The sequence below is a fragment of the Allobosea sp. MMO-172 genome (assembly GCF_037147855.1).
In the GTDB taxonomy this organism is placed as follows: domain Bacteria; phylum Pseudomonadota; class Alphaproteobacteria; order Rhizobiales; family Beijerinckiaceae; genus Allobosea.
The window spans coordinates 1-111829 of sequence record NZ_JBBCUM010000003.1 but is presented as its reverse complement, the minus strand read 5'-3'; the positions used below and the strand labels follow the sequence as shown (position 1 = coordinate 111829).

102 protein-coding genes and 1 pseudogene (1 of these 103 cut by a window edge) are annotated in these 111829 nt (G+C 66.8%); 48 read left to right on the top strand and 55 right to left on the bottom strand.

Annotated elements, in window-relative coordinates; translation table 11 throughout:
• Nucleotides 1–1049 carry the 3' portion of an MmgE/PrpD family protein gene (locus tag WFK61_RS05810; protein WP_336810595.1) on the top strand. Its footprint begins 304 nt before the window's first position, so only the last 1049 of its 1353 coding nucleotides appear in the window; its start codon lies beyond the left edge, outside the window; it ends in the stop codon at nt 1047–1049.
• On the opposite strand, the gene WFK61_RS05805 is transcribed toward WFK61_RS05810, so the two are convergent.
• The 3 genes from WFK61_RS05805 to argH all read right to left on the bottom strand — a co-directional run bounded on the left by WFK61_RS05805 (nt 968) and on the right by argH (nt 6917).
• The gene (locus WFK61_RS05805) at nt 968–1996 is read right to left on the bottom strand and encodes a LysR family transcriptional regulator (protein ID WP_336810594.1); all 1029 of its coding nucleotides are present in this window, start codon (nt 1994–1996) and stop codon (nt 968–970) included. The two genes, WFK61_RS05810 and WFK61_RS05805, sit on opposite strands and share 82 nt — an antisense overlap.
• A gap of 189 nt (nt 1997–2185) precedes the next feature.
• Nucleotides 2186–5194 (bottom strand): aminotransferase class III-fold pyridoxal phosphate-dependent enzyme, encoded by a 3009-nt coding sequence (locus WFK61_RS05800; RefSeq protein WP_336810593.1) that lies wholly within the window; start codon nt 5192–5194, stop codon nt 2186–2188.
• Between the two features lie 310 nt (nt 5195–5504).
• Nucleotides 5505–6917, bottom strand: a complete 1413-nt coding sequence (argH, locus tag WFK61_RS05795) for an argininosuccinate lyase (protein WP_336810592.1) — start codon at nt 6915–6917, stop codon at nt 5505–5507.
• A 150-nt stretch (nt 6918–7067) separates the two neighbouring features.
• On the opposite strand from argH, the gene WFK61_RS05790 reads away from it, so the two are divergent.
• Genes WFK61_RS05790 through WFK61_RS05780 form a run of 3 tightly spaced genes read left to right on the top strand, consistent with a single transcriptional unit; the run spans nt 7068 to nt 9757 of the window.
• Nucleotides 7068–8183, top strand: coding sequence for an aminotransferase class I/II-fold pyridoxal phosphate-dependent enzyme (locus WFK61_RS05790; RefSeq protein WP_336810591.1), 1116 nt, complete (start codon nt 7068–7070; stop codon nt 8181–8183).
• 10 nt (nt 8184–8193) lie between these two features.
• Nucleotides 8194–8811: a helix-turn-helix transcriptional regulator gene (locus WFK61_RS05785; protein WP_336810590.1), complete on the top strand. Its 618-nt coding sequence runs from the start codon at nt 8194–8196 to the stop codon at nt 8809–8811.
• Nucleotides 8804–9757, top strand: coding sequence for an ornithine cyclodeaminase family protein (locus WFK61_RS05780; RefSeq protein WP_336810589.1), 954 nt, complete (start codon nt 8804–8806; stop codon nt 9755–9757). Before WFK61_RS05785 ends, WFK61_RS05780 begins: the two co-directional genes overlap by 8 nt.
• Nucleotides 9758–9907: 150 nt before the next feature.
• Here the strand turns inward: WFK61_RS05780 and WFK61_RS05775 are convergent, their stop codons facing one another.
• Nucleotides 9908–11017 (bottom strand): aminotransferase class I/II-fold pyridoxal phosphate-dependent enzyme, encoded by a 1110-nt coding sequence (locus WFK61_RS05775; protein ID WP_336810588.1) that lies wholly within the window; start codon nt 11015–11017, stop codon nt 9908–9910.
• A gap of 278 nt (nt 11018–11295) precedes the next feature.
• Between WFK61_RS05775 and WFK61_RS05770 the strand changes: the two genes are divergently transcribed.
• Nucleotides 11296–11574 (top strand): hypothetical protein, encoded by a 279-nt coding sequence (locus tag WFK61_RS05770; RefSeq protein WP_336810587.1) that lies wholly within the window; start codon nt 11296–11298, stop codon nt 11572–11574.
• A 211-nt stretch (nt 11575–11785) separates the two neighbouring features.
• Here the strand turns inward: WFK61_RS05770 and WFK61_RS05765 are convergent, their stop codons facing one another.
• Nucleotides 11786–13207 carry an amidohydrolase gene (locus tag WFK61_RS05765; protein WP_336810586.1) on the bottom strand — a complete coding sequence of 474 codons (1422 nt, stop codon included), beginning with the start codon at nt 13205–13207 and terminating at the stop codon, nt 11786–11788.
• Between the two features lie 343 nt (nt 13208–13550).
• On the opposite strand from WFK61_RS05765, the gene WFK61_RS05760 reads away from it, so the two are divergent.
• Both WFK61_RS05760 and WFK61_RS05755 read left to right on the top strand, forming a co-directional pair.
• Nucleotides 13551–14252, top strand: a complete 702-nt coding sequence (locus WFK61_RS05760) for an invasion associated locus B family protein (RefSeq protein ID WP_336810585.1) — start codon at nt 13551–13553, stop codon at nt 14250–14252.
• 158 nt (nt 14253–14410) lie between these two features.
• A complete protein-coding gene (locus WFK61_RS05755; RefSeq protein WP_336810584.1) occupies nt 14411–16810 on the top strand; it encodes a transketolase-like TK C-terminal-containing protein in 2400 nt (799 codons plus the stop codon).
• Between the two features lie 95 nt (nt 16811–16905).
• On the opposite strand, the gene WFK61_RS05750 is transcribed toward WFK61_RS05755, so the two are convergent.
• Both WFK61_RS05750 and WFK61_RS05745 read right to left on the bottom strand, forming a co-directional pair.
• Nucleotides 16906–17211, bottom strand: a complete 306-nt coding sequence (locus tag WFK61_RS05750) for a hypothetical protein (protein WP_336810583.1) — start codon at nt 17209–17211, stop codon at nt 16906–16908.
• A 90-nt stretch (nt 17212–17301) separates the two neighbouring features.
• The gene (locus WFK61_RS05745) at nt 17302–18402 is read right to left on the bottom strand and encodes a hypothetical protein (RefSeq protein ID WP_336810582.1); all 1101 of its coding nucleotides are present in this window, start codon (nt 18400–18402) and stop codon (nt 17302–17304) included.
• 456 nt (nt 18403–18858) lie between these two features.
• Here WFK61_RS05745 and WFK61_RS05740 point away from each other — a divergent pair, with 456 nt between their 5' ends.
• From WFK61_RS05740 to WFK61_RS05730, 3 genes are all read left to right on the top strand, one after another.
• Nucleotides 18859–19893 carry an aspartate-semialdehyde dehydrogenase gene (locus WFK61_RS05740; protein WP_336810581.1) on the top strand — a complete coding sequence of 345 codons (1035 nt, stop codon included), beginning with the start codon at nt 18859–18861 and terminating at the stop codon, nt 19891–19893.
• A gap of 144 nt (nt 19894–20037) precedes the next feature.
• A complete protein-coding gene (locus WFK61_RS05735) occupies nt 20038–20970 on the top strand; it encodes a DMT family transporter (RefSeq protein WP_336810580.1) in 933 nt (310 codons plus the stop codon).
• 97 nt (nt 20971–21067) lie between these two features.
• The gene (locus WFK61_RS05730) at nt 21068–22048 is read left to right on the top strand and encodes a DMT family transporter (protein ID WP_336810579.1); all 981 of its coding nucleotides are present in this window, start codon (nt 21068–21070) and stop codon (nt 22046–22048) included.
• Between the two features lie 33 nt (nt 22049–22081).
• Here WFK61_RS05730 and WFK61_RS05725 read toward each other — a convergent pair.
• Nucleotides 22082–22720, bottom strand: a pseudogene (locus WFK61_RS05725) (TetR/AcrR family transcriptional regulator); the annotation flags it as partial.
• A gap of 148 nt (nt 22721–22868) precedes the next feature.
• On the opposite strand from WFK61_RS05725, the gene WFK61_RS05720 reads away from it, so the two are divergent.
• From WFK61_RS05720 to bfr, 5 genes are all read left to right on the top strand, one after another.
• Nucleotides 22869–24071 carry an HlyD family secretion protein gene (locus tag WFK61_RS05720; protein ID WP_336810578.1) on the top strand — a complete coding sequence of 401 codons (1203 nt, stop codon included), beginning with the start codon at nt 22869–22871 and terminating at the stop codon, nt 24069–24071.
• Between the two features lie 190 nt (nt 24072–24261).
• A complete protein-coding gene (locus WFK61_RS05715; protein ID WP_336810577.1) occupies nt 24262–25851 on the top strand; it encodes a DHA2 family efflux MFS transporter permease subunit in 1590 nt (529 codons plus the stop codon).
• A gap of 243 nt (nt 25852–26094) precedes the next feature.
• Entirely contained in the window at nt 26095–26628 is a 534-nt protein-coding gene (gene irrA, locus WFK61_RS05710) for an iron response transcriptional regulator IrrA (protein WP_336810576.1), read from the top strand.
• Entirely contained in the window at nt 26625–26912 is a 288-nt protein-coding gene (locus WFK61_RS05705; protein ID WP_257732675.1) for a (2Fe-2S)-binding protein, read from the top strand. The genes irrA and WFK61_RS05705 overlap by 4 nt, the downstream gene beginning before the upstream one ends.
• A 119-nt stretch (nt 26913–27031) precedes the next feature.
• Nucleotides 27032–27526, top strand: coding sequence for a bacterioferritin (bfr, locus tag WFK61_RS05700; RefSeq protein WP_336810575.1), 495 nt, complete (start codon nt 27032–27034; stop codon nt 27524–27526).
• 127 nt (nt 27527–27653) lie between these two features.
• Here the strand turns inward: bfr and WFK61_RS05695 are convergent, their stop codons facing one another.
• Complete coding sequence (locus tag WFK61_RS05695; protein WP_336810574.1) at nt 27654–28334, bottom strand: cold-shock protein; 681 nt, start codon at nt 28332–28334, stop codon at nt 27654–27656.
• Between the two features lie 329 nt (nt 28335–28663).
• On the opposite strand from WFK61_RS05695, the gene WFK61_RS05690 reads away from it, so the two are divergent.
• Nucleotides 28664–29278 (top strand): GNAT family N-acetyltransferase, encoded by a 615-nt coding sequence (locus WFK61_RS05690; protein ID WP_336810573.1) that lies wholly within the window; start codon nt 28664–28666, stop codon nt 29276–29278.
• Between the two features lie 144 nt (nt 29279–29422).
• On the opposite strand, the gene WFK61_RS05685 is transcribed toward WFK61_RS05690, so the two are convergent.
• Together WFK61_RS05685 and acs are read right to left on the bottom strand one after the other, a co-directional pair.
• Nucleotides 29423–30145 carry an AprI/Inh family metalloprotease inhibitor gene (locus WFK61_RS05685; RefSeq protein WP_336810572.1) on the bottom strand — a complete coding sequence of 241 codons (723 nt, stop codon included), beginning with the start codon at nt 30143–30145 and terminating at the stop codon, nt 29423–29425.
• A gap of 314 nt (nt 30146–30459) precedes the next feature.
• A complete protein-coding gene (acs, locus tag WFK61_RS05680) occupies nt 30460–32412 on the bottom strand; it encodes an acetate--CoA ligase (protein WP_336810571.1) in 1953 nt (650 codons plus the stop codon).
• Nucleotides 32413–32642: 230 nt separating this feature from the next.
• Here acs and WFK61_RS05675 point away from each other — a divergent pair, with 230 nt between their 5' ends.
• Nucleotides 32643–33776: a DUF2235 domain-containing protein gene (locus WFK61_RS05675; protein WP_336810570.1), complete on the top strand. Its 1134-nt coding sequence runs from the start codon at nt 32643–32645 to the stop codon at nt 33774–33776.
• Between the two features lie 5 nt (nt 33777–33781).
• Here the strand turns inward: WFK61_RS05675 and WFK61_RS05670 are convergent, their stop codons facing one another.
• The 4 genes from WFK61_RS05670 to tsaD are packed head-to-tail and all read right to left on the bottom strand — an operon-like array spanning nt 33782 to nt 36574.
• Nucleotides 33782–34189: an EVE domain-containing protein gene (locus tag WFK61_RS05670; RefSeq protein ID WP_336810569.1), complete on the bottom strand. Its 408-nt coding sequence runs from the start codon at nt 34187–34189 to the stop codon at nt 33782–33784.
• On the bottom strand, nt 34189–34515 hold the full coding sequence (locus WFK61_RS05665) for a hypothetical protein (protein ID WP_336810568.1): 327 nt from the start codon (nt 34513–34515) through the stop codon (nt 34189–34191). The genes WFK61_RS05670 and WFK61_RS05665 overlap by 1 nt, the downstream gene beginning before the upstream one ends.
• Nucleotides 34516–34526: 11 nt before the next feature.
• Nucleotides 34527–35522 carry an NAD(P)H-dependent glycerol-3-phosphate dehydrogenase gene (locus WFK61_RS05660; RefSeq protein ID WP_336810567.1) on the bottom strand — a complete coding sequence of 332 codons (996 nt, stop codon included), beginning with the start codon at nt 35520–35522 and terminating at the stop codon, nt 34527–34529.
• On the bottom strand, nt 35519–36574 hold the full coding sequence (gene tsaD, locus WFK61_RS05655; protein ID WP_336810566.1) for a tRNA (adenosine(37)-N6)-threonylcarbamoyltransferase complex transferase subunit TsaD: 1056 nt from the start codon (nt 36572–36574) through the stop codon (nt 35519–35521). The genes WFK61_RS05660 and tsaD overlap by 4 nt, the downstream gene beginning before the upstream one ends.
• A gap of 256 nt (nt 36575–36830) precedes the next feature.
• Between tsaD and WFK61_RS05650 the strand changes: the two genes are divergently transcribed.
• From WFK61_RS05650 to rpoH, 4 genes are all read left to right on the top strand, one after another.
• Nucleotides 36831–38678 carry a uroporphyrinogen-III synthase gene (locus WFK61_RS05650; RefSeq protein ID WP_336810565.1) on the top strand — a complete coding sequence of 616 codons (1848 nt, stop codon included), beginning with the start codon at nt 36831–36833 and terminating at the stop codon, nt 38676–38678.
• Nucleotides 38679–38696: 18 nt separating this feature from the next.
• Nucleotides 38697–40406, top strand: a complete 1710-nt coding sequence (locus tag WFK61_RS05645; RefSeq protein WP_336810564.1) for a heme biosynthesis protein HemY — start codon at nt 38697–38699, stop codon at nt 40404–40406.
• A gap of 200 nt (nt 40407–40606) precedes the next feature.
• Nucleotides 40607–41635 carry an RluA family pseudouridine synthase gene (locus WFK61_RS05640; RefSeq protein WP_336810563.1) on the top strand — a complete coding sequence of 343 codons (1029 nt, stop codon included), beginning with the start codon at nt 40607–40609 and terminating at the stop codon, nt 41633–41635.
• Between the two features lie 219 nt (nt 41636–41854).
• Nucleotides 41855–42751: an RNA polymerase sigma factor RpoH gene (gene rpoH / locus WFK61_RS05635; RefSeq protein WP_336810562.1), complete on the top strand. Its 897-nt coding sequence runs from the start codon at nt 41855–41857 to the stop codon at nt 42749–42751.
• Between the two features lie 60 nt (nt 42752–42811).
• Here rpoH and WFK61_RS05630 read toward each other — a convergent pair whose 3' ends face one another.
• Nucleotides 42812–43855: a DUF2125 domain-containing protein gene (locus WFK61_RS05630; protein WP_336810561.1), complete on the bottom strand. Its 1044-nt coding sequence runs from the start codon at nt 43853–43855 to the stop codon at nt 42812–42814.
• Between the two features lie 169 nt (nt 43856–44024).
• Here WFK61_RS05630 and WFK61_RS05625 point away from each other — a divergent pair, with 169 nt between their 5' ends.
• Nucleotides 44025–44594, top strand: coding sequence for a gamma-glutamylcyclotransferase (locus WFK61_RS05625; protein ID WP_336810560.1), 570 nt, complete (start codon nt 44025–44027; stop codon nt 44592–44594).
• Between the two features lie 154 nt (nt 44595–44748).
• On the opposite strand, the gene WFK61_RS05620 is transcribed toward WFK61_RS05625, so the two are convergent.
• The 5 genes from WFK61_RS05620 to ftsE form a co-directional block, all read right to left on the bottom strand.
• Nucleotides 44749–45147 (bottom strand): hypothetical protein, encoded by a 399-nt coding sequence (locus WFK61_RS05620; protein WP_336810559.1) that lies wholly within the window; start codon nt 45145–45147, stop codon nt 44749–44751.
• A 106-nt stretch (nt 45148–45253) separates the two neighbouring features.
• Nucleotides 45254–46132 (bottom strand): lysophospholipid acyltransferase family protein, encoded by an 879-nt coding sequence (locus WFK61_RS05615; protein WP_336810558.1) that lies wholly within the window; start codon nt 46130–46132, stop codon nt 45254–45256.
• Complete coding sequence (locus tag WFK61_RS05610; protein WP_336810557.1) at nt 46074–46874, bottom strand: YdcF family protein; 801 nt, start codon at nt 46872–46874, stop codon at nt 46074–46076. The genes WFK61_RS05615 and WFK61_RS05610 overlap by 59 nt, the downstream gene beginning before the upstream one ends.
• Nucleotides 46875–46986: 112 nt before the next feature.
• Entirely contained in the window at nt 46987–47940 is a 954-nt protein-coding gene (locus WFK61_RS05605; RefSeq protein ID WP_442896273.1) for a cell division protein FtsX, read from the bottom strand.
• Nucleotides 47933–48592 carry a cell division ATP-binding protein FtsE gene (gene ftsE / locus WFK61_RS05600; protein ID WP_257732655.1) on the bottom strand — a complete coding sequence of 220 codons (660 nt, stop codon included), beginning with the start codon at nt 48590–48592 and terminating at the stop codon, nt 47933–47935. Before ftsE ends, WFK61_RS05605 begins: the two co-directional genes overlap by 8 nt.
• Before the next feature lie 230 nt (nt 48593–48822).
• Here ftsE and WFK61_RS05595 point away from each other — a divergent pair, with 230 nt between their 5' ends.
• The 3 genes from WFK61_RS05595 (at nt 48823) to WFK61_RS05585 (ending at nt 50701) form a co-directional block, all read left to right on the top strand.
• Nucleotides 48823–49623 (top strand): DUF3426 domain-containing protein, encoded by an 801-nt coding sequence (locus WFK61_RS05595; RefSeq protein WP_336810555.1) that lies wholly within the window; start codon nt 48823–48825, stop codon nt 49621–49623.
• A 136-nt stretch (nt 49624–49759) separates the two neighbouring features.
• Complete coding sequence (gene hpt / locus WFK61_RS05590; protein WP_336810554.1) at nt 49760–50317, top strand: hypoxanthine phosphoribosyltransferase; 558 nt, start codon at nt 49760–49762, stop codon at nt 50315–50317.
• A 9-nt stretch (nt 50318–50326) separates the two neighbouring features.
• Nucleotides 50327–50701 (top strand): response regulator, encoded by a 375-nt coding sequence (locus WFK61_RS05585; RefSeq protein WP_257732652.1) that lies wholly within the window; start codon nt 50327–50329, stop codon nt 50699–50701.
• Here WFK61_RS05585 and WFK61_RS05580 read toward each other — a convergent pair.
• The 3 genes from WFK61_RS05580 to WFK61_RS05570 all read right to left on the bottom strand — a co-directional run bounded on the left by WFK61_RS05580 (nt 50698) and on the right by WFK61_RS05570 (nt 52525).
• A complete protein-coding gene (locus WFK61_RS05580) occupies nt 50698–51207 on the bottom strand; it encodes a TspO/MBR family protein (protein WP_336810553.1) in 510 nt (169 codons plus the stop codon). The genes WFK61_RS05585 and WFK61_RS05580 overlap by 4 nt on opposite strands.
• 129 nt (nt 51208–51336) lie before the next feature.
• The gene (locus WFK61_RS05575) at nt 51337–51927 is read right to left on the bottom strand and encodes a glycoside hydrolase family 19 protein (protein ID WP_336810552.1); all 591 of its coding nucleotides are present in this window, start codon (nt 51925–51927) and stop codon (nt 51337–51339) included.
• A 76-nt stretch (nt 51928–52003) separates the two neighbouring features.
• A complete protein-coding gene (locus WFK61_RS05570) occupies nt 52004–52525 on the bottom strand; it encodes a cysteine dioxygenase (RefSeq protein ID WP_336810551.1) in 522 nt (173 codons plus the stop codon).
• 178 nt (nt 52526–52703) lie between these two features.
• Between WFK61_RS05570 and WFK61_RS05565 the strand changes: the two genes are divergently transcribed.
• Complete coding sequence (locus WFK61_RS05565; RefSeq protein WP_336810550.1) at nt 52704–53180, top strand: Lrp/AsnC family transcriptional regulator; 477 nt, start codon at nt 52704–52706, stop codon at nt 53178–53180.
• A gap of 138 nt (nt 53181–53318) precedes the next feature.
• On the opposite strand, the gene WFK61_RS05560 is transcribed toward WFK61_RS05565, so the two are convergent.
• Nucleotides 53319–54938 (bottom strand): peptide chain release factor 3, encoded by a 1620-nt coding sequence (locus tag WFK61_RS05560; RefSeq protein WP_336810549.1) that lies wholly within the window; start codon nt 54936–54938, stop codon nt 53319–53321.
• Between the two features lie 196 nt (nt 54939–55134).
• On the opposite strand from WFK61_RS05560, the gene WFK61_RS05555 reads away from it, so the two are divergent.
• Together WFK61_RS05555 and WFK61_RS05550 are read left to right on the top strand one after the other, a co-directional pair.
• On the top strand, nt 55135–56496 hold the full coding sequence (locus WFK61_RS05555) for an APC family permease (protein ID WP_336810548.1): 1362 nt from the start codon (nt 55135–55137) through the stop codon (nt 56494–56496).
• A 21-nt stretch (nt 56497–56517) separates the two neighbouring features.
• On the top strand, nt 56518–57369 hold the full coding sequence (locus tag WFK61_RS05550; RefSeq protein ID WP_336810547.1) for a class I SAM-dependent methyltransferase: 852 nt from the start codon (nt 56518–56520) through the stop codon (nt 57367–57369).
• A gap of 25 nt (nt 57370–57394) precedes the next feature.
• Here WFK61_RS05550 and WFK61_RS05545 read toward each other — a convergent pair whose 3' ends face one another.
• From WFK61_RS05545 to WFK61_RS05535, 3 genes are all read right to left on the bottom strand, one after another.
• Nucleotides 57395–58156, bottom strand: coding sequence for an ABC transporter permease (locus tag WFK61_RS05545; protein WP_336810823.1), 762 nt, complete (start codon nt 58154–58156; stop codon nt 57395–57397).
• Between the two features lie 8 nt (nt 58157–58164).
• Nucleotides 58165–59112, bottom strand: coding sequence for an ABC transporter ATP-binding protein (locus tag WFK61_RS05540; RefSeq protein ID WP_336810546.1), 948 nt, complete (start codon nt 59110–59112; stop codon nt 58165–58167).
• A 289-nt stretch (nt 59113–59401) separates the two neighbouring features.
• Nucleotides 59402–60037, bottom strand: coding sequence for a hypothetical protein (locus WFK61_RS05535; protein ID WP_336810545.1), 636 nt, complete (start codon nt 60035–60037; stop codon nt 59402–59404).
• Between the two features lie 146 nt (nt 60038–60183).
• On the opposite strand from WFK61_RS05535, the gene WFK61_RS05530 reads away from it, so the two are divergent.
• The 4 genes from WFK61_RS05530 to WFK61_RS05515 all read left to right on the top strand — a co-directional run bounded on the left by WFK61_RS05530 (nt 60184) and on the right by WFK61_RS05515 (nt 64602).
• Nucleotides 60184–61503 carry a DUF3422 family protein gene (locus tag WFK61_RS05530; protein WP_442896266.1) on the top strand — a complete coding sequence of 440 codons (1320 nt, stop codon included), beginning with the start codon at nt 60184–60186 and terminating at the stop codon, nt 61501–61503.
• A 152-nt stretch (nt 61504–61655) separates the two neighbouring features.
• The gene (locus tag WFK61_RS05525; RefSeq protein WP_306223020.1) at nt 61656–62024 is read left to right on the top strand and encodes a DMT family transporter; all 369 of its coding nucleotides are present in this window, start codon (nt 61656–61658) and stop codon (nt 62022–62024) included.
• Nucleotides 62025–62152: 128 nt separating this feature from the next.
• Nucleotides 62153–63157 carry an NAD-dependent epimerase/dehydratase family protein gene (locus WFK61_RS05520; RefSeq protein WP_336810543.1) on the top strand — a complete coding sequence of 335 codons (1005 nt, stop codon included), beginning with the start codon at nt 62153–62155 and terminating at the stop codon, nt 63155–63157.
• The gene (locus WFK61_RS05515) at nt 63154–64602 is read left to right on the top strand and encodes an aspartate aminotransferase family protein (protein WP_336810542.1); all 1449 of its coding nucleotides are present in this window, start codon (nt 63154–63156) and stop codon (nt 64600–64602) included. Before WFK61_RS05520 ends, WFK61_RS05515 begins: the two co-directional genes overlap by 4 nt.
• A gap of 88 nt (nt 64603–64690) precedes the next feature.
• Here WFK61_RS05515 and WFK61_RS05510 read toward each other — a convergent pair whose 3' ends face one another.
• The 6 genes from WFK61_RS05510 to WFK61_RS05485 all read right to left on the bottom strand — a co-directional run bounded on the left by WFK61_RS05510 (nt 64691) and on the right by WFK61_RS05485 (nt 69708).
• Complete coding sequence (locus WFK61_RS05510; RefSeq protein ID WP_336810541.1) at nt 64691–64981, bottom strand: hypothetical protein; 291 nt, start codon at nt 64979–64981, stop codon at nt 64691–64693.
• A 133-nt stretch (nt 64982–65114) separates the two neighbouring features.
• Entirely contained in the window at nt 65115–65741 is a 627-nt protein-coding gene (locus tag WFK61_RS05505) for a TlpA family protein disulfide reductase (protein WP_336810540.1), read from the bottom strand.
• A gap of 81 nt (nt 65742–65822) precedes the next feature.
• On the bottom strand, nt 65823–67136 hold the full coding sequence (locus WFK61_RS05500; RefSeq protein ID WP_336810539.1) for an FAD-binding oxidoreductase: 1314 nt from the start codon (nt 67134–67136) through the stop codon (nt 65823–65825).
• Nucleotides 67133–68023, bottom strand: coding sequence for a UbiA family prenyltransferase (locus WFK61_RS05495; protein ID WP_336810538.1), 891 nt, complete (start codon nt 68021–68023; stop codon nt 67133–67135). Before WFK61_RS05495 ends, WFK61_RS05500 begins: the two co-directional genes overlap by 4 nt.
• A 231-nt stretch (nt 68024–68254) precedes the next feature.
• Nucleotides 68255–69139 (bottom strand): tellurite resistance TerB family protein, encoded by an 885-nt coding sequence (locus WFK61_RS05490; RefSeq protein ID WP_336810537.1) that lies wholly within the window; start codon nt 69137–69139, stop codon nt 68255–68257.
• 98 nt (nt 69140–69237) lie between these two features.
• Complete coding sequence (locus WFK61_RS05485; RefSeq protein ID WP_336810536.1) at nt 69238–69708, bottom strand: Lrp/AsnC family transcriptional regulator; 471 nt, start codon at nt 69706–69708, stop codon at nt 69238–69240.
• 133 nt (nt 69709–69841) lie between these two features.
• Here WFK61_RS05485 and hppD point away from each other — a divergent pair, with 133 nt between their 5' ends.
• Nucleotides 69842–70975, top strand: a complete 1134-nt coding sequence (gene hppD, locus WFK61_RS05480) for a 4-hydroxyphenylpyruvate dioxygenase (RefSeq protein ID WP_336810535.1) — start codon at nt 69842–69844, stop codon at nt 70973–70975.
• Nucleotides 70976–71014: 39 nt separating this feature from the next.
• Here hppD and WFK61_RS05475 read toward each other — a convergent pair whose 3' ends face one another.
• From WFK61_RS05475 to WFK61_RS05465, 3 genes are all read right to left on the bottom strand, one after another.
• Complete coding sequence (locus tag WFK61_RS05475) at nt 71015–71809, bottom strand: AprI/Inh family metalloprotease inhibitor (RefSeq protein ID WP_336810534.1); 795 nt, start codon at nt 71807–71809, stop codon at nt 71015–71017.
• Nucleotides 71794–72768, bottom strand: a complete 975-nt coding sequence (locus tag WFK61_RS05470; protein WP_442896265.1) for a 2-hydroxyacid dehydrogenase — start codon at nt 72766–72768, stop codon at nt 71794–71796. The genes WFK61_RS05475 and WFK61_RS05470 overlap by 16 nt, the downstream gene beginning before the upstream one ends.
• A gap of 150 nt (nt 72769–72918) precedes the next feature.
• On the bottom strand, nt 72919–73695 hold the full coding sequence (locus WFK61_RS05465) for a FadR/GntR family transcriptional regulator (RefSeq protein ID WP_336810533.1): 777 nt from the start codon (nt 73693–73695) through the stop codon (nt 72919–72921).
• Nucleotides 73696–73935: 240 nt separating this feature from the next.
• On the opposite strand from WFK61_RS05465, the gene WFK61_RS05460 reads away from it, so the two are divergent.
• The 5 genes from WFK61_RS05460 to WFK61_RS05440 all read left to right on the top strand — a co-directional run bounded on the left by WFK61_RS05460 (nt 73936) and on the right by WFK61_RS05440 (nt 79489).
• Nucleotides 73936–74988, top strand: a complete 1053-nt coding sequence (locus WFK61_RS05460; RefSeq protein WP_336810532.1) for an ABC transporter ATP-binding protein — start codon at nt 73936–73938, stop codon at nt 74986–74988.
• 228 nt (nt 74989–75216) lie between these two features.
• On the top strand, nt 75217–76521 hold the full coding sequence (locus WFK61_RS05455) for an ABC transporter substrate-binding protein (protein WP_336810531.1): 1305 nt from the start codon (nt 75217–75219) through the stop codon (nt 76519–76521).
• 137 nt (nt 76522–76658) lie between these two features.
• Nucleotides 76659–77615 (top strand): carbohydrate ABC transporter permease, encoded by a 957-nt coding sequence (locus WFK61_RS05450; RefSeq protein ID WP_336810530.1) that lies wholly within the window; start codon nt 76659–76661, stop codon nt 77613–77615.
• Entirely contained in the window at nt 77608–78510 is a 903-nt protein-coding gene (locus WFK61_RS05445; RefSeq protein WP_336810529.1) for a carbohydrate ABC transporter permease, read from the top strand. Before WFK61_RS05450 ends, WFK61_RS05445 begins: the two co-directional genes overlap by 8 nt.
• Before the next feature lie 73 nt (nt 78511–78583).
• Nucleotides 78584–79489, top strand: a complete 906-nt coding sequence (locus WFK61_RS05440; protein WP_336810528.1) for an NAD(P)-dependent oxidoreductase — start codon at nt 78584–78586, stop codon at nt 79487–79489.
• A 7-nt stretch (nt 79490–79496) separates the two neighbouring features.
• Here the strand turns inward: WFK61_RS05440 and WFK61_RS05435 are convergent, their stop codons facing one another.
• Nucleotides 79497–80567: a LacI family DNA-binding transcriptional regulator gene (locus WFK61_RS05435; RefSeq protein WP_336810527.1), complete on the bottom strand. Its 1071-nt coding sequence runs from the start codon at nt 80565–80567 to the stop codon at nt 79497–79499.
• 101 nt (nt 80568–80668) lie between these two features.
• Here WFK61_RS05435 and WFK61_RS05430 point away from each other — a divergent pair, with 101 nt between their 5' ends.
• The gene (locus WFK61_RS05430) at nt 80669–81580 is read left to right on the top strand and encodes an NAD(P)-dependent oxidoreductase (RefSeq protein WP_336810526.1); all 912 of its coding nucleotides are present in this window, start codon (nt 80669–80671) and stop codon (nt 81578–81580) included.
• A 10-nt stretch (nt 81581–81590) separates the two neighbouring features.
• Here WFK61_RS05430 and WFK61_RS05425 read toward each other — a convergent pair whose 3' ends face one another.
• Nucleotides 81591–82334 carry an aspartate/glutamate racemase family protein gene (locus WFK61_RS05425; protein WP_336810525.1) on the bottom strand — a complete coding sequence of 248 codons (744 nt, stop codon included), beginning with the start codon at nt 82332–82334 and terminating at the stop codon, nt 81591–81593.
• 264 nt (nt 82335–82598) lie between these two features.
• The gene (locus WFK61_RS05420; protein WP_336810524.1) at nt 82599–83708 is read right to left on the bottom strand and encodes a CaiB/BaiF CoA transferase family protein; all 1110 of its coding nucleotides are present in this window, start codon (nt 83706–83708) and stop codon (nt 82599–82601) included.
• Nucleotides 83709–83928: 220 nt separating this feature from the next.
• Between WFK61_RS05420 and WFK61_RS05415 the strand changes: the two genes are divergently transcribed.
• The 5 genes from WFK61_RS05415 to WFK61_RS05395 all read left to right on the top strand — a co-directional run bounded on the left by WFK61_RS05415 (nt 83929) and on the right by WFK61_RS05395 (nt 89308).
• Nucleotides 83929–85164 carry a metal-dependent hydrolase family protein gene (locus WFK61_RS05415; protein ID WP_336810523.1) on the top strand — a complete coding sequence of 412 codons (1236 nt, stop codon included), beginning with the start codon at nt 83929–83931 and terminating at the stop codon, nt 85162–85164.
• Nucleotides 85165–85323: 159 nt separating this feature from the next.
• A complete protein-coding gene (locus WFK61_RS05410; protein ID WP_336810522.1) occupies nt 85324–86139 on the top strand; it encodes an ABC transporter permease in 816 nt (271 codons plus the stop codon).
• A gap of 4 nt (nt 86140–86143) precedes the next feature.
• On the top strand, nt 86144–87202 hold the full coding sequence (locus tag WFK61_RS05405) for an ABC transporter ATP-binding protein (protein ID WP_336810521.1): 1059 nt from the start codon (nt 86144–86146) through the stop codon (nt 87200–87202).
• A gap of 35 nt (nt 87203–87237) precedes the next feature.
• Nucleotides 87238–88284 carry an ABC transporter substrate-binding protein gene (locus tag WFK61_RS05400; RefSeq protein ID WP_336810520.1) on the top strand — a complete coding sequence of 349 codons (1047 nt, stop codon included), beginning with the start codon at nt 87238–87240 and terminating at the stop codon, nt 88282–88284.
• Nucleotides 88285–88435: 151 nt separating this feature from the next.
• The gene (locus WFK61_RS05395; RefSeq protein ID WP_336810519.1) at nt 88436–89308 is read left to right on the top strand and encodes an ABC transporter permease; all 873 of its coding nucleotides are present in this window, start codon (nt 88436–88438) and stop codon (nt 89306–89308) included.
• 196 nt (nt 89309–89504) lie between these two features.
• Here the strand turns inward: WFK61_RS05395 and WFK61_RS05390 are convergent, their stop codons facing one another.
• From WFK61_RS05390 to WFK61_RS05380, 3 genes are all read right to left on the bottom strand, one after another.
• Nucleotides 89505–92684, bottom strand: a complete 3180-nt coding sequence (locus WFK61_RS05390; protein ID WP_336810518.1) for an efflux RND transporter permease subunit — start codon at nt 92682–92684, stop codon at nt 89505–89507.
• A 79-nt stretch (nt 92685–92763) separates the two neighbouring features.
• On the bottom strand, nt 92764–93963 hold the full coding sequence (locus WFK61_RS05385) for an efflux RND transporter periplasmic adaptor subunit (RefSeq protein WP_336810517.1): 1200 nt from the start codon (nt 93961–93963) through the stop codon (nt 92764–92766).
• A 51-nt stretch (nt 93964–94014) separates the two neighbouring features.
• A complete protein-coding gene (locus WFK61_RS05380) occupies nt 94015–94851 on the bottom strand; it encodes an alpha/beta hydrolase fold domain-containing protein (protein WP_336810516.1) in 837 nt (278 codons plus the stop codon).
• Between the two features lie 108 nt (nt 94852–94959).
• Here WFK61_RS05380 and WFK61_RS05375 point away from each other — a divergent pair, with 108 nt between their 5' ends.
• Nucleotides 94960–95961 (top strand): LysR family transcriptional regulator, encoded by a 1002-nt coding sequence (locus WFK61_RS05375; protein WP_336810515.1) that lies wholly within the window; start codon nt 94960–94962, stop codon nt 95959–95961.
• Here WFK61_RS05375 and WFK61_RS05370 read toward each other — a convergent pair.
• The 10 genes from WFK61_RS05370 to WFK61_RS05325 form a co-directional block, all read right to left on the bottom strand.
• Nucleotides 95934–96380: a PTS sugar transporter subunit IIA gene (locus WFK61_RS05370; RefSeq protein ID WP_336810514.1), complete on the bottom strand. Its 447-nt coding sequence runs from the start codon at nt 96378–96380 to the stop codon at nt 95934–95936. The genes WFK61_RS05375 and WFK61_RS05370 overlap by 28 nt on opposite strands.
• Nucleotides 96381–96408: 28 nt before the next feature.
• Entirely contained in the window at nt 96409–97101 is a 693-nt protein-coding gene (locus WFK61_RS05365; protein ID WP_336810513.1) for a response regulator transcription factor, read from the bottom strand.
• Nucleotides 97098–99806 (bottom strand): sensor histidine kinase KdpD, encoded by a 2709-nt coding sequence (locus WFK61_RS05360; RefSeq protein WP_336810512.1) that lies wholly within the window; start codon nt 99804–99806, stop codon nt 97098–97100. Before WFK61_RS05360 ends, WFK61_RS05365 begins: the two co-directional genes overlap by 4 nt.
• Nucleotides 99807–99858: 52 nt before the next feature.
• Nucleotides 99859–100464, bottom strand: coding sequence for a K(+)-transporting ATPase subunit C (locus WFK61_RS05355; RefSeq protein WP_336810511.1), 606 nt, complete (start codon nt 100462–100464; stop codon nt 99859–99861).
• Nucleotides 100465–100475: 11 nt separating this feature from the next.
• A complete protein-coding gene (kdpB, locus tag WFK61_RS05350) occupies nt 100476–102533 on the bottom strand; it encodes a potassium-transporting ATPase subunit KdpB (RefSeq protein ID WP_336810510.1) in 2058 nt (685 codons plus the stop codon).
• Nucleotides 102534–102566: 33 nt separating this feature from the next.
• Nucleotides 102567–102734: a hypothetical protein gene (locus WFK61_RS05345; RefSeq protein WP_336810509.1), complete on the bottom strand. Its 168-nt coding sequence runs from the start codon at nt 102732–102734 to the stop codon at nt 102567–102569.
• Between the two features lie 10 nt (nt 102735–102744).
• Nucleotides 102745–104448, bottom strand: coding sequence for a potassium-transporting ATPase subunit KdpA (gene kdpA / locus WFK61_RS05340; RefSeq protein WP_336810508.1), 1704 nt, complete (start codon nt 104446–104448; stop codon nt 102745–102747).
• A gap of 29 nt (nt 104449–104477) precedes the next feature.
• Nucleotides 104478–104567: a K(+)-transporting ATPase subunit F gene (locus WFK61_RS05335; RefSeq protein ID WP_173044066.1), complete on the bottom strand. Its 90-nt coding sequence runs from the start codon at nt 104565–104567 to the stop codon at nt 104478–104480.
• A gap of 287 nt (nt 104568–104854) precedes the next feature.
• Nucleotides 104855–106498, bottom strand: coding sequence for an MFS transporter (locus tag WFK61_RS05330; RefSeq protein WP_336810507.1), 1644 nt, complete (start codon nt 106496–106498; stop codon nt 104855–104857).
• A gap of 360 nt (nt 106499–106858) precedes the next feature.
• Nucleotides 106859–107710: a hypothetical protein gene (locus WFK61_RS05325; RefSeq protein WP_336810506.1), complete on the bottom strand. Its 852-nt coding sequence runs from the start codon at nt 107708–107710 to the stop codon at nt 106859–106861.
• A gap of 338 nt (nt 107711–108048) precedes the next feature.
• On the opposite strand from WFK61_RS05325, the gene WFK61_RS05320 reads away from it, so the two are divergent.
• Both WFK61_RS05320 and WFK61_RS05315 read left to right on the top strand, forming a co-directional pair.
• Nucleotides 108049–108243: a hypothetical protein gene (locus WFK61_RS05320; RefSeq protein WP_336810505.1), complete on the top strand. Its 195-nt coding sequence runs from the start codon at nt 108049–108051 to the stop codon at nt 108241–108243.
• A 159-nt stretch (nt 108244–108402) separates the two neighbouring features.
• Nucleotides 108403–109209: a hypothetical protein gene (locus WFK61_RS05315; protein WP_336810504.1), complete on the top strand. Its 807-nt coding sequence runs from the start codon at nt 108403–108405 to the stop codon at nt 109207–109209.
• A gap of 406 nt (nt 109210–109615) precedes the next feature.
• Here WFK61_RS05315 and WFK61_RS05310 read toward each other — a convergent pair whose 3' ends face one another.
• Nucleotides 109616–110941 (bottom strand): AlbA family DNA-binding domain-containing protein, encoded by a 1326-nt coding sequence (locus WFK61_RS05310; protein WP_336810503.1) that lies wholly within the window; start codon nt 110939–110941, stop codon nt 109616–109618.
• A gap of 112 nt (nt 110942–111053) precedes the next feature.
• Between WFK61_RS05310 and WFK61_RS05305 the strand changes: the two genes are divergently transcribed.
• The gene (locus WFK61_RS05305) at nt 111054–111491 is read left to right on the top strand and encodes a hypothetical protein (protein ID WP_336810502.1); all 438 of its coding nucleotides are present in this window, start codon (nt 111054–111056) and stop codon (nt 111489–111491) included.
• On the opposite strand, the gene WFK61_RS05300 is transcribed toward WFK61_RS05305, so the two are convergent.
• Nucleotides 111488–111829: DUF429 domain-containing protein (locus WFK61_RS05300; RefSeq protein ID WP_336810501.1), on the bottom strand; the 342-nt coding region annotated here is incomplete at its 5' end. The two genes, WFK61_RS05305 and WFK61_RS05300, sit on opposite strands and share 4 nt — an antisense overlap.

Here is a 111829-nt window from a genome sequence, read left to right as displayed (position 1 = left end):
CGGTTCTGGTGCCGGCGCTGCTCGCGGTGGCGCAGGGGCGCGGCGCCAGCGGACGCGCTTTCGTCGACGCTTATCTCGTCGGGCTGGAGGCGCAGGCCGCCGTCGGGCGCGGCATCAACCCGGCGCATTACACGATCGGCTGGCATGCGACCTCGACGGTCGGCGCGATCGGTACGGCGGCGGGCACGGCCTGGCTGATGGGACTCGATGCTGCCGGCATCGCGCGGGCGATGAGCGTCGCCGCCAGCATGGCCTCTGGCCCCAAGGGCCAGTTCGGCACGCCGGCGAAGCCGCTTCATGCCGGGCTCGCGGCGCGCAATGCCGTCGACGCCGCCGCGCTTGCCGCAGCCGGGATGACCGGGCGGCTCGACATCCTGGAATGTCCGATGGGCATCGCCGAGCTGTTCGGCGATGCGAGCGCTGCCGGCTGGGACCGGATGGTGCTGGCCTCGCCGCATGTGATCGAGAGCGACGGGTTGATCCCGAAGCGTCACCCCTGCTGCGGCTCGACGCATCTCGCCGTCGATGCGATCCTTGCGCTCAGGGCGGAGCACGGCTTTGCTGCCGACGATGTCGCGGCGGTCGATACGCTCGTCGGCATCGCCAATGCGCGCAACCTCGCCTATCCCGATCCGCAGGACGAGATGCAGGGCCGCTTCTCGATGCATTACTGCGTGGCGCTCGCGCTCATGCAGGACCGGCTGTCGCTGGCCGATTTCACGCCGGAAGCGGTCGCGCGCCCCGAAGTCCGGCGCCTGCTGCCGCTGACGACAATGCGGTCCTACGAGAAGGGCGAGGAGGCAGCCGGGCGTCAGCCGCATCGCGTCACCATCAGCCTCAAGGACGGGCGCGTGCTCAAGGCCGAGCGGTGGGAGGCCAAGGGCTCGATCGCCGTTCCGTTCGACGATGCCGATCGCGCTGCCAAATTCGCGGATTGCTGTGCCGGGCTGCCCGGCGCGGACGAGCTCTACGCGCGGCTCACCGAGATCGATGCGGCGGCCGATCTCGGCTTCCTGCTCTCGGAACCGGTGGAGATGGAGCGCGCATAGCCGCGCTTTCCGGTGGCTGCCCGCACCCGTTCAGCCGGGGGCTCCGGCTGGACCTCCTCCGCGATGGCCTCCCAGAACCGTTCGAGGGCGGGCCGGCCCTGCTGACGGGCCCGGTAGAGCCGGATCTCGGCCGTGATGTACCAGGACGGGTCGGCGGCCGGGACGAGCCGCCCGTCACGCAGCTCGTCGACGACGAGGCTTTCGGGAACCCAGGCTGCCCCACGCCCGGCCAGCACCATGGCCTTGAGGCCGACCGACATCGGGTTCTCGTAGACGGTGATCAAGGGCGTTGGCCGTTCGGCGAAGAGCAGGGCAAGCCGGCGCGCGAAGAAGGAGCTGTTGCCGTAGCTCAGAAGGCGAACGGGCGTGTCATCGGAGCAGAAGCCGTGGAGCGGCTCGCCGTCGTCGCCGGGGAGGGAGACGGGGATGGCCCGCTCGCTGCCGAGATGGCGATACATGAAGCGTTCGGCGTCGAGATCCGGCGATACCGTCGGATGCGCATAGGTCAGCAGGAAATCGCATTCGCTGCGGTTGAGCAGCGCGACATTGCCGCCGAAAGAGGCACGCTGGTCGCAGAAGCGCGTCTTCAGCGAGCCGAGCCTGTCCTCGATGCGGCGGACGAGGCCGGGAAAGAAGGTCAGCGACAGGGTGTTCAGCGTCGCGAAGACCAGCATCTCCGAGACGTCTTCCTGCTGCTGGAGCACCTCCTGCCGGGCGCCGTGCACCTGCCTGAGGATGTCCTGCGCGCGGGGCAGGAAGGTCTTGCCGGCCTCGGTGAGGCGGATCGGGTAGCTGCTGCGGTCGAAAAGCGGCGCGCCGAGCCAGTCCTCGAGCTGCCGGACCCGGCGGCTCAGGGCCGATTGCGTGACGTTCCGTTCACGGGCGGAGCGCGAAAAGCTGAGCGTCGAGGCAAGGCTCAGGGCGTCTTCCAGCCATTTCAACTCCATAACCACTCCTCCGCGCGTGCAGGATGGCACGGCCGCCCCGGCCGCGCCAGAAGCCGGCCGGGACATGCAGGCGTCGTGCCGGCCGGCTATTGCATCGGACCGAAAAGTGGAATCCACTTCTCGGATAAATCCGATGCACCGCCAATGAGATAGATCATCGTTATCGCGTCCGAGAGGACGCGCGATGATCTAGCGTGCGGCTTCGACTTCGCGCAGGCAGATCCTGAGCCGGTCGAGGATCATCTCGACATCGTCGGCGCCGACCGTCAGCGGCGGGCGGATCTTGAGGATGTTGTCGGCCGGCCCCTCGCGCCCGACCAGGATGCGCATGTCGCGCAGGCGGTTCATGACATGGGCCGCCGCATCAGTCGCAGGCTCCAGCGTCTCCCGATCCGTGACCAGCTCCAGCCCGAGGAAGAGGCCGATGCCGCGCACGTCACCCACGCAAGGATAGTCCGCCATCAGCGCGCGCATGCCGGCGAGCAGCTTGTCGCCCATCGCCTTGGCATTGGCCGAAAGCCCTTCCTCCTCGACGATGTCGAGGACTTCCGCGGCGATGCGGCAGGACAGGTTCGAGCCGCCGAAGGTCGAGAAATACTCAGGGCCTTCCGCGAAGCGCTCGGCGATGGCGCGGGTGGTGATAACGGCGCCGATCGGGTGGCCGTTGCCGAGGGGTTTGCCGAGCACGACGATATCCGGCCGCACATTCTGCTGTTCGAAACCGAAATAATAGTCGCCGAGGCGGCCAAGCCCGGTCTGCACCTCGTCGGCAATGCAGATGCCGCCGGCGGCGCGGATGCGCTCGTAGACGGCCGAGAGATAGCCGGGCGGCGGGATGATCTGGCCGCCGACGCTCGGGAAGGTCTCGGCGATGAAGCCGGCGACCTTGCCGCCGCGCTCGGCGATGGCTGCGAGCGCGCCATCGACCTGCTTGGCATAGTGCAGCGCCCGGTCGGCATCGTCGCGGCGGAAGCGGCCGCGATAGTCGTCGGCGACGTCGATGAGCTGCACCCAGGGCTTGCGGCCGCCCATGTTCGGCTTGTTGAACTTGTAGGCGGAGATGTCGATCGCGCCGGTGGTGTTGCCATGATAGCCGTGATCGGGCGTGACGATGTCGTAGCCGCCGCTGGCCGCACGGGCGAGGCGCAGCGCCAGTTCGTTGGCTTCCGAGCCGGAATTCACGAAGAAGCAGACTTCAAGCTCCTTCGGGAGCTTCGCGGTCAGGCGCTCGGCCAGCGCCATCGGCGCCGGGTGCAGGTAGCGCGTGTTCGAATTCATCCGCGCGAGCTGGTCCATCGCCACCTTGCGGATGCGCGGATGGGCGTGTCCGACATGCGGCACGTTGTTATAGGCGTCGAGATAGGGCCGGCCCATCGCGTCGAAGAGATGGTGGCGCCAGCCGCGCAGGAACGTGACGGGCTTCTTGTAGCTGAGCTTCAGATTGGCGCCGAAGCGGGCCTTGCGCTCGGCCAGCAGTGCGGCTTCGTCGATCGCCTGATAGGCGACGACATCGTCGGGCAGGTTGAGCAGCGCGGCGGGGTTCGGGCAGATCGCCTGCCAGAGCGCCCAGTCGTCGGGATCGGCGACGCCCGGCCAGTCATGGCCCATACCGTCGAGGGTGAGCGCGAGCTGGAAATGCAGATGCGGCTCCCAGCCGCCATTCTCCTCGGCCGGGCCGAGCTTCGCGAAGGCTTCGCCGGCCGCGATTTCCTGACCCGGCTTCAGCTTGGAGGCGCCGTCGGCGGCAAGATGGCCGTAGAGCGTATGGAAGACGTCGCCGGCAGGCGTGTGGTGTTCGAGGATGACGACGCCGCCATAATCGAGATGACCTTCGCGGTTCTCCGCCAGCGCGACCTTGCCGGCCAAGGGGGCGCGGACGGGTTCACCGGCCGGCGCGAAGACATCGATCGCCATATGAATGGTGCGGCGGTTCGAGGCGAGCCAGCGGCCCTTGCGGAAAGCCTTGTCGGTATAGACGAGCCGCGGCTCGCCATATTGGCCGAGCCACCACTCCTGGGCGATGCCGAGCCCGGTGCCTAGACGGCGGGCCTCGTCGGCGCGCAGCTCGAACGGGTTCTGCGGGATGGTCGCCTCGGCGATGCCGAGCGAGCCGACCGGCAGGCCATCGAGCGTCCGGCCGAGCACGGGCGCGAAGCTGCCGCGCTGCCCGGCGATCCAGCTCGCGATGCGGCTGGCGGCGTCGGTGACGGGCAGTCCGCAGGCATTGCGCAGCCGCGCGCCCATCAATTCGCCGTCGATCGCGGGGTTTTCAAGGAGGCGCCAGGCCGGGGCCTGCGAGATCGTGACATAGGGGTCGTTCGGGCGACCCTTGGCCTCGATCGTCGAGTTCACGACGCTGACCGCGAGGCGCATCCGCACGAGCGGCCAGATCAGGCCGATCTCCTGGGCGCTCAGGGGCGAGACGCCATGGTAGCCGGCGACGAAAGCCGCGAGCGCTGCTTCCGGCGCCTCGTGGTCGAGGATGGCATAGGCAGTGGCGATGGCGATCTCGCAGACGCGCGGGCCATGGGTCATGTCGCCGAAATCGATCAGGCCGCTGATGCGGGCGGGTGCGCCAAGGCGCGGCTCGACGAGGATGTTGAAGTCGTTGAGGTCGTTATGGATGGTCTGGCGCGGCAGCGTGTCGAGCGCGGGCTTGAGCGCCTCGAACCCGGCGACGATCTCCGCGATCAGCGTGCGGCGCGCGCCTTCGAGCACGTCGAGATGCGGCTTGATCCAGCCGGCCTCGGTCAGGTCCCATTTCGCCGCGTCCGGCGCGGCGGTGACCTTGAAATCGCGGAGCGCAAGGTCGAGACGCGCGGTGAGTGCGCCCAGTTCGGCGAGGACGGCAGGCGGCTGCGGCCCGGCTTCGCCCATCGGGATGCCCGTGAAGGCGCGCTGGACCCAGACCATGCGCTGCTGGCCCTGGGCATCGGCGACGTTCTGCCAGAAGCGCTGGCCTTCGGCGGTGAGGAGGCGAGGCAGCGGCAGCGCCGGGTCGGCCGCGAGCGCGTGATTGATCGCGGCGCATTGCTGGTCGACGAGGGCGGGTTCGCCCTGCGGGCGCATCGCCTTGACGATGACGTCACCCGCGCTGGTCCGGCCGCGGAAGTTGAGGTCGTATTCGCCGCCGAGCTGGCGCAGCCCGCCATCGATGCCGAACTGTTCGGCCACCCCACGCAACCAGACGTGTTCCATCATCTCTCCCCCGCCGCGGAGCTGCTCTGGCTCCGCGCTCGTTTCCTCAGGCCCGGTCGAATCGACCGGCGCCGTCTTCCATAGCCAGAAAGGCGGCCGGTTTGATCCCGCAAAGTTTGCGGGACGACGGCCGCCGGGTTGCGTGGGGCGAAGGTAGGCTTCTGGTTTCCGTACCCGGCACAGGAAAATGCGCCGTCATCCCGGACGAGCCGCGAAGCGGCGTTGATCCGGGATCCATCGAAGGGCGCCGGCGCTTTAGGATGGATCCCGGGTCAAGCCCGGGATGACGACGTGTTTTCGATGCGAGGTTTCAAACCACTCCACCGCCCAGCCAGCGCCGCTTTGCCCGCTCGATCGCCTCGCGCACCGTATCGGGAGCCGTGCCGCCATAGCTACGGCGGCTGCGGACGGAGTGTTCCGGCGCCAGCACCTCGAAGACCGCTGCGCCGATGCGCGGGTCGACCGAGCGCATGGCGTCGAGGTCGAGCGCTTGCAGGGTGCAGCCTTTCGCCTCGGCGAGCGCGACGACGCGGGCGGTGATGTGATGAGCGTCGCGGAAGGGGATGCCGGCCTCGCGCACCAGCCAGTCGGCGAGGTCGGTCGCGGTCGGGAAACCACGATCCAGGAAGGCGCGCATGCCCTCGGGGCGCACGGTGAGGTCGCGGACCATGCCGGTGGTGGCGGCGACGCAGAGCTCGACCGTTTCCAGCGCGTCGAACATCGGCTCCTTGTCCTCCTGCATGTCCTTCATGAAGGTCATCGGCAGGCCCTTGACCATCACCAGCATGGCGGTGAGCGAGCCGACCACGCGCCCGGTCTTGCCGCGCACCAGCTCGGCGGCGTCCGGATTGCGCTTCTGCGGCATGATCGAGGAGCCGGTGGTGAAGGCGTCCGACAGCGCGATGAAGCGGAAGCCGTCGCTGCACCAGAGCGTGATCTCCTCGTTGAGGCGCGAGAGATGCACGGCCAGCATCGAGCAGCAGAACAGGAGCTCGCAGATATGGTCGCGCGCGCCGACCGAATCCATCGAGTTCTCGGTCGGCCGGGCGAAGCCCAGCTCCGCCGCGGTGAACTGCCGGTCGATCGGGAAGGCGGTGCCGGCGAGCGCGGCGGCGCCGAGCGGCGAGACATTGGTGCGCTCGCGCGCGCCGGCCAGGCGCTCGCGGTCGCGGCCGAACATCTCGACATAGGCCATGAGATGGTGGCCGAAGGTCACGGGCTGGGCGACCTGCATATGGGTGAAGCCGGGCATGATCGTTTCGGCGTGCTCGGTGGCGCGCTCGATCAGGGCCTGCTGCAAGTCGCGGATGGTGCCGTCGAGAGCATCGATCGCGTCGCGCATCCAGAGGCGGACATCGGTGACGGCCTGGTCGTTGCGGCTGCGGGCGGTGTGCAGGCGCCCCGCCGGCTCGCCGATGATCTCCTTGAGGCGTGCTTCCACATTCATGTGGATGTCCTCGAGATCGATGCTGAACTGAAGTTCGCCCCGGTCGATCTCGCCGCGGATCTGGTCGAGCCCGGCCTGGATGCGCTCGTTGTCGGCGCCGGCGATGATGCCCTGCCGGGCCAGCATCGCGGCATGGGTCTTGGACGCTGCGATGTCCTGCCGGTAGAGCCGGTAGTCGAAGCCGATCGAGGGATTGATCTTGCGCATCACATCGGCCGGAGCCAGCGTGAAGCGCCCGCCCCACATCTTGTTGGCACCGGGGTTCTGGTCGGACATGATAGGCTCTCCGGGAGCGGCTGCGACGTGATCACCAAGGGATAGCAATCGCAATTTGGACTGTAAATTCCAAAATCGACCTTGACGTCCAAATGATGCCCATCATACTCGCGGGAGATGCGGCGGAACGGCCGGCGCGGGATGGGCAGCATGAAGATCGAAGAATTCACACTGGAGCGGATCCAGTCGCTCTACGAGAACACCGTCGAGTTCAATCTCTCCGATAGCGGCGTCCATCCCTATTCGCTGAACGAGCTGCTCAGCGCGGAGCAGCGCGCGAAGCTGATGGAGGTCGAGCTCGGCTATGGCTGGACCAATGGCGCGGTCGAGCTGCGCGAGGACATCGCCAAGCTCTACCGCAACCGGACCTCGGACGAGGTGATCGTCACCAACGGCTCGGCCGAAGCCAATTTCCTGATGGTGATGTCGCTGATCGAGCCGGGCGACGAGATCGTCGTCTTCGTGCCGAACTACCTGCAGATCTGGGGCTGGGCGCGGGCGATCGGCGCCACCGTCAAGGAAGTGAAGCTGCGCGAGGAACTGGGCTGGACGCCCGATCTCGACGAGGTTCGCCGCGCGATCACGCCGCGCACCAAGCTGATGACGATCTGCAACCCGAACAATCCGACCGGCAGCCTGCTCTCGCGCGAGACGATGGATGCGCTGGTCGAGATCGCCCGAGCACAGGGCTGCTATCTCCATGCCGACGAGGTCTACAAGGGCGCGGAGCTCGAAACCGACGAGCCGCCCAGCTTCGCCGATCTCTACGAGAAGGCGATCATCACCAGCGGCCTCTCCAAGGCGATGGCGCTGCCCGGCCTGCGCATCGGCTGGCTGGTCGGGCCGGCCAAGGACATCTACACCGCCTGGCAGAACAAGGACTACACCTCGATCACGACGAGCGCGCTGAGCGAGCATATCGCCCGCATCGTCATCCAGCCGGCGAAGCGCGCCGAAATCCTGCAGCGGAGCAAGACCATCCTGCGGGAGAACCTCGCCCTGCTGACGAACTGGGTGAAGGCGAATGAGGAGTTCTTCTCTTTCGTGCCGCCCAAGGCCGGCGGCATGGCCTTCATCAAGTACAGCCACTCGATGAACTCGACCGATCTGGTTCATCGCCTGCGCGAGGAGCGCGGCATCATGCTGCTGCCGGGCGATGTCTACGGGCTGGACGGCTATATCCGCATCGGCATCGGCGCGCCCGGCGACCATCTTTCGGCGGGTCTGGAGCGCTTGAGCGACTATCTCAAGTCGCAGCCGCGCTGACGGGGCGGGCATGACGCCGGAACTCGCCCCCTACCTGCCGGTCTGCGATGCGGTGGCGCTGCTGTTCCGGCCGCATGCCGAGGTCGTGCTGCACGATCTCGGCTCGCAGAGCGTCGTGCATATCGCCGGCAATTTCTCGCAGCGCGTGCTCGGCGAGCCGTCGCTGCTCGACGAGATCGGCTTCGATCCGAACGAGACGATCATCGGCCCCTACGAGAAGGTGAATTGGGACGGGCGGCGGCTGAAATCGATCAGCATCGTGCTCTCGGCTGGAAGCAAGGCGATCGGCGTGCTCTGCATCAATGTCGATGTCTCACAGTTCCATGCGCTGATGCAGACATTGTCCGCGCTGGCGACGGTGCCGGCCGGGGTCGAGAAGCCGCAGGCCCTGTTCAAGGAAGACTGGCACGAGCGCATCAACGAGTTCGTGCAGCAATGGACGCAGAGCCGCGGGCTCGCCGTGACCAGCCTCAGCCGGGCCGAGAAGCGCGAGCTGGTGGCTGATCTTGCGGCTAATGGTGCCTTCGGCGGGCGCAACGCCGCCGCCTATATCTCGCGCATCCTCGGGCTCGCCCGCGCGACCGTCTACAACTACCTCAACCAGGCCAACGAGACCCCGGATGCTTGACCTGTCGCGTGCGGAGATCGAGGCCGCCGTCGATCTCGACCGGGCCTTCGTTGCGCTGGAGGAGGGGTTCAAGGCTGCGGCTGCGGGGCAGGTGCAGATGCCGCCGGTCGGCTATCTCGGCTTCCCCGCGCATAATGGCGATTGCCATATCAAGTTCGGCCATATCGCCGGCGATGCCATCTTCGTCGTGAAGATCGCGACGGGCTTCTACGACAACCCTGCCAGAGGACTGCCGACGACGAGCGGCATGATGATCGCGCTCTCGGCCGAGACCGGCGCGGTCGTCGCGATCCTGCGCGACGAGGGCTGGCTCACCGATCTCAGGACGGCGCTCGCCGGCGCCATCGCGACGCGGGCCGGGATGCGGGCCGATGCGCGCCGGATCGGGATCGTCGGTGCCGGCACGCAGGCTCGGTTCCAGATCCGTGCCGCCGCGCATCTGCTGCGCGAGCGTGAGCCGCTTTTCGCGGTCTGGGGGCGCTCACCGGAAAAGCTGGAGGCGCTGCGGCGTGACCTCGAAGGCGAGGGCATCGCCGTCGAGCCGGTCACGGAGCTGGAAGCGCTCTGCGCGCAATCGGATGCGCTGATCACGGTGACGCCGGCTGCGGCGCCGATCATCCGCGACGACTGGATCAGGCCGGGGACGCATATCACCGCGCTCGGGGCCGATGCCCCGGGCAAGCAGGAGCTGGACACGGCGCTGGTCGCGCTCGCCGATGTCAGGATCGCGGATTCGCTGGAGCAGAGCCTCGACCATGGCGAATTCGCCGCCGCTGCGGCGGTCGGGCTGATCGATGCGGGTGACTGCGTCGAGCTTGGGGCCGTGCTGGCAGGAGATGTTCCGGCGCGGCGCTCGAACGACGACATCACCATCGCCGATCTCACGGGGATCGCGGTGCAGGACATCGCCATCGCGCGGGTGGTGCTGGACGGGATCAGGCGCTGAACGTTTTCTTTTTCAACACGGTGTCATCCCGGCCGGAGCGAAGCGAAGAGCCGGGATCCATTCCTGAGTCTTTCCGATAGAGGCTCAGGAATGGATCCCGGGTCTCCCTTCGGTCGCCCGGGATGACAGTAGTGGGGGCTGAGGCCGCCTTCAGCCCTTGTGCCGCGCGAGAAAGCGATCCATTCGCGCCAGCCCGTCGCGCAGCACCTCGGTCGGGACGCCGATGCCGATGCGGATGTGGTTCTCGATCCCGAACCAGCTGCCGGCGACGACGAAGACGCTCTCCTCCTCGCGCAGCTTCTGCGAGAAGACCTCCGAGGGCATGTCCTGGGGATAGCGCAGGAAGGCCATGCCGCCGGCCTGCGGGCGCCGCCAGGACCAGTCGTTATGCTGCGCCATCCATTGCGCCACGAGATCGGCATTGCTGCGCAGCAAATCCCGCCCGCGCGCAAGCAGGCGGCCGCGCGTTTCCGGGCGCATCACCTCCTCCGCGAGGATCTGGCTGAGGATGCCGCTGCCGATCGTGGTGTAGTCCTGCCGCTCGGCGGCTGCCGCCACGACCTCGGTGGGAGCGACGATCCAGCCGAGGCGCAGACCCGGGCAGGCGAAGGATTTGGACAGGCTGGAGGTGACGACGACCTTGGGGTAGCTGCCCCAGAGCGTCTCGGTTTCAGCCCCGTCGATCTCGCCGCCGCGATAGATCTCGTCGACCATGAGCCAGGCGTCGTTGCGCTTCGCGGCTTCGATCAGGGCGGCGCGGCTTGCAGCCGAGAGCACGCTGCCGGTCGGGTTGGCCGGGTTGGTCACCGCGATCGCCTTGGTGCCGGACGCGACCTTGGCGAGATGGGCAGGGTCGATCTGCCAGTCGCTCTCTCCGGAAAGCTCCAGCCGGCGGATGTCGAAGCCGAGCGCGCGGCCGAGCCCGTCGATCTGCATGAAGTTCGGCAGGGCGAAGACCAGCGCGTCGCCGGGCTCGAACAGCGCCATCAGGGCGATCATCGTCGCCTCCGACGAGCCGTTGGTGACGAGCACGTTCGCGGCGGTCGCTCCGGGATACCAGGAGGCGATGTTGTTGCGCAGGTCCGGGCGGCCATCGGTCCAGCCATAGCCGAGCGGCTGCTTCAGCAGGTCGCGCGCGGCCTGTTCGCCCAGGATGTCCTCGATCGACCAGGGATGAACGCCGCTCTCGGTCAGGTTGATCTCGACGTCGTTCTCGAAGAGCGTCTGGTTCCGCTCCATCTGGAAAATGTCGAACTTCAAGCGAGCCTCCCGCCTTGCGGCCTGTCGCTTGCCGCCGGGGCGGCAAGGCTGTTCCGGCCATCTGTGCAGGCGGGGAGGGAGCGGGTCAAGGTAAATTTGGACAAGAAGTCCAATTTGGATTTTATGTTTATTCTGCCCCTGCGCCCGGTTTCGTAGCGCGCGCGTCACACCGACTTTCGAAGGTGAGGGCGTGGCTCGTCCGGCTGCGGATTTTCTCTTCGCCTTGCCGGGAACCGAGGCCGCCCTATATCCGTTGGCCAGCCATGTTTGAATCGCCGATGCCTACCTCGAATTTCCGCTTTCCCGGTGTGCTGAACTCCCAGGAACTGCTCGTCGCCGAAGCCGTCCAGGCCAGGGCCTGGGCCGCGATCGGGCATGACGACAGGCTCGATACCGAGCTGGAGTCCGAGGCCCGCGACCGGCTGGGACGGATCATCCTGCGCCTGATGTCGAACGCCTCCGACTCGGTATCGGACCTGACTTCCGCGGCCGTCGCCGAGTTCAAGGCGACCCGGCCGACGATCCGCGTCGCGTTGTCCGGGCCGCAACGCGGCTAGCGCTTTCCAATTCCCAACCGAAACACGCGGGTCATCCCGGGCGACCGAAGGGAGACCCGGAATCCATTCCGGAACCTTGCCGATTCAGCTTCGCGCATGGATCCCGGATCTTCGCTTCGCTCCGTCCGGGATGACGCGCGTCTTGGGGAGGCGGGAGGAGGGCGAGGCAGGCCTTGCCCTCCATCTCGTCGTGTTACTCAGCGCAGCTCGCTCAATGCGCGGCCATGTCGAGCGGCGGCTCGACATCATCAGTGATCGGGTTGGCGAAGGGGTTCTTCGCACGGAAGGCCGCGAACTCGTCCTTGGCCGCCTTGAGCAGGGCGGGATCGTTCAGCACGTCCGAGGCGACGCCGGCCATCGCCTTGGCCGCCAGCGCGAGGCCCTTGTGGGCGGCCGGGGCGAGGCCCTGGGCGACCAGCTGCCAGGAATGGCCGGGCGTGCCGATCGCGTAGCAGGCGGTGCGGCACTGCACGGTCGGGACGACCCAGCTCACCGTGCCGACATCGGTCGAGCCGACTGAGGTGTCGTTGCCGGCGCCGAGCGGATAGATCTCATCGCTGAGCGCCTCGCCATCCTTCGGCTTCAGGTCGAAGCGGCCATAGGCGGCGGCGATGTCCTGCGGGCTCAGCGTCTGCTGGAACTTGGCGGCGAAGGCATGGTCGGCCGCGTCGAAGCCGGGGCCGCCCAGCGCCAGCAGATTGGCCTGCATCGCCTCTTCGAGCGGACGGTTGCCGACGAGATTCGCGTCGCCCGAGAGCTGCCTGACCGAGACGGTGGTCTCGCTCATCAGCGCCGCGCCCTCGGCGATCTTCTTCACGCGGGCGACGAGCTCCCACATCTCGGAGAGCGTGGCGGCGCGGATCAGCTGGCGGGTCGTCGCAGTGGCCTGCACGACATTGGGAGCGATGCCGCCGGCATTGATGATCGCGTAATGCACGCGTGCCGTCGAAGGCATGTGCTCGCGCATGTAGTTCACGCCGATATGCATCAGTTCGACGGCATCGAGTGCCGAGCGGCCGAGATGCGGCGCGGCGGCGGCATGCGAGGCGCGGCCGGAGAAGGTGAACTCGATCTCGACGCAGGCGAGCGAGAAGGCGCGGTTGACGCCGTTGAAGGAGGCCGGGTGCCAGCAGAGCGCGATATCGACATCGTCGAAGGCGCCGGCGCGCACCATGAAGCCCTTGGCCGAGCCGCCTTCTTCCGCCGGGCAGCCATAATAGCGCACGCGGCCCTTCAGTCCGTTGGCGGCGAGATAGTCCTTCACCGCGGCGGCGGCGAGCAGCGAGGCCGAGCCCAGCATGTTATGGCCGCAGCCATGGCCGTTGCCGCCCTTCTCGACCGGGGTCTCGGTCGCGTTGCCGGCCTCCTGGCTCAGGCCCGGCAGGGCGTCGAACTCACCCATGATCGCGATGACCGGGCCGCCTTCGCCGGCCTCGCCGATCACCGTGGTCGGGATGCCGGCGACACCCGTGGTGACGCGGAAGCCTTCGCTTTCCAGCATGGCGCCGTGCTCCGCGGCTGAGCGGACCTCCTGATAGTTCAGCTCGGGCATGTGCCAGATGCGGTCGGAGAGCCCGAAATAGGCCGGGGCCTTGTCGTCGATCCGACGCCAGACATCCTTGCTGTTGCTCATGGATAGGTTCCTCCTGCGCGGGTCGTGCGGCCCGTTTCCGTGCCGGTTTCTGGCATGTCGCGCGGGAGGCTCACAAGCGGGCCGGCGGCAGGGTTCGCCTGCGCTGGCGGCAGAGGTCGATCATCGCAGCCCGGATATGGCGCCGGAGACTCGCGTGGCGTTTCATGTCTCGGGCATGAATCCGTGGGTTGAATACTTTCAGTTTGAAATCATTCTATTGTTTATGCCGAATGCTCATTTGGCGAGAGAGTTCATCGCTCTCGATCGGTATGTGTTTTCGTGCTTTCTCTTCGGGCTGGTTTCTGCGATAGGGCGAGCCACATCTTCATATGACAGCGCTGACATGAAACATCATTCCTTCCGGATCGCCTCACTCGCCGCCGTTCTCGCGATCGGCTCCCTCGCGTCGCCTGCGCTGCGCGCCCAGGAGGAACCGGCGGAGCAGCCGGCCGCTGCCGCGCCGCAGCGGCCTGCGCCGCGCCCGGCCCCCAAGCCGGCTCCGAAACCGGCGGCCAAGCCGGCCCAGCCCGTCGCGCAGGCTCCGGCCGCTCCCGCCGTGCCGAGCGTCAGCCAGCCTGCCGCCAAGGCGGCGACGCTGCCGAATGGCGCCACCGCGATCAACGAGACCTATGGCGACTGGACCGTCGATTGTCGGCTCGCCAATGACCAGCGTGTCTGCGTCCTCGTCCAGTCGCAGGGCAACAGCCAGACCGGCCAGCGCGTCTTCGCGATCGAATTGCGCACGCCGAAGGACGGGCGCGCCGAGGGCACGATCCTGTTTCCGCATGGGATGAAGCTGGAGAACGGCGCGGTGCTCCGGCTCGACGACAAGGACCTCGGCCAGGGCCTGCGCTTCTCGACCTGCCTGGCGCAGGGCTGCCTGCTGCCGATCTCGTTCCCGACGGTCGCGACCGACGCGATGAAGGCCGGCAAGGCCTTGACGGTCGCGGCGCTGAACCTGTCGAACAACGAGCCGGTCTCGTTCAACGTCTCGCTGACCGGCTTCGGCGCAGCGCTCGACCGGATCGCCCAGATCGACAAGTAGCCGGCAACCGGACCGGCTGCCCGATTGGTGGTTTTCCTCGCCCGGCCGCCATGCCGTAGCGAAAATCACCAAAGCTGGCCGGCGCCGCACAGAAATTTGGCTCGTTCTGCCAGTGCTTCCGTGCATGATCGGCGGCACTGGGAGTTCGGGCCAAATTCATGACAACAGATCCGCGCCTGCCGTTCCTCGCCGAGCTGGAGAAGAAGATCCTCTGGCTGGCTTCGTGGACGATCCACAACGCCAATCATATCCGCGCGAACGACGACGGGATGAAGGTGGGCGGGCACCAGGCCTCGTCGGCCTCGCTCGCCACGATCATGACCGCGCTCTACATGGCGGCGCTGAAGCCGCAGGATCGGGTCGCGGTGAAGCCGCATGCCTCGCCGATCTTCCACGCCATCAACTATCTGATGGGCCTGCAGACACGCGAGAAGCTCGAGAATTTCCGCGGCTACAAGGGCGCGCAGAGCTATCCCTCGCGCACCAAGGATATCGACGACGTCGATTTCTCGACCGGCTCGGTCGGCCTCGGCGTCGCGCAGACGCTGTTCTCCTCGCTGACGCAGGATTACGTGAAGGCGCATGGCTGGGCGAAGGACCGGCCGGAAGGCCGCATGGTCTCGCTGATCGGCGATGCCGAGCTCGACGAGGGCAATATCTTCGAAGCCCTGATGGAGGGCTGGAAGCACGGCCTGCGCAATACCTGGTGGATCATCGACTATAACCGCCAGTCGCTCGATGCGGTTATCCGCGAGGGGCTCTACGACCGGTTCGAGACGATGTTCCGCAATTTCGGCTGGGACGTGGTCACGCTGAAATACGGCTCGCTGCAGCAGGCGGCGTTCAAAGAGAAGGGCGGCGAGCGGCTGAAGGCCTGGATCGATTCCTGCCCGAACCAGCTCTATTCGGCCCTGACCTTCCAGGGCGGCGCGGCCTGGCGCAAGCGCCTGATGGACGATCTCGGCGACCAGGGGCCGGTGACCAAGCTGATCGAGAAGCGCTCGGATGCCGAGCTCTCGAAGCTGATGTGCAATCTCGGCGGCCATGACCTGCCGTCGATCCTCGAAGCCTTCGAGTCGATCGACCATGACCGGCCGGTTTGCTTCCTCGCCTATACGGTGAAGGGCTTCGGCCTGCCGATCGCCGGGCACAAGGACAACCATGCCGGGCTGATGACCAAGGAGCAGCTCGACGGCTTCCGCAAGGCGAACAATATCCGCCCCGGCCATGAATGGGACCTGTTCGAAGGGCTCGACCTGCCCGAGGGCGAGGTCCGCGCCTTCCTCGACAAGGTGCCGTTCTTCTCGCAGGGGCGGCGGCGTTTCTCGGCGGCCAAGCTGCCGGTGCCGGCGAAGCTGGAGGCCGGCATCCAGCCGTCGATGTCGACCCAGATGGGCTTCGGCAAGGTGCTGGACGATCTCGCAAAGACCGGCGGGCCGCTGGCCGACCGCATCGTCACCACGGCTCCGGACGTCACCGTCTCGACCAATCTCGGGCCTTGGGTGAACCGGCGCGGGCTCTTCGCCAAGGCATCGATGGCCGACACCTTCAAGGACGAGCGCATTCCCTCGATGCAGAAATGGGAGTTCTCGCCGAAGGGGCAGCACGTCGAGCTCGGCATCGCCGAGATGAACCTGTTCATCAATCTCTCGGCGCTCGGCCTGTCGCATTCGATCTTCGGCGAGCGCCTGATCCCGATCGGCACGCTCTACGACCCGTTCATCTCGCGCGGGCTCGATGCACTGAACTATGCCTGCTACCAGGATGCGCGCTTCATGGTCGTGGCGACGCCCTCGGGCGTGACGCTGGCGCCGGAGGGCGGGGCGCATCAGTCGATCGCGACGCCCTTGATCGGCATGAGCCAGGACGGGCTCTGCTCCTTCGAGCCGGCCTTCGTCGACGAGTTGGCCGTGATGATGCGCTGGTCCTTCGACTATATGCAGCGCGACGGCGAGGGCGATCCCGACGAGCGGACCTGGCTGCGCGACGAGACCGGCGGCTCGGTCTATCTGCGCCTCTCCACTCGGCAGGTCGAGCAGCCGAGCCGGGCGATGACGCCGGAGCTGGAGCGCGCCATCATCGACGGCGCCTATTGGCTCAGGAAGCCGGGGCCGAACGCCTCGGTGGTCATCGCCTATACCGGAGCGGTCGCGCCCGAGGCGATCGAGGCGGTGGGGCTGCTCAGCGAGGACCGGCGCGATGTCGGCCTGCTCGCGATCACCTCGGCGGACCGGCTCAATGCCGGCTGGCAGGCGGCCGAGCGGGCGCGCCAGCGCGGCAATCACGCTGCGACCAGCCATGTCGAGCGGCTGCTCGGCGAGCTCTCGCGCGATTGCGGCATCGTCTCGGTGCTGGATGGGCATCCGGCGACGCTGGCCTGGCTCGGCAGCGTCCATGGCCACAGGCAGAAGGCGCTCGGCGTCGAGCATTTCGGCCAGACCGGCACGGTGGCCGATCTCTACCGGCATTTCGGCATCGATGCGAACGCGATCGTGCACGCTGCGAACGCGGCGGCGCCGGGGCGGCCGGTGCGCTATCTCAGGGCGTTGCCGGAGTAAGAGGCACTAATGCAGGGTGTCATCCCGTGTCTGCGCCGCAGCGTTTTACGTTGCAGCGCGCGCGGGATGACAGGTGCCCTCGTTCGCGCCGGGTATCAGAAGCGCGGCGTCGAGAACGTGTTCGCGAAGGGGTTCACGCCGGCGCCGATGCGGCCGGGCAGGGTGCCTTCGCCGTAGAGCTCGCCCGTGCTGGCATAGACCGGCGAAGCCGACATGTGCTGGGTGGCATAGCGGTTCAGCGAGCCGACCGGCACGACATTGCCGGGATCGAGATAGCTGCGCTTCTGGACGGTGACGCGCAGGGGCCCACGGCGGCTCTGCGCCTCGGCGATGCTCGCCATGACGGTCGAGGCCGTCGCAGCGACGGCAAGGATGGCGGCAACGCGCTTGAACGACATCATGACGGCAATCTCCGGGGAGCGGATCGATCCGCTCGATGTAAGCATCCCAAAACCGGTGCAAAGACTAGCACGGCGTCGTTAACAACTTTGTTAGCGCTCGCGGCGGGGCTTTTTCATGCGACGCGGTCGCGGCTCGGGCGTCGGCTCGGCCGTCGCGGTCTTCATCTTCAGGGCCGGCATCGTGCCGTCCGCGTCGAGCCAGGAGACTTTGCGGCCGGTGGCCGCGAGGCGCGGCGTGGCGCAGCCTGGCTGGCGCTGGAGCTCGCTGCGGGCGAAGGCGGCGCGCAATTCGGGTTCGGCGCCGGCATTGGCGAGGTCGAGCCGGTCGATCAGGCAGGTCAGTTGCTTGCGGTCGCTGGGCCTGGCGCCGGCACACCACCAACCGCTCATCGCGAAGGGAGCATCGGGCCCGACCGTGCGGAAGGCGAGGCAGGAGCGGCTTTCGCTGCCGTCGCCCAGGACGATATCGGCGGTCTCGAGCGGGCCGAAACGGGTCTCGATCAGCGCGGGCGTGCTGCCGCGCTCGACGGCGAGGCTGCGGAGTGCCGCCGCATGGACCAGCGCGACCGTGAAGGAGCCGGACTGGGCGGCGATGCCATCGCCCGTCTGCAGGCGCAGCGAGAGATGAGGAGCGGAGCCCGTGAAGGCGCCGAAGCTCAGCAGGTCCTCGCGCTGGCCGCCATCGCGGCTGCGGCGGGCCTCGATCGCGGGGGCTTCGCGGCCGAGTTCGGGCGCCTCCAGATGGAAGATCGCGATCGGGCGGGTGATCGCGACCCAGTCGGCTTCGGTCGCGGCGAGGAGCGGCTTGCGATTGACGGGCGGCTGGGTGGTCGCGGCAGCGACGGGAGAAGCAAGGCTGGCCAGCTGGGACCGGCCTTCGCCGCTCCCGGACAATGCCGTGACAAGCGCGGCCGTCAGGCTGATGCCGCCGAGCGCGGCCGCGACGCGCCAGGCGAGGGCGCCCGGCAGGCCGAGGCCGTTGCGCGGCACGAGGCGGCGAAGGGCACGAGAGACGATGCGGAAGCCGCTCTCGATCCGGTCGACGCAGGTGATGAGAGCCGGGACGAGATCGACCCGCCTGAGCCGGGCCCATGCGTCGCGGCACCGGGCGCCGGCAACGGACAAGCCATGCTGCCATTGCTGCGACAGGGGCCGCAACCACTCCATCCATTCGTCCGAACGCAAACGCAACCCGTCACTCCCGCGCGGCCAAGGCCGGCCGCACCAGCCATCGTCAGGCGGGCAGGCTGGACGCTGAGAGTCGCCGCCGGGTTACCGGCGCCGGCCAATCGGCAGGCAGCGTGAACGGGAGGTCAACAGGCAGGGTTAACGCGCCGGGCGACGGCGGCTATGAGGAGGAGATTGACTTTTCGTCGCTCCCGGTGTTCTGACAGGGCGTGGTGCAAGGTTGTGCCGCCTAGCGAAGTTTTCAGCCCTTCGGGATTGGCTCTGTGACTGTCCGTCTGACGACGACGAAACTCACGACCAAAACGACGACCGGGAAAACCGGCCTGTCGCGCTGACGCTTCGCCTCGGTTCCGGGTCCATCTCCCCCCGGCGGGGAGAGATCGCCGAACCCGCCCGAAACCGGTGCGGGGCGGCCCCCAAAGGGAGACCCGAGCCGCCTTATCCGCAAAGGATCACATCATGAGCTTCAAGGTCGCAGTCGTCGGAGCAACCGGCAATGTAGGCCGCGAGATGCTGGACATTCTCGCCGAGCGCGCCTTCCCCGTCAGCGAAGTCGTGGCGCTTGCCTCGTCCCGTTCGGTCGGCACCGAGGTCTCCTTCGGCGACAAGACGCTGAAGTGCAAGGCCCTGGAGCATTACGACTTCTCCGACACCGATATCTGCCTGATGTCGGCGGGCGGCGACGTCTCGAAGGCCTGGTCGCCGAAGATCGGCGCGCAGGGCTGCGTCGTCATCGACAACTCCTCGGCCTTCCGCATGCACCCTGACGTGCCGCTGATCGTGCCGGAGGTGAATGCCGCCGCCGCTGCCGGCTTCACAAAGATGAACATCATCGCCAATCCGAACTGCTCGACCGCGCAGCTCGTCGTCGCGCTGAAGCCGCTGCACGACAAGTTCGGTATCAAGCGCGTCGTCGTCTCGACTTATCAGTCGGTTTCCGGCGCCGGCAAGGAAGGCATGGACGAATTGTTCAACCAGACCCGCGCCGTGTTCTCGGCCGGCGAGGTCACCACCAAGAAGTTCCCGAAGCGCATCTCCTTCAACCTCATTCCGCATATCGACGTCTTCATGGAAGACGGCTTCACCAAGGAAGAGTGGAAGATGGTGGTCGAGACCAAGAAGATCCTCGACAAGAAGATCAAGCTGACCGCGACCTGCGTGCGCGTGCCGGTCTTCATCGGCCATTCCGAGAGCGTGAACATCGAGTGCGAGAAGCCGATCACCGCCGACGAGGCGCGCGAGGTCCTGCGCACCGCGCCGGGCATCCTCGTGATCGACAAGCACGAGCCCGGTGGCTACATCACCCCGCATGAGGCGGCCGGCGAGGATGCGACCTATATCTCGCGCATCCGCGAGGACTCGACCGTCGAGAACGGCCTCGCCTTCTGGTGCGTCTCCGACAACCTGCGCAAGGGCGCCGCGCTGAACGCGGTGCAGATCGCCGAGGTTCTGGTCAATCGCAAGCTGATCCAGCCGCGCAAGCAGGCCGCCTGAGGCCAACTGCGCTGCCCGACCCTGCCCGAACGGGCAGGGCCGCCGGCACTGTCCACGCGCATGGGCGGGCGACCGTCTTTGCGTGTGGCTATGCCGGGCAAAACGGCTAAGGCTTGAGCAATCCTTGCGCGCGAACCTTAGCCCTTGCCCAACGCTCCCCTTCCTGAACCGCCGGTCGTTCCTTCGCAGGAAGGCAGGCCGCTGCGCATCGACAATTCCGCGCGCGGCATCGCGCTGCTGCTGCTCTCATCGATTTTCATGTGCAGCGGCGACATCGCCTCCAAGTATCTGGCGACGACCTTGCCGGCGCTCCAGATCACCTGGATGCGCTACGGCACCTTCGCCGCGATCATGCTCGTCACCATCAGCTTCACCGGCGGCTTCCGCAGGATGAAGACGAGTCGGCCCGGCCTGCAGGTGCTGCGGGCCCTGGGCGTGACCATCTCCTCGATCCTGTTCGTGGCCGGGCTGCACGACCTGCCGATGGCGGACGCGACCGCGACTTCCTTCGTCTCGCCGCTCTTCGTCACGGCGCTGTCGATTCCCATCCTGGGTGAAACCGTCGGCTGGCGGCGTTGGCTCGCCACGACCGTCGGGCTGGTCGGCGTGTTGGTCGTGGTGCGCCCCGGCGGCGACGGCTTTCATGGCGCGTCGCTCTTCGTTCTCGGCTCGTCGTTCTTCTGGGCGTTTTCGCTGATCGTCACCCGGATGATGAGCCGCACCGAGATCCCGGTGGTGACGCTGGCCTATTCCGCCACGATCGGCTTCCTGCTGCTGTCGCTGGCCGTGCCGTTCAGCTGGCAGGCGCTCGATCTCAAGGCGGTGCTGATCGGCCTCTTCATCGGCGGCATCTCGACGATCGGGCATATCTTCCTGATCCAGGCCTTCCGCTATGCGGATGCCTCGCTGCTGGCGCCCTTCGCCTATTCGCAGCTGCTCTGGTCCTCAATCTTCGGCTACCTGGTCTTTGCGGCGATCCCGGATGTCTGGACCTATGTCGGCGCGGCGATCATCGCGGCTTCGGGCCTCTACACAGCCCATCGCGAGCGCATCCGCGCCCGGCAGGTTGCCGGCTGAGCGGCGCGACGTCCAACCCCGCGCTTTCATCTCGCCGCCTCAACGCATGGAGAACCCATGTTCTTTGCGCAGCGGATCGCGGGGCGAAACGATTAGAGTGAGCGGCAGACTTCCCGCATCATCGCCCTCACTCGCGCCGAAGCCCTTGCCGGAACCCGTCGTCCCCCCATCCGAATCTGCGCCGGACAAGCCCGCAGCCTCGCTCCGGCGCGACAACGGCCTGCTCGGCATCGGCATCATGCTGCTGGCGACCGTGTTCCTGTCGGCGGGCGATGCGGCCGCGAAATATCTCGCGGCCAGCGTGCCGCCGCTTCATATCGTCTGGCTGCGCTACTTCACCTCGGGGCTGATGCTGCTGGCGATCGTCGGCATCAAGGGCGAATGGGGCGCGCTGCGGACCCGGCGGCCCGGCATGCACCTGCTGCGCGGCTGCGGCGTGATCGGCTCCTCCATGCTCTTCGTCTCGGCGCTGAAGCTGCTGCCGATCGCGGATGCGACGGCGACCAGCTTCGTCGCGCCGCTCTTCGTGACGGCCCTGTCGATTCCGATGCTGGGCGAGCGCGTGGGCTGGCGGCGCTGGGTCGCGACGCTGGTCGGTCTGATCGGCGTGCTGATCGTGGTCAGGCCGGGTGGCGCGGGCTTCCAGCTCGCCTCGCTGCTGCCGGCGGTCTCGGCCATGTGCTGGGCCTTCTCGCTGATCATCACGCGCATGATGAGCGGGACGGAAAGCCCGCTCGCGACCGTCACCTATTCCACCGTCTTCGGGGCGCTGGTCATGGCGGCGCTATTGCCGTTGCACTGGGTGACGCCGACCTGGGAGATCGTCTGGGTCGGGCTGTTCATCGGCGCGGTCTCGACGGCGGGGCACTGGCTGGTGATCGCGGCTTTCCGCTATGCCGGGGCGTCGCTGCTGGCGCCGTTCTCCTATGTCCAGCTGTTCTGGGCTTCGCTCTTCGGCTTCCTGCTGTTCGCGACCCTGCCGGATATCTGGACCTGGGTCGGCGCGGTCGTCATCGCGGCGTCCGGGCTCTATACCGCCCATCGCGAGCGCATCCGCGCCAGGCAGGTCGCCGGCTGAGGCTCGGCCCTGCGGCTTCACGCCGTAGCGGGCCATGAACATCGCCATGGCCGAAGCGACCACGCGCTCGATCTCCTCGTCGCTCGGCGGGGTGCGGACGGCGTTGAACAGGCGTGGGCGGGTCAAGGTGGACTGGCAGAGGTCGAGGAACTGGACGGCGGCGAGATAGGTGTCGTCGATCGCGAGCTTGCCCTCGGCCACCATCCGATCGAGATAGCCCGCGATCAGCCTGGAGCCGAGCATCGGGCCGTTCTCGTAGAAGCCGCGGCCCAGATCCGGCATGCGCTCGGCCACGCCGATGACGACGCGATGGGCGCTGACGGCGAGGTCGCCATTGATCATCCTGACGATGCAGCGGCCGAAGGTCGTCAGCGCGCGCACCGGATCGGAATCCTCGTTCAGCGCCTCGATCGCGCCGCGCTTCTGGGCCTCGCGCTCGCGCTGGATCAGCGCGACGAAGAGATGTTCCTTGTCCTCGAAATAGACATAGAGCGTGCCCTTCGAGACGTTCGCGGCGGCTGCGATATCGCTCATGCTGGCTGCGTCGAAGCCGCGCGAGGTGAAGACATGCAGGGCGCCGTCCAGGATCTGGCGGCGCTTGTCGGGATCGGTACCGGCAACCCGGCGATTGCGGGGCCCTGTCTTTACCGGGCTTTCAGAGCTTTCGGACATCTCATTCCGGCCCGGTCTGCGGGCCCTGCATGGCAGCTGCGAAAAAGAATCGAACCAATCGGTTCGATTTGACTTGATATGCATCATGCCCCGCGCTATTTCAAGCGCAATCGAACCGATTGGTTCGAATTGACATGCAGGACGCCCGATGTCTGCTGAAACCGCCACCGAACATCGTCGCGACCGGCTGAAGCTGGTCGATGCCAAGGCCGAGACCGCCCAGCCGGCGGCCGAGCCCGCAACTGCCCGCGACGCGCAGGCGAAGAACGCTCCGCCCGAAGCCGCCGAGGCCAAGGCCAAATCCGGAAAGAGCCCGCTGAAGCGCGGCGCGCTGCTTATCGCGGGCGCGGCCGTCGTGGGCGCGGGGCTCTGGTATGGCGTCGACTGGTGGCGCAATGGCCGCTTCATCGTCTCGACCGACGATGCCTATGTCGGCGCCGAGATGGCGACCGTCTCGGCCAAGCTCTCCGCCAATGTCGCGTCCGTCTCGGCGCGGCAGAACCAGGAGGTTAAGGCCGGGCAGCCGCTGGTTGCGCTCGACGATGGCGACTGGCGGATCGCGCTCGACAGCGCCCGTGCCAAGACGGCGACGGCGCAGGCGACGCTTGCCCGCATCGACAGCCAGGTCGAGGCGGCGCGTGCCGCCCAGCTGCAGGCGCAGGCGCAGCAGAATTCGGCCGAGGCGGCCGTGACGCGCACGGCGGCGGATTTCGACCGTGCCAACAGTCTCGCCGCCAAGTCCTACGGTTCGCAGGCGACGCTCGATGCCGCGACCGCGGCGCGCGACCAGGCCGTCGCCGCAGTGGCGAGCGCCAAGGCCGGCGTCGTGCAGGCACAGGCCAATATCAAGGTGCTGGAAGCGCAGCGCATCGAGGCTGCCCGCCAGATCGACGAGCTCAAGGTCGCCGAGCAGAAGGCCGAGCGCGATCTCTCCTTCATGAAGATCGCGGCGCCGATCGATGGCATCGTCGCCAACACCAATGTCCAGATCGGCGACCTCGTTGGCGCCGGCAAGCGCCTGATGTCGATCGTTCCGCTCGATCAGGTCTATGTCGACGCCAATTTCAAGGAGACGCAGGTCGGGCCGCTGAAGACCGGCGACAAGGCGAGCATCACCGTCGACGCGCTGCCCGGCCAGGTCTTCCATGGCACGGTCAGCGGCATTGCCGGCGGTACGGGTTCGGTCTTCACGCTGCTGCCACCCGACAACGCGACCGGCAACTTCACCAAGATCGTCCAGCGCGTGCCTGTGCGGATCACGCTCGATAAGGACGCGACGGCGAAGCACGTGCTGCGGCCGGGCATGTCGGTCGTGGTTTCGATCGATCCGCGGCCGGGCAGCCAGCGCTGACGAAGCGGAATTGGTGAAGCGCTATTGATAGCGCGTCATCCCGCACGCGCTGTGGCTCCGCAAGACGAGACGTGATCGGCTCCCGCCGCTGTGAGGGCGCCTCTTTACTGATGACGGTCCGGTGTATGCGCAGCAGCGTTTCACGCTGCGGCGCGCACGGGAAGACAGCCCCGAGGAAAGGTAGGCCGCCATGGCCACCGCGACCCTGAATGCGCCGGCGGGAGCGCCGCCGGCTTCGGACGCCGTTCCGCTTCGTCGGATCTTCGCCTTCATGGCGATGGTCTTCGGCATGTTCATGGCGATCCTCGATATCCAGATCGTCTCGGCGTCGCTCGCGGAGATCCAGGCCGGCCTGTCCGCCTCGTCCGACGAGGTCGCCTGGGTCCAGACCGCCTATCTGATCGCCGAAGTCATCATGATCCCGCTCTCCGGCTATCTCAGCCGGGCGCTTTCGACGCGGGTGTTCTTCTCGATCGCGGCCGCGGGCTTCACCATCGCCAGCGTGCTCTGCGCGCAGGCAACCTCGATCAACGAGATGATCCTGTGGCGGGCGGTGCAGGGCTTCATCGGCGGCGGCATGATTCCCGGTGTCTTTGCGGCAGCCTTCACCATCTTCCCGCCCTCGAAGCGGCCGGTGATCTCGCCCTTGATCGGCCTCGTCGCGACGCTGGCGCCGACGATCGGCCCGACCGTGGGCGGCTATCTCAGCCATGCTTTCTCCTGGCACTGGCTCTTCCTCGTCAACGTGGTGCCGGGCATCGGCGTGACCATCGCGGCCTGGACGCTGATCGATTTCGACAAGCCCGATCATAGCCTGCTCAAGCGCTTCGACTGGCTGGGGCTCGGCGCCATGGCGGCCTTCCTCGGCAGCCTCGAATATGTGCTGGAGGAGGGGACGCGCCTCGACTGGTTCCAGAGCCACGAGATCGTGTTCTTCTCGGTCGTGATGGTGCTGGGCGCCGTGCTGTTCTTCTGGCGGGCGCTGACGCGGGACGACCCGCTGGTCGATCTCTACGCCTTCAGGAACCGCAACTTCGCCTTCGGCTCGCTGTTCTCCTTCACCATGGGCATCGGCCTTTACGGGCTGACCTATCTCTATCCGGTCTATCTCGGGCGCATCCGCGGCTATGACGCGCTGATGATCGGCGAGACGATGTTCGTCACCGGCCTCGCCATGTTCCTGACGGCGCCGATCGCCGGGCGGCTCTCGACCAAGCTCGACCCGCGCGTGATGATGATGATCGGCTTCGGCGGCTTCGCGCTCGGCACCTGGTGGGCCTCCTTCATCACCTCGGACTGGGATTTCTACGAGCTGCTGGTCCCGCAGATCCTGCGCGGCTGCTCGCTGATGCTGTGCATGGTGCCGATCAACAACATCGCGCTCGGCTCGCTGCCGCCGCAGCAGCTCAAGAATGCGTCGGGCCTCTACAACCTCACCCGCAATCTCGGCGGCGCTGTCGGGCTCGCGGTGATCAACACGCTGCTCAACACCCGCACCGACCTCCATATCACCCGGCTGCACGAGATGGTCACGGCCGGGCGCGGCGTGGCGGAAGACGCGATCGCCAATACGGCGCAGCGCTTCATCGACTATGGCGATGCGGCGCAGACCATGGCGCTCGCCCTGATCAACCAGCGCGTCCACAAGCAGGCGCTGGTCATGGCCTTCAGTGACGTCTTCCTCGGCCTGACCATGATCTTCGCGAGCCTGGTCGTGATGACGCTGTTCCTGCGCAAGCCGCCGAAGCCCGCCGCCGGCAGCGGGGGCGGTGGCCACTAGGCGATTCGACGCAGCGCGGCCGGCTGCGCTGCGATCAGGAACGGCGTCCGCCAAGGCCGTCGTCATGCGCACCGAGGGGGGCGCCGGCGCGGCGGTCACGCGGTTGTGCTGTGGACGCTACCCGATGCCGCAGCTGCGAAGATTGACATTTGACCGATGTTTTGCCAAATATGTCAGTAATATCAGTAGTTTAGATGATTTCTAAACTACGCTGCCGAGGTTCGGCGTGTGGAAGGCGTTACAATGAGCGTTCTGGCGAGCAAGGATCACGATCACAAGCCCGTGGCGGGCGATCATATCCCGTGGCCGCAGAAAAACCCGACGACCTGCCCGATCAGCGCCGTGAAGGCGCGGCTGCGGACGGCGGGCCTGCGCCCGACGCGCCAGCGCATGGCGCTGGGCTGGCTGCTCTTCGCCAAGGGCGACCGCCATGTCAGCGCCGAGATGCTCTACGAGGAAGCGCTGCGGGCCCGCGAGCCGCTCTCGCTCGCGACGGTCTACAACACGCTGCGCCAGTTCTCGGAAGCCGGCCTGCTGCGCCAGGTTTCGGTCTCCGGCCCGAAGACCTTCTTCGACACCAACGTGTCGGAGCATCACCATTTCTACAACGAGGACGACGAGACCGTCACCGATATCCCGGGCTCGATGATCCAGGTCGCGGGCCTGCCGGAAGCGCCGGAAGGCATGGTGATCTCCTCAGTCGAGGTCATCGTCCGTCTGCGCAGCGCCGATGGCGAGGAAATCGAGACCAAGCGGGTGGTGGGCCACCACGCGTGATCGTCTGCTCCTGCAACGTTCTGTCCTGCGGCCAGATCAAGGGGACTGTCGCTGCTGACGGCAGCGGCCCCCGGACGGCCGGCGAGGTCTACGATTGCCTGGGTTGCAGCCCGGATTGCGGCCGTTGCGCGCGCGAGGTCCGGGCCCTTCTGGCCGAAGCCCGCGCGGTCTGCGCGACGCAATGCGGCAGCTGCGCCAGCCGCGAGGTCGAGTGCGCGGTGCATGTCTCGGTCGGCATCATGCTCGACGGGATCGAGCTGAACGACGAGAGCATCGCGGCCTGAGAGCCGCCACAGGCTTTGCGCCCGGCCAAAAGCGCCGAGATCGCATTTTTGCCTCTTCACTTCCGGGCAGGTCGGGTCTACATTAGGATAATTCTAATGTGGATTGCGGAGTGCACCCGATGAAGGGCGACAAGAAGGTCATCGAATATCTCAACAAGGGGCTGCGCTCGGAGCTCACCGCCATCAACCAGTACTGGCTGCATTATCGCATGCTGGACAACTGGGGCCTGAAGGAGATGGCCAAGACCTGGAAGAAGGAATCGATCGAGGAGATGGTCCATGCCGACCGCTTCGTCGACCGCATCCTCTTCCTCGAGGGCTTCCCGAATCTGCAGACGCTCGACCAGCTGCGCATCGGCGAGACGGTCAAGGAAGTGATCGAGTGCGATCTCAAGGCCGAGATCGAGGCCCGCGCGCTCTATCAGGAAGCGGCGAAGTATTGCCGCGAGGTCGGTGACTTCCCGTCCGAGGACCTGTTCAAGGCCCTGATGAAGGACGAAGAAGGCCATATCGACTTCCTCGAGACCCAGCTCGACCTGATCGGGCGCGTCGGCATCGAACTCTACACCCAGAAGCATATGGGCGGCCTGGAAGGCGACGACCACGACCATTGAGTCGGGTTGGTGCGCGCCGTCCCGGCGGCGCGCTTTCAAGCCGAGCTATCCAGCGGGCCTGATCCGCCCAAAAGAAAAGGCCCGCCATTGGCGGGCCTTTTCCAATTTTCAGCAAAGCTGCGTCGCGTCAGATGAAGCTGACGTCGGCGGCTTCCGGGCCCTTGCGGCCGGTGCGGATCGAGAAGCGCACGCGCTGCCCGTCCATCGGCGGCTGCAGGCCGCTGCGGCCGAGCGACGAGACGTGCAGGAACACGTCCGGACCACCCTTGTCCGGAGCGATGAAGCCGAAGCCACGATCCGAGTTGAAGAACTTCACGGCGCCATCATAGGGGCCTTCGACCGGGCCGCTGTTGCGGTCCTGGAAGCCACCGCCGCCACGCGGGCCGCGATCGCCACCACCGAAGCCACCGCGATCGCCGCGGTCGTTATAGCCGCCACGATCGCCGCCGAAGCCGCCGCGATCCCGATCGCCATAGCCGCCGCCGAAATCATCGCGCGGAGGACGGGGCGAGAAGGCACGGGGAGCCGGCGCAGTCTGCGTGGCGGTGGAGGCGTCGATCTCATGGACCGCGACGACCTGAAGGCCGCGGCGGCCTTCGCCGAGATCGGCGACGATCGTCGCGCCGGGCAGCAGGTCCTGCTGATCGAGCGGGCCGATGGCCGAGACATGCAGGAAGACATCGCCCGAACCATCGGAGGGCGATGCGAAACCGAACCCCTTCTCGGGGTCGAACCACTTGACCTTGGCTTCGATGTTTTCGTGCGTGACGAAGGGCTGGGCAGCGGGAGGCTTGCGTCGATCGAACATGGATCTTCAAATATGAGTGACCGGGAGCACGCAACTTAGCTCATGCCGGGCGCGCCGTCATCGGGGTCTGAGCGAAATTATTGCACGAGATTTTACGGCTTTACAGCGGTTTTTTCGCTTCCGTCCCCAAACGTCATGCAGTGCCTGACGCATGCATTCTGCGCATGCGAAAGCCGGTCTAATGCCTGATGTTTTCGCAGGCCCGGCGAAAATGCCGCAGGTCGAGACCTTGCAATCGTGCGCATCTCATACGATGTGATGAGCGAGTTAGGGAAGACAACGCCTCCTGGTCGGTTAGCGCGGCACTTGCGCAGTTCAGGAGAAGACAATTGGTCCGTTCGCGACAGTCCGGCAAGAAGGCCGGCGATGGCGTGATCCGCAGGCTCTGGCCGACGGAGCGCGATCTTTTCACAGAGCATCTGCTCAGGCTCGATGCCGTCACGCGCCATCAGCGCTTCGGCACGGCAGTCAATGACGCCTTTCTGGAGAACTATGCCCGGACGACCTTCGGTGTCGGCGGGCTGGTCTATGCCTATGTGGTCGATGGCGTGGTGCGCGGGGCGGCGGAGTTGCGCGGTCTCGACGACATCATCGCGCTGACCGGCGAGGCTGCCTTCAGCGTCGAGACGCCCTGGCGCCGGCGCGGCGTCGGCTCGCAATTGTTCGGGCGCCTGATCACGGCGGCGCGCAATCGCAGCATCCGCACGCTCTACCTGACCTGCCTGCCGGAGAACACGGCGATGCGCCGGCTGGCGGCGAAGTTCGAGGCCGATCTCGTCGGCGGCTACGCCGATGTCGAGGGCGTCATCGCGACCGGCGGCCCGACGCCCTTCACGATCCTCGACGAAGCCCTCGACAACGCGAAGGGCTTCGCGACCATGGCCCTGTCGATCCAGAAGAGCTTCTGGCCGACGGCCTTTCTCTCGCGGACGCTCGGAGCCTGAGGCGGAGATCCGCAGCTAAGACGTTGGTTCGTTGATCGTCATGCTCGCCCTTGTGGCGAGCATCCACGTCTTGAACACGGCCTTAGCCCAGCGAAGACATGGATGGTCGGGACAAGCCCGACCATGACGCGGTCAATTCGGTGCCTAGCGGTTCAACGACAGGGAGGCGCCGGACTTCGTGACGGCGCCATCCAGCCCGCCCGAGCCGGAGCTGCGCAGCCGGGCCGCGACGGTGCCGCCCTGCTGGTAGAGATAGACCTCGCCGTCCCGGAAATCCCAGGCCGAAATCTTCTGCAGGTCCTTGTTCGTGCAGCCGGAAGACGATGCGCGATAGAGATCGAGCGTCGGGCTGCTCGACAGCTGGACGCGGCAGGAGCCGCCTGTAGCCTCGCGCGCCGTCCAGCCGCCGACCATGCTGTCGCGGCTGGTCGAGGGGCGCGGCGCCGCCGCCGGGGCCGAGCCGAGCCCGGCGACCTGATTGCTGCTGCCGCGCAGGCCGGGGTCCTGCACCGGCTGGCCTGTCGGCGGCAGAGGCTGGCCCTGCGGCGCGCCGCCAGCATTGGGATCGAAGAATGGGTCCTGCGGCGGGGGCAGGGCGCCACCGCCCTGCGGGCCGCCTGCGGTGGGGTAGCCGCCGGCCTGCGGCGGGGCAGCCGGATATCCGCCGGGCGGCGGCAAGGGCTCCGAGGTGATCGGGGCCGAGCTCACAGGCGGTGCGGAGGGCAGGGGCTGGCTGTAGGAGGGCTGGTTCATCACCGGCCCGGTGAAGCGCTGCGAACCGGCGCAGGCGGTCAGGGCCAGCAGAGGCAGCAAGGCGGCCGCGCGGACGAGGGCGGCGGTCGATGCGGTCTTGATCGTCGTCGTCATCAGGCGCGGGTTCCGATCTCGGTCAGCCGAACGTTGCGTCATTATCAGGGAACGCGATGAACGCGGCATGAGCATGGTCTATGGCATCGGACCGAAAAGTGGAATCCACTTTTCGGACGAATCCGACGCGCCAGCAATGCGATAGATCATCGTTACCGCGTCCGGTGGGACGCACGATGATCCGGCGCAGGCCTGCGGCGTTGCGAACCCTCGATATCCGCTTCGGTTCCCGCTGGCAGGGCTCGATCCCATGAAAATGGCCTGCGCGCGGGTGCGGGCAGGCCATGTTCGGCTTCACTCCGAAGGAGAGCGTCTCAGCCCGCCTTGCGCTTGTTCTGGCGGTTGGCGACGAGGTCGTCGACGACGGCCGGATCGGCCAGGGTCGAGGTGTCGCCGAGAGCGCCATACTCGTCCTCGGCGATCTTGCGCAGGATGCGGCGCATGATCTTGCCGGAGCGGGTCTTGGGCAGGCCGGGCGCGAACTGGATCAGGTCCGGCGAGGCGATCGGGCCGATCTCGTTGCGGACATAGGCGACGAGCTCCTTGCGCAGCGCGTCGCTGGGCTGCTCGCCGCTCATCAAGGTGACATAGGCATAGATGCCCTGGCCCTTGATGTCGTGCGGGTAGCCGACGACAGCGGCCTCCGAGACGGAGGGGTGCGCGACGAGCGCCGATTCGACCTCGGCCGTGCCCATGCGGTGGCCGGAGACGTTGATCACGTCATCGACGCGGCCGGTGATCCAGTAATAGCCGTCGGCGTCGCGCCGGCAGCCGTCGCCGGTGAAGTACTTGTTCGGATAGGTCGCGAAATAGGTTTCCTCGAAGCGCTTGTGGTCGCCATAGACCGTGCGCATCTGGCCGGGCCAGCTCTCGGCGATGACGAGATTGCCCTCGCAGGCGCCTTCCAGGACCTTGCCCTCGGCATCGACGATCTCCGGCTTGACGCCGAAGAAGGGGCGCGTCGCCGAGCCGGGCTTGAGCGGGGTCGCGCCGGGCAGCGGCGTGATCAGGATGCCGCCGGTCTCGGTCTGCCACCAGGTATCGACGATCGGGCAGCGACGCTCGCCGACGACGCGGTGATACCACTCCCAGGCTTCCGGATTGATCGGCTCGCCGACCGAGCCGAGCAGGCGCAGCGACTTGCGCTTGGTCTTCTTCACCGGGTCCTCGCCGGCGCCCATCAGCGAGCGGATCGCGGTCGGCGCGGTGTAGAAGGTGTTGACCTTGTGCTTGTCGATGACCTCCCAGAAGCGCGAGATCGTCGGATAGGTCGGGATGCCCTCGAACATCAGCGTGGTCGCGCCGTTGGCGAGCGGTCCGTAGAGGATGTAGCTGTGGCCGGTGACCCAACCCACGTCGGCCGTGCACCAGTAGATGTCGCCGTCATGATAGTCGAAGACGTACTGGTGGGTGATGGAGGCGTAGACGAGATAGCCCGCCGAGGTGTGCAGCACGCCCTTCGGCTTGCCGGTCGAGCCCGAGGTGTAGAGCAGGAAGAGCGGGTCCTCCGCCTTCATCTCGGCCGGCGGGCAATGGCCGGAGACCTTGGCGGCCTCGTCATGGTACCAGCGGTCGCGGCCTTCCTTCATGGTGACGTTGCCGCCGGTGCGCTTGACGACGATGACCGTGCCGATGCCGCCCTTCACCTTGTCGTCGGCGGTGTCGACATTCTTCTTGAGGGCGACAGCGCGGCCGCCGCGCAGGCCCTCGTCGGCGGTGATGACGATCTTCGAATCGGAATCCTCGATGCGGCTCGCCAGCGAATCCGGCGAGAAGCCGCCGAAGACGACCGAGTGGACCGCGCCGATGCGGGCACAGGCCAGCATCGCATAGGCGGCCTCCGGGATCATCGGCAGGTAGATGGTGACGCGGTCGCCCTTCTTGACGCCATTGGCCTTGAGGACGTTCGCGAACTTGCAGACCTCGGTATAGAGCTGCCCGTAGGTGATCTTCTTCGATTCCGACGGATCGTCGCCTTCCCAGATGATCGCCGTCTGCTTGGCGCGGGTCGCGAGATGCCGGTCGATGCAGTTATGGGCGACGTTGGTGGTGCCGTCCTCGAACCATTTGATCGAGACCTTGCCCGGCTTGTAGCTGGCGTTCCTGACCTTGGTGTAGGGCTTGAACCAGTCGATCCGCTGTCCGTGCTCGCCCCAGAACTTGTCGGGGTCCTTGATCGAGGCCGCGTACATCTTCTTGTACTTGGCGTCGGTCGCCCAGGCCTTCTTCGACCAGGAGGTCGGGACGTCGTAGATGATCTCGGACATTCGGGCGTCTCCCCAGACTTGGATCGTCTGTGTTGCGCTGGTCCGCCTCAGGGGTAGGCGCGGCGGACGTCGCTTCTTCGATTTCGACGCATCATAGGTTGCGCGCGCGGCGCGGCAACCCATTGTGCATCGCACTTTCGTGGCAGGGACCGGCGTTTTGGGCATGGCGCAGCGCCAAAACATCCCCGGATCGCCTCATCCAATGGTAGGATAGGCCTCTGGGAGGCCACATGGCGCGCAATATCGGCATCTTCTCGGATGGGACGGGACAGGCCGGCGGCGCCAACCCGATCAACTGGACGAATGTCTATCGCCTGTTCATGGCGACGCGCGAGGCGGATGGCGCCGGGCAAATCTGCTTCTACGATCCGGGCCTCGGCTCCAATCCGGACGAGGGCGAGATTCGCGGGCCGTTCCGGCGCTTCAAGGATATGCTCGCCCAGGCGACCGGCTACGGCATCACCGACAACATCATCGACTGCTATGCCGCGCTGCTCTGCGCCTACAGGCCGGGCGACCGGATCTTCCTGTTTGGCTTCAGTCGCGGCGCCCACACCGTCCGCAGCCTCGGCGGGGTATTGGCGCTCTGCGGCGTGCCGGGCGGCTTAGCGGCGGTGACGCGCTGGGACGGGTTCAGCGAGGCGATCAAGGTGGAGGAGGTCCGGGCGCTGGCCGCGAGCGCGGTCAAGGACGTCTACATGATCAAGGACGCCGCTGCCCGCGCCGAGGCCGCTGCGGCATTCCGCCAGCGCCATGGCACGCAGCCGGCGCCGCCCTTTTTCGTTGGCGTCTGGGATACGGTCAGGGCGCTTGGGTTGCCGGGCATCGGCAGCCTGCCGGGGCGCCACAGGTTCCACGATGCGATCCTCAACCGGCAGGTCGCCCATGGCCGCCACGCGCTGGCGATCGACGAGAACCGGCAGGTCTTCGCGCCCGAACTCTGGGACGAGAGCGCAGCACCGTCCGGGCAGATCAGGCAGGTCTGGTTCGCCGGCGTGCATACCGATATCGGCGGCGGCTACGGGCTGAGGATGGGGTTGTCGGACCTATCGCTGGGCTGGATGATCGCCGAGGCACGGGCCATCGCGCATCCGCTCATCGTCGAGCCGGGGCTGATCGCGAACTTGCGGCCGGACGCTCTCGGGCGCCAGCATGACGAGCGCAAGACCTCCTGGCTGCCCTGGAGCGAGGGCACGCGGGAGAGTTTCGTGCAGCATGGGTTCCAGCCGCAGCCGGCCCGCATGGCTGATGCCGTCGAGCCGCGCCTGCAGGCTGCGGCCGTGCCGATCCTCGACGAGATGCGGCCCTATCGGCCGCGCGCGCTGGCGGGCTACCCGCCCTTCGCCGACTACTATCGGAGTTGAGGGGTCTAAAGCCCGCCCATCTTGCAGACGATGTCCCATTCCTCGTCGCTCACCGGCTGGACCGAGAGGCGGAAGGAGGTGACGAGCGACATCTTGGCGAGCTTCGGCTCGGCCTTGACCGCGACGAGCGTGACCGGCTTCGGCAAGGGCTTCACCGCCTTGAAGTCGACGAGGACCCAGGGCTCGCCCGGAATCCAGTTATAGGCTTCCTTGATGACCTCGACGATGCCGACGACTTCGAGGCCCTCGTTCGAGTGGTAGAAGAAGACCTGGTCGCCCTGCTTCATCGCCATCAGGTTGAGCTTGGCGGTGTGGTTCTTCACCCCGTCCCAATGCGTGCCCTTGGCGCCGGCCTTGACCTGGTCGTCCCAGGACCACACCGACGGTTCGGATTTGATCAGCCAGTGAGCCATCAGGCCTCGTCCTCCTTGAGCGGCGCCGGCGGCTGCGAGGCCGCCTCGCCCTGTTCGTTCCAGAACCGCACCATCTCGCGGGTCAGCGCGGCGTAATCCTTGGGGTCGAGCTCGACCCGGACCTCGCCCTCGCCGAAGGGCAGGATCAGCACGAAGCGATGCGTGCCTTCGGCCCGGCGCTTGCGATGCTGAATCACCGGGCCGGCGATGCGGCCGGCCAGCGGCACGGGGCCGCTCTCGGCGACGAGCTCGGAGCCCGTCGTCTTCTTGACCTCGGCGATGCCGCGCGCGACGCGCTTCGTCAGGTCGGACCAGTCTCCCGCCATGCTCTCCTCCCTCACTCCGCCCGGATCGGCCGCGCCAGCAAGGCGGCGACCGCATCGCGCACGCCGACACGGCCTGCGATGATCGCGGCCACGGCCTCGGCGATCGGGGTCTCGACCTGCTTTTCGCGGGCCATCTCGACGAGGACCGGGGCGGTGAAGGCGCCCTCGGCCAGCTTGCCGCCGGCTGCCTCGGCCGGGCTCTTGCCCTTACCCAGCGCCAGTCCATAGGAGAAATTGCGCGATTGCGGCGAGGCGCAGCTCAGCACGACGTCGCCGAGACCGGAGAGGCCCATCAGCGTCTCGGGATCGCCGCCATAGGCTTCGCCGAAGCGGCGCAATTCGGCGAAGCCGCGCGCCACCAGCGCGGCGCGGGCGCTCTCGCCATAGCCGAGCCCGATCGCGATTCCCGCCGCGATGGCCAGCACGTTCTTGGCCGCGCCGCCGATCTCGACGCCGCGGGTGTCGGCGGAGTGATAGATGCGGAAGGCCGGCGAGCTCAGCGCTGCGGCGAGCGCCTGCGCCAGAGCAGGGTCGCTGGCCGCGAGCGTCACTGCCGTCGGTAATCCGTGCCCGATATCGGCAGCGAAGCTCGGGCCGGACAGGATCGCGGCGGTTGCGCCGGGCCAGGCCTCAGCGATGATCTCCGTCGCGAAGCGGCCGCTCGCCTGCTCGATGCCCTTGGCGGCCGAGATCACCGGCGCGCGCGGCGGCAGGGCTTTCGCCAGTCCTTCGCAGGCCGACCGCAAGGCTTGCGTCGGCACGGCGATGATCAGGGCGTCGCAATCGGTGAGGGCAGCGAGGGAACTGGTCGCGCGGATGGTCTCCGGCAGATCGATGCCGGGAAGTTTCGGCGCCTGTCGCGTCTGCGCGATGGCCTCGATGGTCGCGGCATCGCGCGCCCAGAGCTGCACGTCGCGTCCGGCGCGGGCGGCGGCGAGCGCCAGCGCGGTTCCGTAGGCGCCGGCGCCGACGACGCCGATGCTGCGATAGGCGGCGTGCCGGCTCATGCGGCGGTCGATGGCGCGACCGAAAGCTCGTCCAGCGGCCAGCGCGGACGGGCAACCGCGCTCATGTCGTCGACGAGGCCGAGCCTGAGCCGTTCCAGCCCGGCCCAGGCGATCATCGCGCCGTTGTCGCCGCAGAGCGCCAGCGGCGGGGCGACCATCGGCAGGCCGGCTTCGGTCGCAAGGCGGTTGAGCCCGCTGCGGATCGCCTGATTGGCGGCGACGCCGCCGGCGACGACCAGCGTCGAGGGGCTGATGCCGGCCTCGCGGCAGGCGCGCAGGCCCGCGCGGGTGCGGTCGACCATCACGTCGACCACGGCCGCCTGGAAGGAGGCGCAGAGATCGGCGACGTCATTATCGGAGAGCGGCGCGATCCGCTCGGCGACGAGGCGCACGGCGGTCTTGAGACCGGAGAGCGAGAAATCCGGGCTCGGCCTTCCCTGCATCGGACGCGGGAAATCGAAGCGCTCCGGGTCGCCCTTGGCCGCCTCGCGCTCGACCGAGGGGCCGCCGGGATAGGGCAGGGCCAGCATCTTGGCGATCTTGTCGAAGGCCTCGCCGACAGCGTCGTCGATCGTGCCGCCGAGCTTGAGATAATCGCCGACGCCGCGCACGGCGAGCAACTGGGTATGACCACCGGAGACGAGCAGCAGCAGATAAGGGAAGGCGAGATCGTCGGTGAGGCGCGCCGTCAGCGCGTGAGCCTCGAGATGGTTGATCGCGATGAAGGGCTTGCCGGTGGCGAGCGCGATCGCCTTGCCGGCGGTGAGGCCGACCATGACGCCGCCGACGAGGCCGGGGCCGGCCGCTGCCGCGACGGCGTCGATATCGCCGGGCTTCATGTCGGCATTGGCGAAGGCGCGGGCGATGATGCGGTCGATCGCCTCGACATGGGCGCGGGCCGCGATCTCCGGCACCACGCCGCCATAGGCCGCATGTGCGGCGATCTGACTCAGCACCTCGTTCGACAGGATCTTGCTTTCGCCGGAACGCTCGACGGAGACGATCGCAGCCGCCGTTTCGTCGCAGGTCGTCTCGATCCCAAGGACACGCATGATCGCTCGATTAACCTCGTGGAACGGAAGAACGGGATGAAGGGCTTCGTCCGGCAGTTCCTCGCCGGCAATTCCTTCGTATAGTGCGGGGCAGGATGCAAGGCCAAGGGGCGCGGACCGTCGCCTTTGCGCCAGAGACAAAATGGGAGACGGCATGCACGGCATCATTGTTCCGCCTCAATGCAGCCCGAACGCGGAATGCTGCATCCTTCGCGGATCGTCCGGTGCCCGTCGCCTGTCTCGTCAGGAGCTGTGAATGCGCGTTTTCGTCTTTCGCCCCCGCCCCGATGCCGAACGGACCGCGCGCGCCATCGCCGAGCACGGTTTCGAGCCGGTGGTCGCGCCCCTCTTCGAGGTGGTCCGCCTGCCGGATGCCGCGCCCGAAGGCGCGTTCGACGCGATCGTCCTGACGAGCGGCAACGGCGTGCCGGCGCTGGCCGATGGGCCCGCGATCTGGCGTGACCTGCCGGTCTTCACGGTCGGCAGCCGCACGGCGGCGAAGGTGCGCGAGGCCGGGCTCGACGACACCCGCAGTGCCGATGGCGACCGCAACGACCTGATCGAGCTGATCAAGCGCACCCTGCCGGCGCCCGCAAAATTGCTGATGATCGCCGGGCGCGACCGCAAGGAGGACGTGCCCGATCGCCTGCGCGAGGCCGGCTACGAGGTGACGCTGTGGACCGCCTATGCGGCCGAACCGGTCTCCGTCCTTCCCGAGGACACGCAGGCTGCGCTCAGGCATGGCGGCGGTGGTGCGGCGCTGCATTATTCGGCGCGCGGGGCGCGGACCTTCATCGCGCTGGCGCAGGCCGCCAATGTCGCCGACGAGGCGCTCGAACTGACCCATGTCACCCTCTCCGCCGATGTCGCCGCTCCCCTGATATCGGCCGGGGCCAGCACCGTCCTTGTTGCCGAGCATCCGGAGGAAGCCGGGATGCTGGCGGCATTGCAGCAGGTCTCGGCGCGCGAGCGCCTTGGCGATCCGGCCCGGCCGGAGCCGCGTGGCAGCCTCCAGCGCACGCCGCCGACCGTCGACCTGCAGGCGGTGGCGTCGGAAACCGCCGAGACTGCGGGTGAGGCGAAGCCTTCGCCGGAAGCGGTCGCGCCGACCGAGGCGCTGCCGCAGGAATTCTCGCCGCCGCCCGTCGAGGCGACGCGGCCGGTCGCTGATCGTGACGTTCCGGCGCGCACGCCCTGGCTCGCGGTAGCTGCTGCCGCTCTCGTCGGTGGCGTGATCGGCGGCGTCCTCGTGTCCTATGTCGTCCCCAAGCCGGCCCCGGCAGGAAGCACCGAAGCGATCACGGAATTGCGCAGCCGGGTCGAAACCCTGCAGGCGAGCGCGGCTGCGGCCGATCGCAAGGCGGCTGCGGCGTCGGACGCTGCCGCGAAGGCCGGTTCCGAATTGCAGGCCGTCACGGCGAAGCTGGCTTCGCTCGGCAATGCGCAGGCGCCGGATACGAGCGCCTTCAGCGCGCAGGCGCAGCGTGCCGAAGCGGCGGCCGCCGCAGTCGGACAGCGCCTCGACCAGATCGCGGGGCGGCTCGGCAGCGTCGAGACGCAGGCAAAGGCCGCAGCAGGTGCGAGCCCGGAGGCGATGGCGGCGGCGCGGATCGTCCTGGCCGAGCGGGTGCAGCGCGCGCTTGCCGGCGGTAGGCCCTTTGCCGGTGATGTCGCGGCGCTGACAAAGAGCGGGGTGGCACAGGCCGATCTCGCCGCTCTGACGGCGGTCGCGACCTCGGGAGCTCCGACCCGCGAGGCGCTCCAGGCAGGTTTCCGCAAGCATGGCGCGACGTTCCAGCGCGAGGTGATGCCGGTTTCCGACAGCTGGACGGACAAGCTGCTGGCCCTGACCAGCCGCGTCGTCACGGTCCGCCCGGTCGGCGACAGCGGCTCGACCGATCCGGCGACGCTGCCGATCCGGCTGGAGAGCGCCATCGCTGCCGGCGACATGGTCAAGGCCGCGAGCCTGTGGGGCCAGTTGCCGGAGCCGGCGCGCCGTGCCAGTGCGGAATTCGGCGCCGATCTGCAGAAGCGTGCCGCAGCGGATGCGGCGATCGCCAAAATCGCGCAGGATGCGGTCGCGGCGCTCGGCGTGGCTGGCTGACGGAGGGTTGAGAGGTCCATGGTTCGCGTTCTCGTCTACCTCGCCGTTTTTGCCTGCCTCGCCTTCGGTGCCGTCTGGCTTGCCGACCGGCCGGGCGAGGTCTCCGTGCTCTGGCAGGGCTACCGGATCGAAACCAGCGTTGCGCTGGCCGCGATCGGCGTCGTCGCGCTGGCCTTCCTCGTGCTGCTGGTCTGGGCGATCTTCCGCTTCATCTTCGCCCTGCCCTCGGCTTTCAGCCTGTCCTCGCGGGCGCGGCGGCGGGCGCGCGGTTTCGAGGCCGTGTCGCGCGGCATGGTCGCGATCGGCGCGGGCGATCCCATCGCCGCCGGGCGCTATACCGGAGAGGCGCGCCGTTTCGTGCCTGGCGAGCCGCTGACCCTGCTGCTGGAGGCGCAGACCGCGCAGTTGAGCGGCGACCGGGCACAGGCCGAGGCCGCCTTCAAGGCGATGCTGGATAAATCCGAGACGCGGGTGCTGGGCCTGCGCGGCCTCTTCGTCGAGGCCAAGCGCCGCGGCGACGCCACCGCCGCGCGCGCCTTCGCCGACGATGCGGTGCGCCGCTCGCCCTCGTTGGCCTGGGCCAATGACGCGCTGCTCGATTTCCATACGCAGGCCGGCGACTGGGCCGCGGCCCGCACCGCCGTCGAGCGCCGCGCCGCGCTGAGACTTGCCGACAAGGCCGAGGCACGCCGCCAGCGCGCCGTGCTGCTGGCCGCCGAGGCCCTGCAGGCGCGCGACAACGAGCCCGAGAAGGCGCTTGCGGCTGCGCTCGAAGCGGTGAAGCTGGCGCCGGCCCTGACACCGGCCGCTGCCTTGGCTGGCCGGATGCTCGCCGAGCGCAGCGATGTCCGCAAGGCGTCGAAGCTGCTGGAAGCCGCCTGGAAGGATGCGCCGCATCCCGATATCGCCGCCGCCTATCTCGATGCGCGGCCGGGCGACAGCGCGCTCGACCGCCTCAACCGGGCGACGACGCTGACGAAGCTGCGTCCCTCCGATCCGGAAAGCGTTCTCGCGCTGGCCGGAGCGGCGATCCAGGCCCGCGAGTTCAAGAAGGCGCGCGAGACGCTGAAGCCCTTGCTGGCGGGTGGCGCCTCGGTGCGCGCCTGCCTGCTGATGGCCGAGCTGGAAGACGCCGAGCATGGTGCTGCGGGCCGCGTGCGCGAATGGCTGGCGCGGGCGACGCGGGCGCCCCGTGATGCTGCCTGGGTCGCGGACGGACTGGTTTCCGACCACTGGATGCCGGTCTCGCCGATCACCGGCCGGCTCGACGCCTTCGTCTGGACGGTGCCACCGGCGACGCTGGGAAGCCGGGCTCAGGCCGTCGACGACGTGCTGGCGGATCTCGACGATTCGACCAAGCTGATCGAGGTCAAGGCGGAGAGCGTCACGACGATCGAGCCTGCGGCCGTTGCGCCGCCACCGCCACCTCCACCTGCGCCGAAGGAAGAGCCCAAGCCGGAACCTGCGGTGGCTGCTGCGCCCCCGGCCCCGAAGGAGGAGCCGAAGCCGGTCGTCGAACCGAAGCCGGTGGAAGCGGCCGTCGAACTTGCGAAGCCCGTTGAACCGAAGCCTGCCGAGGCCAAGCCAGTCGAAAGCAAGCCGGCTCCGCGCGAGGCGGCGTCGCCCAAGCCGGTGATCTTCCCGGTCTCGCACGCGCCTGACGATCCGGGACCGGAGGAGGAACCGCCGCCGGAGCCGAAGAAGAGCGGCTTCAGGCTGTTCGGCTGACGACGATCGCCACTTCCATCCTCCATGGTCATCCCGGGCGACCGTAGGGAGACCCGGGATCCATGCCTGAACCTTCTTCGGCTGCGCTCCGGCATGGAGCCCGGATATTCGCTGCGCTCCGTCCGTGATGACGGAGGAGGTTTGGTCAAGGTTTGCGGAAAAGGCGTGCGGCCGGCGGCCATGCGCCTTATAGCGGCGCGATGACATCCATTCTCGATCCGAACGCCGCCGTCACGCTGACGGTCGGCCCCGAGCAGGCCGGCCAGCGCCTGGACAAGGCGCTCGCCCTTCTGGCCGGCGAGATTTCGCGCGCGCGCCTGCAGCAGGTCATCAAGGAGGGCGGGGTCAGCCTCAACGGCGCCGTCTTCAGCGACGGCAGCCGCAAGGTGGTCGAGGGTGACACGATCGCGCTCGTCATGCCCGCTGCGAAGCCGGCCGACCCGGTCGGGCAGGATATCCCGCTCGACGTCGTCTACGAGGACGAGCACCTGATCGTGATCGACAAGCCGGCAGGGCTCGTCGTCCATCCGGCCGGCGGGCATGAGGACGGCACGCTGGTCAATGCGCTGATCGCCCATTGCGGCGAGAGCCTCTCCGGCATCGGCGGCGTCCGGCGGCCGGGCATCGTGCACCGGCTCGACAAGGATACCAGCGGCCTGCTCGTCGTCGCCAAGAACGACCGGGCGCATCAGAAGCTCGCCAAGCAGTTCGCCGACCATGGCCGCACCGGGCCGCTGCAACGGGCCTATCTCGCCATCGCCTGGGGTGTGCCGCGTTTGCGCGAAGGCACGATCGACGCGCCGATCGAGCGCTCGACCCGCAATCGCGAGAAGATGACCGTGGTCAAGGAAGGGCGCGGACGCGAGGCGATCACCCATATCGAATTGCTCGAACGCTATCCGCCGCTGCTGAAGGGGCTGGACGAGACCGAGCCGCTGGCGAGCCTGATCGAATGCCGGCTGGAGACCGGGCGCACGCACCAGATTCGCGTGCATATGAGCCATATCGGCCATCCCCTGCTGGGCGACCAGCTCTACGGCTCGGGCTTCGCCACCAAGGCCGTGAGGCTGCCGGCGGATGCGCAGGCGGCATTGGCCACGCTCGGCCGCCAGGCCCTGCATGCGGCAATCCTCGGATTCGAGCATCCGGCGAGTGGCGAAGAGATGCTGTTCGAGTCGGAGCCGCCCGAGGATTTTGCGAATTTGCAAGCAGCGCTCGCGCGGCTGTGAGCGAACCGGGCGGTTTTGCCACCTTTCCGCCAGAGTGAGTTCGCATATACTGGGGTTGTTCGGATGCGGATGGCCAAGGGGGCGCCGCAAGCGAGCGTTCCGACCGAACCGATGACAGGTTCCAGCGTTGGATCGTTTTGCTTAAATCCGAAGCCTGCGCGAAGGTTGATCGCGCGGAGGGCCTGCCGCCAAGCGGGGGCCTCGATGAGGAGAACGAGCATGGCGAGTGCTTCGCTGCCCGTCCTGTCCGCCGAAGGCGGGCTGTCACGTTATCTCGATGAAATCCGCAAGTTCCCGATGCTGGAACCGAGCGAGGAATACATGCTGGCCAAGCGCTGGCGGGAGCATGGCGACCGCGATGCGGCGCACAAGCTCGTGACCTCGCACCTGCGCCTCGTCGCCAAGATCGCCATGGGCTATCGCGGCTACGGCCTGCCGATCGGCGAAGTCGTGTCGGAAGGCAATGTCGGCCTGGTGCAGGCGGTGAAGCGCTTCGAGCCCGAGAAGGGCTTCCGCCTCGCCACCTATGCGATGTGGTGGATCAAGGCCTCGATCCAGGAATATATCCTGCGCTCGTGGTCGCTGGTGAAGATGGGCACCACGGCCAACCAGAAGAAGCTGTTCTTCAACCTGCGCAAGGCCAAGAGCAAGATCTCGGCGCTGGGCGAGGGCGATCTGCGTCCCGATCAGGTGCAGCAGATCGCGACCAAGCTCGGCGTCAACGAGCAGGACGTGGTCGACATGAACCGCCGCCTCGGCGGCGATGCCTCGCTCAACACGCCTTTGCGTGAGGATGGCGAGGGCGAATGGCAGGACTGGCTGGTCGATGATTCGGAGAGCCAGGAACGCCGCCTCGCCGATTCCGAGGAGGCCGACAACCGCCATTCGGCGTTGCGCGAGGCGCTGGAGGTGCTGAACCCCCGCGAACGCCGCATCTTCGAGGCGCGTCGCCTGGCCGAGGACCCGATCACGCTGGAGCAGCTCTCCGAGGAGTTCGGCGTATCGCGCGAGCGTGTGCGCCAGATCGAGGTCCGCGCCTTCGAGAAGGTGCAGGAGGCCGTGAAGAAGGCGATCACCCGCATCGAGGCGCCGCGCGCCGCGCTGCCGGCGGCCTGACCCGGTTTCTGCCGTCGAGAGTTTGAAGGGGCGCCGCGAGGCGCCCCTTTTCTTTTGCCGTCAGTACAGTGGCGGCAGCGGCTGCAGCGGCAGGCGGAACGGGCCGATGAAGACCCGGCCTTCGCGCAGCGAGACCGGCGGCAGGGTGGTGAGGCCGGGCGCCGCGCCGGCATTGTTGCCGCCGCGCCCGCCCAGGAAACCGCCGAGGCCGCCCAGGAGGTTGCCGATGCGCAGGCCGCCGATCTGCTCGATGCCGGCGGCTGCCAGCTGGAGGTCGCCGGCGACACGGTGCAGCGGATCGAGGGCCAATTGACCGCTGCCATCGACGCGGGCCTTGCCCTTGGTCGAGACGAGGCGGGTCAGTTCGAGCGTGCCGTTGGCGGTGCGCCAAGTTTCGAGGGTGTCGGGATTGAAGCCCTTGCGGAAGCTCTCGGCTTGCGTGAGCGTCGCCTGGAGGTCGATCTCGCCGGCTTCCGTGTTGCCGAGCAGGGCATCGATCGGCGGCAGGATCGTGCCCTTGGCGGAGATGGCGATGTCGACGGCCTGCTCGGTTGCCGGGCGCGTCGGGTTGCGGCGTAGGTGCGCTTCGAGTGTCGCCGCGCCCCAGGTCTCGGTCGCGAGGCCGGGCGTGGTCAGCACGCCGCGCGGTTCGCTGGCGACGAGCGCGAAGCGCTCGGGACTGCGCCAGGAGAGGCTGGCGCCGAGGCTTTTCCAGTTGAGGTCGAAGACGCGGCCTTCGGGCAGGGTTGCCTTGGCCGGGCCCGAGACCTCGAAGATGATGAGGCTAGGCGAATAGACCTGAGCGACGGCGACGGAGGGGCCGGTCTCGACGCGGACCGCATCACCCCAGCGGGTCGAGGTCAGGGCCAGCGCGTTGCAGCGCAGTTCGATGCGGAACGGAAAGCCGCTGACGCTGCGGTCGGTGCAGCTCCAGGTGCGGCCGCGCTGCGCCTCGCGGGCCAGCGCATTCTCGATCTCGGCCGCGACGCGGCCGCGCGCATAGAACCAGAAGGCGGACCAGGCGACGGCGAGGACGACCAGCAGCATGAAGGGGCCGTAGAGCCAGAAGCGGCTGCGGCGGCGCGTCGGAAGAGTATCGGTCATGCGGCAGGCATTCCTTGCGCGGAGGCGGGCGGATCGCTAGATCGCCCGGACTGCCGTCGCGGCCGATCTATCTCGTTGTCGTGACACCGGATTTGCTTGAAAAGCGGGTACCGCTTTTCGGTCTGATGCTCAAGCAAGCAGGCCGGCGCGGCCAAATTATGGGACGAAAATGACGACCGAATTCGGCGCAACGGATCTCTGGGTCTTCGGCTATGGCTCGCTGATCTGGCGGCCGGGCTTCGCTTTCGAGGAGAGCGTGCAGGCGCGGCTCCACGGCTATCATCGCTCGCTCTGCGTGTTCTCGCATGTCCATCGCGGTACGCCGGAGCGGCCGGGGCTGGTGCTGGGGCTGGATCGCGGCGGGGTCTGCCGCGGGCTCGCCTTCCGGGTCGCGGCCGGGCAGGCGCAGGAGACGGTGGATTATCTCCGGGCACGCGAGCAGGCGACGGCGGTCTATCTCGAACGCCATGTGCCGCTGAAGCTGGAGGACGGCCGGCAGGTGCGCGGCATCGTCTATGTCGCCGACCGCAAGCACCTGCAATATGCCGGCAAGCTGCCCGCGGCGCAGCTGCTCAAGCTTGTGCGGGAGGGCAAGGGCCAGTCCGGCGAGAACCCGGACTATGTGCTGCAGACGCATGAGCATCTGCGCAAGATGGGTATCTTCGATCCCGTGCTGGCGGACCTTGCGCAGCAATTGGCGCCGGGGCTTGGTGCGCCCCATCCGCCGCTGGCGGGATAGAAGAGCCAACTGTTCTCGGAGCCACTACGTCATCCCGGGCTTGCCCCGGGATCCATCATAGAGCTTGCTGCCCTACGATGGATCCCGGATCGGCGCTGCTGCGCAGCTTGTCCGGGATGACGTTCAGGCTCCGTGGGATACGGTCCTGCTCTCGTCAGCCCTCCGGGCTGGCTTCCGGCATCAGGTCGAGCAGGGCGGCGCGGCGGCTCATCCCGTCCTCTGCGAGCAGATGGACATGGATCTCGCAGGCGCCGGCGGCCATGACCGCGCGCTGCCAGCGGCCGAGCGCGGCCTCGATGCCGAAGGGGCCGGAATCGCGGGCGGCGATGACGCGCCGGTCGGCCGAGATCGCCAGAAGCACCGCATCGGTGAAGCTCAGCGCATGCGTGTCGTCGACGGAGAAGACCGATGCGACATAGCGCCGGCCGGAGCGGCCACGCCAGGCGGTGAAGCGGCGCTCGCTGAGAGCAGCGGTGCTGCGCAGGGGCATTTCGCGGGCGGCCGGCGCCTCGTCGAAGAGATCGGGGGTATAGCGATAGGCGAGAGCGGCCATATCCGTTCCTCCAGTGATGGGAACAAAATGGGAACGATCTGGGGATAAGTCAAGCGCCGCCGGCGACGAGGCCGGCGCTTTCCCGCTCTGCTGCTGTCAGGGTGTGTCAGGAACTGGCGAGCGGGTCCATGCCGCGCGCCGCGAGTTCGGCGCGGCCCTGGGCCAGAAGGCGGTCGCTTGCCGTCTCGATGCGCTCCTGCAGGATGGCCTGGAAGGCGACCTTGTCGAGCCCCGGCTCGATCGCCGGCAGGATCTCGATCCGGACGGTGCCGGGGCGGCGCAGGAACTTGCGGCGAGGCCAGTAGAGGCCGGTGTTCAGCGCAACCGGGACGCAGGGCACGCCGAGCTCGGCATAGAGATGGGCGGCGCCGAACTTGTAGGCCGGCGGGGCGCCGGGCGCGCGGCGGGTGCCTTCCGGGAAGATCAGGAGCTGGCGGCCGTTCTGGCCGAGCTCGATCTTGGCGCGGCGCGTGACATCGGAGAGCGCGCGGGCGCGGGCGCCGCGATTGACCGGAATCATCCGCATCTTCGTCAGGGCCCAGCCGAAGACCGGGATCCAGGTCAGCTCGCGCTTCAGGATGAAGACCGGGTTCGTGAACACGGTGACCAGCGCGAAGGTCTCCAGGAAGGACTGGTGCTTGGCACCCACCATCAGGCCGCCCTCCGGGATGTTCTCGACGCCGGTGATCTCGTAGCGCGTGCCGGCGACGACGCGCATCAGCCAGAGCGAGGAATGCGACCAGGCGATCGCGACCGCCAGCAGCGCGCGCTTCGGCAGCAGCAGCGCGGGCAGGACCGCGAAGATCAGCCAGAGGACGAGATTGGCATAGAACAGGACATTGAAGGCGAGGGAGCGCAGGACGAGCATGCTGCGCAATGAGCCCGAGATGCCGTCGCGGTCAAGCGTCGCCTTGCCCGTTTCGGCATCATCCCTCGTGGCGATGCTGTTCCGGAAGGCGCGTGCGCTTTTCGCCAGCGGGGCCAAGCGAGTCCGCTGGCTTCGGCGAAACCGGCTTGCGGCCGCCGATGATCACCGAGAGGCGCGAGGTTTCGGGATCGCTCTCGACGAGACTGCGCAGGCGCGCGACCAGATATTTCGCGTATTCCGGCGCGAGGATCTTGATGGTGGACCAGCGGTACCACCAGCCGGCCGTGTCGATATGCTCGGTCACGACCGGATGGGCGACGAGCTCGACGCCCGGCATCGCATGGGCGAATTCCGCGAGCGTGCGCGGCATGTGATAATTCGAGGTCACGACCAGCAGCGAGCGGAAGCCGTGGCGGCGGAGCCAGCGGCGGGCCTCGATCGCGTTGCCGATGGTGTTGCGGGCGCGATAGTCGAGATCGACGCAGCAGGCCAGCAGGTCGCGCGAGGCGGGGTTCAGCTTGGCGAGTTCCTCGCGGCCGGTCTTCTCGTTGACGCCGCTGATCAGGAGCCGCCGGCCGCGTTCGGCTCCGAGCAGGCCCATGGCATCGCCGACGCGCTGGGCGCCGCCGGTGACGACGACGATCGCATCGGTGCGTGGCGTGCTGGCCGGTTCGCGTGCATCGATCTTGCCGGCGAAACGGGCATAGCCGATGCCCAGGAGCAGGAGGCCGATGCCAGCGAGAGCAGCCGTCGCGAGCCCGAGAATACGGCGCAGCGAGATCGACCGGGCAGGCTTGCCGCTCCGGGGCGCGGAATCGGAATGGGCCATCCTGAGATGGTCGTCTGTGCTGCCGATCATGGCCATGACGCCGCCGTCGTAACGCGGCAATCGGGCATAACGGCGGCAGGCATGCGTCCGGTCCTGCCGCAAGCGTTAAGGCTTGGTTGACGCCGTGCCGCGCTTGCGATGCTCATGCCAGCATCCTCAGGTGGCGGCGCACGGTGAAGCGGGAGACGAGGCCGGCGATCACGGCGACAACCAGGGCGACGAGGATGACGGCGCCATAGCCCGTCCAGCCGATCTCGAAGGCGCCGAACAGGGCCTGCAACTGCTCCGCCTCGGGCGTAGCGCTCCAGCGCGAGGCGAGGAAGCCTAGCACGGCGATCGTCGCGATGGCGGCGAGCCCCCCGAACAGGCCGCCACGGAGGCCGAGCCGGATGAAGCGGCTCTGGAATTCGCGGGCGATGAAATCGTCGTCGGCCCCGACGAAATGCAGCACTTCGACGCTGTCACGGCTGCCGGCCATGGCGCCGCGCGTGGCGAAGGCGACGGCGAGCGCTGCGGCCGTCAGCACCAGCAGCACGATGGCGAAGCCGGAGGCGATGATGGTGCCGGCCATGGCGGAGAGGCGCCGGACCCAGAGCCGGTGGTCGTCGAGCGTCGCGGTCGGTATTTCACGGCGCAGCGTCGCGCCGAAGCCTCCGAGATCGCTGCCGGCTTCCGGCCGAAGCTTGAGCACGATCAGGCGCGGCACCGGCAGTTCGACGAGATCGAGCCCCGTGCCGAGCCAGGGTTCGAGCAGCTTGTCGGATTCGGCCTTGGGCACGGCGCGGACGCTCTCGACCTCCTTCAGCCCGCTTGCCAGCATGACGGCACGGGCGACGTCATCGTCGATCTTGCGGTGCGAATCGGGACGGACCTGGATGGTCATCTCATTGGAGATGGCGCCGCGCCATTGATCGGAGGCGCGCGCGGCAAGCACCGCGGCACCCGCGCTGAGCGAGGCCAGGAAGGTCAGGATCGCGATCACGGCCATCAGGGCGCGGCCGGCGACATTGTCGACTGGTACGAGCGGCTGGTCGCGCCGGAGATTGGGCGGCAGGCCGCGCTCCCGTCCCGATTCCCGGTCGCTGGCTTCAGGCATCGACATGCAGGTGTCCGTCGGCCAGCACGAGGCGCGGTGCGTCGTAGATGTCCATCAGGTTGAGGTCATGCGTCGCGATGACGACGGCGGTGCCGAGCGATTGCAGCTCCATGAAGAGCCGCAACAGGCGCCGGCCAAGGCCGGGATCGACATTGCCCGTCGGCTCGTCGGCGAGCAGGAGCTCTGGCCGGCTGATCAGCGCGCGGGCGATGGCCGCACGCTGCTTCTCGCCGCCGGAGAGCACCGGCGGCACGGCGTGCATGCGTTCGCCGAGCCCGACCCAGCGCAGCAATTCGACGACCTCGGCGCGGTAGCTCGCCTCCTCCTTGCCGAGGACGCGCAGCGGCAGCGCGACGTTCTCGTAGACGGTGAGGTGATCGAGCAGGCGGAAATCCTGGAAGACCACGCCCATGCGGCGCCGGAAGGCGGTGAGCGTATCGGGATCGAGCCGCGAGACGTCCTGTCCGAACAGGTTGACCAGCCCGCGCGTCGGCTTCAGCGCCATCAGGATGAGGCGCATCAGCGTCGTCTTGCCGGCCCCGGAGGGACCGGTGAGATACTGGAACGAGCGCGGCTCGATGCTGAAGTTGATATCCTTCAGCACCTCCGGACCCATGCCGTATCGCAGGCCGACGTTTTCGAACCGAACCAAGCGGTCTTCCTTGTTGAACCGATCTCTTGCGAATCCGCAGGCGATCCTACACCGCAAGCCGAGGCGCGCGGAAAGACCGTGACGCGGCCAATCTGCGCCGAAGATTCTTCACGAGGCGTTAACCATAAATCGCGCCAATGGAGGCGCGCGCAATTGCTGCTGCGGCGTAGCGCCTCGCTGCCATGCCGAAGCGCTTGCGGCAACCGTCTTGAAGGAGTTGGCTCGCACCCATGCTGATCGTCTGCCCATCCTGCGCGAGCCAATATGAACTCGACGCGGCCAAACTGGGGCCGGAAGGGCGCAAGGTGCGATGCGCCAGCTGCAAGACGTCCTGGCATGTCGAGCCTGCAGCCTTCCCGGAGCCGCCGAGCGAGGCCGAGACGCAGGCGCTGCTCGCCGAGGAGCTGGAGCGCGCCGCCGCGATCGATGCCGAAATCACCGCGCTTGCTGCCGAAGCGGGCGGGCAGGATGTTTCCGAGGAGCCTCCGGTCGTCGAGGCGCCGGTGGCCGCCGCGCCGAAGCGCCGGACCAAGCGCCCGGGCAAGCCGGACAAGCCGCCGGGCGCTTTCCTGCGCCGGGGCGGAGCGGGGCGGCCGATAGCGGCAGCGCTTGCCGGCCTTGCGCTGCTCGGCATCGTCGTCTGGCAGCGTCAGGCGGCCGTCCGTGCTGCGCCGCAGCTTGCTGGCCTGTTCGAAAAGATCGGCATGCCCGTGAATGTCCGGGGCCTGAGCCTCAGTGCGATCGAGAGCGGCCTCGTCGCCGACGGCCAGAACCGCTTCCTTATCGTCGAGGGCGAGGTCACCAACATCACCAAGAGCAAGACGGCGGTGCCGCTGATCGAGGTCGCGGTCAAGGATGCCGGCGGTGCGACGCTCTACACCTGGACGACCGAGCCGCCGCGCGCGAGCCTCGAACCGGCCGAGCTCGTCCGCTTCCGGGCCCGGCTGGCTTCGCCGCCGGAGCAGGGACAGTCGGTCAGGGTGCGCTTCACATCCGCCGAAACTGCAGCCAATCTCGCCAGCAAGCACTGAGGCTGCTAGGACGGGGATCTGTCGACCGGTCCGGCACAGCAGCCGGACCGTGTTCACGCATCATTGCCTGCATCGGTCTTGAGCGCGCCTGAAACGCGCGAGGCTGGTTGCGGCCGGATATCGAAACGGAGTCATCATGCCGGAACGGCGCATCAGGGTTCTCTATGACGAAGCGGCGATCGCGCGGCGCAACGAGGAGATGGCGCAAGCCATCGCGGCCAGCAATCCGAAGGACCTGCTCGTCGTCGCCGTCCTGAAGGGTTCCTTCATGTTCGCCGCCGACCTGATCCGCGCGATGCATCGCACCGGGCTCGCGCCGCAGGTCGAGTTCGTCCACCTGTCGAGCTACCGCGCCGGCACGACCTCCTCGGGCCAGGTCGAGATCCTGCGTGACGTCCAGAGCGAGGTGCGCGGGCGCGACGTACTGCTGGTCGACGACATCCTCGAATCCGGCCGGACGCTCGCCTTTGCCAAGGACCTCTTGGCGGCGCGCGGTGCGGGCAAGGTCTCGACCGCGGTGCTGCTGGAGAAGCCGCACAAGCGGGCGGTCAATATCCAGGCCGATTATGTCGGCTTCGAATGCCCTGATTATTTCGTGGTCGGCTACGGCATGGATGTCGCCCATTCCTATCGGCAGCTGCCCTTCGTCGGCGTGGTCGAGACCGATGATCAGGCCGGCTTGCCCGGCATCTGAGGAGTATCCATGTCACGTATTCTGGTCGTCGATGACGAGGAGCCGCTGCGCGTGCTGGTCGCGCGGGGCCTGAGCCTCGACGGGCATAGCTGCCTGACCGCGTCCGACGGGGCCGAGGCGCTCGATATCCTCGAAGCGGAGCAAGGCCGCTTCGACCTGCTGCTGACCGATATCCGCATGCCGCTGATGGACGGGATCGCGCTGGCGCTTGCGGCCAAGCAGCAGTTCCCGGAGCTGACGATCATGCTGATGACCGGCTATGCCGAGCAGCGCGAGCGGGCCAAGAGCCTGGAGTCGATCGTGTCCGAGGTGATGGCCAAGCCCTTCACCATCGCCGATCTGCGCGCGACCGTGATGAAGGTGATCGAGCGCTCGATCGGTTAGCGGTTCAGCCACCAGATCGAGGCGTTGAGCAGCGTCGCGAAGGCGACCCAGGCGAGATAGGGCCAGAGCAGGTTCGAAGCGAGCCTGTCGAGCGGCCGGAAGGCTGCGATCGTCGCTATGATCAGGACCAGCAGCGGCAGGATGACCGCGAGGCCGGCCAGCGGGCTGTTGGCGCCGAAGAAGGCGAAGGACCAGCCGATATTGAACAGAAGCTGCAGGTGATAGGCCAGCAGCGCACGGCGTCGGCCGGGCGTGCCGACCGGCAGGCGCAGGATGCGGAAAACGCCGAGCGCCATCAGGGCGAAGAGCGTCGTCCAGACCGGTGCGAATATCCAGTTCGGCGGGTTGAAGGGCGGCTTGGCGAGCCCGGCATACCAGGCCGGGATCTGCGGGACGGTCACCGCGCTGCCGGCGACCGAGGCGGCCACCACCGGCAGGATCGCGATGGCGAGCGCCGCCCAGAGCGGCGGGCGATGATCGGCTCGGATGTCGGCAGGCGTCGTCATAGTGCGATGATGGGGCGGTGCGGCGTAGCTCGCAAGGCGGTGCGCCTGCTCAGGGCATGGAGCGAGCATTCCCGCTTCTCATGGAACTTTTCAGGCAGAGCCGCAAAAAGCCCTGTGTGCGGAAACCTGTCAGGACCAAATCCCCTTGGCCTTCTGCAGATAGCGCGTCCGCTCCGCCAGCCCGTTGCGGCCGCCATTGATCAGCTTCGTCACGCGCTCGACATCGTCTGCATCAGCCGCCGGGTTGATCGCGCGTTCGGCCCAGTAGGCGAAAGCGACGCGCAGCGAGGTCTCGGGCTCCTTGGCCCGTTCGGGCTCGGCTTCCAGATCGAGGCCGAGCCGTTGTCCGAAGCGACGGTAATTCGCGCGCCCGGTCAGCTGGAAGATGCCGCGGCCATGATAGCGGATGCCGTCGCCGGCTTGTGTGTTGCCGAGGTCGCGGCGGCCCTCGTAGCGGATGAAATAGGCGGGGCCGCCATATTCCTCGAGCGTCCGGAAGCCGTCGGTCTCGTGTGCCGCCTGCGCCAGGAAATGGCAGATGCGCCGCGGCGTGGTGACGTCGTGGTCATCCGCCAGCTCGTCGAAGCGCTCGGCAATACCGGCCACGATCGCCGCACTGGCCGAGGGGGCAAGGCGCAGCAGGCGCTCGCGGGTGACCGTCAGCTCCGGCGCGGCTGCGTGGTCGAGGCCGATCCAGTTTCCGATGGCGCGCATCGACATGAAAATGCCCTCCCAGGGAAGGAGAGCATCATCACCGCTGTCGCGGGGCCGGGGATAAGATACCCGGCGGGAAGGGTCAGCCGCTGACGGCGGTGTATTCGGTCTCGATCGAGGAGGCATGCACCTCGTGATCGAAGCCGTAGATATGGATCGAGATCGCCTCGCCCGGCCCGAAATTGCGCATGCGGTGGATATTCGGACCCGAAGGCAGCATGCAGGCGACGTAGCCCGGCTTGCGCTCCTGCTCCTCGGTCTGCACGGCGCGATTGGCGTCGATGGCGCGATACCAGGTCTCGGTGACGGTGCCGGAGACGACGCCGAAGCAGCAGGAGCAATGATGGTCGTGGATCGAGGTGGCCGAGCCTTCGCCCCAGACGATCGCCCAGACGCTGACATTCTCGTCGCCGGCCAGGAGGTTGCGGCTATAGCAGCCGGCCTTGCGCTCCAGTGGCAGGCGCTGGATCAGGTCGGGCATGGCGACGAGCTCCTGCAGCACCTCGCGGGCGGCGCTCAGGTAGTCGCGCGTCATCGTGCCGGCATCGGTCCGCAGATTGCGCAGCACGGCCCCGCGCCGCTCTTCGCTGAGAAAACCCTGCATGCCATTCCCCTCTGGATCACTGGGGAAATGATAGGGCGCGAATGGGGGCAGCGGTTTGCGGAGTTGGAGAATTTTCATCTCCGATTGGAATCCCTTGCCCTTCATGTGATGATATGTGGAAATTTCTCTCCGCTTCATTCTTCAGGAAGGAAGCTGATTCTGAATTCGGTGGAGGGTCATGGCCAAGCTCGATGCTTTCGACCTGCGCATCCTGGCGCGGTTGCAGGAGGATGCGAGCCTGCCGCTCGCCGAACTCGCCGAGGCGGTCGGGCTGTCGTCCTCGCCCTGCTGGCGGCGGGTGCAGAAGCTGGAGGAGGGCGGCTATATCAAGCGCCGCGTCGCCCTGCTCGACCGCGAGAAGCTCAAGGCCGGCGTGACGGTCTTCATCGCGGTCAAGACGGCGCGCCATTCGATGGAGTGGCTGGAGCGCTTCCACCAGGCGGTGCACGACCTGCCCGAGATCGTCGATTTCTACCGGATGAGCGGCGAAATCGATTATCTGCTCAAGGCCTATGTCGCCGATATCGCGGCCTATGACGCGCTCTACAAGAAGCTGATCTCGCGCATCGACCTCAGCGACGTGACCTCGATGTTCGCGATGGAGGAACTGAAATCGACCTCGGCGATCCCGCTGGGTTTCGCGGGGGAGGGATGACCTGGGCGGCTTTACAGGAACTGGTGCTCCGTCATGGTCGGGCTTGTCCCGACCATCCACGTCTTCGCTGGACGAGCGCAATGTTCAAGGCGTGGATGCTCGCCACAAGGGCGAGCATGACGGCGAGGAGGCCCGGCCTCAGGCCTTCGTGACCTTCTGATAGTCCTTCACGTCCGAGAAGGTGATGTCGGGCGCGCGCTCGGCATCGTATTTCAGCGTGAACTGGCTGGACGCCATGAAGACCGGATCGCCGTCGAGATCGTCGGCCATGGCCGAGGGCTTGAGGCCGACGAATTTCTGCAGCGCGACCTTGTCGTCCGATGAGACCCAGCGGGCGATCGAGAACTGGCAGGGCTCGAAATCGACCGGCAGCGAGTATTCTGCGTCCATGCGCTCCTTGAGCACGTCGAGCTGGAGGGCGCCGACGACGCCGACGATGGCGGGCGCGCCGTCATGCGGCAGGAAGAGCTGGACGACGCCTTCCTCGGCCATCTGCTGCAGGGCTTCGCGCAGCTTCTTGGCCTTCATCGCATCCTTCAGCTTGACGCGGCGCAGGATTTCCGGGGCGAAGCTCGGCACGCCCTTGAAGACGATGTCTTCGCCCTCGGTCAGCGTGTCGCCGATGCGCAGCGTGCCGTGGTTGGGCAGGCCGACGATGTCGCCGGCGAAGGCCTCCTCGGCGATCGAGCGGTCGCGGGCGAAGAAGAATTGCGGCGCGTTGAGCGGCATCGGCTTGCCGGTGCGAACGAGCTTCGCCTTCATGCCGCGCGTCAACTTGCCCGAGCAGATGCGCATGAAGGCGATGCGGTCGCGATGGTTTGGGTCCATGTTCGCCTGGATCTTGAAGACGAAGCCGGTCATCTTCGGCTCATCCGCCTCGATCGGGCGCTTGTCGGCGAGTTGCGCGCGCGGGCTCGGGGCATAGGCGCCGAGCGCATCGATCAGGTCGCGCACGCCATAGTCGCGCAAAGCCGCGCCGAAATAGAGCGGGGTCAGATGGCCCTCGCGGAAGGCCTGAAGATCGAACGGCTTCAGGCCCTCGGCCGCGAGGAAGACCTCCTCGCGCCAGGTCTCGGCGGCGCCATGCGGCAGCAATTCGTCGAAGAGCGGATCGTCCCAGCCGGAGACCTGGCGGTCCTCGGCGCGCTCGTCGCCCTTCTGGTTGCGGCGGAAGGTATTGGCCTTGAGATCGTAGGTGCCGACGAATTCGCGGCCGCGGCCGACCGGCCAGGTCATCGGCGCGACGTCGAGCGCGAGCGTGGTCTCGATCTCGTTGATCAGGTCGAAAGGATCGCGCGTCTCGCGGTCGACCTTGTTGATGAAGGTGACGATCGGGATGTCTCTGAGACGGCAGACCTCGAACAGCTTCTTGGTGCGATCCTCGATGCCCTTGGCGGCGTCGATCACCATGACGGCGGCATCGACGGCGGTCAGCGTGCGGTAGGTGTCTTCCGAGAAGTCTTCGTGGCCGGGCGTGTCGAGCAGGTTGAAGACGTGGCCGCCATATTCGAAGGTCATCACCGAGGTGACGACCGAGATGCCGCGCTGGCGCTCGATCTTCATCCAGTCCGAGGAGGTCTGGCGGCGGCCCTGCTTGGCGCGCACTTCGCCGGCGAGCTGAATGGCGCCGCCGAAATAGAGCAGCTTCTCGGTCAGCGTCGTCTTGCCCGCGTCCGGGTGCGAGATGATGGCGAAGGTGCGCCGGCGCGCATGCGGCGCCTCGGCCACCGGGGCCTGAAGGGTCGAAAGATCGGTCATGGCCGGTGTGAAGACAGGATGAGGCGGGGGAAGTCAATCATTCTCGGCTTGCGCGCCGGGCAACACGCGCAATCACGCCCCGCTCACGGTTCCGTGAGCATTGCCGACCGGTTTGTGAGCGGAACAACCGCCATTCCCGCCGCATTCTCCGATCCGACTTCCGTCGTACGACTCCATGCCAGCCGAGGGGGACTGAATGCCCGCAGCCGCGAAGGCCGAGCCGCAGCCGACCTTGTCCGTTTTCGATGCCGTGACGATCATGGTCGGCATCGTCGTCGGGATCGGGATCTTCAAGACGCCGGCGATCGTCGCGGCCAATGCCGGCAGTGAAGCCGCCTTCATCGGGGTCTGGATTGCGGGTGGCATCGTCACGCTGATCGGCGCGCTCTGCTATGCCGAGCTTGCCGCCGCCCACCCCCATGCCGGCGGCGAATATCATTTCCTGACCCGCGCCTATGGCCGGCCGGTCGCAATGCTGTTCGGCTGGGCGCGCGGGACCGTGATCCAGACCGGCGCCATCGCGGCCGTCGCCTTCGTGCTTGGCGACTACGCGGCGCAGATCGCGCCGATCGGACCGATGGGACCGGCGATCTATGCGGGGCTCTCCATCGTGGCTCTCACCGCGCTCAATGTCATCGGCACGACCCAGAGCAAGACGATGCAGATCGTGATGACCTTCGTCGAGGTCGGTGCGCTCGGGGCGATCATCCTGCTCGGGCTGTTCGGCGGCGGGGAGGCGCCGGTGCAGGCGGCCGCGCCCGCGCCGGCATCGGCGGCGATCGGGCTCGCCATGGTCTTCGTGCTCCTGACCTATGGCGGCTGGTCGGAAGCGTCCTATCTCTCGGGCGAGCTCAAGGACCCCGCTCGCAACATGGTGAAGGTGCTGACGATCGGCACGCTGATCCTGATCGCCATCTATGTGCTCGCCAATCTGGCGCTGCTCGCGATCCTCGGCCTCGACGGCTTGCGCAGTTCGGAGGCGGTCGCCGCCGACATGATGCGGCGTGTCGCAGGTGAGCCGGGCGCGCTGATCGTCAGCCTCGCGATCGTCGTCGCGGCGCTCTCGACCCTGAACGCCACGATCTTCACCGGCGCGCGCGTCTATTTCGCGATGGCGCGGGACCTCACCTTGCTGCCGCGCGTCGGGGAATGGGACGAGCGCGGGCGGGCTCCGGCCAATGGCCTCCTGCTGCAAGGCGCCGTCGCCATGCTGCTCGTTGGGCTGGGCGCGGCGAGCCGCGACGGCTTCCAGGCGATGGTCGATTACAGCGCGCCGGTGTTCTGGGCCTTCCTGCTGCTGGTGGGGCTCGCCCTGCCGATCCTGCGCTGGCGCGAGCCCGGCCGGGCGCTGCCCTTCAAGGTGCCGCTCTATCCGCTGACGCCGGCCCTGTTCTGCCTCGCTTGCGCCTACATGCTGCATGCGAGCCTTGCTTACACGGGCAAGGGCGCCCTCGTCGGCCTCGCCGTGGTGCTGGCCGGCCTGCCGCTGCTGCTGTTCCGCCGCCGGGAGCCCGAAGCCGCCTTGCCCGCAGATGCCGCGCCTGCCCCGCTGAAGTAACGACCGCCTGACAGGAGAGACATGATGAAGATCGTTCGCATCCTCACTGCCGCTTGCGCCATCGGCCTGCTGGCGCCGCTGGCCGTCCAGGCCCAGCCCGTCCAGGCGACGAAGGACCCGAGCGCCGTCCCCGATTACGTGCCGCGTTCGGGCCAGCCCGGCAAGGATGTCGTCTGGGTGCCGACCCAGCAAATTCTGATCGATCGCATGTTCCAGATGGCCAGGCTGACCAAGGACGACTACCTGATCGATCTCGGCTCGGGCGACGGACGCACCGTGATCTCGGCGGCCAAGCGCGGCGTGCGCGCGCTGGGCATCGAATACAATCCCGATCTGGTGACGCTGTCGAAGCGTACCGCGGAGGCCGAGGGCGTGACCGACAAGGCGCGCTTCGTCGAGGGCGACATCTTCGAGACCAATTTCTCCGATGCGACGGTGCTGACGCTGTTCCTGCTGCCGGAGCTCAATCTCAAGCTGCGGCCGACGATCCTGAACATGAAGCCGGGGACCCGCGTCGTCTCCAACACCTTCATGATGGATGATTGGGAGCCGGATGAGACCGCGGTCGTCGCCGAGAACTGCTCGAGCTATTGCCGCGCCTATCACTGGGTCGTCCCGGCCAAGGTGGCGGGCACCTGGCGCCTCGGCGATGGCGAGCTGAAGCTGGCGCAGAGTTTCCAGAAGCTCTCGGGGACTCTGACGGTCGCGGGCAAGGCGCAGCCGATCGCGGAAGCCCGGATGAAGGGCGGAGAGATCAGCTTCACGGCCGGCGGGCGCAGCTATACCGGGCGCGTCGAGAACGACCGCATGACCGGCAGCAGCGAAGCGGCCGGCGCCAAGCTGGACTGGCAGGCGATGCGCTCCAGCAGCTGAAGGAGCGCGAGGCGGGACTGCCGGCTCAGTTCTTGAGCCGGTAGCCCGTCTTGAAGATCCAGCCGACGGTGGCGATGCAGGCGGCGAGGAAGAACAAGGTCATGCCCAGGCTGACGGCGAGGCTGACATCGGCGAGCCCGTAGAAGCTCCAGCGGAAGCCGCTGATCAGGTAGACCACCGGGTTGAACAGCGTCACCGTCTGCCAGAAGGGCGGCAGCATCGAGATCGAGTAGAAGGACCCGCCGAGGAAGGCCAGCGGCGTCACGATCAGCAGCGGGATGACCTGCAATTTCTCGAAGCCGTCGGCCCAGATGCCGATGATGAAGCCGAACAGGCTGAAGGTCGTCGCCGTCAGCACGAGGAAGAGCAGCATCATCGCCGGATGCTCGATCCTGAGCGGCACGAAGAAGGCGGCCGTCAGCAGGATGATGAGCCCGAGCAGGATCGACTTGGTCGCGGCGGCGCCGACATAGGCGATCACGGCCTCCCACCAGGCGACGGGGGCGGAGAGCAATTCGTAGATCGTGCCGGTGAATTTCGGGAAATAGATCGCGAAGGAGGCGTTCGCGATGCTCTGCGTCAGGAGCGAGAGCATGATCAGGCCGGGCACGATGAAGGCGCCATAGGGCACGCCCTCGACCGATTGCATGCGCGAGCCGATCGCGCCGCCGAAGACGATGAAATAGAGCGAGGTCGAGAGCACGGGCGAGACGATGCTCTGGAGCGGGGTGCGCCAGGTGCGGGCCATCTCGAAGCGGTAGATCGCGGCGATGGCGTGCAGGTTCAGGCCGGTCATCAGCGGCGCTCCTTGACCAGGCTGACGAAGATGTCCTCGAGCGAGCTCTGGCTGGTGCTGAGGTCGCGGAAGCGGATGCCGGCCTCGGCGAGGCCCTGCAGCAAGGTGGTGATGCCGGTGCGCTCGGCCTGGGTATCGTAGGTGTAGACGATCTCGTCGCCGGCGGTGGAAAGCCTGAGGTCGAAGCTCGCCAGCGCCTCCGGCACCGCCGCGATCGGCTGCTGGAGCTGGAGCGAAAGCTGCTTCTTGCCGAGCTTGCGCATCAGCTCGGCCTTCTCCTCGACCAGGATGATCTCGCCCTTGGAGATGACGCCGACGCGGTCTGCCATCTCCTCGGCCTCTTCGATGTAGTGGGTTGTCAGGATGATGGTGACGCCCTCGTCGCGAAGGCGGCGGACCATGCGCCACATGTCCTGGCGGAGCTCGACATCGACGCCGGCGGTCGGCTCGTCGAGGAAGAGGATACGCGGCTCGTGCGAGAGCGCCTTGGCGATCATGACGCGCCGCTTCATGCCGCCCGAGAGCATGCGGATCTGGCTGTCCTTCTTCTCCCAGAGCGAGAGGTCTTTCAGGATGCGCTCGATCAGGGCGGGATCGCGCGGCTTGCCGAAAAGACCGCGGCTGAAATTCACGGTCGACCACACCGTCTCGAAGGCGTCGGTCGTCAGTTCCTGCGGCACGAGGCCGATCGCCGAGCGGGCGGCGCGATAGTCCGTGAGGATGTCGTGCCCGTCGGCCGTGACCGTGCCGGTGCTCGGCCGGACGAGACCGCAGATGATGCTGATCAGCGTGGTCTTGCCGGCGCCGTTGGGGCCGAGCAAGGCGAAGATCTCGCCGCGCCGGATGGCGAGATCGACCGATTTCAGCGCGCTGAAGCCGGAGGCGTAGGTCTTGGAGAGGCCGGAGACCGAGATGATCGGCGAGGTCGTGTCTGACATGGGCGGCATATAGGGCAGCCGTTGCGTGGTTGCGATGGCAGGGTCATGCCCGGAAAGCATGATCGCCTGTCAGTTCATGGCGGGAAGCGTACCCAAACGAAAAGGCCGGGCGCAGGGCCCGGCCTTCTCCACGCGACGCAACCGGACGCTACTTCATGAAGAACCACAACAGGATGATGACCGGGATCGGAACGCCCACGAGCCACAGAATGATCGAACGCATGTGTCAGCCCCCAATTCGGAACGATGATGCCGTGGCAACGCCCGTCCGAGGGAGAAAGTTCCTGCCCGCGGGCCGTCAGGCTGCGCTGAAAGCCTCCGCACTCGGATGCCATTGCGGGCGATAGCCCTGCTCCAGCGCGGCGAGCGTGGCAGGGGGCGTGAGCACGGTCACGGTGCCTGTCGGGCGCTTTTGTCGCTCGACATAACCTCCGGGCGACCAGAGCAGAGCGGAGGCTCCGCGCAGCGCCAGGAAAGCTGCGCCATCCTCCGATCGCAGCATCGCGCCATCGGGCAATCGCTCCGCCGGCAGCCGGCGCGTGCGCTTCATCCGGCCGTCGCGACGGTCGGCATCAAGGATGCGGTCGAGATCGGGAAAGAGCGGCGTCTCGGGCAGGCCGAGGCCTCGCACCAGCGCCTCGCGATAGGCGAGCGCATCCGGGCGCCGGCATTCCATGCAGGGGCGATGGCCCGCCGCGAGCGCCGTCACCTCGTCGCAGAAGAACAGCTCGGTGTAGCCGCGGCCCCAGACCTTGCGCTTGCGGCCCTTGAAGGAGAGCACGCAGCAAAGCCAGTGATGCGTCGCCTGAAGCCGGCTAGGCACCTCATGCGTCGACGGATCGTGAAAGCGGCCGCCACGGTTGCCATAGAACGTGCCGCGCGCCGGATCGGCGAAGAGCGTGCCATCGGGCCTGACGCGATTGGGAAGGGGCATGGGATGGCTCGCCGAGCTTGATCGTCGTCAGCATCCGGGCCGGGCGCGACAAGCGATGGCAGCAGCGCCGGCCCCTGCGACGTCGCAGCGTGTTGGCGCATCGGATGACCTAAGGCAAGCTGGCTTCGTCCAGGGCGGGGGCGGCAATGGAAGACGCGGGTCATGCTAATGCGATTCAGGTGCCACAGCCGGCGCCGTCGCGGCTGATCGCCCATCCCGATCGCGGCCTGATCCTGGGCGAGGTCCATGCCCGCCCTTTCGCACCAATGGCGACGCCGAGCCGCGTCCTGCATTTCGCCTTCCTGACCGATGCCGAGCAGGCTGCGGCGGATCGCGCTGCGCTGGCGCGCTTCTGTGCCGAGCGCGGCGTCGCCGGGCCATCGGAGGGAGCGAAGCATCATCGCGCCCGGCTCAACGACACCGGCCTGCGCTGGGAGCAGCATAGCGAATTCACCACCTATAGCTGGGAGCTGCCGGCGAATGGCGGCCAGCCCTTCGAGCCGCCGCCCGCGATGCTGCCGCAGCCGATGCTCGAATTGCCGCAGCCGGGGCCGCATCTGGTCTCGGTCGACCTGCATCTGGTCGTCGAGCGGCCGACCGAGGCCTTCGACCGGCTGTTCGATGCGTCCAGCCTCGCAGTGGTCTCGGTGGATGGCGGCGCGGCGATGGCGGCGACGGATTTCCGGGCCTGTGCCGACGGGTTCGTGCGCATCCTGGTGCGGGACCGCTCGCTGACGCCGGCGCAGGCGGGGGCGCTCGCGCAGCGGCTGCTGGAGATCGAGACCTATCGGACGCTGGCTTTGCTCGGCCTGCCGGAGGCCCATCGCATCGCGCCTTTCGTGAAATCGACGGAGGAGGCGCTGGTGCGGATCGCCAGCACGATGACGCGGACCGACGGGCTCGCCGCCGACAATGCCCTGCTCGACGAGATGACCGCGCTCGCGGCGCGGCTCCAGGCGGAAGCGACCGTCGCCGGCTACCGTTTCGGCGCCAGCCGTGCCTATAGCGACATCGTACAGCAGCGCCTGGCCGCGATCGGCGAGCAACCGCATGAGGGCTGGCCGACGATCTCCGCCTTCCTGTCGCGGCGGATGGCGCCGGCGATGCGGACCTGCCAGATGCTGGTCGGGCGGCTGGCCGATCTCTCGCGTAATCTGGGGCGGGCTTCCAACCTCTTGCGCACCCGCGTCGATGTCGCGCTGGAGCAGCAGAACCGCGACCTGCTTGCGGCCATGAACGAGCGCACGCGGCTGCAGTTGCGGCTGCAGCATACGGTCGAGGGCCTGTCGGTCGCGGCCATCGCCTATTACGTCGTCAGCCTGTTCGGCTATCTCGCCAAGGGCGCCAAGGAAGCCGGCTGGCCGATGCCGGATACCGGCATCGCGATGGCGCTGTTCGTGCCGGTGGCGCTGGCCGGAGTGTGGCTTGCGGTCAGGCGCATCCGGCGCGGACACCACGAGAACTGAGCAAGGACTGAAGAGGCACGGGCGATTTTCTGCGATCCCGTCAGTAGAGCCTTAACGCTAGAAGCAAGCCGGCGCCGGTCCCTAAGGCATTTGAAGTAATTTCGGCTGCATCCCGGTGGCGACGAAGCCATGCGGAGCCGGCAAGCGCCACCATGAATGCCTATCTTCCCCTGATCCTGTTCACGGTGCTGACGAACGCGGCCGCGCAACTGATGCTGAAGCGCGGCATGACCGGCGTCGGTTCGCTCGATGTCGCCGGTGACGGGCTGATCGCCACGGTGTTCCGCGTCGTCTTCAATCCCTTCGTCTTCGCGGGCCTGTGCACCTTCGTCATCAGCATGGCCTCGCACCTGATCGTGCTCTCCAAAGTGCAGATCAGCTACGCCTACCCGTTCCTGAGCCTCGCCTATGTCGTGGTCGCGGCTTACGCCTATTTCGTCTTCCACGAGGACCTAAGCGCGATGCGCATCGCCGGCATCGGCTTCATCGTCCTCGGCACCATCTTCATCGCACAAAGCTGAGGGAAACATGGACCTGATCGTACGCCTGTTCCTGCGCCTCGGCGCCCTACTCGAGCCGCCGGTCGTGCCGCAGCCGGTGCCGGTGCGCAACCGCCATCCCCGCCTGCCCGTCGACCGGAGGTGACGCGATGAAGCACATCATCATCGGCGGCGACGGCTTCGTCGGCTCGCATCTGGCGGCTGATCTCTCCGCCATGGGCGAGGAGGTGCTGGTCGCGGACATTCACCAGAGCGGCCACGCGCATTACGCCAAGGTGCCGTTCCTGAAGATCGACGTGACGCAGGCCGAGAGCGTGGACACGATCCCGCTGGCGCCGGAAGACCTCGTCTACAATCTCTCGGCCAAGATGCTCTCGCCGATCGTGACCCGGGCCGAGCGGCATGAGTTCTTCTGGCCGGTGAACTATCACGGCACGCAGTACATCCTGTCGTGGATGGAGAAGAACGGCGCCAACCGGCTCGTCCATTTCACCACCGACATGATCTACGGCCATTCGGTGACGGTGCCGCAGGACGAGACGCATCCGGCCCATCCGCTCGGCGAATACGGCGAGAGCAAGCTTGCGACCGAGCGCCTTGCCGAGGAATACCGCGCCAAGGGCTTCCGCATCCCGATCTTCCGGCCGCGCCTGATCATCGGGCCGGGGCGACTCGGTATCCTCGTCAAGCTGTTCAAGCTGATCGACATGAACCTGCCGGTGCCGATGATCGGCTCAGGTAAGAACCCCTACCAGTTCATCTCGGTCTTCGACTGCGCCAGCGCCTGCGTCGCGGCCTGGAAGGCGGGCTTCCCGAACGAGGCCTATAATCTCGGCTCTGACGATCCGCCGCCGGTGCGCAAGCTGCTCGGCGACCTGATCAAGCATGCCGGCTCGAAATCGATCCTGCTGCCGACACCGGCCTCGCTGGTGAAGCTGACGCTGGACACGCTGGACGCGATCAACCTGCCGATCATGGACCCCGAGCAGTACAAGATCGCCGACGAGATCTGCATCCTCGACACCTCCAAGGCCAAGCGCGAACTCGGCTGGGCGCCGCAATACCGCGACGAGGACATGCTGCTTGCCGCCTATACCGAATACCGCAAGGCCAAGGATGGCCCGAAACAGGCTGAGAGGAGCCTCGCCGCATGAGCATGCCCGCCTTCAAGCCTGAGGATGCCCCGATGACCGCCGCCCGGCCGCAACTGATCAGCGTGGAAGCCGCCAAGCAGCTCGACGCCGCGCAGGTGAAGGAGCTCTTCGCAGCCCATATCAACCCCGGCCAGCTCCACTTCCTGAAGCTGCTCGGCTTCGACAAGATCCTCGTCGATCGCGCCGAGGGCATGCACTACATCACCAGGGACGGCCGCAAGATCCTCGATTTCTTCGGCGGTTTCTGCTCGGTCGCCTTCGGCCACAATCATCCGCGCATCGTTGCGGCCCGGCAGAAGTTCCAGGACGAGAACCGCCATGAGATCTGCATGGCCTTCATGTCGCAATATGCCTCGGCGCTGGCGAAGAACCTCGCCACCATCGCTCCGGGCGATCTCGACATGGTCTTCCTCGGCTCGACCGGCTCGGAGGCGATGGAGGCGGCGCTGAAGGTCGCCGAGCAGGCGCAGGGTCCGGAGAAGTCCAAGATCCTGCACGCTGCGAACTCGTTCCACGGCAAGACCAAGGGCGTGCTCTCGGTCACGGATTCGACGCTCTACCAGTCGCAGTTCAAGCTGGTCGAGAACCGGGTCAAGGTGCCCTTCGGCGACATCAACGCGGTCCGGCAGGCGCTGGAGAGCGACCCGTCGATCGGCATCGTCGTGATGGAGACGATCCAGGGCGGTGGCGGCATCGTCGAGGCGCCCGAGGGCTTCTGGCGCGAATTGCGCGCGCTCTGCGACAAGCATGGCGTGCTCTGGGTCGCCGACGAGGTGCAGTGCGGGCTCGGCCGCACCGGCCAGTTCTTCGCCTTCGAGCGGGACGGGGTGGTGCCGGACGTCACCGCACTCGCCAAGGCGCTCGGCGGCTCCAAGGCCGCGATGGGCGCGATGATCGCGCGGCGCGAAATCTACATGAAGGCCTATGGCAAGCCGAAGAGCGCGCTGATCCATGCGCAAGCCACCTTCGGCGGCATGGGCGAGGCCTGCGTTTCGTCGATCGAGGCCCTCAACGTCCTCTATGACGAGGACCTGATGGGCAATGCCCAGCGCCAGGGCGACTACCTGATCGAGAAGCTGAACGGCCTGCGCGCCAAGTACCCGACCCTGCTCAAGGAAATCCGCGGGCGCGGCCTGATGATCGGCGTCGAGTTCCAGGATATCAGCGAGACCATGCCCTTCGGGCTGAAGCACATGGTCGCGCTGCTCGACGACAAGCTGAAGGGCTCGCTCTGCGGCTTCGTCGGCGCGCTCCTGCTGAAGGAGCACGACGTGCTCGTCGCCTTCACCGAGTACAACCGCAACGTGATCCGGCTGGAGCCGCCATTGATCGTGACGCGCGAGCAGTGCGACCAGTTCCTCGCGGCCTTCGAGGATATCCTGTCGCGCGGCGTCACCGGCATCGTCACCGGCTATCTGCGCAAGGTCGCCGCCGCCAAGGGCTGAGCGGTTCGCTCTGCGACAACAAAAAAGAGGCCGGCGTAAGCCGGCCTTTTGAGTCAGGGGTCTCGAAACAGGGGTCTTCCAGAAAAGCTCAGTAGTAGCCGCACACCCGGCGGTAGCCGATGACGTTGCCCCAGCGGTCGAAGCGCTCGACCATGTCGCAGGAGCGGACGGGGCCATCGTAGTAGCCGTAGCCATAAGCGGGGCGGGTGGCGCCGGCGATGATGGCGCCCGCGGCGAGCGCGCCGACGACACCGGCTCCGGCGCCCCAGCCATAGCCCCGGTGCCAGCGCGGCCGCGCCTCGGCGCCGGAAGCCGCGAAGGTGGTGGCCAGGGTGAGGGCCGCGAGGGTCGCGGTCACGGTCTTGCGGAACGTCGTCATGCTCGTCTCCCGATCTCTGCGAGAGCGAAGGTTTCGCTCTTCATGCTCATTGGTCGCAGGCCGCGGCGGACGGGTTCAAAGGCGACGTGAGATTTTTTCAGAGCGGCTCGGATCGCCTGAAGCACAGGTGCGATCAGCCTGACGCCCGCCCATGGAAGCGCAGCAATTCCAGCCCTTCCGGGCTCGTCCAATCCGCTTCGCCGACGAGATAGCCGACGCTGCGCGCCTCGCGGTCGAGCAGATAGGTCATCGGCATGCCGTAGAGCGGGAAGGGCGTGGGCTTTGCCGATTTCGGGCCCGAGGCCACCATCCCTTCGGCATCGATGAAGGTCGTGAGATCGGCGAGGCCGAGCCGGTCGAGATAGGCTCTGACGGTCACCACGGATTTATCGAGCGAGACGGGGACGACGACGAAGGGCTCGCGGGCGGCTCTGGCCTGCAGCCGCCGCAGGATCGGCAGTTCGCGTCGGCAAGGCGGGCACCAGCTTGCCCAGAAATTCAGGAGCACCGCCTTGCCGCGATAGGCGGAGAGCGGGCGGGTCTTGCCGGCGAGGTCGGTGAGAACGAGGGAGCCCGCCTCTTCTGGCGGATCGATCTGGATGAATTGCGAGCTTGGTCCGGCGAAGCGCGGCGGCTGCCGGGCTGCGGCCGGCGTCGCGGCCAGCGGGGCAAGCAGGGTGAGGGCGAGGGCTTCGCGGCGTGTCGGCGAAAAAGTGGGATTCCGGGCCGATGCCGGCTGGTCTTTCTCAGGCGTCGTCATGAACCGCAGCTAGCAGCCCTGTAGGGGCCGGGGAACCGGTATCGTGCCCGCCTCACCGGGCCGTGATGCCGCAGCCCGCGATCATGGTGCCGTGACCCGCCGCCAGAAATCCGAGGAGAAGCCCGGATCGATATGAGCAGCGAAGTCGCGCCAGTGCGGGAAGGAGGCCGCGAATGTCGCTGAGGACATGCGGGCATCCTTGTAGGGATTCACCCGGCCGCCGGCGGCGATCGCGAGGCTGTCGAGGCGGGTCAGCAAGCGCTCTGTCCGCTCGCCGCGATTGGGGAAATCCAGCGTCAGCGTCGCGCCCGGCATGGGGAAGGACATCAGGCCGGGCGAGGGCTTGTCGCCGAAGAGCTTCAGCACCGTCAGGAAGGAGGCCTCGCCGGCAGCCAATGTCTGCCGCAGCATCTCCGCGACGGTCTCGGCCGCGTTCTCGGGCGGGATCGCGCATTGGAACTGGCGCAGGCCCTTCGGACCATAGGCCCGGTTCCAGTCATGGATGCGGTCGAGCGGATAGAAGAACGGCCGATAGGGCACGCGGCGTTCGATACCGTCGCGCGGCTGGCTGTTGCGGTAGAGCCAGTTGAACGCGCCGAGCGTCACGCGGTTGATCAACGGGATGGGTGGCTTCAGCGGAAAGGGCAGGGCGCGCGCCTGGCGAGGCGGCGGCTCATCGGACGCCGGGGCATGGTTGGCCCGGAAGAAGATGCCGCGGCCGAAATCGCGACCGCTGGCCAGCGAGTCGATCCAGGCCACCGTATAGTCATGCGTGGCGTCGGAGGCGTTGGCGATGTCGAAGAAGCCGTCGAGATTGCCGAAGGGCAGGACCTCCTGCGCCATCTCGGCCGAGGCGATCGGCATCAATTGGAGCGTCACCTGCGTCACCAGGCCGGTCAGGCCGAAGCCGCCGATGGTCGCGGCGAAGAGCTCGCCGTTCAGGTCCGGCGCACAGATCAGGCGCTGCCCGTCCGAGCGAACGAGCTCGAAGGCGCGGACATGGCTGCCGAAGGTGCCGGCGCTGTGATGGTTCTTGCCATGGACGTCGTTGGCGAGCGCGCCGCCGATGGTGACGAAAGCCGTGCCGGGCGTGACCGGCGGAAACCAGCCGGCGGGCACCACGATCTCAAGCAGGCGGTCGAGCATGAGGCCGGCGCCGCAGGTGATCAGGCCCGTCTCGCGGTCGAAGGCGAGGATGTCGTCGAGGCCGCGCGCGTCGATCAGCGTTCCGCCGTCATTGAGGCAGGAATCGCCATAGGAGCGCCCGTTGCCATAGGCGAGGAGCGGGCGGCGCGGGCGATGGGGCGCGTCGAGCCAGTCGCGGGCATCGACGATCGTGCTGCCGCGCGCTGCAAGCCCGCCCCAGGACCGGAAGTCCGTCAGGGGGGCGGTCACGGCAGGAATGTCGCCGCGACCATGATCAGGACCACGAGCAGCCCCATGAACTGGCTGCGCCAGTCGCGGATCATGAAGACCAGCGGATCATCCGGCATCTGGCCGCGACGGGCCAGGAACCAGATCCGGGCCATCTGGTAGAGGATGATCGGGCAGATCAGCCAGATCAGCTTCGGCTGGCTGTAGAGCTGCTTCACATTGGCGCTGTCGACATAGAGCGCCATGATCAGCGCGCAGGTGCAGCCCGAGGCCATGCCGAGTTGGGACAGGGCCTCGATATCCTCGGCGTGGTAGCCGCGCCCCGCCTTCTTCAGCCCGGACTGGTCCTGGGTCAGGCGCAGTTCGGCATAGCGCTTCACCAGCGCGAGGCTGAGGAAGAGGAACATCGCGAAGGCGAGCAGCCAGGACGAGACGGGAATCGCGGCGGCAGCGTTGCCAGCGAGGATGCGCAGCGTGTGCATGGCGGCAAGCCCGAGCACGTCGACCAAGAGCTTGCGCTTGAGGAAGAGCAGGTAGGCCAGCGCCAGGAAGAGATAGGCCAGCAGCGAGAGCAGGAAGGGCTGCGGCTGCGGGACGAGCAGCACCAGCGAGAAGGCTGCGACGAGCAGGATGGGCACGGCGGCATAGGCCTGTGCCGCGGTGATCTCGCCGGCGGCAAGCGGACGCTTGCACTTGGTCGGATGGCGCCGGTCAGCCTCGACATCCTTGATGTCGTTGAGGAGATAGATCGCGGAGGCGATGAGGCTGAAGGCGACGAAGGCGATCAGGCCGAGCCAGAGCGCGTTCGGATCGAATGCGTCGTGGTTGAGCAGGATCGGGACGAAGACGAGGCCGTTCTTGAGCCAGTGGTGCGGCCGCATCGCCCTGATCATAGCGGTCACAGACATCGTTCGACCCGTCTCCCCCAAGACATGGGCCGGCCTCCGCTGCGCGGAACCCGACCGCCGGCTCAACCGGCGCGGGCGTTATCGGACGAAGAATCCTAAGCGCGGGTGCATGTGACGTCGAAACGGGCAGTGATTTCAATGCCATGCTTAACGCCCGGCTTCCGCACTTCGCGAAAGCCGGAGGGGACGGCGCCCGGGACCGGGCACCGTCAGAGAGATGGCCGGCGCGGCTCAGACCTTGGCAGCGCTGGCGGCGGCGTCGATATTCGCGACCAACTCGGCATCGAGGCCGAGCGAGCCGGCGAGCCCGGCCAGGAAGTCCTTCTCGGCCGCGTTGTCCGGATTGATGGCGATGCGCGCCGCCGTGTAGATCTGCGCGGCGAGTTCCGGGCTCTCGGCCGCCTCGACCAGCGCGTCGATCGAAGCCGGCTTCGCCATTTCCTTCGCCAGCCACGCATGCGCCTCCTGCTCGAGGCCGGCCTCCTTCAGGCCGCCGAGGATGGCGCTCTGCTCTTCCGCATCGATATGGCCGTCGGCGGCGGCCGCCGCGATCATGGCGCGGATGAAGACGAGGGCGGTGGCCTCGGTCGCGGCCTGCGGCTCGAAGCCGGTACCGGCCGGCGCCGGCAGAACCTCCTGCTGGGTAGCGTTGAGCAGCGGCTTGCCGGCCTGATAATTCTGATAGGCCTTGTAAGCGAGGCCGCCGATCAGGGCGAGCCCGCCGAGCTTGGCCGCCGAACCGGCAACGGAGCGGCCGGTGCTGGTGCCGAAGACAAGGGCACCGAGGCCGCCGAGCACGGCGGTGGCGATCGCCGGATTGCTGTTGAACATGCCCTTGGCCTGCTCAATCAGCTGATCCGGCGTCCGGCCGCCGGTGACCCGGCCGAGCGCATCGCCGGCGCCCTGCTGCACACCTGTCTGGCGCGCTGCGTCGCCCAGCCCCTGCGTCGCCTGGGTCAGGATCTGCCCGGCGAGCCCGCCGAGGCCGCCCGAGCGCTGGACCTGATCGGCCAATCCGCCGAGCATGCCGCCGAGACCGCCTTGCTGCCCCGCCTGTCCGCCTGCCTGGCTGCCGGCGCTGATCAGGGCGTCGAGCAGGGATTTGGCGTTGAACATGTCGTTCCTCCTGTTGGCGGCGCTCATGCCGCGCAGTCGAGTTTGATCAGCCGTATGAAAACGGCGTGACCAAGGCGCGATTTTGCACAGCTGCGCGCTTACGTCATCGGCAATGGCAGCACGCCGGGCTCCTTCAGGGTCTCCAGCGCGATCTCCGAGCGGACGCGGGCGACGCTTTCATGCGGCATCAGGGTTTCGTTGACGAGGCGTGCGAGCGCCTTGAGGTCGCCGACCGCGACCTTCAGCAGATAGTCCGCCTCGCCGGTCAGGGCGTGGGCTTCGAGGATCGCGGGCGTCAGGCGCACGAGATCGCGGAAGCGGCGGGCATTGTCGCGCGAATGCGTGTCGAGCGCGACATGGATGAAGACGATGACGCCGAGGCCGACGGCGGAGGGCTCCAGCGCGGCGCGATAGCCACGGATCACGCCCTCCTGCTCCAATCGCTGTCGCCGGCGCGAGACCTGGCTCGCCGAGAGACCGACCGTCTCGGCCAGGGCGGCGTTGGTCAGGGAGGCGTCGTTCTGGAGGGCGTCCAGAAGGCGCCAGTCGAGAGTGTCGAGCGTGGCCATGTCATGCATCCATGGAGCAATATGTGCACGAATAGTGCATTGAAATTTAGAAATAATGCAAGTTTGCACGCAACGCGCCTCGTAACTGCGCGATCATTGGCCATCCCGATGAGAGCAGACAGGAGGAATGCCAATGGGTCCGTTTCCGCACGATGCCGCCCCGCCCGCGATCTCGGCCGCCAACCCGATGGGCACCGACGGTTTCGAGTTCGTCGAATACGCCCATCCCGAGCCGGAGAAGCTCGGTGCTCTCTTCGAGACGATGGGCTTCACCAAGGTCGCACGCCACCGCTCGAAGCAGGTGACGCTCTACCGGCAGGGTGACGTCAATTTCGTCGTCAATGCAGAGCCCGATTCCTTCGCCCAGGCCTTCGCGGCCGAGCACGGTCCTTGCGCCTGCGCCATGGCCTTCCGCGTGGTCGATGCCAAGCACGCCTTCGAGCGGGCGGTATCGCTCGGCGCTGAGCCATATGAAAGCGCCATCGGGCCGGGCGAGCTCGCGATCCCCGCCGTGCGCGGCATTGGCGGCTCGCTGCTCTATTTCGTCGATCGCTACGGCGAGAAGGGCTCGATCTGGGATGTCGATTTCGAGTGGATCGGCGAGCGCGATCCGCATCCCGAGCAGGCCGGACTCTACTATCTCGACCACCTGACCCATAACGTCATCCGCGGGCGCATGGACCATTGGGCCGGCTGGTACGGCAACCTGTTCAATTTCCGCGAGATCCGCTTCTTCAATATCGAGGGCAAGCTGACCGGCCTGATCTCGCGGGCGCTGACCTCGCCCTGCGGCAAGATCCGCATCCCGATCAACGAGTCGCTCGACGACAAGAGCCAGATCGAGGAATACCTGCGCCAGTACAAGGGCGAGGGCATCCAGCATGTCGCGATGGGCTCGCGCGACATCTATGCCAGCGTCGAGGCCCTGCGCGGCAACGGCTTGCCCTTCATGCCGTCTCCGCCCGCGACCTATTACGAGAAGGTCGATGCCCGCGTGCCGAACCATGGCGAGCCGGTCGAGCGGCTCAAGGAGAACGGCATCCTGATCGACGGCGAGGGCGCGGTCGCGCTCGGCGAAAAGCAGGGCCGGATGAGCAAGGTGCTGCTGCAGATCTTCTCGGGCACGGTGCTCGGGCCGATCTTCTTCGAGTTCATCCAGCGCAAGGGCGATGACGGCTTCGGCGAGGGCAATTTCCGCGCGCTGTTCGAATCGATCGAGGAAGACCAGATTCGCCGGGGCGTGCTGAGCCCGGCCGCTGCGGAATAACCCAACGGACCGCATGGCCGGCTGAGCCGGCCATGCGGCTTATTGCGCCAGCTTGCGCATCATGAGCGGCGCGCCGACAGCGGGGTCCTTGCGCCACTGGCCGTTCTCGAAGACGAGATCGGTGCCGTGGCCGCGACGCGCGACCAGCGTCAGCCGCCCGCCGGCATAACGCCAGCCGACGGGGTCGAAGATCGTCAGCCCGGTATCCGGGCACATTCCTTCGAAAGCGGCGGGCTGGCGGCCATCGGCCGAGGCCGGCGACAGCACGAGGCGGCAGGCCTCGCGGTTCTGCTGGCGCATCAGGACATAGCGGCCCGGCAGGGTATTGGCGGCGGGCGCGGTCGTGGGATCGACGATAGTCACGCGCTGGGCCGCAGCCGCCGCGGGATTCTGTGCCGACTGAGGGGCGACGCGCGGGTGATCCTTCGACGCCAGCCGATAGGCCTTGCCGTCATTGCCCTTGCCGTCGAGCCCGGTCTCGAGCGTGCCCTTCTGGAAGCCGATGACCTCCTTGCCGGAGGCATCCATGAACTGGGGCTGCCCGCTGCTGGCCAAGGTCCAGGAGGCGGCGGTGTCGAGGATCGGCAGCGCGCGTCGGCAGGTTGCGGGAAAGCGGAGCTGACGGGCGTTGCCGGCGGCTTCTGCGCCCAGCGTGACGGTGCAACTGCGCGACGCTCCGGCGAGCTCAAGCTCCCAGGCGCCGAGCCAGCGGCGGATCGCGTCCGGTGCCTTGTCGGCGCCGCGTGGCAGCGGCGCCGTCTGGGCAGCCGCCGGCAGGGCGCCGGCGGCGAGGATCAACAGCGGCAGCAGCCGGCGGATCAGGCCTTTTTCCATGGGGTCTCCGACACGGGCGTCAGCGGGCCCTTGCCATCGAACCATGAAACCATGTTGTCGACCAGAAGCTGGCCCATCGCCTCGCGGGTATGGGCCGAGGCCGAGCCGACATGGGGCAGCAGCACGGCATGCTCGATCGCGATCAGCTCGGCCGGGACGCGCGGCTCGTCCTCGAACACGTCGAGGCCGGCGGAGAGGATGGTCCTCTCCTTGAGCGCCTTGATCAGCGCCTGCTCGTCGACGACGGTGCCGCGACCGACATTCACCAGGATGCCGTTGGGGCCGAGCGCCTTCAGCACCTCGGCATTGATGATGTGATGGGTCGAGGCGCCGCCCGGCGCGACCGAGATCAGGGTGTCGACATCGGCGGCCATGTCCACCAGCAAGGGGTAGTAGGGATAGGAGACGTCGGGCTGGCGCGAGCGGCCATGATAGACGACCGGCAGGCCGAAGGCCTCGACGCGCTGCGCCACCGCCTTGCCGATGCGGCCGAGGCCGACAATGCCGACCTTGCGCCCGCGCAGCGAGGTGGTGAGCGGATAATTGCCCTGCAGCCACTTGCCTTCGCGCAGGTAGCGATCGACCTGCGGAAGCTGGCGGACGGTGGCGATCAGCAGGCCCAGAGCGAGATCGGCGACCTCGTCGGTCAGGACATCGGGCGTGTTGGTGACGATGAGCCCACGGCGGCCGGCCTCGGCAGCGTCGACATGGTCGTAGCCGACGCCGAAGCTGGAGATGACCTCGAGCTTGGGCAGCGCGTCGAACAGCGCGCCGTCGACCCGGTTGTGGCCGCCGCCGGCGGCGACACCGCGCACGCGGTCCGCAACCTCTCGCAGCAGCGCGGCACGATCGGCCGCCTTCCAGAGTTCGTGGACGGTGAAGCGTGCCTTGAGCTGGTCGGCCGCATAGGCCATCAGCGGGCCGGTCATGACGATTTCGGGCTTGTTGGAGATTGTCATTGTCGGGCTGTCCGTCGGTGTGGTGGCGAAGGTCGTTGATTCGGCTGATCTGAATCGATTAAAATGAAATGACGCGGCCTGCCGGGCAGACATAGCCCCGCCGCCGCATGAGCGCTATCCGGTCACGCCTCGCCGATAGGAGCGAGGTGATCATTTAGTATGCTTTATTCTGGCGATTTTCCCAGTCTCCGTGGCGACATGCGTGCCGAGCGATGCCAGGGTCGTGTTCAGGCTGTCGATGACGAGGCCGGCCATGCGGGCCGAGGCGAGATCGCCGTCGCGGTCGATGATGGCGAGCAGGACATGCTCATGGTCGGGCAGGGACTCGATATAGGCGGCCTCGTCGCCGGTCTTCAGCAGCAACGACCATTGCAGCGTGGCGATGACCGCGCTGGAGAGGCATTGCAGGGCGGCATTCTGGCAGGCCGAGAAGATCGCTTCATGGAAGGCGAGATCGGCCCGGATCGTCGCCTCGGCATAGGGCGCGCCATCGGCCATGCCGCGATAAGCCGCCTCGATGCGGGCGATATCGGCCGAGGTGCGGCGCTGCGCGGCGAGGCGGGCCGCGCTGGGCTCGACGAAGCGGCGCAACTCGAAGAGATCGCGGATGAATTTCTCGTTCGGATCGGCCTCGAAATGCCAGGACAGGACATCGGGGTCGAGCAGGTTCCAGCGTTCGCGCGGCGCTGCGCGGGTGCCGCTCTTCGGGCGGGCTTCGACCAGCCCCTTGGCGGTGAGGATCTTGACTGCCTCGCGATAGGCCGTGCGCGAGACCGATATCTCGGAGCGCAGGTCGTCCTCGTTCGGCAGGACCTCGCCCGCCCGGACGCGCCCGGTGATGACCGCGACAGCGAGCTTCTGGGCGACTTGGCCGAAAAGCCGGTCCGGATTGAGCGTGGTCGGCCGCGAAAAGTCGCGTACCCGCATCGTTGGTGCCCCTCCCTCGGGCGCCTCCGGCCAGCCTGAAATTGCGGCATCCCGGAGGTCGTGGCGGCGCTTGACAGGCCCGCTTCTATCGTATGACTTTATCGCAGATTGGAACGGAGACAATCGCCGGCAACAGGCGATATCCGGTTTCATCATTCGGTCACAAGAAACCGATTGTGGTCGTGAGCCGCCTGCATGACGGGCGGAGCGACCAGGGAACGGAAAGCAGGGAAGGACGGCATGGCCTCAGTCCAGATCGCCGATGTGCGCAAGGCCTACGGGTCGACGCAGGTCATTCACGGCGTCGATATCGACATCAACGACGGCGAGTTCGTCATCCTGGTCGGCCCCTCGGGCTGCGGGAAGTCGACGCTTTTGCGCATGATCGCCGGGCTCGAGAACATCTCGGGCGGCGAGATCAGGATCGGCCCGCGCGTGGTGAACGACGTTCCGCCGAAGGAGCGCGACATCGCCATGGTGTTCCAGAACTATGCGCTCTATCCGCATATGACGGTCGCTGACAACATGGCCTTCTCGATGAAGCTCCGGAAGGCGCCGAAGAGCGAGATCGACGAGCGCGTCAACAAGGCCGCGCAAATCCTGGGTCTCACCAAGCTGCTCGACCGCTATCCGCGCCAGCTTTCGGGCGGCCAGCGTCAGCGCGTCGCGATGGGCCGCGCCATCGTGCGCGATCCGCAGGTCTTCCTGTTCGACGAGCCGCTCTCCAATCTCGACGCCAAGCTGCGCGTGCAGATGCGCACCGAGATCAAGGAGCTGCACCAGCGCCTGAAGACCACCACGGTCTATGTCACGCACGACCAGATCGAGGCCATGACCATGGCCGACAAGATCGTCGTGATGCATGACGGCATCGTCGAGCAGATGGGCGCCCCGCTCGATCTCTACGACAACCCCGCCAATCTCTTCGTCGCGGCCTTCATCGGTTCGCCCTCGATGAACCTGCTCAAGGGCAAGATCGTCGGCAACGGCTTCGAGACCGAAGGCGGCACGGTCTGGCCGATCGGCAAGCATCCTGTCGGTTCGGACGGATTGTCCGCCGTGCTGGGCATCCGGCCCGAGCATATCCGGCTCGACCCCAACGGCCTGAAGGCCGAGGTGGCGGTCGTCGAGCCGATGGGCTCGGAGACGCAGGTCGTCGTCCGCTGCGGCGGGCAGGACCTGACCTGCATCTTCCGCGAGCGCATCTCGGCCAAGCCAGGCGAGACGATCGGCATCACGCCCGATACCAGCGTGACGCATCTGTTCGACGCCGCGACCGGCAAGCGTATCTAGAGCAGCATCGGCCGGGTTGCGCTGCGCCCCGGCCGAACCGCGCGTTCGTGGCGCGGAACTCTGAACCGGCTTTCCCGATCAGCCTCTTTCTCCCCCGATCGGGCCCGGCTCCAAGAAATTCGCCGCCCTGCGAGCCAGGGCGACGGATGATCGCTGTCAACGCCCATAAATCATGCAGGACGGTGGTCCCATGCAGGCCGCCGCCGCCCAACGGAGGAGACGGTTTCCATGAGCATTTCCAGAAGAGACGTATTGATCGGCGGCGCCGGCCTCGCGGCGGGCGCGACCCTGCCGCTCTCGTCGGCCATCGCGCAGGCCGATGTCGAGAAGGGCGCGACGCTGCGCGTTCTGCGCCCGACCAAATTCGTCGACCTCGACCAGCAGATCTTCGACGAGAACACCGCTGCCTTCACCAAGGCGACGGGCGTTCAGGTCAAGGTCGACTATGCCGGCTGGGAGGACCTGCGGCCGCAGACCGCTGTCACCGCCAATACCGGCGCCGGCCCCGATATCGTCGTCGGCTGGGCCGATGATCCGCACATCTTCTCGGACAAGCTGATCGACCTCACCGCGCTGGCCGAGGATCTCGGCAAGAAGAATGGCGGCTGGTACCCGATCGCCGAGAAATACGGCAAGAAGGACAAGACCAGCCAGTGGGTCTCGATCCCGATGGGCGCCTCCGGCGCGCCGGCGGTCTATCGCGAATCTCATGTCAAGGAAGCCGGCTTCGACGCCTTCCCGAAGGATCTCGACGGCTTCCTCAAGCTCTGCCGCAAGCTCAAGGAGCAGGGCCACCCGGCCGGCTTCGCGCTCGGCAACGCGGTCGGCGACGGCAATGCCTTCTGCAACTGGCTCGTCTGGACCCATGGCGGCCATATGGTCGACGAGAACAACAAGGTCACGATCAACTCCAAGGAGACGATCGAGGCGCTGAAATACGCCAAGGCGCTCTACGAGACCTTCATCCCGGGCACGCTGTCCTGGCTCGACATCAGCAACAACAAGGCGCTCTCGGCCGGTGAAATCTCGGTCACCCAGAACGGCGTGTCGCTCTACTTCTCGATCAAGAACTCGAAGGACGAGAAGACCGCTGCGATCGGCAAGGACCTGAACCATGCGATGATGCCGGTCGGGCCGCTCGGGCGTCCTTCGGAGCCGGCGCTGATCATCAACGCCATGGCGTTCAAGCACACCAAGTTCCCGAAAGCGGCGCTGGCCTATCTGCGCTTCATGATGGAGCGCGAGAACTACGACAAGTGGCTGACCGGCAGCTCCGGCTACTGGGCGCAGCCGCTCAAGGGCTATGCCGACAGCAAGGTCTGGTCGAGCGATCCCAAGATCCTGATCTATCGCGACACCTGGGAGCGCGCGCTCTGGAGCGGCTACAAGGGCTCGATCAACGAGGCCGCCGGTACCGTGAACGCCGAGTATGTGGTCGTCCAGATGGTGGCCTCGGTCTGCGCCGGCCAGGCGACGCCGGAGGAGGCCGCCAAGGAGGCCGAGCGCCGCGCCCGGCGCTACTATCGGACGTGATGCGCCGGTCGCGCTGACCCGGAGACATGCGGCTGCCGGCTCGTCCGGCGGCCGCTGCGAGATCGCATCGGATGATCGCGGGAGGCGGCCTTCGCCTTTCGCTCCGGTGCCACTGCCGACCTGAACGCGAGGGCGCCATGGCCGTAGCTGCCGCCGAATCGCGAACCGTCTATAACCTGCAGCAAAGCTGGCTGGTGCGACTGTTCGATAACAAGCCGTTCCTGATCTTCCTGTGCCTGCTGCCGGCGGCGGGCTTCCTGCTGGTCTTCCTCAGCTATCCGCTGGGCCTTGGCATCTGGCTCGCCTTCACCGATACGCGCATCGGCAGGCCCGGCATCTTCATCGGCTTCGAGAATTTCGAGTCGCTCTGGCATGATCGGGTGTTCATCACCTCGGTCTGGAATACGCTGCTCTATACGGGCGTGGCGACCTTCGGGAAGTTCGCGCTCGGCCTGTGGCTGGCGCTGCTGCTCAACAACCATCTGCCGTTCAAGTCGCTGCTCAGGGCGATCATCCTGATCCCCTGGATCGTGCCGACCGTGCTCTCGGCGATCGCCTTCTGGTGGATCTACGATCCGCAGTTCTCGATCATCTCCTATGTGCTCGTCGACGTACTCGGCTGGCGCGATACCTATATCGACTTTCTCGGCCAGCCCTGGTCGGCGCGGTTCTCGCTGATCGCGGCCAATATCTGGCGCGGCATTCCCTTCGTCGCGATCAGCCTGCTCGCCGGCCTGCAGACGATCTCGCCCTCGCTCTACGAGGCGGCGATGCTCGATGGCGCCAATTCCTGGCAGCGCTTCCGGCATGTCACGCTGCCGATGCTGATGCCGATCCTGGCGGTGGTGCTGACCTTCTCGGTGCTGTTCACCTTCACCGATTTCCAGCTGGTCTACGCGATCACCCGCGGCGGACCGGTCAACGCCACGCATTTGATGGCGACGCTCGCCTTCCAGCGCGGCATTCCCGGCGGCCAGCTCGGCGAGGGCGCGGCGATCGCGGTGGCGATGATCCCGTTCCTCGTGATGGCGACGCTGTTCAGCTATTACGGCCTGTCCCGGCGGAAGTGGCAGCAGGGGGAAGACAATGACTGACCAGACCCTCGCCACACGCCCGCAGCTCACCGACAAGGAACGCGAAGGCGTCATCGACTGGTCGTCCGGCCCGCGGCGCTTCATCACGCTCTATCTGCCGCTCTCGGTCTTCGTGCTCGTGCTGCTGTTCCCGTTCTACTGGATGGCGATCACGGCGATCAAACCGAACGGCGAACTGCTCGACTACAAGAACAACAACCCGTTCTGGGTGAAGTCGCCGACGCTGGAGAACATCAACAAGCTGCTGTTCCAGACCGACTATCCGCAATGGCTGTGGACCACGATGATGGTCGCGGCCGTGGCGACGGCGCTCTCGCTGTTCTCCAGCGTGCTCGCGGCCTATGCGATCCAGCGCCTGCGGTTCAGGGGTTCGCAATATGTCGGTCTGGCGATCTATCTCGCCTATCTCGTGCCGCCCTCGATCCTGTTCATCCCGCTGGCGACGCTGATCTTCCAGTTCGGCCTGTTCGACTCGCCGCTGGCGCTGATCCTGACCTATCCGACCTTCCTGATCCCGTTCTGCACCTGGCTCCTGATCGGCTATTTCAAGTCGATCCCCTACGAGCTCGAGGAATGCGCGATGATCGACGGGGCGACGCGGCTGCAGACCTTGTGGCGGATCACGCTGCCGCTCGCCATGCCCGGGTTGATCTCGGCCGGCATCTTCGCCTTCACCCTGTCCTGGAACGAGTTCATCTATGCGCTCGCCTTCATCCAGTCGGCGGAGAAGAAGACGGTTCCGGTCGCGGTGCTGACCCAGCTCGTCGAGGGCGACGTCTATCACTGGGGCTCGCTGATGGCGGGCGCGCTGCTCGGCTCGATCCCGGTGGCGATCCTCTATTCCTTCTTCGTCGACTACTACGTCGCGTCCATGACGGGTGCGGTGAAGGAGTAACCGGCCTAGCGTCGGGTTTCTTTGCGGGCATGGCGCGAGCTGTGCCCGCTTTCGTTCCGAGAGTGTCTGCCTCATGTCCGCTCAACCGATCTCCAGCATCGCCTTCGTCGGGCTCGGCGCCATGGGCGCGCCGATGGCCGAGAACCTCGTGAAGAAGCAATTCCGCGTCATCGGCTTCGACATGCGCGAGGCGGCGCGGGAAGCGCTCGTCGCGGCCGGCGGGCATGCCGCCGCGAGCGCGAAGGAGGCGGCTGAAGGCGCCGAGGCGCTGGTGCTGATGGTGGTCAATGCGGCGCAGGCGCGTTCGGTGCTGTTCGAGGCCGGGGCTCTCGATGTGCTGGCGCCGGGCGCGACCGTCATCCTGATGGCGACCTGCCCGCCGGGCGAGGCCGAGGCGATCGCGGCGGAGGTCACGAGGACCGGGCGGCACTTCATTGACGCGCCCGTTTCCGGCGGTGTGAACGGTGCGCGCAATGCGACGCTCACCATCATGGTCGGGGCGCCCAGCGACAGCTTCGCGCGGGCGAAGCCGGTGCTCGACGCGCTCGGCGACAAGGTCTTCCACGTCGGCGAGAAGGCGGGGCAGGGCGCGACGGTGAAGACCGTCAACCAGCTGCTCTGCGGCGTGCATATCGCGGTCGCGGCCGAGGCCCTGTCGCTGGCCGAGAAGGCCGGCATCGACGGGCGTCTGCTCTTCGAGATCATGGGCGGCTCCGCCGCCTCGTCCTGGATGCTCCGGGATCGCGGGCCGCGCATGCATGAGCCCGATCCGGTGGTGGCCAGCGCCGTCGATATCTTCGTCAAGGACCTGGGCATCGTGCTCGATGCGGGGCGAGCCGCGAAGACGGCGCTGCCGCTGGCCGCCGCGGCGCACCAGATGTTCCTGTCGGCGTCGGGCCTCGGCCATGGCGGGCGTGACGATTCGCAGGTCGTGCGGGCCTACCGGGCGCTCAACGCCAAGCCCGCGAACGATGCCTGACGCGGGCTCAGCGCCGCGGCGGGCAGGTCGTTCCGCGGATGTGGAGGGCCGGCGTCAGCAGCAGGCGCTGTATCGGGGCCGTGGGATCGGCGATGCGGTTCAGCAGGAACTCGGCCGATTTGGCGCCCATCTCGTTCTGGAAGTTGAAGATGGTGGTCAGCGCCGGGAACCACTGCGCCGCCTCCTTCACGTCGTCGCAGCCGACGATGGAGAAATCGCTGCCGGCCTCCAGCCCGCGATGGCGCAGGCCGAGCATGGCGCCGAAGGCGGCGAGGTCGTTCATGCAGGTGGCGGCGGTCGGCGGATCATGGGCGTCGAGCACCTTCTGGATGCCTTTCAGCCCGTTCTCGCGGGTGCCGTAATCGAAATGGACCAGCGCCGGGTCGAAGGGCAGGCCGTGGCGGGCGAGCGCGTCACGATAGCCGGCATAGCGGTTGCGGCCGGTCGAGATGCTCTCGTTGGCGCAGAGGAAGGCGATGCGGCGATGGCCGAGCCCGATCAGGTGCTCCATCGCGAGATTGGCGCCGTGGCGATCGTCGGCGCCGACGAAATCGAGATCGAGCTCGGGAATCTCGCGCGAAAGCTGGACGATCGGGATGCCGGCATCGATCAGGGGGCTGAGGCTTTCCGCCGAGCTGCCGCCGGCCGAGCACAGGACCATGCCGTCCGGCCGGTACTCGGCCAGCGTGCCGAGCACGCGCTGCTGCCGGTCGAGGTTCTCGGCATAGGTGCCGAGCAAGATCGAGCGGTCGTAGCGGCCGGCGGTTTCCTCGATCGCCGCGAGCAGTTCGGCGAAATAGGGATTGGTGATGTCGTGGAAGCCGACGCCGATGATGTTGGTGCGGTCGGTGCGCAGCGAGGCGGCGCTGCGGTTGTAGCTGTAGCCCATCTCGCGGGCGATCTCGCGCACGCGGTTGCGCGTCGCTTCCGCCACGAGCTGCGAACCGCGCAAGGCCAGCGACACCGTCGCGGTCGAGACCGAGAGGCGCTCGGCGATGACCTGGAGGGTCACGCGGGCGCGGCCGGCTGGCGGCGGGCTGTTGGGCTGGCGGGGCCCGGGCGGGTCGCTGGCGGTCATGACTCGTCCACACTGAGCGCGGGCCTGAAGGCCGGCTTCCGGTCCGGCCATTTCGCCGACTTCCGGCTCCATCTCAACCATATCAGCGGGAGAATTTGAAGATGACTGCAACCAAAGAGTCCGTGGGTTTCATCGGCGTCGGCCTGATGGGGCAGGGCATGGCCCGCAATCTCCTCGAGAAAGACTTCCCGCTGACCGTAATGGGACACCGCAATCGCAAGCCGGTGGAGGAGCTGGTCGCGGTCGGTGCGACCGAGGCGAAGACGGCGAAGGAGCTGGCGGCGCGCTCCGGTATCATCTTCCTGTGCGTGACCGGTTCGCCCCAGGTCGAGGCGGTGCTGAGAGGCGAGAACGGCATCATCGCGGGGGCGAAGCCGGGCACGGTGATCGTCGATTGCTCGACCTCCGACCCGACGGTGACGGTGAAGCTTGCGGCCGAGCTGGAGGCGAAAGGGCTGCACCTTGCCGACGCCCCGCTCGGCGGCACGCCGGCGCAGGCCGCGCTCGGCCAGCTCTCGGCGATGGTCGGCGCCTCGCCGGAGGTCTTCGCCCGGATCAAGCCCGCCTGCGAGGCCTGGGCGCAGAAGATCGTCCATCTCGGTCCCGTCGGCGACGGCCACAAGATGAAGCTGATCAACAATTTCCTGTCGCTGGGCTATGCCGCGATCTATGCGGAGGCGCTGACGCTCGGCCAGAAGATCGGCATCACGCCGCAGACCTTCGACAGCGTCATTCGCGGCAGCCGCATGGATTGCGGCTTCTACCAGACCTTCATGAAATACGTGCTGGAGCGCGACCGCGACGCCCACAAGTTCACGCTGACCAATGCGCTGAAGGACGTGCGCTATCTGGAGAGCGTGGCCAATGATGCGGGCGTGGCCAACCCGATCGGCAATGCCGTGAAGAACAGCTATGCCGCCGCCGTCGCCAGCGGCAAGGGCGATGACTACGTGCCGATGCTCTCGGACTGGATCGCCGGGCTGAACGGCACCTCGCTCGCCGGCAAGGGCTGAGCGGCGCTGCTCAGGGCTGGGCCAGCAGTCGGGAGAGGCCGTTCGAAAGTCCCGTGCTGGAAACGGGGGCAGGCAGGGCGAGGTCGCCCTCCTGCGGCTTCGGCCGGGGCTGGTCGAGTTCGGCCAGCAGCATGCGGATGCCGGCTTCGGCCGAGCAGATCACGGGCACGTCGACATGTGGCTGGACGCGGGGCGCGAGACCGGCGAGCCCGGCACCGCCGAGGATGACAGCGCCTGCGCCGTCACGCCGGGCGACCCGGTTGCAGGCCTCTGCCAGCATGGCGATCGAGCCGTCGGGGTCGCGGGCGATATCGGCACCGGTGGGCGCGACGGTCTCGACGGCGGCGAGGCGCTTGCCCAGCCCGATCGAGCCGACGAATTCATGCAGCATCGGACCCCAGCGTTCGCCGCCGGTGACGATGGCGAAGCGCTCGGCCTTTTCCGCGGCGTAGCGGCTGCTGGCCTCGGCCATGCCGATCACCGGGATGCGCGCCATCTCCTTGAGGGCGAGCAGGCCGGGGTCGCCGAAGCAGGCGAGATAGACGCCGTCGCAATCCTGACCATGCTCGGCGAAGGCTTCGAGCGCGGCATGCGCGGCGATGATGCTGGCGCTGCGGCTGGCGATATATTCCGCCCCGAAGCGACCCGTCACCGGCACGAGTTCGGCCTGCGCCGGCAGATAGGGCTGGACCACGCGGGTCACCAGCGCCGTCATCTCCGGCATGGTGTTGGGGTTGAGCAGGAGAATGCGCAAGCGAGGCCTCACAATCCGTAATCCAGCCGCGCGGCATCGCCGATCGTCCGATCGGGCAATGGCCTAGTAGCGGCTGTCAGGAGCGAACGGTGTCTCATCGGTTTGAAATCAACAGCAGATGGGCCGTTCGGCTCGCAAGCGGAGGAATGGAGAAACAGTGCTTCCATTCCGGCACGGCCGGCACTTGTTCGCACTGCCCGGCGTTCTCGCATTCCGCTGCGCCGACAGCAAGGGCGTGATGAGGGTGCCGGCACGGCACTGCGATCAGCGCGGCGGGCTTGGCGCCTGTTTCGTGATCGCGCAGGGCGTCCGGCTGAAGCGGATCGGCGGCTTCGTCGTGACGAGGCGCCCTTCCTCGGGATGATCGACAGTCGCGAAGAAGCCGGTTGCCTTCAGATGGGGGTCGTCCAGCAGGTCGTCGAGCGTGTTGATCGCGGAGCAGGGGACATCGATCCGGTCGAGGATCGCCAGCCATTCGGCGGACGGGCGCTGCAGCAGGCATTCCGCCAGCCTCTCGTAGAGCGTGTCGATCATCGCGGCGCGCGCCGCGCCGTCACTGAGCGCCGGTTCCATCGCCCAATCCTCGCGGCCAGCGGCCTGGAAGAGCGCGCGCCAATGTGCTGCCGTATAGGGCATCGCCGCGATGAAACCGTCCGCGGTGCGATAGGGCCTGCGGTTGCGGGACAGAACGCGCGAATAGCCGCTGGAGCCGAGCGCGGGCTCGAAGCTCAGCCCGCCGAGATGCTCGACGGCGAGGAAGGAGACCATCGCCTCGAACATCGGGACCTCGATCGCTTGGCCTTCGCCCGACACCGCCCGGTGATAAAGCGCGGCATTGATCGCGCCGACGGCGAAGAGAGCGGTCGTCTTGTCGGCGACGATGGTGGGGGCATAGGCCGGCGCATCGCCGCTGCGCTCGGCCAGCGCGGCCCAGCCGGAGGCGGCCTGGATGACATCGTCATAGGCCGGGCGGTCGCGATAGGGCCCGTCCTGGCCGAAGCCGACGATGGCGCAGTAGATCAGGCGCGGATGGCCGGCGAGCAACGTCTCCGGGTCGAGCCCGTAACGGCGGGCGGCCTCCATGCGCATGTTGTGGATGAAGATGTCGGAATCGGCGATGAGCGCGCGCAGGCGGGCAAGGTCCTCGGCCGATTTCATGTCGAGCGCGATGCTGCGCTTGTTGCGGTTGCAGTTGAGGAAGGCCGCGCCCATGCCGGGCGAACGAGCGGGGCCGGGGGCGCGCATGATGTCGCCGCCCGGAGGCTCGACCTTGAGGACATCGGCGCCCATGTCGCCCAGCGTCTGCGTCGCGTAGGGGCCGGCGATGACCGTGGTCAGGTCGACGATCTTGATCCCGTCCAGTGGTCCAGGCATGGCGTGTGCGAATCTCCGTTCGAGCCGCAGTGAAGCTGCCATCGATCGGTGGCGCAACGCCTCTAACGGTAGGGCACCCCCCGAGATCGGCGGCGGACGAAGGATCTTCTCCGAAAGCGGATTCAAACGATTCTGCTCTGTCGACAAGTTGGATGTTGCGTGCATATCATGCAGCCGTCTGGAGCCGGGTGTGCGCCGGCAAGCATGTTCGGAGGCGGGAATGACGATGCTGCATTTCAAGAACTTCGCTTTGCTCGAACCCGGTTTCGGTGAGCTCCGACAGGGCTACGAGCTCGTCGTCGAGGGCGACACGATCCGCGAGCTTTCCGACAAGCCGCTGAAGCTGGCCAAGGCCGATGTGATCGATTGCGGCGGCCGCACGCTGATGCCGGGCCTGATCGACAGCCATGTCCATGTCTTCCTGTCCGAGGTCTATATCCGGACGATGGAGAGCATGCCGCTGACGTTGATGACGGCGCGCGCCGTGCGCCTGATGAAGGGCATGCTCGATCGCGGCTTCACCAGCGTGCGCGATACCGGCGGCGCCGACTGGGGCATCAAGGAGGCGGTCGAGAAGGGCGATGTCGCGGGGCCGCGCCTGTTCATCGCCGGCGCTGCCATCGGCCCGACCGGCGGCCATAGCGACCCGCGCCGGCGCACCGATTTCGGCGCGCGTTGCCATTGCTGCAACGCCATGGCCTATACGATGAACGTCTCCGACGGCGTCTCCTCGGTGCGCAAGTCGGTGCGCGAGCAGATGCGGCTCGGCGCGGACCATATCAAGATCATGATGTCGGGCGGCGTCGCCAGCCCCTACGACCCGCTCGATTCGATGCAGTTCAGCGTCGACGAGGTGAAGGCCGCGGTCGAGGAGGCGAAGGCCTTCGGCCGTTATGTCTGCGCCCATGCCTATACGCCGGAGGCGATCACCCGGGCCGCGCAATGCGGCGTGCGCGCGATCGAGCACGGCAACCTGATCGACGAGGCCTCGGCCAAGCTGATGGCGGAGAACAACATGTTCCTGACCGCCAATCTCGTCGCCTATTACGCGATGAAGGAGAGGGCGGCCGAGTTCGGCATGACCGGCGACATGCTGGCCAAGAACGACCTCGTCATCGACGGCGGCCTGCGCTCCCTCGAAATCTGCAAGCGCGCCGGCGTGCCCGTCGCCTATGGCTCGGACCTGCTCGGCCAGTTGCAGAGCGAGCAGTCGCGCGAGTTCTTGCTGCGTCGCGAGGTGCTCTCGCCGCTGGAAATCATCCGCTCGGCGACCACGGTCGGTGCCCAGATCCTGCGCATGGAAGGCAAGCTCGGCACGGTTCAGACCGGCGCCTTCGCGGACCTGATCCTCGTCGACGGGGACCCGCTCAAGGACCTCGCGCTGTTCCAGGAGCAGGGCAAGCACCTGGCGGCGATCATGAAGGGCGGCGCCTTCCACAAGAACACGCTGCACTGAAACCTGCCCAAGCGCCGGCCAGCCGATGACGGAAAAGCGGGCTTCACTGTTTGTAACTGGCGTCGCAAACTGTCTGACAAAAGAGGGGACGGTTTTGGTTTTCACAGCGGACAGCAAGCGGCAGGCTGCCGGAGCGGCCTGCCATCGGGAAAACGCCGGGTGAGCGCCGGTTCGCAGCGCTTCGGGCGCTATGCGCTGAATGGTGCGGCCGCGCTCTCGCTCGGCTTCATCCTGCTGCCGCTGATCTTCGTGACCTGGCTCGCCTTCTTCCGGCAGGAGATTCCGTCTTTCCCGCCGGAAGGCTACTCGCTGAAATGGTTCGCCGCGGCGGCCAACAACAAGCCCTTCATCGACGGCTTCATGCTGAGCCTCCAGGTCGCCGTCGCGTCGACGCTGATCGGCCTCCTCCTCGGCGTGCCGGCGAGCCTTGCGCTGGTACGCCATCGCATTCCGCTCGGACCGGGCGTCAGCACGCTCTTGCTGTTGCCGCTGGTGATGCCGGGCATCGTGCTGGGCACCGCGACCTATGTCTTCCAGATCGAGGTCGAGATCGCCACGCAATTGCCGGTGATGGGCTCGCTCGCCGGCCTCATCGCCGCGCATACGCTCGTCGTCATCCCCTGGGTGGTGCGGCTGGTGACGGCGAGCCTCGCCGGCTTCGACCGCTCGATCGAGGAAGCCGCGCAGAATCTTGGCGCCGGCCCGGTCACGACCTTCTGGCGGGTGATGCTGCCGAGCATCCGGCCCGGCATCGTCGCGGCTTCGCTGTTCGGCTTCGTGACCTCGTTCGGCAATCTCGAGATGAGCCTGTTCCTGGTCGGGCCGGGGCGGACGACGCTGCCGATCGCGATCCTCCAGTATCTCGAATGGAAGATCGACCCGACGGTGGCCGCGGCCTCCCTCATCCAGATCGTCCTGATCTGCGTCGCGATGATCGTGACCGATCGCTATGTCAAACTGAGCCGGGTGGTGTGAACGGATGGCGCGGCTCTCTATCTCGCATCTGAAGAAGACCTATGGCGCGCTGACGGTCGTCGACGATGTCGACATCACCGTCGCCGATGGCGAGTTCCTCGTGCTGCTTGGCCCCTCCGGCTGCGGCAAGACCACGACCTTGCGCATGGTTGCCGGCTTCATCGCGCCGAGTTCCGGGGCGATCACCATCGGCGAGCAGGACGTCACCAACCTGCCGCCGTGGAAACGCCATTGCGGACTGGTCTTCCAGAGCTATGCGCTGTTCCCGCATATGACCGTGGCGCAGAACGTCGCCTTCGGGCTGGAAATGCACAAGGTACCGCAGGCCGAGCGCGGCCCGCGCGTCGCCGAGGCGCTCAGGCTCGTGCGGCTCGGCGGCTTCGACGAGCGCTATCCGCGCCAGCTTTCCGGTGGCCAGCAGCAGCGCGTCGCACTGGCCCGCGCGCTGGCGATGGAGCCCAAGGTGCTGCTGCTCGACGAGCCGCTCTCCAATCTCGACGCCAAGCTCAGGCTCGAAGTCCGGATCGAGATCCGCGAATTGCAGCAGAAGCTCGGCCTGACCACGATCATGGTGACCCATGATCAGGAAGAGGCGCTGACAATGGCGGACCGCCTCGTCGTCATGGAAAAGGGGCAGGTGCGCCAGATCGGGACCCAGCGCGAGCTCTACGAGAAGCCGGCCGACCGCTTCGTCGCCGGCTTCATCGGGCGCAGCGCCTTCATCGAGGGGCAGGTCATGGGGCAGGGCCGCTTCCGCACGGCCGGTGGGCTCGATATCGCCTGCACGGCCGCTGAGGCGGCAGGACCGGCAACGCTGGCGCTCCGGCCCGAGCGGATCGCCGTCGGCGCCGAGGCGGAGGGGCTGGCCAACCGCTTCCCGGCACGGATCGAGCATGCCTCCTATCTCGGCGCGCTGCTCGATGTGCAGGTCGCGCTCAACGAGCAGGACCGCATGATCCTGCAGATTCCGAACCGGGTGGGGCTCGCCGAGCCGCAGCCGGGCGAAACCATCACGATAGGCTGGGCCGAAAGCGCCGGGCTCGTCTATCCGCAAGGAGCCTGAAGGCTCATTCGGCGTCCAAAAACGAGGGGATTACCATGGCTTCATTCGACAGGCGGGACCTTTTGAAAGGCGCGGGCGCGGCGGCGCTCGCCACCGCGACCGGCATGCCGGCCTTCGCCCAATCCGGCGGGCGCGTCGTCGTCGGTACCTGGGGCGGCGACTATGCGCGGCTCCTGACCAAGAACATCGAGGACCCGATCCTCAAGCCCAAGGGACTCGAAGTGGTCCAGGATCAGGCCGGTGACGCGCCACGCCGCGCCAAGATGGTCGCCGAACGCCGCCTGCCGCGCGGCACGGTCGACATCCAGGGCCTGTCGGCCGCCAACATGTACGAGATGAACGAAGCCGGCGTGCTCGAGCAGATCGACTATTCCAAGCTGCCCAACGCCAAGAACCTGCTGCCGACGATGAAGTACCCCTATGGCATGGGGCACATCTATTCGGGCAACGTCGTCATCTACAATCCCAAGATCATCTCGCCGGCGCCGAAGGGTTTCAAGGACTGGCTCGACCCGAAATGGGGCTCGAAGATCGGCTTCATCGACATCCAGTACCAGTCGATCTTCATCGCGGCCTCGATGGCTGCGACCGACGGCAAGGACATGAACGACATCGAGAAGGCCAAGGAAGTCCTGCTCGCGGTCAAGAAGGCCGGGGCGCGCGTCTACCCGACCAACGAGGCCTTCGCCCAGGCGATGAAGAACGAGGAAGTCGGCATCAGCGCGATCTGGAAGGCGCGTGTCGTGCAGTGGCAGAACGCCGGCATTCCCTGCGAGGCGGTTTCGCCGATCGAGGGCATTCCGACCTATGTCTCGGGCTTCGTGATCCAGAAGAACGCGCCGAACAAGGACAATGCCTACGCCTATATGGACGCGATGCTGGCCAAGGCGCCGCAGGAGGCCTTCGCCGTCGACATGGGCTATAACGGCACGGTCACCGGCCTCAATGTCGATCCGGCGCTGCACAAGCGCATCGGCTTCACGCCCGAGGAAGAGAAGACGCTCAGGGATCTCGACTACGCCTTCCTCGCCAAGAACGACGCGGCGATGAAGGAATGGTGGGACAAGGTCTTCAAGGGCTGATGCCCCCTTTGTCATTCCGGGGCGCTCCGCAGGAGCGAACCCGGAACCCACGACTGGGCGAGACCTGGATTTTCGGCAACCGCGATCGCTCGCCCGGTCGTGGGTTCCGGGTTCATGCCTTCGGCATGCCCCGGAATGACAGGAGTTGGTTATGAGTGTTTCCGCTCCCGAAGCCGTCGCCGGCGCTCGCACCAGACTCGCCGGCCTGCTCGTCGTGCCGGCGACGCTCTTCGTCGCGCTCATGCTGATCGGGCCGCTCGCGATCCTGTTCCGCTATTCGCTCAACAAGTTCGTGCCCGGCCAGTTCATGGTCGATGCGCTGGTGATCGAGAACTACGTCAAGTTCTTCACCGACGCCTATTACCTCAACGTGCTCGCCCGCACGGTCCGCGTCGCGGTGATCTGCACGCTGGCCTGCCTGATCATGGGCTTCCCGCTCGCCTATGTGCTGGCGCGCACGCAAAGCCGCTTCAAGAACCTGATGGTCATCGCGGTGGTACTGCCGCTCTTCGTCGGCAACGCGGTGCGCGCCGCCGGCTGGATGACGCTGTTCGGCAGCAAGGGTGCGTTCAACGCCTCGCTGATGGGGCTTGGCCTGATCGATCAGCCGCTGGAGATCATGTATACCGAGAATGCGGTGCTGATCGGCATCATCGCGGTCAACCTGCCCTTCATGGTGCTGACGCTGCAGAGCGTGATCGAGGGCATCCCGCGCAATGTCGAGGAGGCCGCCTTCAGTCTTGGCGCCGGCCCCGCGGCCATGTTCCGCCGCGTGCTCTGGCCGCTGGCGCTGCCCGGCATCCTTGCCGGCACGATCCTGACCTTCATCCTGGCGATGAACGCCTATGCCACGCCGGTGCTGCTGGGCGGGCCGAAATTCCAGATGATGGGGCCGCTGGTCTATGGCCAATTCGCGCAGCAGAACAACTGGCCCTTCGGCGGCGCGATCTCGTTCATCCTGATGACCGCGACGATCCTGCTCACCATGATCGCCCATCTCACCGTGCAGCGGCGCTATCGCTGAGACGGGTTGTCCATGTGAGCCCTCATCCTGAGGAGCCGCGTTAGCGGCGTCTCGAAGGATGCTTCAGCTATCTCCGGAATCTACTGGAGCATCCTTCGAGACGCAGCTTTTCAGCTGCTCCTCAGGATGAGGGCTTGGGGCAACGAAACCGCCCCCGGCTTGGTGGCCGGAGGCGGGTTCCTCGTTGGCTTGGGCTTCACTCGGCAGCCTGCAGGACCGGCTGCTCGATATCGTGCCGGGCGAGCGGGCGGTTGCCCGCGAGCTTCCGCATCAGCACGTAGAAGACCGGCGTCAGGAAGATGCCGAAGGCGGTGACGCCGATCATGCCGGCGAAGACCGCGATGCCCATCGCCTGCCGCATTTCGGCGCCGGCCCCGGTCGAGATCACCAGCGGCACCACGCCCATGACGAAGGCGAGCGAGGTCATCAGGATCGGACGCAGGCGCAGACGGCTGGCCTCGATCGCGGCCTCGACCGGCGTCCTGCCCTCGAATTCGAGTTCTCGCGCGAATTCGACGATCAGGATGGCGTTCTTGGCGGATAGTCCGACCAACACCACGAGGCCGATCTGGGTGAAGACGTTGTTGTCTCCGCCCGAAAGCCAGACGCCGGTCAGTGCCGCCAGCAGGCCCATCGGGATGATCAGCAGGATCGCGATCGGCAGGGTCATGCTCTCGTACTGGGCGGCCAGCACAAGGAAGACCAGCAGGATCGCCACCGGGAACACGATCACCGCCGAGTTGCCGGCCAGGATCTCCTGATAGGTCAGCTCGGTCCATTCGAAGGCGAAGCCCTTGGGCAGCGTCTCCTTCGCGATGCGCTCCACCGCCTCCTGCGCCTGTCCCGAGGAGAAGCCCGGAGCCGCGCCGGCATTGATGTCGGCCGAGAGGAAGCCGTTATAGCGCATGGCGCGTTCCGGACCGGAATCGGTGCGCACGTTCAGCACGGCGCTGAGCGGGATCATCTCGCCGGAGGTCGAGCGCACCTTGAGCTGGCCGATATGCTCCGGCTGGGCGCGGAAGGGCGCATCGGCCTGGACGCGCACGGTGTAGGTGCGGCCGAAGCGGTTGAAGTCGTTGACATAGGTCGAGCCGAGATAGGTCTGCAGCGTGTCGAAGACCTCGGTCACGGGCACGCCGAGCTGGCGGGCCTTGGTGCGGTCGATATCGGCATAGAGCTGCGGAACGTTGACCTGGAAGCTCGAGAACATGCCGGCGATCTCCGGCGCCTGCGCGGCCTTGCCCATGAAGGCCTTGGTCGCCTCGTCCAGCGCCGCGTAGCCAAGCCCGGCGCGATCCTCGATCTGCAGCTTGAAGCCGCCGATCGTGCCGAGGCCCTGCACGGGCGGCGGCGGGAACATCGCGATGAAGGCCTCCTTGACGCCCGAGAACTCCTTGTTGAGCTGCATCGCGATGGCGTTGCCGCTCAAGGACGGGTCCTTGCGCTGATCGAAGGGCTTCAGGCCGACGAAGACGATGCCGGAATTCGACGAATTGGTGAAACCGTTGATCGAGAGGCCGGGGAAGGAGATGGCGTTCTCGACGCCCGGATGCTTCAGCGCGATCTCGTCCATGCGGCGGATGACGTCCTCCGTGCGGTCGAGAGTCGCGGCATCAGGCAATTGGGCGAAGCCGACGAGATATTGCTTGTCCTGCCCGGGGACGAAGCCCGAGGGCACCGCCTTGAACAGTACGCCGGTCGCACCGAGCAGCACGACATAGACCGCGAGCATCACCGCGCGATGCGAGATCACCCGGCGCACGCCGCCGCCATAGGCCTCGGACGAGCGGTTGAAGAAGCGGTTGAAGGCGCGGAAGAACCAGCCGAACAGCTTGTCCATGAAGCGGGTCAGCGCGTCCTTGGGAGCGTGATGGCCCTTGAGCAGGAGCGCGGCGAGCGCCGGCGACAGCGTCAGCGAGTTGATCGCCGAGATCACGGTCGAGATCGCGATGGTCAGCGCGAACTGGCGGTAGAACTGCCCGGTCAGGCCCGAGATGAAGGCGAGCGGCACGAAGACCGCGACCAGCACCAGCGCGATCGCGATGATCGGACCGGAGACCTCGCGCATCGCCTTGTAGGTCGCCTCGCGCGGCGAGAGGCCGCTCTCGATATTGCGCTCGACATTCTCGACCACGACGATCGCGTCGTCGACGACGATGCCGATCGCGAGCACCAGCCCGAACAGGCTCAGCGCATTGATCGAGAAGCCCAGGAGATACATCACCGCGAAGGTGCCGACGACCGAGACCGGCACCGCGACCAGCGGGATGATCGAGGCGCGCCATGTCTGCAGGAAGACGATGACGACGAGCACGACGAGCGCCACCGCCTCCAGCAACGTGGAGATGACGGCCTTGATCGAGGCGCGCACGAACTGGGTGGTGTCGTAGACGATCGAGTAGTCCACGCCCTCGGGCATGTTCTGCTTGATCTCGCGCATGGTCTCCTGGACGCGGTCGGCGATCGCGATGGCGTTCGAGCCCGGCGCCTGGAAGACCGGCACGGCGACGGCCGACTTGCCGTTGAGCAGCGAGCGCAAAGCATAGTCGGCGGCGCCCAGTTCTATGCGTGAGATGTCCTTCAAGCGTACGACCGCGCCGTCCGCCGCGGTCTTGACGATGATCTCGCCGAACTGCTCCTCGGTCTGGAGGCGGCCCTGCGCGTTCACCGAAAGCTGCAGGTCGAGGCCGGGCGCATTCGGCGAGGCGCCGATGACGCCGGCCGCGGCCTGGACGTTCTGGGCGCGGATCTCGCGCACGACGTCGCCGGGCGACAGCCCGTGCTCGGCGACCTTCTGCGGGTCGAGCCAGACGCGCATCGAGTAGTCGCCGGAGCCGAAGAGCTGGACCTGGCCGACGCCGTCGATGCGGGCGAGCCGGTCCTTGACGTTGAGCACCGCGTAATTGCGCAGATAGGTCATGTCGTAGCGGCCGTTCGGCGAGGTGATGTGCACCACCATCGTCAGGTCCGGCGAACTCTTGACCGTGGTGACGCCGAGCCGGCGCACCTCCTCGGGCAGGCGTGGCTCGGCCTGGCTGACCCGGTTCTGGACCAGCTGCTGGGCCTTGTCCGGGTCGGTGCCGAGGCGGAACGTGACGTTCAGCGTCATGACGCCGTCCGTCGTCGCCTGGCTCGACATGTAGAGCATGCCTTCGACGCCGTTGATCTGCTCTTCGATCGGCGTCGCCACCGTCTCGGCGATCACGCGCGGGCTCGCGCCCGGATATTGCGCCCGCACGACGACCGTCGGCGGGACGACCTCCGGGTATTCGGAGATCGGCAGGGCCCTGATCGAGAGCAACCCTGCCAGGAAGATGAGCACGGAGAGGACCGCCGCGAAGATCGGCCGGTCGATGAAGAATTTCGAGAGGTTCATGGTGTGCCCCCTTTCGAGCGGCTTATTGGACCTGCGGCCACGGACCCGTCCTTGCGGCATCCGTGGCGGGTCATGTCGGTCAGCGTTGCGCGAGTTCGGTCGCGGGCTTCTTCAGTTCGCTCTTCTCGGCCATCGGCACCGGCTCGGGCGCGACGGTCGCGCCGGGGCGGACGCGCTGGAGGCCGTTGACGACGATGCGCTCGCCGGGCTTCAGGCCGGCATTGACGACGCGCAGGCCGTCATGGGCGGCGCCGAGCGAGACCTCGCGCCAGGCCGCCTTGGCGTCGTCGCCGACGACGAAGACGAACTTCTTGTTCTGGTCGGTGCCGACGGCGCGCTCGTTGATGACGAGCTGCTGCTCGGCCCTGGCCTGGCCGAGCTGGACCCGGACGAACTGGCCGGGCATCAGCTTGCCGTCGGGATTGTCGAGCCGGGCGCGTACGCGCACCGTGCCGCTGGCGCCGTCGATGCCGTTATCGACGAAATGCAGCTTGCCGGTGAACTGCGCGGCCTGCGCCGTCGCGGTGGTGAGCCTGACGGGGATCTGCTCCAGTGCCCGCGAGCCGTCCGGCAGCGAGGCGAGCGCGTCGAGCACGCTGCGCTCGTCGGCGTTGAAGGCGGCATAGATCGGATCGACCGAGAGCAGCGAGGTCAGGACCTGCCCCCCGGCCGCGATCAGGTTGCCGACGGTGACGTCGAGCCGGCCGATGCGGCCGCTGATCGGGGCGCGGATCTGGGTGTAGTCGAGGTTGAGCTGCGCCGTACGCCGTGCGGCCTCGGCGGCCTGGAGATTGGCCTGCGCCTCCCGCAGATTGTTGACGCGGGTGTCGACGTCGCGCTGAGAGAGATTGCGGGTCGCCAGCAATTGCTGGCCGCGTTCGTTCTCGCTTTCGGCGAGCGCGACGCGCGCTTTTGCGCCCTGCACCTGCGCCTCGGCGCGCTGGAGATCGGCGAGATAGGGCGCCTGGTCGATGCTGACGAGCAGGTCGCCCTGCTTCACGAGGTTGCCCTCGCGGAAATGCACGGCCTCGACGACGCCGGCAACGCGCGAGCGCAGTTCGACGCGCTCGATCGCTTCCAGCCGGCCGGAGAATTCGGCCCAGGGCACGACCTCGCGCGCCTCGACGGTCGCGACGGAGACGGGGACGGCCGGCGGCGCCGCAGGGGCGGTGTCGCCCTGCGCGCGGGTGCCAGACAATGCGAAGACCGTGATGGCGGTCAGCGCGACGGAGGCGGTGAGGCCGGCCAAAAGGCCGCGACGGTTCGTTCCCGGAATCATGGGGTCGGTCCTTCCTTGGAAATGCTTGGGGTGTTCGAAAGCGTAAGGGCGCTAGGAGGGCGCGGTCCGTTCATAGAAAGCGGCGATCTCGCCGCAGCTCTTGCAGAGACAGGAGCCTTCCTCCGCCGCGTCCGCATAGGCCTGCGGCCAGCGCGTCGGCGCGGTGAACTCGACATGGCGGACGGCGATGCCGGCCTGGCCGAGACGATCGGCATATTGTGCGGCTTCGTCGCGCATCGGATCGTCCTGCCCGCTGATCAGCAGCGCCGGCGGCAGGCCGGCGAGGCGGGTCGCCTGAAGTGGGGCGGCGTAAGGGTGCGCGGCGCGCTCGGGCGTGCCGAGGTAATCGGCCCAGCCATCGGCCCAGCGGCAGCCGACCGGGCCGGCCTGCGCGCCGCGCAATGAAGCGGTACCGAGGCAGGCGTCGAGCATCGGCGAGAACAGGATCTGGCCGGCCAGCGCCGGGCCGCCGCGATCGCGCGCCATCATGGCGAGTGCCGCGGCGAGATTGCCGCCGGCTTCCTCGCCGGCGATGTAGAGCGGCGCGCCGCGCGTCGCCCAGCGATTGCGGCCCCTGGCAAGAGCCTCGAGCGCTGCATAGATGCGCTCCAGCGTCTCGGGGAAACGCTGGACCGGCGCGAGCGGATAGGCGAGCGAGAACACGACGGCGCCGGCCTCGGTCAGGGCCGTGGCGACGGCCTGCCCCTCGGCAGGCGAGCCGCTGTTGAAGTGGCCGCCATGCAGGTGCAGCACGAGCCCGGCATTCTCCGGGACCTCGGCGGGAACGTAGAGGCGGCCGGTGAAGGTCTCCCCACGGGCGCTCAGGGTTTCCTCCCGCCAGAAGACGGAGAGGACCGGTTGCAGTTTCTGCGCGGCGATCGCGGGCATGGCTCACCCTCGCTGTTGCGTTGCAGCACGAGATAGTGAATCGGCATTTCGGAATAAATACGCTATCCGCTTATTCATTGTTCACGTACGGAAATAATCCGAGGGCTCATGGACCAGCTTGCCGCGATGCGGGCCTTCGTGCGGGTCGTCGAGACCGGGACTTTCACGCGCGCCGCCGATCTCCTGGACATGCCGAAGCCGACCGTCACCAAGCTGATCCAGCAGCTCGAAGCGCATCTGCGCGCCAAGCTCCTGAACCGGACGACGCGGCGCGTGACGGTGACCATGGACGGCGCGGCCTATTATGAACGGGCGCTGCGCCTGCTCGACGAACTCTCGGAACTCGATGCCAGTCTGACGCTGGCGCAGGCGCGGCCGAGCGGACGGCTCAGGGTCGATTGCAGCTCCTCGCTCGCGGTTTCGGTGATCATCCCGGCGCTGCATGAATTCCACGCGCGCTATCCCGATATCCAGCTCGATCTCGGCCTGAGCGACCGGCCGGCGGATCTGATCGGCGAGAACCTCGATTGCGCGGTGCGGGCCGGCGAGATCGTCGACCAGAGCCTGATCGCAAGGCGAATCGGCGAGATGCAGCTCATCACCTGTGCGACGCCGGATTATCTCGCCCGCCATGGCACGCCGCTGCATCCGCGCGACATCGAGGACGGGCACCGGATCGTGGCCTATCGGCCGGCGCTCGGCGGCCGGGTGCTGCCGCTGGTCTATCAGAACCAGAACGAGGCGATCGAGGTCAGCGGGCGCTATGCGATCGCGCTGAATGACGGGATGGGCTATCTCGCGGCCGGGCTCGCCAGCCACGGCATCATGCAATTGCCGACCTTCATGGCCCGCGTGCCGATCGCGGACGGGCGGCTCGTGCCCCTGCTGCTGGACTGGTGCACGGCGCCGAAGCCGCTGCATATCGTCTATCCGCCGAACCGCCACCTCAGCAACAAGGTGCGCGTCTTCGTCGACTGGCTGGCGGAGCTGTTTGCCCGCGACGAGTTCATCCTGTCGCGTGGCGGCAGTTGCAAGCCGACGATCCTGCCCTCCGTGCCGGTGCCGATCCCGCCAAGGGCCGATCAGCTCTCGTCGAGCAGCAGCGCGTAGATGTCCTCGCCGCCTGCGGCCTTGCGGATGCGTTCGCGGATCTCGGCCGGGCGCAGGCGCTTCGCGATGCAGGCCAGTGCGTCGATGCGGCCCTTGCCGCCATTCACCGGCGTCAGCACAAGACAGACGAGATCGACCGGCGCGCCGTCGATTGCCTCATAGGCGACGGGCTTTTCCAGTCGCGCCAGCAGCCCGAAGGGCTCTGTGAGGCCCTCGACCGGCGCATGGGGCATCGCCAGCCCGCCGCCGACCCCGGTCGAGCCCAGCGCCTCGCGCCGGTTCAATGCATCGAGGATCGCGGCTTCCGGCAAGGCGAGCTGCTCGGCGGCCTTCTTCGCGAGCGCCCGGAACAGGGCGGCCTTGTTCGCGGCGGCGAGCCTGACGATCGAGCGCGGGCGGATGATGTCGGATGGGATCATGGATCGGTCTTGTGCCTTGCGGCAGGGCTCACTCGGCTTCGCGCAGGCGGTAGCCGACGCCGGTCTCGGTGGTGATGTATTGCGGCTGGTCGGGGACGCGCTCGATCTTCTGGCGGAGCTGCCGGACATAGACGCGCAGGTACTGCACATCGGCCGAGGCGCCCCAGACCTGCTTCATCAGGAATTGATGGGTCAGCACCTTGCCAGCATGCTGCACGAGGATGCGCAGGATGTCGTATTCTTTGGGCGAGAGCTTCACCTCCTGCTCGCCCAGCCTGACGATGCGCTTGACCAGATCGACCGAGAGCTCGCCGGTCTGGAAGATCGGCTTCTCGCCCTGCTGCTGGAGCTTGTGGCGCAGCGCCACGCGCAGGCGCGCCGCCAGCTCCTTCATGCCGAAGGGCTTGGTGACATAGTCGTCGGCGCCGTTCTCCAGCGCCTCGACGATGCCGGCCTCGTCGGTGCGGCTCGACAGGATGACGATGGGCACGGCCAGCGCCTCGGCGCGCCATTTCTGCAGCAGCTCCTGCCCGGACATATCCGGCAGGCCGAGATCGAGGATGACGAGATCGGGCAGGTCCTCGGCGATGCGTTCGACCGCCTCGCGCGCGGTGGCCGCCTCGCGGATGGCATAGCCCTCGGTCGAGAGGCCGACGCGGAGCAGGCGGCGGATCGCCGGCTCGTCATCCACGACCAGCACCTTGATGTCTGTTGCCGTCATGATTGTGGTTCCACTCGGTTGGACTGGGCGTCGGCCGGCATGCGGATGGTGAAGACCGCTCCGCTCCGGTCCGCCCGGTTGGCCGCCGTGATCGTGCCGCCCATCGCCTCGACGAAGCCGCGGCAGATGGCGAGGCCGAGCCCGGTCCCGGCGCGGACCTGATCGCCCTTGCGGACGCGGTAGAAGCTGTCGAAGACGCGTTCGAGATCGGCGGGCGGCAGGCCCGGTCCCTCGTCGGTGACCGTAACCAGGACTTCGCGGCCCTCCTGCCGGGCGCGGATGGCGATGGCGCTGCCGGCGGGCGCGTATTTCGCGGCGTTGTCGAGCAGATTGAACAGCACCTGCTCGAACAGGACGGGGTCGAGCCTGAGCATCGGCAGATCGCCGGGCAGGGCGGTCTCGATGGGGTGGCCGGCGGTGATCTTGCTGGCGCGGCGCAGCGCGCTGCCAACCACATCGGCGACATCGATCAGCGCTGCGTTCGGCTCCATCGCGCCGGATTCGATCCGGGTCATGTCGAGGAGATTGGCGATGAAGCGGTTGAGGCGCTCGGATTCGTCGATCACGGTCGCGAGCAGGGCGGTGCGGTCCTCTTCCGGCAGGGCGCTGCGATAGTCGCGCAAGGTGCCGGCCGCGCCCATGATCGAGGCCAGCGGCGTCTTGAGGTCATGCGAGATCGAGGTCAGCAGGGCCGAGCGCAGGCGGTCGGCCTCGGCCGCGAGCTTGGCGCGGTCGACATCGGCGACGAGCTGGATGCGCTCGATGGCGACGGCGGCCTGATCCGCCAGCGCATCGAGCAGGCGCTGCTGCTCCGGCGTCAGCAGCGGCCCTTCCTTGTCGTCGTCGAGGCCGATCACGCCGATGGCGGTGCGGCCGGTACGCAGCGGCAGATAGAGCCGCCTGGCGCCGGGCAAGGTGTCGGCGCCGCGTCCGGCCGGGCGATCATGCTCCCAGGCCCAGCGCGCGGCCGCGATATCGGCATCGACCAGCGTGTCGTCGGGCGGATAGCCGGCGCGTACCGCGATCGTTCCGTCCTCCGGCATCAGGATAACGACGCGCAGGCGCAGCATCGAGGCGATCTGGAAGGCGCTCGCCCAGAGCACGTCGTCGAGCGTGCCGGTGCCGGCGAGCTTCTTCGAGAAGAGGTAGAGGTCTTCCGTGGTGCGGGCGCGCTGGCGTGCGGCATTGGCCTGGCGCTGGACGCGGGCTGTGAGGTTTGAGGCGATGAGCGCGACGAGGAGGAAGAAGGCGAGCGCGACGACGTTCTCGGGATCGGCGATGGTCAGCGTGTAGAGCGGCGCGATGAAGAAGAAATTCAGCGCGAGCGCGCTCAGCAGCGAGGCGAAAAGGGCCGGCCCAAGCCCGGTGGTCACGGCCGAGGCGAGCACGGCGGTGAGGAAAACGAGCGCGATATTGCGCAGGTCCATGATCTGGCTGAGCAGCTCAGCTGCGCCGAGCGCGGCAGCGACATAGGCCGCAGCCGCGAGATAGGGCTTTGCCGAAAAGCCGGGCTTGCCAATGGCGGAGACGCCGGCATCCGTCTCCGGCGGCTGCTCGCGCAAGGCGACGACATGGATGCCGATATCGCCGGCCCGGCTGATCAGCTCATGCGAGACGGAAGGCTTCAGCCATTCGCGCCAGCGTGGCTTGGCCGGCTTGCCGACGATGATCTGGGTGACGTTGCCGCTGGCGGCATGGCGCAGGATCTCGCCCGCGACGTCCTGTCCGGGCAGGGTGATTGCCTCGGCGCCGAGCTGGGCTGCGAGCCGGAGCGCATTGGCGATCCGCGTCTTGGCCGTTTCGGGCAGGGCGGCCGCTTGTGGCGTCTCGACATGGAGCGCACTCCAGGGCGCGCGCAGGCGGTCGGCCTGCCGCTTGGCATGGCGGATGAGGGCCGGCGCGCCGATGCTGTCGTCGATGCAAACCAGGATGCGCTCGCCCGCCGCCCAGGGGCCGGAGATGGCGTGCTCCTGCATATGGCTGAGGAGCTGGTCGTCGACCCGCTGCGCGGTGCGGCGCAGCGCCAGCTCGCGCAGGGCCGTCAGGTTGCCCGGTGAGAAGTAATTGGCGACGGCGCGCTTGGCGGTCTTGCCGAGATAGACCTTGCCTTCTTCGAGGCGCTTGATCAGGTCGGCCGGCGTCAGGTCGATGATCTCGATATCGTCGGCCCGGTCGACGATCGAATCCGGCACGGTCTCGCGCACGCGGATGCGGGTGATCTGGGCGACGACGTCGTTCAGGCTCTCGACATGCTGGATGTTGAGCGTGGTGTAGACGTCGATGCCGCGCGCCAGCAATTCCTCGACATCGAGATAGCGCTTGGGGTGGCGGCTGCCGGGCGCATTGGTATGGGCGAGTTCGTCGACGAGGACGAGCGCCGGGCGTCGCGCCAGGATCGCGTCGAGGTCCATCTCGTCGAGCGCGCGGCCCTTGTAGTCGACGAGCCGGCGCGGGACGATCTCGAAGCCGTCGACCAGCGCCTGCGTCTCGCTGCGGCCATGGGTCTCGACCACGCCGATCACGACATCGATCCCTTCCGCCCGGCGGGCGCGGCCGGAGGTCAGCATCTCGTAGGTCTTGCCGACGCCCGGCGCCGCGCCGAGGAAGATCTTCAGGCGCCCGCGGCCTTCGCGCTGGGCGCTCGCCAGCAGCGCCTCGGGTGAGGGCCTGCCTCTCGTCTCGCGATGGCTGTCGGCGATGGTCATGCGGTCCGCAGGGGAAAGCGGCGGCGCCTCGCGCGCCGCCGGGGCCTTTGTGTCAGCGCTGGGGGGCGCCGTCGAGAGCAAGGTTCAGCGCGAGCACGTTGACGACGGGCTCGCCGATGAAACCGAGCTTGCGCCGCTCGACATGGGTATCGACCAGCGCTTTCAGCGTCGCCGGGTCGGCGTTGCGGGCCTTTGCGACGCGCGCGATCTGGAAATAGGCGGCCTCGGGCGAGATATGCGGGTCGAGCCCGCTGCCCGAGGCGGTCACCAGCTCCATCGGCACCGGCACGCCCGGGTTCTCCGCCTTGAGCGTCTCGGTCTCGGCCTTGACGCGGTCGACCAGCTTCTGGCTGGTCGGGCCGAGATTGGAGCCGCTGGAATTGGCGGCGTTATAGGGCGCGTCCACGGTCTTCGTAGAGTCGTTCGGATCGGTGCCGACCGTCGCCGAGGGGCGGCCGTGGAAATAGCGTTCGCTGGTGAAGTTCTGGCCGATCAGGCTGGAGCCGATGATCTTGCCGTCCTTCTCGATCAGGCTGCCATTGGCCTGGCGGGGGAAGACGGCCTGGGCGATACCGGTCATCGCGAGCGGGTAGGCGAGGCCGGTGATGGCCGCAAGCGCGACGATCATCACGAGGGCGGGGCGGATCTGCTTGAGCATGGTCGTGTTCCTCAGACGAGGCCGATGGCGGTGATGGCCATGTCGATGGCCTTGATGCCGATGAAGGGGACGACGAGGCCGCCGAGCCCGTAGACGAGCAGGTTGCGGCTGAGCAGTGCACCGGCGCCGACCGCGCGGTACTTCACGCCCTTCAGTGCGAGCGGGATCAGCGCGACGATGATCAGCGCGTTGAAGATGATCGCGGAGAGGATGGCGCTCTGCGGCGTCGCCAGCCCCATGACGTTGAGGGCGCCGAGCTGCGGATAGAAGGCCAGGAACATCGCCGGGATGATGGCGAAATACTTGGCGACGTCGTTGGCGATCGAGAAGGTCGTCAGCGCGCCGCGCGTCATCAGCAGCTGCTTGCCGATCTCGACGATCTCGATGAGCTTGGTCGGGTCGCTATCGAGATCGACCATGTTGCCGGCTTCGCGGGCCGCGACCGTGCCGGTGTTCATGGCGACGCCGACGTCCGCCTGGGCCAGCGCCGGGGCGTCGTTGGTGCCGTCGCCGCACATGGCGACGAGCTTGCCCTTGGCCTGTTCCTCGCGGATCAGCGCGAGCTTGTTCTCGGGCGTCGCCTGGGCGAGGAAATCGTCGACGCCGGCCTCGGCCGCGATGGCGGCGGCGGTCATCGGGTTGTCGCCGGTGATCATCACCGTGCGGATGCCCATGCGGCGCAGTTCCGTGAAGCGCTCGCGGATGCCGCCCTTCACGATGTCCTTGAGATGGACGATGCCGAGCAGGCGCCCGTCGCGGGCGACCGCCAGCGGCGTGCCGCCGGCCTTGGCGACTTCGGCGGCGATGGCCTGGATTTCGCGCACGGTTTCGGGCGTGGAGCGGACATCGGCGCCCTCGACATATGTCAGCACGGCATCGACGGCGCCTTTGCGGATCTGCGAGCCCTCGAGATCGACGCCGCTCATCCGGCTCTGCGCGGTGAAGGGCACGAAGGTGGCGTGCAGGCTGCCCATGTCGCGGGCGCGGATGGCGTATTTCTCCTTGGCGAGCACGACGATCGAGCGGCCTTCCGGCGTCTCGTCGGCGAGCGAGGCGATCTGGGCGGCATCGGCCAGTTCCTGCTCTCCGACGCCGCGCACGGGGCGGAACTCGGTCGCCTGGCGGTTGCCGAGTGTGATCGTGCCGGTCTTGTCGAGGAGGAGCGTGTCAACGTCGCCAGCTGCCTCGACGGCACGGCCGGACATGGCGAGCACGTTGAAGCGCACAAGCCGGTCCATGCCGGCGATGCCGATGGCCGAGAGCAGGGCGCCGATCGTGGTCGGGATCAGCGTGACGAAGAGCGCGACCAGCACGACGACCGGAATATAGCCGCCGGCATAGGTGGCGAAGCTCGGGATCGTCACGGTCGCGAGCACGAAGATCAGCGTCATGCCGGCGAGCAGGATGTTGAGCGCGATCTCGTTCGGCGTCTTCTGGCGCTCGGCGCCCTCGACCAGCGCGATCATGCGGTCGATGAAGGTGGAGCCTGCCGCGGCGGTGATGCGCACGCGGATCCAGTCCGAGAGCACCTGCGTGCCGCCGGTCACAGCCGAGCGGTCGCCGCCGGATTCGCGGATCACGGGCGCGGATTCGCCGGTGATTGCGGCTTCGTTGACCGAGGCGACGCCTTCGATGACCTCGCCGTCCGAGGGGATGATGTCGCCGGCCTCGACCAGCACGACATCGCCGACCTTGAGCGAGGTGCCGGGCACGAGGCGGAACTGGCTGCGGTCATCGCCCGAGAGGAGTTTGGCTTCCGTCTCGGAGCGCGTCTTGCGCAGCGAGTCCGCCTGGGCCTTGCCGCGCCCCTCCGCCACAGCCTCGGCGAAATTGGCGAAGAGCACGGTGAACCAGAGCCAGAGCACGATCTGGAAGGAGAAGCCGAGATTGGCGCCTCCGGTGGCGAGGTCCTTGACGAAGAGAATGGTGGTCAGCGCCGAGACCACGGCGACGACGAACATCACCGGGTTGCGGGCGAGGCTGCGCGGGTCGAGCTTGCGGAAGGCGTCGGCAAGCGCCGGCAGCAGGATCCGGGCGTCGATGAGGCTCGCGGATTTGGACTGGCTCATAAGAGGCTCCAGCAGAGGGGTGTCGGGTCCGGCTCAGGCGGCGAGGCCGGCGAGCGCCCGGACGAGCAGCAGGACGAGGAACAATGCGACCGTCAGGCCGAGGATGAGGGCGGCAGGGCGCGGGGGCGCCCTGTCCGTTTCCTTGGAGGTCGGGTCGCGATGGACCGCGTCACGACGCATTTGGCGCAGGCAGCTTGCCATGGTTGCCTCCTCAGAAGCTCTGGCCGGCGAGCATCGCCAGATGCTCGACGATCGGGCCGACGGCGAGGGCGGGGAAGAAGGTCAGGCCGCCGACGATCAGGATGACGCCGACGAGCAGGCCGACGAAGAGCGGGCCGTCGGTCGGGAAGGTGCCGGCCGAGGCGGGCACGGATTTCTTGGCGGCGAGTGCGCCGGCGATGGCGAGCGCCGGGATGATGACCAGGAAGCGGCCGACCAGCATCGTGATGCCGAGCGTGGTGTTGTACCAGAGCGTGTTGGCCGAGAGGCTGGCGAAGGCCGAGCCATTGTTCGCTGCCGCCGAGGTATAGGCGTAGAGGATCTCGGAGAAGCCGTGCGGGCCGCTGTTGCCGGTCGAGGCGACAGCGCTTGGCAGCACCACCGCGATGGCCGTGAAGATCAGCATGCCGGCCGGCAGGCAGAGAATGGCGAGCATCGCCATCTTGACCTCGCGGGCCTCGATCTTCTTGCCGAGATATTCCGGCGTGCGGCCGACCATCAGACCAGCGACGAAGATCGCCAGCACGACGAAGAGCACGATGCCGTAAAAGCCGGCGCCGACGCCGCCGATGATGACCTCGCCGAGTTCCATGTTGACCAGCGGGATCAGGCCGCCGAGCGCGGTGAAGCTGCCATGCATGGCGTTGACCGCGCCGCAGGAGGCAGCGGTGGTGACGACGGCGAAGAGGGCCGAGAGCGGGATGCCGAAGCGCATCTCCTTGCCCTCGAGGTTGCCGCCCTGGAGACCGAGCGCATGGGTCAGCGGATTGCCGACGGCTTCCGCCCAGTAGCAGACGGCCACACCGGCGACGAACATGATGCCCATGGCGGCGAGGATCGCCCAGCCCTGGCGCTCGTTGCCGACCATTCGGCCGAAGACATTGGTCAGAGCGGCGCCGATCGCGAAGATCGAGACCATCTGGATCAGATTCGAGATCGCGTCGGGATTCTCGAAGGGATGGGCGGAGTTGGCGTTGAAGAAGCCGCCGCCATTGGTGCCGAGCATTTTTATCGCGAGCTGGGAGGCGACCGGGCCGCGTGCAATGGCCTGCTGCGCGCCTTCGAGCGTCGTCGCCCTCACCGAGGGATCGAGCGTCTGCGGGACGCCGAGGGCGACATAGGCCAGCGTCAGCACGACGCAGAGCGGCAGCAGGATGTAGAGCGTCGCGCGGGTCAGATCGACCCAGAAACTGCCGACCGATTTGGCCGATGCGCGGGCGAAGCCGCGGATCAGTGCGACGGCGATGGCGATGCCGGTGGCGGCCGAGACGAAGTTCTGCACGGTCAGGCCGAGCATCTGGGTGAGGTAGGACATGGTGCTTTCGCCGCCATAGCCCTGCCAGTTGGTGTTGGTGACGAAGCTCACCGCCGTGTTGAAGGCGAGGTCGGGCGCAACCGCGCCCATGCCGTCCGGGTTCAGCGGCAGCACGCCCTGGAAGCGCTGCAGCCCGTAGAGCAGCAGCAGGCCGGCGAGGTTGAACAGCAGCAGCGCGACGGCATAGCCGCTCCAGTGCTGCTCCTCGCGCTCATGCGTGCCGGCAAGCGCGTAGAGCCCGCGCTCGACCGGCGCGAGCACGGGGGACAGGAAGGTGCGCTCGCCTTTGAAGACGCGCGTCATGTAGCTGCCGAGCGGCTTCACCAAGGCGAGCACGATCGCGCAGAAGACCAGGATCTGAATCCAGCCATAGAGTGTCATGGGAGGGCTTTCTCAGCTCGCGCCTGCGCTCAGAAGCGCTCGGGGCGCAGCAGCGCATAGGTGAGGTAGACGAGCAGGACCGCGGTCACCGCGCCGCCGAGGAGATAATCGACGAACATGGGAGGGCTCCTTCAGAGCGCGTTGCAGGCCGAGACATAGGCGAGCGCGGCTGCAAAGAAGCCGAGCACGAGCGCGAGCATGGCGATATCCATTGCCGTGGTCCTTTCGACCGGGCGTTACCGATGGGCCGGCGCGCGCGGACCCACCTTCCCGCGGAAGGCGAGGACGCGAGCGGATCGACCATGGGTGGGATTATCGTGCTGGCGGCATAGCCGTTCGAGACGGCGGGCGGCGTCGCAGAATAGGAATTTTATAGGAATTCGGCGCACCCAGTGGGCGCGCTGCCTCAGGCGTGCGGCGTGTCGGACCGGAAGATGCCGGGCTTGCGCGGCACGGCGGTGGGGCGCTCGATCGAGAGCGTCACCTCGGGCGCGCCATCGCCCCGATGCAACTCGGCGAGGCTTTCATTCAGAGCCCTGTCGGCTGCGGTTCGGCGGTAGTTGAAGCGCAGGTAGTCGTGCCAGGTCGGCGTGCGGAAGCTTTCGGTCCACACTGTGACGTCGTGCAGGTTGCGGGTCAGGATCCAGCGGCGCGCGCCGTTGCGCCCCTGCGCCCGCCGGCGCTGCAGCATCAGGGCGAGGAAGGCTTCGATCTGGTCGGGCGCGATCCGGTACTCGATCTTGACCGCGATCGGCCCGCTGCGCGGCTTCAGGTCGAGGCCGAGCGCGGGCGCCTCAAAATTCTCATGCGTCGAGACATCGGAATCCTTGCGCTGATGGATCGGCAGGAGAAAGCCGAGCAGCGCAACGAAGAGCGACGCCGCGGTCGAGGCCTGCAGGGCGAAGCCCAGCGAATAGCTCTCGGTGACCGCTCCCCAGACCCAGCTTCCGGCAGCGAGGCCGAGCGAGGTGAGGGCGTAGTAGAGCGAGATCGTCCGGCCGACGACCCAGCGGGGGCTCGACCATTGCACGCTGATGCTCAGGCCCGACCAGCCGAGGACCCATCCGGCGCCGCCGAGCATCAGCGCTATGGCCGCAAGAGCCGGGCTCTGCGTCAATGAAAGACAGAGCGTGCAGGTCGCGCAGGCCGTGCAGGCCAACTTCAGCATCTGCTCGTCCGACAGCTTGCGCCGCAGCGTCGTCGAGGCGAGGCCCGCCAGCAGCGCGCCCGCGCCGAAGCCCGCCATCAGGGTGCCATAGGCGATCGCGCCCTGCTTGAGCTGGTCGCGCACCACCAGGGGCAGCAGCGCAAGGATGGCGATGCCGGCGAAACCGAAAAGGAAGCCGCGCCCGATCGCGGTCTTGATCTCTGAGGACAGCGAGGTGAAGCGGATGCCGTCGGAGATCGCCGTCAGCATCGCCTCGGGCGGCAGGCGCGGGACCGGGACCTTCCAGCGCGAGCGCCAGACGACGGCCAGCGGCGCGAGATGGCCGAGCGTATACAGGCAGAAGGCCGTCAGGGGGCCGAAGGTTGCCAGGATGATGCCGCCGAGCGCGGGGCCGACGCTGCGCACGGTGTTGAAACCGACCGAGGTCAGCGTCACCGCCGCCGCGAGATCCTTGCGATCGACGATATCGCCGACCGAGGCCTGCCAGGCCGGGTCGTTGAAGGCGATGCCGCAGCCGGCGAGGAAGCTGAAGAACAGAATGACCCAAGGGTTGATCATGCCGAGCGCGACAAGGATCGTCAGCGCCACGGCGGTCACGGTCATCAGCGACCGGGCGGCCAGCATCACCTTGCGGCGATTGAAATTGTCGACGATGGCGCCTGCGAAGATCGACAGGATGAAGGCGGGCAGGTTGGTCGCGGCCTGAACCAGCGCGACCATGACGCTGGAGGGCGTGATCGTCGCCATCAGCCAGCTCATGGCGATGGTCTGGATTAGCCATCCGAGGCCCGAGATCAGACCGGCGAGCCAGATCGCCCGGAAGGTGACGTTTCTGAGAGGCGCAAACGGCCCGGCGGCTGCCGCGGGCTTCTGCACATCCATGACTCGGCTCATTTCCGACGTCTGCTCCAGGGCCGCCGGCATGGGTTCCGAGCGCGATTCTGGAATCTTATGTCACGATTCCTGCCCGGGAGGCCTGAGTTTCCAGCATGGAAGACCTGCAAGGAGACGATCGTTCCCCATCGCGCGGCCGAACGGTGTTGGAGATGTCGTGAGAACGGCGAATGGTGCCCCTGGCCGGACCCGCGTAAAATCGTCAACAAGCTGAAAGATAATGAGTATTTTCTGGCGCTGCTTTCGTAATTCCAACAAGAATGCCAACGAAGATCGGAAATCTGTGGATTGAGCTGCAATTGGTCGCGGTGCCCCGCCTGGGGTGAACCGGGCGGCGCGCACGGCGGTTTAGCCGATCGCCATATAGGATAGTCCGAAGGCGTCCGAGAACAACTCGATTGTCTCCAGCGCGCTTCCAAGAGACCCATCATCGAGGGGCTCGCCACCGAGCGCACTACGTGCCCGCTCAAATATGGCTGAGCCTTCGTCGCTGCTGCGGATCGCTTCGACGATTTCCCGAGCTGCACGCTTGATATGCTTGTTGAACGAAAGTTCCTCAGCCTCTCGGCTTAGAGCCAGCACGCTTTCGAAGCTGGGGCTTTCTATGTCTGCCGCTTCCGAGTGTCCTTTACCTCGGAAGCCGGCCTCGCTGTAGCTGTATCGCCCATGGCCTGTCAGTCGGGCGACGCTGGCGATATTGCTTTTGCTGATAACCGTCTCTGCGCGCACGTTGTCCCAAAGATCGGCCGCCCTCCAAAATGCCGGGCTAGCGTATATTGTGGCTGCCCTTCCGCCGCTTTGACTTTCGATCTTTTCCAGCGCGTCTTGCTGATGTGGTGTGGTGGCGTATCTGTAGTAGGGACACTGCCAATGCTCCCATTCTCCCGCCCCTCTCGTCGTCAGGAAAACGGGCCGCTTGTACTGGACAAATAGATTAAAGCGGAACGGCGGCATACGCCGGCCGAGGTCCTCGGCGATATGGTCGAGTTCCCGGATGTCCACTCCATGAAGCCGCGCCCAACGTCTCCATCGCAGGGAAGGAAGGCGCCCGGCGCGGAATGGAAAGGGCAGCCAAAATGCATCATCGAACCCAAGCATGGCTTCATCGCATGGATCAGGCGAGAACGTGATGTTCGTCAAGCGAGCCACTTCGTTGGAGAAGTATTTTTCGTATGTCTTCTCCTTGAACTCGGTCTCCATCGAAGTGCCTCCCCATAGCCTGCTTCGTCGCTACCGTTTCTTCTTTCAAGCGTCGAGAGGCGGCGCGCGCTAAGAGTGCTAATCTGCGCGGGTCCATGCTGGGCAATGCTCCGGGCAGACGCCACTTTCGCCTCGCGCTGGCATCAGCCTCGCTGTCACGGACATGCTTCGAGGCGTCACACGGGCGCCGAAACCTGTCACGATTGGTGCGAAAGGTGTCACAAGCAGAGGATTGGGTGTCACGCGCTGTCACGTAGTTAACGCGCTGTTTTCGCTTGATAGCCGCCGATCGTGCTGCCAAGCTGCGGAGGCGATCAATGCAAGGGAGAAGCAATCACATGGGACAACCTGACGAGAAACTGCTCGATCAGTGGGACGAAGCAGTTGATGGCTATATTGCAGCACTTGAACAGCGTCGCGAAGCGGAGCAGAACCGGCATAGCAACCTCGTAGCAGTGCGAGCTGCGGAAGCCTTGGCAAAAGTCAAATACGAGAAGATTGACGCTGAGGTGCAACAGCAGGTCGATAGTTAAAAACCGCGTACGAGTTCAGTGATCGGGCGGTTTACCTGATCGTGACGGAGCTCGAAGCGACGCGTGTGGCCGTCAACGAAAAATTCCGTCGATAAGGACGGAGCATCCTCGTCGTTGTGGGGTCTGTCGCAGTAGCCTCCCTGGCTATGGGGGCTGAACATGAACCAAAAGCATAGCAGAAGTAGCTGGACTTATTGGACCTGCCTAAGCGGTGCGTTGATCCTATGTTGGGGCAGCGTTCTCGCTTTGAGGGCGGGTGCAGCTTGTGCCGAGACAAGTGGCGCTCTGATACAGGAGATCGCGAAATCAAACGGCTGTGTCGAGTTTTGGGTCAATCGCTACCAAGCGACGATCGCTGCTGGCATCGCAGCTGCGGTGGCATTCTTCGCTCTTCGACCGGTTTTCTATCAGCTCTACGAGATCAGAAAGCAGTCGGCACATGGTGAAAAGGCAATACTAGAAGCGTTCGCTAAAGACGTTGATGACGAGCTGGATGCAGTGCGCGAAATCAACGGCGGTTTATTTTTGATATCCCTGATGGCCGGCAGTTTTAATGCTGAAGTAGCCGCCGACATTCCGGAAGATACGATCAAAGAATTTGAGAGTATGCGATCGGAGTTGTCGGGCGAGCGGCGCATTGTTCGGACAAGTGATAGGCGTCTCATTGGAAGCGCAGAGCTAATCCAGAAGAGGAAATCTTATATCAAGGTCACGGATGAATATTTCTCTGCGTGCAGGTCGTATTTTCAAGCTGTAAGGATCAAGCCGCCAACCCACCTTTTTGGCGACCAGGCTCGTAACGCAAACCTTGAAATATACAAGCGAGAGGCCGCCAAAGCGCTCGCTTGTTCCAAATTGCACACAACGATTGCGAACGAAATTTTCCCGAAGATCGAGGCTCTGAGCGCCGAAACATGGCGTGAAATTCGCCGTTTGGAACGAAAGGGTCGAGGCTTACTTGATTAATTTGCCGTCGAAGAGAGCTGCCGCACTTCTGGCGCGGCTCTCTAGGGCCGCGACCTGTGCCGCTGGCTCGGCGTGCTTCGCCGCGTCGAGAAGGGCGGCCTGCGTCGTGTGGACGCCAAGCTCACGCGCCTTCTCCTTTGCCTCGGGGGGCGAGACTGTCGATCTTGCGTGAGCCGTGGAGGCGATCGTCGCTGATACCGAGCTTTCGGGCGGCATCAACTACCCCCGCCCTTCTTGCCTCGCCCGCTTCACAAAACCTTCGCAAGTTGCGAAGGTTTTTGTCCGTTATCGGTCAGCGCCGCGCGAGACTGGATCAATTCCGCGCGTTGAACATCCAGAGCCGCGCGCTCGATGGCGTTGATCTCTCGGCGCTCAAGGTTCTTGGCGCTCGCGGGAGTTTCGGCAGCTACTGTTGCAGAGCGGTCGCGAATGACGGGTTCAACGGCTCAATCTCGCTGACGCCAAAAGCGTGCCAAATTTCTCGTTCCATGCGGTTAAATGCGTCTGGAATGGAAGCTCGCGATGTCAGCAGAAAGGGGCCGATTGAATTGAGCGGAAGGCAAATGCCAAGGTCCCTTGTCCAGTCGAGCAAATTGCTGCGGCCACCCTGCGCCGATCCGTCGTGGATGATCTCGCAGTCAACTTCAATGGGAATATCCGGCCGACCCGCATATCGACGGATGCGATCCGCCATAATCATTATCTGAGCGGCAGTTGCAGCATACCAGCCAGGAAAGTGGAAATTCAGATTATCCCCATCGCTGCCCGTATGGCCGGGTCGAAACCCCATAACAGAGACGGTGCCATCCGCTCGGATACTCCAATGGCTGGGACCAAGGCCTACCGCCCATAAGCCGTGAGCTGTCCGGGTCAGGCCAGCGTAAAAATAGCCCTCGCCAAATGTTCCATGCACTTTCGGGCCTAGGCTTTTATAGCTGGGTCGTAGCTGGCTGCTCCATTGCGACGCTGGCAGTTCCTCAATTAAAAAAGCGTGCTGTGGGATTGCTGATATCCTTACGCAGAGCCCCTTGAGATATCGGTCAACTCTTTCCCCGTTGCGCTCGCGCAGTTCGCCAGACCGCTGCGATTGATACATGTCTCGGAGGCTAACGTTGTGCTGGGATCGGATTGCATCCACTCTCTCACGTCGCGTGCGAGCATCCCAAAACACAGATTGCAAATCCCGCATGGTCATAGGATCGCATGAAGTGCCGCGCCTGACGTAGGCGGACGGCGGACGGCCGATACCATGCGGCGCAATATCGGACGCCGGCACGGCGATTACGACCGCGCCAGCGTCCTCTGTGCTCGGATCGACGATCGCCTTAAGCTGCAATCCTCCGATGGGGGGATCGATCAAAGACCGAAGTGCCTGTTCAAATTGCTCCGCGAACTTTCCGCAGCGGGGCAGCGGAGCGGTGCCGGCCGCCTTGCGCGGCCGGTCCTGCGTCTCCGCTATCCCGATGACCAGCCGGCCCCCGTAGGCGTTGGCCAGGGCCACGACTTCTTCGGCTAGTTTGTCGCGGGTGGGCGTCGTGATGTCGTCGCGGCCATCATACCAAGGATGCTGCTTGCCGTTCTTCTCCGGCAGAAGGCCTTTGAATTCGAGCATGGCGTCCTCGGCGGCGCCGCTGGCAGCAAGCGTCTCAATGTCTTGCCAGGTGATCTCGTCGAGCGGTTTCGTTCTGATGGACATGACTTCCTCGCGGCAAGTTGCGAGGATCGTGCGCATCACACCCCTGCCCGCATAGGCTGCCGCTGGTGTTGTGCACATCCAAACGGCGCATTCTGCGCGGCCGTCGCTCCGAAGGTCGGGAGTTTTAAAAGACATGATACGCGTAGCTGTGACACTCTTTCTCTTCCTTTCAATCGCGCCAGCGTCGGCACAGATCATTCGAGACAGCTACGCCATTGGTGGAGAGGCCGTGATTTCGATAGACGCAGGCACTATCGCCAGCCCGATCCCGGCGTCGTTTCCGGTAGCTCACAAAGCGGCGCTCGCGCTCAAGGCGAAGAACCCTGCGATCAAGCAATGGCTGGTTAATATCGACTGGGCGCCGGACGGTTCGGGCGTTCAGTTCATTCTGCGCGTGCGGGGGCAACACGAGACAGCGTACAATGACAGATGGATTAGCCAGTTCACGTTCAATGGTGCCTCCGAGAAAGGCGCGATTGAGGCCGGGCGGTGGTGTCGGGGTGGAGCGGCTAAGACGTATTCGGTGATCTGCCGCGACATCGAGGCGGCCGTCGAGCGGCGGAACGTTGGGCGACTGATCCGCTAATCCGCTATCACTTGGACGGCGGAACGCTCAGTTGGGCTGGGTACCCAAATCGCCGCGTCGTCGTTGCCGAACGGCACGGCCGCTCCTGCCACAACGCGCGTTCCGACCCACGCGCAGACCACAGCGTCGAGCATGTCCTCGAAGGCTTTCAGCACGACGCCGGCCGCAGCCGGCTCCGGGACCGGCAGCGCATCAGCAACACCTGCGATCTCGCGATCGAGCAACGCTGTCAAACGGCGCGCAATGTTGCCCCCCGATCGGCGTCCAATATTGACCCCTTGATGAGCTGTGGCGGTCAGGAGGCGGCGCGGCGGAGCTGGTTTGGGTTGCACAGCCGC

Bases quoted from the DNA above. Each gene is read 5' to 3' on its own strand.
- WFK61_RS05805 (WP_336810594.1), bottom strand. From the start codon at position 1,996: ATGGAGTTGAAATGGCTGGAAGACGCCCTGAGCCTTGCCTCGACGCTC.
- WFK61_RS05800 (WP_336810593.1), bottom strand. From the start codon at position 5,194: ATGGAACACGTCTGGTTGCGTGGGGTGGCCGAACAGTTCGGCATCGAT.
- argH (WP_336810592.1), bottom strand. From the start codon at position 6,917: ATGTCCGACCAGAACCCCGGTGCCAACAAGATGTGGGGCGGGCGCTTC.
- WFK61_RS05790 (WP_336810591.1), top strand. From the start codon at position 7,068: ATGAAGATCGAAGAATTCACACTGGAGCGGATCCAGTCGCTCTACGAG.
- WFK61_RS05785 (WP_336810590.1), top strand. From the start codon at position 8,194: ATGACGCCGGAACTCGCCCCCTACCTGCCGGTCTGCGATGCGGTGGCG.
- WFK61_RS05780 (WP_336810589.1), top strand. From the start codon at position 8,804: ATGCTTGACCTGTCGCGTGCGGAGATCGAGGCCGCCGTCGATCTCGAC.
- WFK61_RS05770 (WP_336810587.1), top strand. From the start codon at position 11,296: ATGCCTACCTCGAATTTCCGCTTTCCCGGTGTGCTGAACTCCCAGGAA.
- WFK61_RS05765 (WP_336810586.1), bottom strand. From the start codon at position 13,207: ATGAGCAACAGCAAGGATGTCTGGCGTCGGATCGACGACAAGGCCCCG.
- WFK61_RS05760 (WP_336810585.1), top strand. From the start codon at position 13,551: ATGAAACATCATTCCTTCCGGATCGCCTCACTCGCCGCCGTTCTCGCG.
- WFK61_RS05755 (WP_336810584.1), top strand. From the start codon at position 14,411: ATGACAACAGATCCGCGCCTGCCGTTCCTCGCCGAGCTGGAGAAGAAG.
- WFK61_RS05750 (WP_336810583.1), bottom strand. From the start codon at position 17,211: ATGATGTCGTTCAAGCGCGTTGCCGCCATCCTTGCCGTCGCTGCGACG.
- WFK61_RS05740 (WP_336810581.1), top strand. From the start codon at position 18,859: ATGAGCTTCAAGGTCGCAGTCGTCGGAGCAACCGGCAATGTAGGCCGC.
- WFK61_RS05720 (WP_336810578.1), top strand. From the start codon at position 22,869: ATGTCTGCTGAAACCGCCACCGAACATCGTCGCGACCGGCTGAAGCTG.
- WFK61_RS05715 (WP_336810577.1), top strand. From the start codon at position 24,262: ATGGCCACCGCGACCCTGAATGCGCCGGCGGGAGCGCCGCCGGCTTCG.
- irrA (WP_336810576.1), top strand. From the start codon at position 26,095: ATGAGCGTTCTGGCGAGCAAGGATCACGATCACAAGCCCGTGGCGGGC.
- bfr (WP_336810575.1), top strand. From the start codon at position 27,032: ATGAAGGGCGACAAGAAGGTCATCGAATATCTCAACAAGGGGCTGCGC.
- WFK61_RS05695 (WP_336810574.1), bottom strand. From the start codon at position 28,334: ATGTTCGATCGACGCAAGCCTCCCGCTGCCCAGCCCTTCGTCACGCAC.
- WFK61_RS05685 (WP_336810572.1), bottom strand. From the start codon at position 30,145: ATGACGACGACGATCAAGACCGCATCGACCGCCGCCCTCGTCCGCGCG.
- acs (WP_336810571.1), bottom strand. From the start codon at position 32,412: ATGTCCGAGATCATCTACGACGTCCCGACCTCCTGGTCGAAGAAGGCC.
- WFK61_RS05675 (WP_336810570.1), top strand. From the start codon at position 32,643: ATGGCGCGCAATATCGGCATCTTCTCGGATGGGACGGGACAGGCCGGC.
- WFK61_RS05670 (WP_336810569.1), bottom strand. From the start codon at position 34,189: ATGGCTCACTGGCTGATCAAATCCGAACCGTCGGTGTGGTCCTGGGAC.
- WFK61_RS05665 (WP_336810568.1), bottom strand. From the start codon at position 34,515: ATGGCGGGAGACTGGTCCGACCTGACGAAGCGCGTCGCGCGCGGCATC.
- WFK61_RS05660 (WP_336810567.1), bottom strand. From the start codon at position 35,522: ATGAGCCGGCACGCCGCCTATCGCAGCATCGGCGTCGTCGGCGCCGGC.
- tsaD (WP_336810566.1), bottom strand. From the start codon at position 36,574: ATGCGTGTCCTTGGGATCGAGACGACCTGCGACGAAACGGCGGCTGCG.
- WFK61_RS05650 (WP_336810565.1), top strand. From the start codon at position 36,831: ATGCGCGTTTTCGTCTTTCGCCCCCGCCCCGATGCCGAACGGACCGCG.
- WFK61_RS05645 (WP_336810564.1), top strand. From the start codon at position 38,697: ATGGTTCGCGTTCTCGTCTACCTCGCCGTTTTTGCCTGCCTCGCCTTC.
- WFK61_RS05640 (WP_336810563.1), top strand. From the start codon at position 40,607: ATGACATCCATTCTCGATCCGAACGCCGCCGTCACGCTGACGGTCGGC.
- rpoH (WP_336810562.1), top strand. From the start codon at position 41,855: ATGGCGAGTGCTTCGCTGCCCGTCCTGTCCGCCGAAGGCGGGCTGTCA.
- WFK61_RS05630 (WP_336810561.1), bottom strand. From the start codon at position 43,855: ATGACCGATACTCTTCCGACGCGCCGCCGCAGCCGCTTCTGGCTCTAC.
- WFK61_RS05625 (WP_336810560.1), top strand. From the start codon at position 44,025: ATGACGACCGAATTCGGCGCAACGGATCTCTGGGTCTTCGGCTATGGC.
- WFK61_RS05620 (WP_336810559.1), bottom strand. From the start codon at position 45,147: ATGGCCGCTCTCGCCTATCGCTATACCCCCGATCTCTTCGACGAGGCG.
- WFK61_RS05610 (WP_336810557.1), bottom strand. From the start codon at position 46,874: ATGATCGGCAGCACAGACGACCATCTCAGGATGGCCCATTCCGATTCC.
- WFK61_RS05605 (WP_442896273.1), bottom strand. From the start codon at position 47,940: ATGCCTGAAGCCAGCGACCGGGAATCGGGACGGGAGCGCGGCCTGCCG.
- WFK61_RS05595 (WP_336810555.1), top strand. From the start codon at position 48,823: ATGCTGATCGTCTGCCCATCCTGCGCGAGCCAATATGAACTCGACGCG.
- hpt (WP_336810554.1), top strand. From the start codon at position 49,760: ATGCCGGAACGGCGCATCAGGGTTCTCTATGACGAAGCGGCGATCGCG.
- WFK61_RS05585 (WP_257732652.1), top strand. From the start codon at position 50,327: ATGTCACGTATTCTGGTCGTCGATGACGAGGAGCCGCTGCGCGTGCTG.
- WFK61_RS05580 (WP_336810553.1), bottom strand. From the start codon at position 51,207: ATGACGACGCCTGCCGACATCCGAGCCGATCATCGCCCGCCGCTCTGG.
- WFK61_RS05575 (WP_336810552.1), bottom strand. From the start codon at position 51,927: ATGTCGATGCGCGCCATCGGAAACTGGATCGGCCTCGACCACGCAGCC.
- WFK61_RS05570 (WP_336810551.1), bottom strand. From the start codon at position 52,525: ATGCAGGGTTTTCTCAGCGAAGAGCGGCGCGGGGCCGTGCTGCGCAAT.
- WFK61_RS05565 (WP_336810550.1), top strand. From the start codon at position 52,704: ATGGCCAAGCTCGATGCTTTCGACCTGCGCATCCTGGCGCGGTTGCAG.
- WFK61_RS05560 (WP_336810549.1), bottom strand. From the start codon at position 54,938: ATGACCGATCTTTCGACCCTTCAGGCCCCGGTGGCCGAGGCGCCGCAT.
- WFK61_RS05555 (WP_336810548.1), top strand. From the start codon at position 55,135: ATGCCCGCAGCCGCGAAGGCCGAGCCGCAGCCGACCTTGTCCGTTTTC.
- WFK61_RS05550 (WP_336810547.1), top strand. From the start codon at position 56,518: ATGATGAAGATCGTTCGCATCCTCACTGCCGCTTGCGCCATCGGCCTG.
- WFK61_RS05540 (WP_336810546.1), bottom strand. From the start codon at position 59,112: ATGCCGCCCATGTCAGACACGACCTCGCCGATCATCTCGGTCTCCGGC.
- WFK61_RS05535 (WP_336810545.1), bottom strand. From the start codon at position 60,037: ATGCCCCTTCCCAATCGCGTCAGGCCCGATGGCACGCTCTTCGCCGAT.
- WFK61_RS05530 (WP_442896266.1), top strand. From the start codon at position 60,184: ATGGAAGACGCGGGTCATGCTAATGCGATTCAGGTGCCACAGCCGGCG.
- WFK61_RS05525 (WP_306223020.1), top strand. From the start codon at position 61,656: ATGAATGCCTATCTTCCCCTGATCCTGTTCACGGTGCTGACGAACGCG.
- WFK61_RS05520 (WP_336810543.1), top strand. From the start codon at position 62,153: ATGAAGCACATCATCATCGGCGGCGACGGCTTCGTCGGCTCGCATCTG.
- WFK61_RS05515 (WP_336810542.1), top strand. From the start codon at position 63,154: ATGAGCATGCCCGCCTTCAAGCCTGAGGATGCCCCGATGACCGCCGCC.
- WFK61_RS05510 (WP_336810541.1), bottom strand. From the start codon at position 64,981: ATGACGACGTTCCGCAAGACCGTGACCGCGACCCTCGCGGCCCTCACC.
- WFK61_RS05505 (WP_336810540.1), bottom strand. From the start codon at position 65,741: ATGACGACGCCTGAGAAAGACCAGCCGGCATCGGCCCGGAATCCCACT.
- WFK61_RS05495 (WP_336810538.1), bottom strand. From the start codon at position 68,023: ATGTCTGTGACCGCTATGATCAGGGCGATGCGGCCGCACCACTGGCTC.
- WFK61_RS05490 (WP_336810537.1), bottom strand. From the start codon at position 69,139: ATGTTCAACGCCAAATCCCTGCTCGACGCCCTGATCAGCGCCGGCAGC.
- WFK61_RS05485 (WP_336810536.1), bottom strand. From the start codon at position 69,708: ATGGCCACGCTCGACACTCTCGACTGGCGCCTTCTGGACGCCCTCCAG.
- hppD (WP_336810535.1), top strand. From the start codon at position 69,842: ATGGGTCCGTTTCCGCACGATGCCGCCCCGCCCGCGATCTCGGCCGCC.
- WFK61_RS05475 (WP_336810534.1), bottom strand. From the start codon at position 71,809: ATGGAAAAAGGCCTGATCCGCCGGCTGCTGCCGCTGTTGATCCTCGCC.
- WFK61_RS05470 (WP_442896265.1), bottom strand. From the start codon at position 72,768: ATGACAATCTCCAACAAGCCCGAAATCGTCATGACCGGCCCGCTGATG.
- WFK61_RS05465 (WP_336810533.1), bottom strand. From the start codon at position 73,695: ATGCGGGTACGCGACTTTTCGCGGCCGACCACGCTCAATCCGGACCGG.
- WFK61_RS05460 (WP_336810532.1), top strand. From the start codon at position 73,936: ATGGCCTCAGTCCAGATCGCCGATGTGCGCAAGGCCTACGGGTCGACG.
- WFK61_RS05455 (WP_336810531.1), top strand. From the start codon at position 75,217: ATGAGCATTTCCAGAAGAGACGTATTGATCGGCGGCGCCGGCCTCGCG.
- WFK61_RS05450 (WP_336810530.1), top strand. From the start codon at position 76,659: ATGGCCGTAGCTGCCGCCGAATCGCGAACCGTCTATAACCTGCAGCAA.
- WFK61_RS05445 (WP_336810529.1), top strand. From the start codon at position 77,608: ATGACTGACCAGACCCTCGCCACACGCCCGCAGCTCACCGACAAGGAA.
- WFK61_RS05440 (WP_336810528.1), top strand. From the start codon at position 78,584: ATGTCCGCTCAACCGATCTCCAGCATCGCCTTCGTCGGGCTCGGCGCC.
- WFK61_RS05435 (WP_336810527.1), bottom strand. From the start codon at position 80,567: ATGACCGCCAGCGACCCGCCCGGGCCCCGCCAGCCCAACAGCCCGCCG.
- WFK61_RS05430 (WP_336810526.1), top strand. From the start codon at position 80,669: ATGACTGCAACCAAAGAGTCCGTGGGTTTCATCGGCGTCGGCCTGATG.
- WFK61_RS05420 (WP_336810524.1), bottom strand. From the start codon at position 83,708: ATGCCTGGACCACTGGACGGGATCAAGATCGTCGACCTGACCACGGTC.
- WFK61_RS05415 (WP_336810523.1), top strand. From the start codon at position 83,929: ATGACGATGCTGCATTTCAAGAACTTCGCTTTGCTCGAACCCGGTTTC.
- WFK61_RS05405 (WP_336810521.1), top strand. From the start codon at position 86,144: ATGGCGCGGCTCTCTATCTCGCATCTGAAGAAGACCTATGGCGCGCTG.
- WFK61_RS05400 (WP_336810520.1), top strand. From the start codon at position 87,238: ATGGCTTCATTCGACAGGCGGGACCTTTTGAAAGGCGCGGGCGCGGCG.
- WFK61_RS05395 (WP_336810519.1), top strand. From the start codon at position 88,436: ATGAGTGTTTCCGCTCCCGAAGCCGTCGCCGGCGCTCGCACCAGACTC.
- WFK61_RS05390 (WP_336810518.1), bottom strand. From the start codon at position 92,684: ATGAACCTCTCGAAATTCTTCATCGACCGGCCGATCTTCGCGGCGGTC.
- WFK61_RS05385 (WP_336810517.1), bottom strand. From the start codon at position 93,963: ATGATTCCGGGAACGAACCGTCGCGGCCTTTTGGCCGGCCTCACCGCC.
- WFK61_RS05380 (WP_336810516.1), bottom strand. From the start codon at position 94,851: ATGCCCGCGATCGCCGCGCAGAAACTGCAACCGGTCCTCTCCGTCTTC.
- WFK61_RS05375 (WP_336810515.1), top strand. From the start codon at position 94,960: ATGGACCAGCTTGCCGCGATGCGGGCCTTCGTGCGGGTCGTCGAGACC.
- WFK61_RS05370 (WP_336810514.1), bottom strand. From the start codon at position 96,380: ATGATCCCATCCGACATCATCCGCCCGCGCTCGATCGTCAGGCTCGCC.
- WFK61_RS05365 (WP_336810513.1), bottom strand. From the start codon at position 97,101: ATGACGGCAACAGACATCAAGGTGCTGGTCGTGGATGACGAGCCGGCG.
- WFK61_RS05360 (WP_336810512.1), bottom strand. From the start codon at position 99,806: ATGACCATCGCCGACAGCCATCGCGAGACGAGAGGCAGGCCCTCACCC.
- WFK61_RS05355 (WP_336810511.1), bottom strand. From the start codon at position 100,464: ATGCTCAAGCAGATCCGCCCCGCCCTCGTGATGATCGTCGCGCTTGCG.
- kdpB (WP_336810510.1), bottom strand. From the start codon at position 102,533: ATGAGCCAGTCCAAATCCGCGAGCCTCATCGACGCCCGGATCCTGCTG.
- WFK61_RS05345 (WP_336810509.1), bottom strand. From the start codon at position 102,734: ATGGCAAGCTGCCTGCGCCAAATGCGTCGTGACGCGGTCCATCGCGAC.
- kdpA (WP_336810508.1), bottom strand. From the start codon at position 104,448: ATGACACTCTATGGCTGGATTCAGATCCTGGTCTTCTGCGCGATCGTG.
- WFK61_RS05335 (WP_173044066.1), bottom strand. From the start codon at position 104,567: ATGTTCGTCGATTATCTCCTCGGCGGCGCGGTGACCGCGGTCCTGCTC.
- WFK61_RS05330 (WP_336810507.1), bottom strand. From the start codon at position 106,498: ATGGATGTGCAGAAGCCCGCGGCAGCCGCCGGGCCGTTTGCGCCTCTC.
- WFK61_RS05325 (WP_336810506.1), bottom strand. From the start codon at position 107,710: ATGGAGACCGAGTTCAAGGAGAAGACATACGAAAAATACTTCTCCAAC.
- WFK61_RS05320 (WP_336810505.1), top strand. From the start codon at position 108,049: ATGGGACAACCTGACGAGAAACTGCTCGATCAGTGGGACGAAGCAGTT.
- WFK61_RS05315 (WP_336810504.1), top strand. From the start codon at position 108,403: ATGAACCAAAAGCATAGCAGAAGTAGCTGGACTTATTGGACCTGCCTA.
- WFK61_RS05310 (WP_336810503.1), bottom strand. From the start codon at position 110,941: ATGCGCACGATCCTCGCAACTTGCCGCGAGGAAGTCATGTCCATCAGA.